This window comes from Paenibacillus herberti (genome assembly GCF_002233675.1).
In the GTDB taxonomy this organism is placed as follows: domain Bacteria; phylum Bacillota; class Bacilli; order Paenibacillales; family Paenibacillaceae; genus Paenibacillus_O; species Paenibacillus_O herberti.
The window spans coordinates 2,274,687-2,390,029 of record NZ_NMUQ01000001.1 but is presented as its reverse complement, the minus strand read 5'-3'; the positions used below and the strand labels follow the sequence as shown (position 1 = coordinate 2,390,029).

Here is a 115,343-nt window from a genome sequence, read left to right as displayed (position 1 = left end):
GGGACGAAGCCGGGAAGGCCGGCGGTAACGCTGAATTATGTGCGCCAGGCGGCGAGACATGTGCGCATTCCATGGGTAGCCATCGGCGGTATTCATCTCGGCAACGCTCAGGAGGTGCTGGATGCCGGTGCAACGAGGCTTTGCGCCGTTTCCGCGATTGTAGGTAGCGAGGACCCTGCGGCTGTTTGCCGCAGCTTGAAGGCGATGATCTCCTCGTCTGTTAGTGGAGCAGGAGAGGCCGAAATCATGCTTAATGGAGGAAGGCATCGCACCGGTTCGATGACGCTGCAGCAGCTTGTTGAGGAAAAAGGGCTTACCGGAAGGCGCATCGTTGCTGAGGCGGACGGGACTATCGTACCCCGCGAGGAATGGAGCGGGCTGCGACTCCGGAGCGGTATGACGGTGGAACTGGTTCATTTTGTAGGGGGGGGCTGAGGGATGAGATTAGGCATGCATGGGGAAGCAGGGCAGAAAAGCACGCCGGACAGCTGGACAATTGGAGGCAAAATACTGACTTCCCGCTTTTTCCTCGGAACGGGACGTTTCCCAAGTCCGGCCGTTATGCTACAGGCGTTACAGGCAAGCGGAGCTGAAGTGATCACCTTCGCCGTGCGCCGAGTCAATCTCGATGAGGTAGCGGATGATTCCATCTTGCAACATCTGCCGGAAGGCACGCTCACCTATCTGCCCAACACCTCGGGTGCGAACAACGCCGACGAAGCGGTGCGCATCGCCAGACTCGCCCGAGCTGCCGGGCTGGGCGACTGGATCAAGGTCGAGATTAGTGCAGATGCCCGCACGCTGTTGCCTGATCCCGTTGAGACGCTGAAGGCGACGGAGCGGCTCGTAAAAGAAGGTTTCACCGTGTTGCCTTACACCTCCGATGATCCGATTCTGTGTCGTTATCTGGCCGAGGCTGGAGCCTCGGCCGTCATGCCTGGCGGCGCGCCGATCGGTACAGGGCTCGGTATTTTGAATCCGTACAACCTAGGCCTTATCGCTGAACAGTCACCAGTACCGGTCATCGTCGACGCAGGACTCGGCTCGGCAAAGGATGCGGTGCAAGCAATGGAGCTGGGAGCTGCAGCTGTGCTTGCCAATACGCCGGTGGCCAAAGCCGGTGATCCCGTTGCGATGGCGGAAGCGATGAGTCTTGCCATCCGCGCGGGGCGTCTGGCCCGGCTTGCGGGACGGATTCCCGAGCTGCCGTATGCCTCTGCGAGCAGTATGGAGGCTGGCAAGCTGAGTTCTTTTGCTGCGGATGCAGCGTGGATGGAGGCGGCGCAGGGATGAAAGAAAGGGTGTTAATACTCGGCGGCGGCATCATCGGGTTGTCGTGCGCCCTTGAAGCGGCCCGCTCAGGAGAACGGGAGGTAACGATTGTTGAAAGAGGCAGCTTCGGCGGTCAAGCCTCTGGCGCTGCCGCTGGAATGCTCGCTCCGTATTCCGAAAACCCGGAACAGCCGGATGTTTTTTTTGAATTTTGCTTAGACAGCTTGCGCCGCTATCCCGACTGGGTGCGCCTGGTGGAGGAACGTAGCGGCATAAACGTCGGCCTGCGCCGCACCGGCAGCATCGGCGTGGCTTTTCATGAGGCTGACCTGCTGCCGATGCAGTCCCGTCTGCGCTGGCAGCAGGCAGCTGGCAGCGGCGGTGAACTGCTTGATGAGGCAAATGTGGCTCGGCTGGAGCCGCTTCTTGCCGCGGGAGCGGTAGGCGGCATTTATACGCCGACGGAAGCCCATGTGGATGCGCCGCAGTTGGCGGCTGCACTTGAGCAGGCCTGTCGGCAGCATGGCGTGCGGATGGCTGGCGGTGCAGGCGGCCTGGCCGCGCTTGAGTTGCATCCGCCGGAAGGATGGCGCAGCCCCGTCCGGTTGTCAACCGAGAGCGGGGACAGCTACGAGGCGGATCGGCTCGTGATTTGCGCCGGTGCATGGACCGGCGAGTTCGAGCGGATGTTCGGTATGCCGGAGACGATCCATCCCATTCGTGGGCAGATTTGCTCTTACGAAGTGCCTGATGGCATGGTGCGCCATATGGTGTTTTCCAGCCAGGCGTACTGGGTGGCGAAATCAGGCAGGAGGCTCGTCTGCGGCGCATCGGAAGATGTTGCCGGATTTTGCACGGACGTCACCGAAAAGGGCATCGGCCGACTGGAACGCTGGAGTGCACGCACCTTCCCGCTGCTGGGTGGAGTGATGCCCAAGCTGCGCTGGGCGGGCTTGCGGCCCGCGACCCGCGACGGCAGGCCGCTCATTGGCCGGCTTGAGGAGTATCCTCAAGTCATTTTCGCAGCTGGCCATTACCGCAACGGTATATTGCTCGCTCCAGCAACTGCCGCGGCAGTGCTATCGCTCCTGGAGGATCGACCGCTCCCGCTGTTAGGTGCCTTCCATCCGGAGCGCTTCCGAGGAAGCTCCTCGAGGGGGACTTCGGTGAGCTCTAGTTTGGCTGGTGTAGGAGCGATAGGCGTCGCAGTAAGCGAAGCAAGTACAGTAGCTGCAAGTGCAGCTGGAACAGTCAGCACGGTGGTCATGGATTCATTGGCATTTGGCGGAGACGTTAGCCAAGGGAGGAAGCTTTAATGAGTGGATGGATAGCGCCTGCGGTAACCGGCGGGTATGAACCCGTTAAGCGTGTACTTACTATAGCAGGCTCGGACTCGGGCGGCGGCGCTGGAATCCAGGCGGATTTGAAGACGTTCCAGGAGCTCGGAGTTTTCGGCATGAGCGTGGTGACCGCGATCACCGCGCAAAACTCACTCGGCGTTCAAGGTGTACATCCCCTATCGGCGGAAGCGGTGGCGCAACAACTGGATTCCGTGCTTGACGACATCGGAGCTGATGCGATCAAAACCGGCATGCTGTTCTCATCAGATCTGATTGAGGCGATATGCGTTAAGCTGGAGTACTCTCGCATCCGTAGCCTCGTTGTCGACCCTGTTATGATCTCTAAGCACGGCTCTCGTTTGTTGGAGGCACAAGCGGTGGAGTCGATGAGAGGCCAGTTGTTCCCGCTTGCGGAGGTGATCACGCCTAATTTGCCGGAGGCATGTGCACTGCTCGGTTGGGACGAAAGTGAGCTCGCTACGGTCGACCAGATGGAAGCTGCCGCGCGCGAGCTGTTGAAACTCGGAAGCCGACATGTACTGCTGAAAGGAGGCCACCTCTCGGGCAGCAGCGAAGCGGTCGATATTTTGCTATCCGCAGATGCGCCTGGAAGTCCAGAGCGGTATATCGCACCACGCATGCCTACTCGCCATACACATGGAACCGGCTGTACAACGGCCTCGGCGTTGGCTGCTTTACTTGCACGTGGGCTAGATATGAAGGAAGCGGTGCGTCAGGCTAAGTCGTTTACGCTGGCGGCTATTCGTGCTGCTGGACCGCTTGGCGGCGGTACTGGATCTCTCTGGCACGCCGCTTGGAGAATGGAGGGGCCGAGTGAATCGAGTGAACGGAATGCTTCTGAGGCCGAGCTGGCCGGAATTAGGGCAGACGGCACAGATTAAAATCGGCTTTGCCGGTCGAGGAGGCTTGCTACGCTTGGGGCATCCGCTAGAGGTCTTGTTTTTCCTTAGTTGCAGTGGGGAAGTTAGCGGGAACTTGGCGCGACAGACGGATTAATCCGGCTCAACGGAGAGCTTCGTTTTCAAGGGCTGGTATCTCGAAGAGGAGCTATCGCATAGGATAAGATAATAGCGCCTATGAAGGAGCATGGACATGAAAACGAACGGAAGAGCGGCCAAGATCAGCAAGCCTTTTGTCCCAAGTGGGGCTCCGTACGCACCTAAAGGAAAGAACGATTCCAGCGGCAGAATCCATGAAAAAAAGCAATCGCGACCGATGTTCCAGGTGGATAACCCAATGTATTCCGAGTTGGATTGGTTGAACGGTGCTGACGAACCCGAGCAGCCCGAGGTGCCGGTAACTTCCCGCAAGTCCGGGGCGATCCGTAAGGTCAAGCTGCATGGCTTTGCTGCTGTGGCTGAGGCGCCGCTGGAGGCGCAAAGAGCTGAAGAGGAAGATAATATTTTGTCAAAAATGGACTTCCATGCAACAACAGACGCTACGGAACGCCCGGATCTAAAGGAGTTTCATTTCAGTCCATCCCTGCAAATAAAAACGTCACCAACGACTCGATTGCTGCCCCGCGATCAGTTGGCGGAGGAGTGGTCAGATGGGGGGGGGAATGGCGAGAGCGGCCGTTTCCGGGGAACGGTGTCCATTCCGAGTAGCGTTAAAGAGAACCTCCAGCCCAAATACATGGCTCCAGAAAGCAGGACCATTCCAGAAATTCCCCAATTGAAGAACGAAGTTTTCAATGGTCGATCTTCTTTGACACAAGAGAAACAACCTATGGATGTCCGCGAGCTGCAACACGGGACGATCCCCTTTGACTTCCGTGACCGTAATCGGGTGGATATTATTATCCGTCTACAAACCCCTTTTCAAGATGCCGGATATTCACTGGCCTGTTCGCTTGATGTACCGTTCTGCCACGCTGTCGTGCGCGCCAAGCTTGGCGCTGAAGCGGTCGTTACGCTGATCCGCACTCAGGAAGAGGGCAATACGAAGGGGCGCCTGGACTGGATTGCCGCAGGCAAACCAGTATTGTAACGATACAGCGGACTCCTACTTTCCAATCTTAGCTCAGTGACACATCATCTTGATCCCAAAAGCCCGCAGGCTGATGAGAGCATCATGCTCTCATCAGCCTGCGGGCTTTTGGTGTGCTGCGGGTTCGTTCAACCTGTTTTAGTCAATGTGCGCTGAAGCTAACAGCACCCTTTTTTCTATTTAAATGACGCTATTGTTACGATTGTGCATGTGCCCACAGCCCAAACCAAGTAACAAAAGCTACTTGATGGCCCACCTCGCAGGCCCGCAGCCCGAACCAAGTAACAAAAGCTACTTGGTGTCGCACCTCGTAGGCCCGTAGCCCGAACCAAGTAACAAAAGCTACTTGGTGTCGCACCCCGTAGGCTCGCAGCTCGAATCAAGTAACAAAAGCTACTTGGTGTCGCACCACGTAGGCTCGCAGCTCGAATCAAGTAACAAAAGTTACTTGATGGCCCACCACGTAGGCCCGTAGCCCGAACCAAGTAACAAAAGCTACTTGGTGTCGCACCACGTAGGCTCGCAGCTCGAATCAAGTAACAAAAGCTACTTGGTGTCGCACCACGTAGGCCCGTAGCCCGAACCAAGTAACAAAAGCTACTTGGTGTCGCACCACGTAGGCTCGCAGCCCGAACCAAGTAACAAAAGCTACTTGATGGCCCACCTCGTATGCCCGTAGCCCGAACCAAGTAACAAAAGCTACTTGGTGTCGCACCACGTAGGCTCGCAGCCCGAACCAAGTAACAAAAGCTACTTGGTGTCGCACCACGTAGGCTTGCAGCTCGAACCAAGTAACAAAAGCTACTTGGTTTCGCACCACGTAGGCTCGCAGCTCGAATCAAGTAACAAAAGCTACTTGGTGTCGCACCACGTAGGCTCGCAGCTCGAATCAAGTAACAAAAGCTACTTGGTGTCGCACCACGTAGGCTCGCAGCTCGAATCAAGTAACAAAAGCTACTTGGTGTCGCACCACGTAGGCTCGCAGCTCGAACCAAGTAACAAAAGTTACTTGATGACCCACCACGTAGGCCCGTAGCCCGAACCAAGTAACAAAAGCTACTTGGTGTCGCACCACGTATGCCCTCAGCCCGAATCAAGTAACAAAAGCTACTTGGTGTCGCACCACGCAGGCTCGCAGCTCGAAGCAAGTAACAAAAGCTACTTGATGGCCCACCTCGTATGCCCTCAGCCTGAACCAAGTAACAAAAGCTACTTGATGGCCCACCTCGTATGCCCGTAGCCCGAACCAAGTAACAAAAGTTACTTGATGGCCCACCACGTAGGCCCGTAGCCCGAACCAAGTAACAAAAGCTACTTGGTTTCGTTCTAAGTGAGCAACGACGCGCCGCTCAAGTAACAAAAGTTACTTGAAGGATCGGCGCAGCTCCCACACCCAACGGGGTCATATTTAGTTCAACTTTTCAATCCCCATTCTCTGCGATAAATACCTCCCCGGAAACTCAAGCGCATGCAATCTAAAAACGTCGCTATTGAATCCACGAATACATCGGTTATAGAAGGCCAGCCCTTTATGGTGGGCATCAGTCCAACCTGTACAAATGCCGTTTCCACCTGCTTTCTGCCCTCATAAGCTGGCTAGAAGAGAGGTGAGACGATGAGAGAGTCACGGCCACGCCCCAAGGGCAGGAAACCGTCCGGGAAAAAAGCCCGGAGGAAGAGAACGAGGAAACATCCCTCTGGTACTGCCGGCTATGGACCAAGATCTGCTCCAAGCAAGCCGAATCCCCTGCCCGTAGTGTCGGTCATCATCCCGGTCATGAACGAGAGGAAAACGATTGCTGCTGTGCTTAGGCAAGCCAGGAAGGTCCATCCGCATACAGAGCTGATCGTCGTGGCTAATGGCTCCACGGACGGATCGGCCGAGATTGCGGCTCGTATGGGAGCTCGAGTAATCCTCGTTCCTCGTGCGCTGGGCCATGACGTCGGGCGCAGTGTAGGTGCACGCGCTGCTAAAGGCAAGGTGCTGCTATTCCTGGACGGAGACATCATCGTCCCGACATCAAAGTTGATTCCGTTCGTGCATGCAGTCGCCAGTGGAGCGACGGATATTGCCCTGAACAACTACTCCGGAGCGGTATCCAGTAACACGGTGCATCCCGTCGTGCTTGCTAAATATTCGTTGAATGCGATGGCCGGACGCGAGGATCTCAAAGGAGCCTCACTAACTGCCATCCCGCATGCAATGTCACGTAACGCTGTTGAGCGGATTGGTCTGGAGTCGTTGGCGGTGCCACCGCTAGCCCAAGTCAAGGCGATTCTAGCCGGACTGGTCATCTCTCGGACCTACCCTGTCAATGTCGGGAAGCTCAACCGCAGACGGCTCGAACGTGAGCGTACGAACCCACTCCATAAGCTTATTACCGGTGATCATTTGGAAGCCGCTTGTTGGCTGGCAGAGAACAGAGGTCAGTCAATCTGGAAGTTAAAAAGGGAGGGGCAGCTGTTTGTGAGCGGGCTCGAACCCTTGTCTCGGCTGTTCGAATCGCCGAATGGTGAGCCTGAAGAAGAACAGCAGCAATTGTCGCCGCAGGAGTCAGCGCTGCCGGATGAGCAATGGAATGAGCCGAACGAAGCATTATCCGTCGAAGCACTGCTAAATGAGCAACCAGATGAGCAGCCGGAAATATGGTCGGACGAAGCGCTGTCGGATGAGCAACGGGACCAGTTGTTCGAAGTATTGTCCGTCAAAGCACTGCCGTCTCCGCTGCTTACGGAACTTGAAGAAAGGAGCGGATTCTCATGCTGAAGCCGCAGGGGAACGGCCGGGTTCCACTGCCGGGTGCAAAGCGCTTCATTCCCGGCAAGGCGGAGCCAATCAAGAAGCAACCTGCTCCGTTTGCCAAACATCCTGCACCGGCTGTCAAAGGGAGACGCATCGACAAGGAGAATCCTGCATCGGCTAAAAGCTCAGTAAACAAAAGGCGCAGGGCTGCGCTGCCAAAGCGAGCTGCATCTGACTTCGGCAAGCGTCCTGAGCCGGATACCACTGGGGCAGCTACTTCCAAGCAAGGCTCAGGAGGGCGAGCTCAAAGGCATGAACTTGGAGGAAGTCCGGCGGGGCTCGCGAGAAGAGGTCGACTAATTGAGCGAAGAAGTGCGATCAATCCGGGCTGGCCACCGCTTGGCAGTTGGGCTTTCCCGGCAGGTTGTGGGGTTGTTTTGACTGGTACCAACAGAGCTGCGTTGGAGCAAGGTGCAAACTGGCTGGCAGGGATTGGCTGTCGCAGCATGGTGCTCGTTGAGTACGGAGCCCAAGCAGCGTTGATGAACCCTGTGGAGAACGCAGACGGATGGCGCATGATTGAGGCAAACGATGGGCCGGAATCCGAGGTTTTGCTGCGAATGATTCAGCTTGCTAGGGAAGAGCCGGGCGATACACTAGAAGCCAATATGCTCTACGGAAATACCGCTCTACAGCGAGTTCAGCTCCGTCTGGCCGGCGGTGATGCGGCCTTGGCTCGAGCAATCGGAGCAGCCGCTACGGTTAGGCTCAGGCCGGCGGCGGTGCTGTTCGCCAATGCGGAGTCGGCCGCCCAGCCCACGGGTGGAGCTATGCTGCGCTCAGTACTGAGCGCTTGCCTGCCGGGGCGTGCAGCGGCGGCGCTGCAGGATAACGGCGCCTGTCGCAAGCCGTTCTCGCAGTGGAGCGACAGCACGCGGCTAAACGCCTTTCTGCATTGGTCACTCGGTGGAGAAAAGCGCACGGCGGTTTCGTTCCAGCAGGTTCCTTTTGCCCTAAATGAGTCCGCATTGCAGCTGCTTGCAGATGGTTCGCTAGCCTCGCCGCCCCATGCTCTTGCATCACTGCTTGTTGGCGGGGGAGTCGCTGTGCCAGTCATGATGAAGCCTTCCGGCAAAGGGGAACCAAACGACCAGGCCGTTTACGCGCAGGCGATCTACAGTGCCGTGAGAAGCCCCCGGCAAGGGTATCCCGATCTCAGCCGCGATCGCGAGGCGGCGGCCAGGATGTAGCTGGCCCCGAATAGTTGAAGGAGTGAAGCTGAAGTGAAAGCCATTTTGCTCGCGGGAGGCACCGGCACCCGGCTCCGCCCGCTGACGAGCTTGATGAATAAACATATGCTGCCGGTTTACAACTTTCCGATGATCCACTACGCGGTTCGGACGCTTGCAGAGGCCGGTGCGGATGAAATTTTGCTTGTTACGGGGCGGCAGTCTGCCGACCTGTTCATTAACTACCTCGGTAGCGGGGCGGAGCATGGAGCTCGCATCACTTATCTGATTCAGGAGCAGGCTGGCGGCATCGCGCAGGCGCTGGATCTGGCGAAGCCTTTTATCGCTAGAGAGGAAAAGTTTCTTATGCTGCTGGGTGACAATCTGGTGGAGAACTCGCTGAGACCTTATATCGACTCTTACATGAAGCAAGAGGCAGGAACGGCGATGGTGCTGCTCAAGCAAGTGCCCGACCCGCATCGCTATGGAGTGCCTGTTTTCAACGAAGCCGGAGGGATCGAGATGATTAAGGAGAAACCGGTGAACCCAACAACGAAATTCAGTGTGACTGGAATTTATCTGTACGATGGCAGCGTGTTTGATATCGTCGCGGCAACCATGCCATCGGCCCGAGGCGAGCTGGAAATAACCGATGTAAATAACGTTTATGCTCGAAACGGCATGTTGCGCCATGAGGTGTTGTCCGGCTGGTGGACGGATGCGGGAACGTTCGATTCGCTGCATGAGGCCGCTATTTGGATGAAGGAACGACTGCAAGAGGCCAACGATTCAAGCGCTACGATCGATGCTAATGATACAAGCGCTGCAAGCGGTGAAACGGTTGTCGAAACCGACCTCATGAGGGATGAATCGTAATTTTACAAAAACATCCATATTCAAAACCACTTGAACGAAGCATTAAACGAATCGCAGATGGCTGTCAAGGAAGGAGGAGTGGGTATGAGATCCGCCAAGCGAGCGAAACGCCGTCCTTCAGAAGCAGATAAGCAACAGTATAAGCAGGGGCTGCGAGATGGCTATGTACAAGGTCAGGAGGCTGGACGCCAAGCGTTTGGAGTGCCTTGGCTGGGTACGAGTATCATAATTCCGACCTTTGACAAATGCGATTATTTGAGCCAATGCATCGACAGCATCCTCGCACATACGCCAGAGCCTTACGAGATCATCGTCGTGGATAACGCTTCTACCGACGGGACGGCACAGATGTTGGTTCGCCTGATCGGCAAGCTCGGCCACGAACGATTGCGCTGGGGCATCATGGAGCATAACGCCGGTTTCGCCGCGGCGGTCAATCGAGGCATGATGATGGCACGCGGAGAAAAGCTGCTGCTGCTCAACAACGACACGATCGTGACCGAACGCTGGCTGGAAAATATGACGGCCTGCCTTGAGCAGTTGCCGGATGTCGGGATTGTCGGCCCGGTGACGAATTTCATCAGCGGCTCTCAGCTTGTTTCCGTTCCTTACGAGACAATTTCCGGCATGCATAAATGGGCGCGCAAGCATAACGAGCCAGACCCTGACCGCTGGCGAGAAACAGATCGACTGACCGGTTTTTGCATGCTGATGCGACGGGAGCTGATGGGGGCGATCGGTTACTTTGATGAGGGATATGCGATAGGCAACTACGAGGATGACGATTATGGGCTCAGGACGCGGCTAAATGGATTGAAGCTTGTTATCGCCGGAGATTCGTTCATTCATCATTACGGCAATGTCAGTATTCGTGGCTTTGGCAGCCGTATGGAAGAGATAACGCGACACAACCGAAGCTTCTTCCAGCGCAAATGGGAGCATGCCGACGCATGGATAGAGCAATCGGCATCAATGGCTCGGAGCGTAACAGCTGCAAGAAATGAGCTTCAGCTGTATCCAGGCGGCATAGCCGCTTCAGGTGCGGATGGCACGCTTTGGTGGCTTGAGAACGGCTGCCGCTGGAAAATTATCGGCGAATGGCCGCATCCAGCCATTCGCCTGGCGATGCCGCTGTTGCGTCGACTTCGAGTCTCGCTGGAGCCTATTCTGGCTGAGCAAGCGGTATTTCGCTGGCACGGTGACTCAACTGCACCGCCGTTGCCGGAAATACGAGATGCGGCCAGTGCATCCGAATTCACAACAGCAGAGGCATCGCCTGCGGATGAAGCAGCGATCGCTGTCGCCGCAAGCAGCGCTGCTTCATCTGCAGAAGTCGCTGGGGAAGCCACTGGCAGCAGCACTGTACCCCCTTCACTGGTGATGCTGCCGAGCGACAGCTTGGCATACGTCGAGAGTGGACAGCTGCGGCTGTTCCTGAACCAGCAAACAGTTGAGGACTGGGGACTGTCGAGCAAACCGGTTGTGCGCAAGCTTACGCAGGAGGAGGCAGAGAAGCTTCCGGTCGGTCTGCTGATCATTTCGCCGCCTCAGCTGTTGCAACGGCTGTAAGCGATCGGAATCAATCCGGCCAGCCGGTTTAGGTGGCCAATTCAAACTTTAGGAGGCAACATCAATGGCTATATATTTACTTTCAATATCAAATAGATCTAACCGACGAGCTGCCGCAAAGCCGTATGGCAAAGCCGCATCCAGCGTTGGCACGAAAAAGCTCGGAAGCAGAGTCGGAACCAAATTAGGCAACAAAGCCGGAACTGCATTTGGAAGCAAAACAGGGGGCAGAGTCGGAAACAAACTTGGAACTGCAGTCGGAACCAAAACAGGCAGAAAAGCCGGAAGCAAATTAGGAACCGCAGTTGGAACCAAATTAGGCAGAAAAGCTGGAACCAAACCAGCAACCAACGCCGGCTCCAAGTGGAAAAGGGTTCTGGAAACAATCGGGAAGCCGAGCAGGACTTTAAAAGAGCAAGAAGCTTTGCAACGCTCCCGCAAGCGCACCATCGCTGCAAAAAAGCAGCTGCGCCAAGGCGTACGCAGAACCCCCGTGCAGGCCGCGCCAAGTAAAAAGGGACCGTCCAGCTTCCAAGCTGGGTTCAAACAAAGTTATACCGAAGGTTACAATGTCGGCTTCGGCCAAGGTTATGAGGAAGGGATGCAGTTCGCATACGAGACGCAGCCCTAAAGCAGGCTGGTCATTCGCCGTTTTTGAAGCTTGAAGGACAAGTGACCACGAAGATAGGGCCCCAGAAGAATACAGTAGTTGAAGGAGAAAGGAGGCATATGGCATGACAAGGCATAGGCCGCAGCTTTTAGGAGCAGGACAAAGGGCAGGCCGCGCAGTCGGTCTGGATTACGGAAGGCGTGACGGCGCTATTAGCAGTGCTGCTGCTTCAGTGGTTCAGCCTGTTGTAGTCAAACGCTCACTCCGCATCCTTTACGTACCGCAGGGGTTCTACGCGATTGACCAGGGAGTGATGGACGCGCTCCAGCAGCATGCCGAGGTTGTCTATTCCTGCGATCCGGCAGGGATGCAGCAGCAGGCTGCCGAGCTCCGGCCGGATCTGGTGCTCGTGATGAATGGCCTGCATGTATTTCCAGCGAATCACATTCCTCAGATTACGGCAATCCGGGAGATGGGCATTCGGACGGCGATCTGGTTCGCAGATGATCCTTATTTTACGCGGGAAACTAGCCAACTCGTAACGCACTACGATCATATTTTCACGCATGAGCTGGAGACGATTCCGTTATACCGGCAGCTCGGCGCGGCAAATGTGCATTACCTACCTCTTGGAGCGAATCCTGCGATGTTCCAGGCAAAGCCAGTTGGGCTCGAGTATCGTAGCGACGTTTGTTTTGTCGGGCAGGGGTTTTGGAATCGTATCGACATCTTGAATGAAGTCCTTCCGGCACTGGAAGGGCGTCGAGTTGTCATCGCGGGTGACTTGTGGGAACGCTTGAGAAGCTTCAACAGGTACAGCCCATGGATTCGACGGGGTTACATGCCGGTTGAGGAGACTGTGAACTTTTACAATGGCGCTAAAATCGTTCTGAATATTCATCGGACGACGATTCCAGGCCAGGACAATCACAACGATGCAGGCTTGCGAGGGGCTTCGATCAATCCGCGAACCTACGAGATCTCTGCTTGCGGTACGTTACAGATGACCGACATGCGGGATGATCTCGTGCGCTATTACACTCCGGGCCGCGACCTGGCTACCTTCAGAACTGCGTCCCAACTGATTTCCAAGATTCGTTATTATTTGAACCATGAAGACGAGCGTCGGGCCATCGCGATTCGCGGAATGCTGCGCACATTGCGCGAGCATACATTCACGGCTCGGGTTGGATCGCTGCTAGACCAGCTCGGTTTACATTGAGAACAACGTAGGGAGCATGCATGACCTGAGCATACAAAGGAGGAAGTACATTGGCTGCTAAATCGCCGGGCAATAAGCGCATCGCGATGCGCCGCGCACGAAGCGTGCGAAGTGCACGAAGCCCACGAAGCCCACGAAGCCCACGAAGCCCACGAAGTGCACTAAGCCCACGAAGTGCCCGAGGCGCAAAAGAAATAGCGAAGCGCAGTACGGTGCAACTGGTGGCAGGGGAGGTGCAGAGGGGCCGCGAAGCCGGTTTTGCCAAAGGCGTGGAGCATGGACGGTGGTATGGCAAATGTGAGGCTGCGATCAGCAAGGTGCAATTTCAGCCGCCAGTATTCCCAGTTCATGTAATGTTCGTGGCTACCGCAAAAGGATATCCTTACGCACCGCTTGATGCCGCTATTGCTGACACTCTCCGTTCCATGACCGCTCGGTTCAGCTTGACTAACGTAGAGCAGCCGGTTGTCCAGCAGGCGGGGATGCTTCGGCCCGACGTAGTCATTTTCTTGGATGGACTTCAATACCCGCCCGATCAAGTAGATGCGATTCGCGCCCTTGGTATCCGTACTGCCATCTGGTTTACCGATGACCCTTATTATTCAGACATTACGCGAAGCTTGGCCCCGCATTATGATTATGTGTTTACGCTCGAGAGTAACTGCGTTGAATTCTACCGGCAGCTCGGCTGCCAAAATGTATTCTACCTGCCGCTCGGCGTCAATCCGGCGGAGTTCCGCCCCCGCAACCCTGACCTGTCGCTGCGCCGCGAAATCAGCTTTGTCGGCTCGGCCTATCATAAACGAGTTGATTTTTTCAATCAAATTACTCCTTATTTACTCACTCGAGACGTCTCCATCACCGGTCTTTGGTGGGATCGGCTGAATGATTACAAGTTGATGCAATCCCGAGTTCGCGCTGGACAGTGGATGGGACCACTTGAGACTGCCGCTACGTATAACGGAGCAAAAATCGTGATCAACATGCACCGGGCCCATGACGACGAGACGTTCAACAGCAACAATGAATCACAATTGACCGCTATCTCGCCGAACCCCCGCACTTTCGAAATATCTGCTTGCGGCACTTTGCAACTGACAGATATTCGCGATGATCTGGCCCGCTTCTACGTGCCCGGCGTTGAGATCGATACCTACTCCTCTCCTCAGGAATTGGTTCAGAAGCTCGATTACTACCTGAACAATGAGGAGGCGCGCCAAGCGATCGCGTTGCGCGCCATGTACCGGACGATGAAGGAGCATACCTACGCTCACCGTCTGACGACGATGTTATCGGTCATGTTTCCTTGATGATGGAACGCGTCGTAGAAACGGAAAGCTTGGAAAGGAGGAGCTGAAGGTGGACTTCAGACCGAAACTGCTTTTCTTCTCGCATATCGGCAGCCCGGAGGCGATTACCGGTGCTGAGAAGTTATTGCTTGCCACCGTCCTTGAGATGTCTGCCTTTGCGGACTGCGTGCTTATCGTGCCGGAGGAGGGCATCCTTTCGGGCCGCGCCTCTGCTGCAGGCATACCGGTGCAGGTTACAGGAAATATACCACTCTATTATTCGATGTATCTGGGGCTCGGTACAGTTCGTGATGAGGTCATGCAAGGGACGCGCAGCGAAGGAATGGAGCAATTGTATAGGCTCCTGATCCAGCATCGTCCCCATGCTGTCTGGGTTAATACTTGTGTACATCCATTGCCGGCTATTGCCGCCAAGCGGCTCGGAATTCCCGTCTTCTGGTGCTTAACCGAAACGTTGCGGATCTCGGCGGGCACAAGTCAGGCCATCTCGCTGATCGAGGAATATGCGGATCGGGTCATCGGCATCTCGGCCTCGACGTTATCGCCTCTGACGATTCCGTCTCTCATCGGAAAGTCGGAGATCGTTTATCCCGCAGTGGACACGAATAGGATCGAGCCATGGACATGGGACGCTCGTCGCAGAAGCCGCAGAGCGAAGCTCGGGCTGAAGGAGGACAGCTGTCTCATTGGTTTTATTGCCTCTCATCTCTATGAAAATAAAGGCTTGGAACACTTTATTACAATGGCCGGCATTGTCGGAGCCGCTCGGCCTGAAGCGGTATTCGCTGTCACCGGTAAACCGGTAGATCCAGCTTATTACGAGCGATGCCGCCGGATGGCGCAAGCGACTGGCATGGGGAGTCGGTTCCACTGGATGCCTTTTGAGCCGGATATAACGAATGTTTATCCTGCCTTGGACGTCCTTGTTGTTCCCAGCATTATCGAGGAAGGCTTCGGCATGACGGCGCTTGAAGGGCTGTTGTTTGGCAAAGCGGTCGTCGCCTACGCTTCCGGAGGGCTTGCTGAGATTATGCACGCAACAGGAAATACCGATTGGCTCGCTCCGATGCATGATTATTCCGGGCTGGCAGAGAGGGTTATCCGTTTGAGCGCAAATGTACCATTGAGACAAGAGGTCAGCGCTCGTAATCAGGTAACTGCGCATATTGAATTCGGCTCAGAAGCGTATCGCCAGCGGCTTTTGGCAAGCCTGGAGCAGTTGCGGCTGCGGCATGAGCCGCAGCCGCGCATCGTACGCGGCAGCGGCACGGAGCGCTGCGAGCTGAGCGGCTGGCGGCTACGGCCGTTCAGGAGCCGCGAAGCGCTGGTAGCGGCAGGCTGGAGCGGCGCGCCGGAGCAAGAGCTGCCGGACGGCACGCTCGCGCTATTGCCGCGCGGCGAGCCGATCGGCGAAGCGCCGGCGCCGCGTGCGAAGCCGGGGCGTGGGGCGCAGGCGAAGCCGGAGCGCGGAGCGCGTGCGAAGCCGGAGCGTGGAGCGCGAGCGAAGCCGGAGCGCGGGGCGCAGGCGAAGGCGGGGCGCGGGGCGCAGGCGAAGGCGGAGCGCGGAGCGCGTGCGAAGCCGGGGCGCGGGGCGCAGGCGAAGGCGGAGCGCGGGGCGCGTGCGAAGCCGGGGCGCGGGAGCCGCGGGCAGAGCCAGCGCGGCAAGAGCGGAGCGGCTGGCAAAGGCGGAGCGAGCGGCAAGAGCGGAGCGGCCGGCAAGGGCGGAGCGGGCGGCAAGGGCGGAGCCGCCGGCAAGGGCGGAGCGGGCGGCAAGGGCGGAGCCGCCGGCAAGGGCGGAGCGGCCGGCAAGAGCGGAGCGGCTGGCAAAGGCGGAGCGAGCGGCAAGGGCGGAGCGGCCGGCAAGGGCGGAGCGGCCGGCAAGAGCGGAGCAGCCGCCAAACGCAGAGCGGCCGTCAAGGGCGACCGCCTGAAGCGCAGCAAGAAGCCATCCGTGCAGCGTTAGGCTCCTGCTCGGGGACGCGGCGAAACGGATTTGTTTTAATTTTAGAGGGGCGGAGGAATAAAAATGAGAGTGATGACCGTGCTCGGCACGAGGCCGGAAATCATTCGGCTCAGCCTCATAATCGGTAAGCTGGATCGGTTAGCCGAGAGGCATATTCTCGTGCACACCGGCCAGAACTATACGGCCTCGCTGAATGATGTATTTTTTCAAGAAATGGGTGTGCGTCTCCCCGATCATGTTATGACCGGAGGCAGTCATTCGCTAGGCGGCCAGCTGTCAGCGATGTTCGGCGAAATGGAACGGCTGTTAGTGGAGGAACGCCCGGATGTTGTGCTCATGCTCGGTGATACGAACAGTGCTCTGTGTGCCATCGTGGCGGAGCGGATGGGTATCCCGGTCGTCCATATGGAGGCGGGCAACCGATGTTATGACCTGACCGTGCCAGAGGAGAAAAACCGCCGAATTATCGACGCCGTTTCCACGATCAATATGCCTTACACCGAGTATAGCAAGGGCAATCTTCTACGTGAGGGTTTCCCGGCCAATCGGATCGTAAGGACTGGAAATCCGATCCATGAGGTGATGAGCTTTTACAGGGACGGGATCGACGCTAGCAAGGTGCTGAATCGACTCGGACTGCAGGAGCGGGAGTATGTGTTGGTAACGACGCACCGGGCCGAAAATGTCGACGTGCCAGAGCATTTGGACGGCATTCTGGGGGGACTGAACCGAATCGCGGAGCGGCATGGCAAGCGTATCATTTGCAGCATCCATCCCCGTACTCGCTCCCGCATCGACAGCGGCGGCACATCGGTGAAGCCTCATTCGCTAGTGGAATTCCACGAACCGTTCGGTTTCTTCGACTTTGTGCGGCTGGAGCGCAGCGCCTGGTGTGCGGTCAGCGACAGCGGTACGGTGCAGGAGGAATGCTGCCTGCTCGGCGTGCCTACAGTCACAATTCGCAATACAACGGAACGGCCGGAAACGGTTGATTGCGGCAGCAATGTCGTAAGCGGCCTGAGAGCGGATAATATCTCGGGCGCGGTTGACGTCATGACGTCGCTGCCAGCGAGCTGGAGCATTCCGGCAGGATACGAGGCGACAGACGTTTCGGACATCGTAGTGAAATATTTGCTTGGAGGGAAATGGAATGTTTGAGAATTCTCGTATTCTCGTCACCGGAGGAACTGGTTCCTGGGGGTATGAGCTCGTTCGTCAGCTACTGCCGCAAAATCCCAAGGAGGTCATCGTTTTCTCGCGAAGTGAGTCCGCGCAGGTAACGATGAGTCGCATATTCGAAGATCCTCGCCTGACGTTTCGCATTGGCGACATTCGTGATCTTGATGCGCTGACCAAAGCGACACAAGGCGTAGACTATGTGTTCCACCTGGCGGCGCTGAAACATGTGCCGGTGTGTGAGGAACATCCTTATGAGGCACTGAAGACGAACGTGCTCGGAACACAGAACGTTATCGAGGCGGCCAACCAGAACAAGGTGAAGCGCGTCATCTACATCTCTACTGACAAGGCGGCTAACCCGTCGAATTTTTATGGCATGACCAAGGCGATCGGTGAAAAACTGATCGTATATGCCAACCTGTTGAACACGGACACCAAGTTCGTTTGTGTACGGGGCGGAAATGTACTCGGAACGAACGGAAGCGTCATCCATCTGTTCACGAATCAGATCAAAACGAAAGGCCAGGTGCGCCTGACCAATCGCGGCATGACCCGCTTTTTCCTGACGTTGCAAGATGCCATATCGCTGCTGTTCAAAGCATCCGAGGAGAGCCTCGGCGGAGAAATCTTCGTCATGACGATGCCGACATGCCGCATTGAGGAACTGGCCGAAGTGCTCATGGAGGACATCGGTATCAAGGCGGAATTGATCGAAACGGGCATTCGCCCCGGGGAGAAGCTACATGAAATTTTGCTAACCGAGTTCGAGAGTAAAAGCACGGTTGTTTACGATAAAGAGTATCTCGTCATTCTGCCTTCGCTCGATATTCCCGGACTGAAACAGCATTACAGCACGTACGACGAGGTGGCGTTCGACAGCTTCTGCTCCAGTGAGAACCTGATGAACAAAGAGCAGATCCGCGACATGTTACGGCGGGGCGGCTTTTTGCAATGAAGCTGCTCATCCTGGGAGGAGGCGGGATGGCAGGTTCCATGATGGTGGGTTATTTTCGCGGGCATGAGAACTTCGAGCTTGCCTGGACGACGCGCGACGGCAGGGAAGATTCTCTGCCGCTCGACGCCTCCGACCTGGAGGCGGTGCGACGACTGATTGGGGAAGCGAAGCCGGAGTTGATCGTCAACTGCATCGGCAAGCTGAACCAAGATGCCGAGGAACATCCACTTGAGGCTTATCAGGTCAACGGCCTGCTTCCGCATTGGCTCGCTTTTTCGGCATCCGAAATCGGCGCGCGACTTATCCACATCAGCTCGGACTGCGTGTTCCTCGGCGAGCGTGGTGGTTATACGGAGCTTGATCCGCCTGATGGCGTTACGGTGTACGCCCGCTCCAAGGCACTCGGCGAGGTGCGCGATCCACAGCATTTGACGATTCGTACATCGATTATCGGCCCCGATCGTAGTCCCAAAGGAATCGGCCTGCTGCAATGGTTTCTCGGCCAAAGGGGCGAGGTATCAGGTTACAGTCACGTGTACTGGAACGGTGTCACGACGCTAGAGCTGGCCAAAGCGGTGGAATTCGCGGCGGGGCGCGCGGACATCGGTGGTCTCGTGCATTTGCTCGCGGCTGCCCCGGCAAGCAAGCTAGACCTGCTGGAATGGTTCAAGGAAGCATACGGTCGGGACGACATCTCGATTGTGGCAGCCCATGAGCCGATGATCGACCGGACGCTGAGTGCTGTGCGCCGCGACTGGGATTACCAAGCGCCGAGCATTCCGGCGATGGTGCAAGAGCTTGCCGCCTGGGAGCAAGGCAGGAAGGGTTAAAGTTCGGCTTATCTCGCCCTGCTCCTCGTTGCTGCATCACATACGGCTGGGCACGCGCGAGGTCTGGGCATCGTCGCAAGCTATCCGAAGCACTTGTTGCTATTTATTTTCAAAAGGGCGGGGCCATAAGCTGCCCTTATTTTTTTTCGTCTAGACCTGCAGTCAGGCTTGTGTCCCGCTACGCACCTCGACGTCCCGCTAACGAATCCTCTGGAGCTTAGAAGCAGCAAAACAAGCCTTCACAAAATGTAACGAATCCTAGTATCGTTAGCTGAGAAAAAGAGGTCAAAAACAGTGGGGAATGCGGCTCTGCAAGGAGGATTGGCGATGAGATGGAGTGGGGAGTCGGAAGCAAGTGAAGATGTTACAAAGTACGGCGATTCAACGAGATCAGAGGAGCCGATGGAGCTCAGAGGGACAATGCAGTTAGGCGAAGCGGCAGAGACAGAGGGGACAACGAGGTCAAGCGAGTCCGCGAAGGTAGTGGGAGCGGAGCAGTTCAGCGAGTCTATAAAAGTAGAGTGTGATGCGATTACGATACCTAAGGCAGTCGGCCGTCTGTTTATAACAGGCGCAAATGGTTTTTGTGGCAGCCACGCGGTGAGCCACTTTGCTGCGGCTGGTTGGGAGGTTGTAGCCGGGGTGAGGCCCGGCTCCCAACCATTCTGGGCCAAGTCTGGCTCAGCCCCAGCTTGGTTTAGCAAAGCTGCAGAATCTGGCGTCAAGTCCGGTCTTGCCCCAGAGCGGTTCAGCGAAGCTAGAGCACCTGGCCATGTGTCAATCGAGCCCTGTGATCTTTCCGGCAGCGGCGGCGATTCTTTGCGGCAACTGATCGCTCGCATCCGGCCGGATGCCATTCTGCATCTGGCTGGGCTTAATGCGGCAGCGCCTTCCTGGACTGATCCGACTGGTTATATCGAAGTTAATGTTATGGGTACACTGCGTTTGCTGGAAGCGGTGCGAGCTGCTGACCATCCTTGCCGAATCATTGTGGCCGGCTCCATGCTTGGCTCCGCTTTGCGAGAAGGAGAGGCGCTGAGTCCGCCGCATCCTTACAGCCTAAGCAAATCGCTGCAGGCTGCTGCTGCTCTTAGCTGGCATGCCATGTATGGCATGGAAGTTATCGTTGCCGTACCGTCAAATCTGGTGGGGCCGGGTCCTTCTACTGGACTTATCCGACTGTTGGCGCGATATGCAGCGAGCTGTGAGGGGGCTGCCATCTCAGGATCGCAGCCATCGCCGGTTTTTCGCTTGTCCTCTGCTACGGAGCAGCGTGATTTCCTCGATGTACGGGACGCTGTACGTGCTTACGAAACTTTGCTGGAGCGTGGCATTCCGGGGCGCAGTTATGCGATGGCGAGCGGCCGAATGACGTCACTTGGCGAACTGGCTGAGCTTTATGTGGAGCTTTCCACAGTGCCACTACAACTGGAAATCGGTGAAAGTCACGCCGTTTCGCCTCTACCGACGGATTCATCCGCGTTGCGTGAGCTTGGTTGGCAGCCGCTAATTATGTTGAGGCAGTCTGTTGAGGATACGCTAACTGACAGCCGTAACGGCAGCCATCCCGACAAACGGAACGACAGCTGATCCAACAGCCATCCCACTATGCATCGTAACGGATGACTAATTGTCGCGATGAATGTTGGGATGTGGTGAAAAAATCAAAAAAAGGGATGCCCCAAAAGCCATAGGCTTTAGAGGTATCCCTTATTAATGTTGCCAAGAAGTTGCCAGTTCCGCTAGTTCAGCCGGTTCAGCTGACTATCCAACTCCGAACCGTATTACACGGTTCCGATCTCTTTCGGACCTGCTTCCGGTTTGTTCGGAGGCATTTTCTCCTTTGACAAGAACCAGCCGCAGACTGCGATCAGGATGAGAACTCCCCAGAAGATGATTTTCCATCCCGTGCTCTTAGGGAAGGTTTTGGCGAGAACGCCGATATCCGGATGGGATAACGTGTACACGGCTAGCTTGATCCCGACCCAGCCGACGATGGCAAAAGCAGCTGTTTCCAGACCGGGACGTTGTTCCAGCAATCGGCCGAAGTAAGACGCGGCAAAACGCATAATGACCAAGCCGATAATCCCGCCCGCGAGGATAACGCCGAATTGTCCTCCGTCGAGTCCGCCGATTCGCGGTAAAGACGTAGCAGGAAGTGTAATAGCGAGCGCTACTGCCGCCAAGATAGCGTCAATGGCAAACGCGAGATCAGCCAGTTCAACTTTAAGCACGGTGACCCAGAAGTTTTCCTGCTTTTTCTCGGCTTCCTTCATATGCTTTTTCTTTTTGACAAACAAACGCCTCGCCATGTGATTGATTGCGATGAACAACAGATAAGCTGCTCCGAGCGCCTGTATGTACCAGACATCCGCAAGGAAGGAGATGATGAACAACGAGGCAAAACGGAATACAAATGCACCGGCAAGGCCATAGAACAGCGCCTTTTTGCGTTCTTTTTCCGGCAAATGTTTGACCATGATGGAAATGACGAGCGCATTGTCTGCAGCGAGAATGCCTTCAAGTCCAATCAGAACAACCAAAACCCATGCATACTCAAGTAATACAGCAGTATCCAGAATGGTCCACTCCTTTGTGTGCTCTTCGGTCTTTTAACCGTTAGCATATGTAGATGTAAGATTTATTAACCAGAAATCTGCCCCTTACTTGCACCATATTATTATTTTCAGGATTGAATTTCGATCCGCTTCGTATCATAATCGGGGTTATCCCAGCTTACGGAGGCCGGCCATCGATGATGAATCCGCTTACAAAGCTAAGCGTCAAGCTTCAGTTGATTATGCTGTTTTTAATTATGGCGATTCCGATATTGGCGCTGTTCGCCTATGGCAACATGAAAGCGGAAAACATCATGAAGGGGAATATAACCGGAGCTTACGCCGAGCTAAACAAGCAGAATCTGCTGATGATCAATCGGGAAATGGACAATATCAAAAAAATCACCACAACGATCATCCAAAATCCAGTTAGCCAACGGATCGTGCCAGGCGGCACCGAACCGGTACTTGATCGTGTCAAGAAATACGCCGAGATGGATAAGCTGCTCCGCGCGTACTCCACCGGTACGGACGGGGAGACGCCAATTTACTACTCGCTGTATGTGTACGACCCTTCGAATGAATTTTATTTTGCCCCCTCGATCCAAATGACGCAAAACGGCGTTTACTTCCTGACCGATGATACAAAGCCGGACTGGTACGACAAAGCGGTCCGCAGCAAAGGGCAAGGTTTTGTGCAGGTCATCGACAACAGCGCCGCTTTCACAAGGGAAAAGACGCTGACCTATGTTCGTGCAGTTAACAATATCAATGAAGGCAGCGGCGTTATCGGTGTGCTCGTGGCCTATAAGCTGGAGGGAAAAGTGGTCAATTCCATGAAGTCGGTTAATCTTCCGGGGAGCGTCATCAGCCTGATCGACTCTCAAGCTAAGATTATGAGCAGCACGATGTCGGATCGACTTGGCACGAGCCTGGAGCTGCCGACGGAGCTGGGACCGCTTGCGAAAGAGGCAAGCTTGGATAAACCCTTCCACCATATTGCTGGAGATCGAATTTATGTGATCAGTGGAGAGAACAGCCTTCATCTTCGACTCGTTTATGAAATTCCTGTCCAATCGATGCTCCATCAGCAGAACGAACTCAAAAACGTCATTCTCCTCATTTCTGCCGTTTACATCGCACTCGGTTGTATCCTGATGATTTATTTTTGGCGCTCGCTCATGACGCCGTTGCAGCGGCTTTCCATGTTTGCACGCAAATATGAACCGGGTAAGCGTGTACCGGAGACGCCCGGCCAGTCACGCAGCGACGAGGTGGGTGTACTTATTTCCGTTGTTTACGGCATGGCGCGCAGGCTGAATAGTCTTATCGAGGATAAGTATCAAGCGGATATTAGGCAGAAGGAGGCGCAGCTGCAGATTTTGTACCATCAGATTAATCCTCATCTGCTTTACAATACACTGGAGAGCATTTATTGGAAAAGCTCGCTGGAAGGCCATACGGAATCCGCGGAAATGATTAAGGATCTGTCCAAGCTGATGAAAATCAGCCTGAGCCGCGGGCGCGAGCTGATCACGCTCGCGGAGGAATGCGAGCATGCCGCCGCATATGTGGCGCTGCAGCGGCGCCGGTACGAAGCCGAGCTTCGCGTATTATGGGATATTCCTGAGGAGCTCGGGAGCTCCTTGATTCCCAAAATTACGCTGCAGCCGTTAATTGAAAACGCGATCATCCACGGCATCAAACATATGGGCGAGGACGGAGAAATCGTTATCACCGTGCGGCGCTACGACATTGGTGACGGCCCTCATGGCTATAGCGGCCAGTGGCGCGATCTCATCCGCGTCGATGATACCGGGCGTATCGTCATCACGGTAGCGGATAACGGTTATAAAACCGTCGATTACGGGGCGATCCAGCGCTGGCTCGGCGAGCCGGATCAGTCGCCAGCGATCGGATACGGCATCCGCAACATCGACCAGCGCATCCGACTACAGTTCGGCCATCCCTACGGCCTTACGATTGGCCCGCGGCCGGAAGGCGGGACTGTTGTGAGCTTACTGCTGCCATGGCGGACAGGAGAATCAGCCTTAAGCGAAGCAGCATCAGCATCAGCATTAGCAGCATCAACAGCATCAGCATCAGCATCAGACAGGAGAGGGGAATAATCCGATGCATCGAATTTTGATTGTTGATGACGAGCCGCTTATTTGCAGGGGGCTGTCCAGTCTGCTCGCAGGTGCGGGACTAGGCATAGCGGATATACATATGGCGCATACGGGTTTTGAGGCGCTCGACTATCTTCGCATGGAAGAGGTCGACCTGATGATAACCGATATCGGCATGCCCGGCATGAACGGTATCGAGCTAATGCATCAGGCGCGCCTCATCAAACCATGGGTGCAGACGATTGTCATCTCCGCGCATGAAACATTCCAATACGCGCAGATGGCTATGCGGCTTGGCGCCCGCGATTATTTGATCAAGCCGCTCAACAGTGCGCAGCTGCTGGATTCTGTGCGCAACGCCTTGCTGCAAATGCAGGCCGAGAAGCCGGCATCCGGCAAGCCCGATTATGCCGCGAGCATGGGGGGTCGTTTTGCGCTTCGCGCTCCGGACACGCAGCGCGGGCAGGCCATGACCGCGCTAATGGCTGGCGCCCCGGCTTCCCCGGGGGAGGCGCAGCAGCTCGCCTCGGCAGCAGGTTTGGAGGGGGCAGGGCCTTATTTTGCGATGATCCGCATTGGGACTGACTTCAGCACCCGAGAGGGAGAACTATTGCCGCCGAAGGATAAAGATCTGCTGGCCTATGCTCTGATGAATATGGCGAGCGAGCTGCTGGATCAGGATTGGAGTCCGCTGCCGTTCACGCTGCCGAATTGGGAGATTGGATTGCTGATCGGGTGGAGCGAGGAACGGTATGATGACAGCACAGTTAGCAAAATCAATCAGCTCGATATGATCGGTCGGAGCCTTCACCATCATGCCGCTGGTTTTCTGCGCCTGCCTACACTCATCGGGATCAGCCAAATCGCCAGAGGACCGGAGTTTATCCACCTGCTGGCCAACCAATCGCAGCGCGCTTTAGAATGGTCTAACCGACATCCCGGCCAAAAAGTATTTTATTACGGTGACTTCAGCTGGAGCCAACCGGGCGAAGAGGCAGGGGAAGAAGAGGCCTTCGCTCAGAACAACCGGATCGTAGAGAGATCGCGACAGTACATCGAGGAGCATTATGCCCAGAAGGGGCTGACGCTGCATGAAGTATCTCAGCGGAATCATGTCAGTCCGAACTATCTCAGCTACTTATTTAAGAAAAATACAGGGTACAATCTGTGGGAATATGTCATCAAGCTGCGGATGGAAGAAGGACGGCGGCTGCTGTTGACGACGGATCTTCGTCGTTATGAGGTGGCAGAGCGCGTCGGCTATGAGTCGCCGGAGCATTTCAGCAAAATTTTCAAAAAGTACTATGGGTACAGCCCCAGCGAGCTTAAAAAAGAACATCCAGCCAAGTAAGAATACACCCAATTCGCATAGATATGCACCTGTTCCCTTCGCGTTAGCATCTCTAAAATGAAGATAGCGAGAGGCTTCATGACAAAGCGAGGCGAAGGGTATGAATCCATTGACCAAATCGACAACGAGCGTGCCCATAGGGCCGCAAGCCGCCGCACGGCGGTCAAGACCGCAGGTTTTACTGCGCAAATACGGCTGGAGCCTGGCCTTCTTGCTGCCGGCTGCGGCTATTTTCTTGCTGTTTTTATGGCTGCCCATTATGAAAGGGTTCGTGTACAGCTTCTACAGCATTGACTTCGTGAACGGCAACAAGTTTACGGGACTGGACAATTACCGCACAGTACTGGCCGATCCCGATGTGCGAATCGCGATCAAGAACACGCTTTACTACATGTTTCTTTGTTTGATCATAGGATTCTGGGTGCCGATTGTGTTCGCGATTGCCATCTCTGAAATCAAGCGATTCCAGGGTGTTTTTCGCGTAGCCGCCTATTTGCCAAACGTCATCCCGGTCGTGGTGCTCTACGGGCTGTGGCGCTGGCTGTACGATCCGGTTGGTCCCATCAACGCCAGCATCACTTCCCTGTGGGGAGGAGAGGGTATCAGCTTTCTGAGTGATACCAGTTGGTCGATGATCTCGCTTGTCTTCATGGAAACCTGGCAGCAATTCGGTTCGGCGATGCTGCTCTATCTTGCGGCCGTGCTCAGTATTCCGCGCGATTGGTATGAAGCGGCCGAGATCGACGGGGCAGGCATTTGGCAGCGCATCAGGCATATTACGCTACCATCGCTGCGCAGCTTGATCCTGCTCATGCTCGTGCTGCAAATAATCGGTACGTCACAGGCGTACCAGTCCCAATTGGCACTGCTGGACGGAGGGCCGATGAACGCCACGCTCACCTACGCGCTGCTTATCGTTAAGTACGCAACGACGAGGTTGGACATGGGAACCGCATCCGCAATGGGTGTGCTCATGTTCCTCGTGCTTGGTGTGCTGGCAATGCTACACTTTCGGCTCGATCGGAAGGGAGGGGACGCCGCATGATGGACCGAGGTATTTTATCCGGATATGACTTGAAACGTAAAAGAACACGCATCGGATATAGCGTCATGATCGCAATTGCGCTGCTGATGTCGATTACGATGATCTATCCTGTGCTGACGACGATGCTCAACGGGTTGAAGGACAATGCGGAGGTAAATTCGTTCCCGCCGAAGTTCCTGCCGCAAAGCTGGAACTGGAGCAACTTCGACGCCGCTTGGAACTACATCGAGCTGCCGCTGTTCCTGCGTAATACGCTGCTCATCTTCGGAGGCAATATGCTCATGTCTATAATCGTGCTCGGACTCGCATCCTTCTCGTTGTCACGGCTGAATTTGCCCTATCGGCGTGCGATCGAGATGTTTTTCATGATTACGCTGTTCATTCCGCCGACGACCTACCTGATTCCGAACTTCCTCAATCTCAAGGATCTTGGCCTGTTGGATTCATTTTTCGCTTTCTGGCTGCCGGCTGGCGCCAATGCCTTTTTCCTGCTGCTGCTCAAAAACTTCTTTGACGGCATCAGCATGGAAATTTTCGAGGCGGCGCGGATCGACGGAGCCTCCGAGCTGAGCTGTTTCATTCGAATTGCCGTACCGCTTTCTCTCCCGATCTTCGCAACGTTGGCGATTTTCGTGTTCGCCTCGGCTTGGAACGACTGGTTTTGGCCTTCGCTGATCATGCATAAAGACTCGCATTACCCGCTGTCGACCGCCATTTACAAGTATGTCATCCAGGCCAAAATGCTCAATCTTAACATCAGATTCGCCATCCTGACGCTGGTCATGCTGCCGCCAATCGTCGTGTTTCTGCTGTTCCAGCGCTTCATTATTCGCGGACTGCATCTAGGCGGCGTCAAAGGTTAGGGTGCGGTTAGTCCACGGAATTTCAGGTAGGGAGGCTCTTGTGGACGAGGAGTATGGACATCGTAACGACACACATAATCGCCATAGAAACGCACATCGCAGGATGAATGCGCATCCATTATGATCATTTTGCAAGGACTAAATCATTCCATACTTGTCAGTGAAAAGGGGAGCTACACATGCGCAAGCCGACCGCGATCATCAGCTGTCTGATGGCAACAACCCTGCTGCTGTCCGCATGCAGCGGAAGCAATGGGAACAACAGTAGTAACAGCAACAACGGGAACAGCAATGCTGGCAATACGGGGGGAACGACCAATACCGCGGTGAATGAACCGGCTGTGAACAACGCGGAGAGCACGCCTCCGCCGGAAGAGAACATCAAGGACAAAAAAATCACAATCAGCATTTACTACCCGCTTCCCGATCAGACAGAGAAACGCAAGTCCGAGGATGACAAAATTGCTCGTTTCCAACAGGAATATCCCAACGTTACGATCGTTAAAAGCGACTGGCACTACAATGTGGATGAGATCGGCGTGAAGATGGCTGCCAATGAGGCACCGACGTTTTTCAATACCTTTGCGACGGAGGCAGGCTTCCTCGTACAGCGCGGCTGGGCGGCCGACATCACCGAGCTGTGGAGCAGCTATTCCTTCAAGGATGATATTAATCCTACCCTTCAGAACCAGTTCGTGAAGGACGGCAAGGTGTACGGCGTTGTGCAAAATGGATATTCAACCTCGACGGTCATCAACAAAAAGTTACTGGCTTCCAAAAACGTGACGGCTCCATCCTATGATTGGACCTGGGACGATATGTTGGCTACAGCCAAAGCCGTAGCAGATCCGAAAAAAGGCATTGCCGGCATCGCACCGATGGGCAAAGGCAATGAGGCTGGCTGGAACTGGACCAACTTCCTGTTCGAAGCAGGCGGTCAGATCCAAACGACTAATGGCGGCAAAGTTACCGCTGCCTTTAACTCCGATGCGGGCGTAAAAGCATTGCAGTTCTACCAAAAGCTGCGCTGGGAAGCAAATGCGATTCCGAAGGACTGGGCGCTTGGCTGGGGCGATGCCGTTGGCGCATTCGCACAAGGACGTACGGCCATGGTTATCGCCGGTGCAGAAGGCGTGCTGGATCAGGCTCTCAATCAAGGCGGCCTAAAGCCCGATGAAGTAGCCACTTATCCGATGCCTGCTGCTGAAGCCGGCGGCAAACATTCCGGTATCCTCGGCGGTGATTATCTCGTCATCAATCCGAACGCTTCCAAGGATGAGCAGGAGATGGCGTTCCGCTACATCACATTCGACTATTTTACCGACAACTATCTGAGCGCGGTAGAGAAGGATATCCAAGCTCGTAAAGCGGACGGCAAATACTATATTCCGCCGCAAATGAGCTACTTCAAGGGAGATTCCGAATACGGCAAAAAACTGCAAGCTATCTATGATAAATATGACAACGTGTACAAGTACGATCCAGAATCCAACAAATTGCTGGACGGCAACCCAGAAGCGCAGTACAATACGCAAGAGTACTATGCCGAGATGACTAGCATCATTCAGGAAGTGTTCGCGAAGAAGGATGTTGATCTGAAGGCAAAGCTTGATGCAGCCGCCAAGAACATGCAATCCAAGCATTATGACGCAATCAAAGTTCAATAAGCTTTGGCAAGCCTTTCCGGGATTTCTTCTCGGGAAGGCTTTTTGCGAACGCCGGAAAAATTTATTATGAAAACGCTTCACAGGCTGGAGAGCCTGTGATAGTCTTATACATACCTTAACGAAAACGAGATAAATCTCGGCCTGAGTTATTACTGGAAGCGTTTTTTTAATTTACATATTCATGAAAGCGCTTTACCAAATTTTTCTTCTGAAAGGTGGTGACAGGAAAAAAAGGGTACATGCAGCTGTAAGATGCTAAATTAAATTGACAACAGAGAGGTGCTTAAATCATGACATTAACTCAAAGTTCTTTTTTATCAAAAATTTTACTCAAAATAGTAACCGGTTTCATAATTGCTGCGTCGATGATGCTGTTTGCTCAATCTGCACAAGCCGCTCCGGTAAGCATAGTTAACAACTCCGACTGGTACGATACAAACGGTAATGTCATCTGGGCCCAGGGCGGATTTATGATGAAGAAAGACAATACTTACTACTGGTATGGCATGAACTATGAAATTGCCAATACCAAAAAAGTAAATTTATATACTTCTACCGATCTCAAAAACTGGACGAAACAGACGAATTCGACTACTCCCGATTCTGTCGTTGACTTCAGCAGCATTAATACGAAGTTGATCGAGGTCGGTGATACAACAACAAAGCCTTATGAACCGACGCAGTGGATCGGCAGACCTGTTGTTGCTTACAACAGCTCAACATCCAAGTATGTGATGCTGATTGAATGGGGCAACGGAGATGGAAACGGACGAAATAAAGTAACCATTTTCACGAGCGATACGGCTGCAGGCCCGTTCAAGTATGAAAAATTCATCGCAACACCAGGCGGTTATAAAGCGGGAGACCTCGGTTCGATTTTCACGGATACCGACGGCAGTGCTTATCTTACTTATACGATTGATTACAACCCGGCATGGTTCAACTCCGGTATTCAAATCAGCAAGCTTTCATCAGATTACATGAGTATCGCCGAAGTAACAAAAACGATGGAATCGACAGGCCCTTACAAAGAAGCAACGACGTTGTTCAAACGCGGCTCCCAATATATTTTGCTGGCTTCAACGACAAATGGCTGGACTTCAAGCCCGACCTGGTGTTACTCGGCAACAAGCCTGTCGGGAACATGGAGTACGCCGTCTCATTGCTCCACAAGCCCGTCCTCAGGAGATTCCTTCGACACTCAAGTTGATCAGGTGCTGACAGTTGAAGGAACTTCCGGAACCTCCTATATCTTTATCGGCGACCGTTGGAATGGCCGTTTTGCAGGCAGTACGGGTGTCGGACGGAATCAATGGTATCCGCTTACATTCGATGCCAACGGCAAACCGACGATTAACGGACATGCTCAGTGGACACTGGATGTCGCTGCTGGAACATGGAGTGCCGCAGCTCCCGTTGATGCCGCCAAAACGTATTCTATCTCTAACCGCTGGCCAGGAAAAGCAATTGGCATCGTCGGAGGCTCCACGGGAAACAATGCGAAGCTTGAGCAGCGCAGCTATAGCGGAGCAATCGGCCAATCATGGAAATTCGTCGACGCTGGGGGCGGCTACTACTATATCCGTAACGTGAATAGCGGGTTGAACCTGTCTCTTGGCGGCTCTACGGCAGATGGAACACAAGTTATTCAGTATACACCTAGCACTTCCAACAGCCAGCAATTCAGTATCGTTGCTGTTGGGAGCGGTTACTTTAAGCTAGTCAACCGCGCTAGCGGAAAGGTGCTTGGCAATGCCGGTAATGGCACGGATGGCGCCATTATTACACAAGGTGCGGATACCAATGAATGGTCGCAGAATTTCAGCTTCACAGTGCTCCCGTAATAGAGCCAGAGGAGTAGAGTTGACCCCAGGAAACAAACTGGTGCCGGTACTCAACCGGCGCTAGTTTGTATTCGTTGGAAGCTAGTCTGATACCTAGAAAATTTTTCGTGGAATCGCGGGAAAGACATTGTTCCCTTTTAGCTCAATGTGGTAACCTCTTGTTGAAAGCGCTTCATATTTATAGAGATCCAGAAGAGGAGGGATGCTTGGACATTCACAGTCATTCACAATCATTTTAGTAACCGGTTTCATGTAATTGAGATCAATCCTCGAAAGCGAAGGAGCGAATTTAATGATGATTGCAAACCAATTCCGAATGTCAAAAAGGCTTCTCTTTTTTGTAACCGGTTTCTTGGTTGTCTGTTCTATGATGATTTTTGCCCGTCCTGCTCAAGCTGCGCCGGTAAATATTGTGAATAACGCAGATTGGTACGATACGGACGGCAATGCAATTTGGGCTCAGGGCGGCTTCATTATGAAAAAGGACACTACGTACTACTGGTACGGCATGAACTTTGAAATTCCCTATACGAAAAAAGTGAACCTTTACACGTCCACCGATCTGAAAAACTGGACGAAACAGACCAATACAACAATTCCCCAATCAATCGTTGATTTCAGCACCATCAACACCAAGCTGGATGCGATTGGCGATACGACAACGGGACGTTTTAATGAAGAGCAATGGGTTGGCCGGCCGGTAGTCGCTTACAACAGCCAGATATCCAAATACGTCATGCTGATCGAATGGGGCAATGGAGATGGGAATGGTCGCGGGAAGTTAACGTTTTTCACGAGTGATACCCCTGAGGGGCCATTCCAGTACCAGAAATACATTGCTATGCCGGGCGGATACAAAATGGGCGATCTCGGTTCTATTTTCACCGATTCCGACGGCAGCACCTACATTACTTACACAATTGATCACATCTACACGAACGGCGGACTGCAAATCAGCAAGCTTACCTCGGATTACCTGGATATCGCTGAAGTGATCCAAACATTCGTTTCCACCGGACCGTACAAAGAGGCAACAACCTTATTCAAAAGGGACTCCAAGTACATTATGCTGGCTTCGACGACAAACGGCTGGGGCTCCAGCCAAACATGGTGTTATTCCGCATCCAGTCTGAACGGAACCTGGGCTAATCCGTATGTTTGCGCAACGAGCCCGAATTCCGGCAACTCCTTCGACACGCAGGCTGATCAGGTTCTGACGGTTGTAGGCACGTCCGGCACTTCTTACATTTATATCGGTGACCGCTGGAACGGACGCTTCGGTGGTAGCACAGGCGTAGGGCGCAATCAATGGTATCCGCTTACGTTCAACAGCAACGGTGCGCCGACGATTAACGGTCATACCAATTGGACCCTTGACGCTGCTGCGGGCACATGGAGCGCGCCAGCACCAGTTGACGTGACCAAAACCTACTCCATCTCCAACCGCTGGCCAGGCAAGGCGCTTGGCATCGTCGGTGGATCGACGGCCAACTACTCGAAGCTTGAGCAGCGCGCCTATAGTGGGGCGGCAGGACAGTCCTGGAAATTTATCGACGCAGGCGGCGGTTATTACAACATCCGCAACGTCAACAGCGGGTTAAATCTGACGCTGGGCGGCTCGACAACAGATGGCACACAGGTAGCTCAGTATGCGCCAAGTACGGCGACGAGCCAGCAATTTAGCGTCGTTCCGGTAGGCGGGGGTTATTTTAAGCTGGTTAACCGGGGTAGTGGCAAAGTGCTTGGTAACGCAGGGGACGGCTCCGACGGCGCTATTATTGTCCAGGAAACGGATACGAATCAATGGTCGCAAAATTTCAACTTTACCGTGCTGCCATAGTCTAGAAAGCTCATGAAGCGCTTCGAAATCAAGTTGAAAAATAAAGTTGAAGAGGTGTCAGCTAATGATGACAAGGACAATTGGGTTTACGCTGCCTGCAAAAGTTATTGCCTTAGTCACCGGTCTTATCTTGGCTATTTCAGCACTTTTTGTGTCTCCCGCCCTAGCGGCTCCGGTAAATATTGTGAATAACGCTGATTGGTACGATACGGACGGCAATGTGATTTGGAATTCGGGCGGTTTTGTCATAAAAAAATCTGAAACGTACTATTGGTATGGCATGGATTACTCCGTTTCCGGCGCAAAAAGAGTCAAACTGTACACGTCCACCGATCTGAAAAACTGGACGAAACAAACCAACTCCTCCAATCCTAACTCTGTCGTAGATTTTAGCACGATTAATCCAAAGCTGGATGCGATCGGCGATACAACGACGACGCGTTTTGCAGAGGATACAAACCATTGGATCGGCAGACCCGTTGTTGCTTATAACAGCTCCACATCCAAGTATGTGATGCTTGCCGAGTGGAACAATTCAGACGGCAACGGCCGGAACAAGCTGGCGTTTTTTACAAGCAGCAATCCGGCAGGCCCGTTCACTTTTGATAATTTTATCGCCAAGCCTAGCGGTTACAGCATGGGTGATCTAGGCTCCATTTTCACGGATGCGGACGGCAGCACTTACATTACCTTTACCATTGATTATTTCCCGACCAGCTACAACAGCGGGCTGCAAATCGCCAAGCTGAATACGGACTATCTCGGCATTGCGTCGAATACAAAAACGTTTGCTTCGGGGTATCCGCATAAAGAGGCGACTACGCTGTTCAAGTACGGCACGAAGTATATGATGATGGCCTCGGCGACCAATGGCTGGGGTTCAAGCGGAACCTATTATTACTCGACGACAAGTCTGACCGGAACTTGGTCCGAGACGGAGGTAGAAGCCGGCACATCACCAAGCTCCAGCAACTCCTTTGATACTCAGATCGATCAAGTGCTTCCAGTCGAGGGGACGGCAGGTACTGCTTATGTGTACATGGGGGATCGCTGGAACAATTTTGGCGGCAGCACGGGAATCGGGCGCAATCAGTGGTACCCGCTTTCCTTTGATGCAAACGGTAAACCAACGATTAACGGCTATGGCGCTTGGCAGCTCGACGCTGCCGCCGGAACGTGGACGACTGCACCAAGTCCGATTGATGTCACCAAAACCTATTCCATTTCCATTCGCTGGCCGGGCAAGGGGCTTGGTATTGTCGGCGGCTCGACGGCGAATAATGCGAAGCTGGAGCAGCGGACGTACAGCGGAGCGACAGGGCAGTCGTGGAAGTTCATCGATGCCGGGGGCGGTTATTTCAATATTCGCAACGTGACTAGCGGCTTGAATCTGACGCTTGGGGGCTCAACAGCGGACGGGACACAGGTGATCCAGTACACACCAAGCACATCGACGAGCCAGCAGTTCAGCATTTTGCCGACTGGCGGCGGGTATTACAAGCTAATTAACCGCGGCAGCGGCAAAGTGCTCGGCAATGCGGGCAACGGCGCAGACGGAGCGATTATCACTCAATATACGGATGCTAACGAATGGTCGCAAATGTTTAGCTTCACGGTTCTTCCTTAATAGAAGGACGATTATTAAATCAGTAGAGTAAGCCGGGTTCCTCGTTCAAAGGAGCCCGGCTTCTTTTTTATTTCAGCTTTATTAGGAATATCCTCGTATCCGAACGTTTCCAGCAGCATGCCCGATATGCTAATCTGATACTAGCTATGGCCGCCATGAGAGGAAGGTAGAACGAGTTGAAGCTTAGGTACATCAAAATCACGCTTGCGCTTGCGCTTCTCGCGGTATGGGCGCTGACGGGCCTCCGGCCCGCTTACGCTGCGGGAGAACTGCTCGGGAATGGGAACTTTGCGTCGGTCAAGGACGGTCTCCCGGAGGGATGGAGCAAGGACGGCTACCGTCTGGACGAGGCTGTAACGAATTGGTCTGTGGAAAAAGGAAGCGGTTCGGATCCGGCCAGCTTCGTTCGCGTCAGCAATATGCAGCCCAATGATGCGCGCTGGCTGCAGCGCGTCGCCGCCCAGCCGGACAAGCTGTACAAGCTAAGCGCACTCGTCCGAGCTGCCGGCGTGCCTGCGGGCGGCTTCGGCATCAATCTGTCCGTGCTCGGCGTAATGGAGACATCGGAATCGCTCTATGATACAGCCGGCGCGTGGCAGACGGTGGAGGTTTACGGACGTACTGGAGCTTCCCAGACAGAGCTTGACGTGTTGCTGCGCGTCGGGGGGTATGGAAGCGAGATTACCGGAACGGGAGACTTCGCCAATGTATCGCTAACGGAAGCCGCGGAAGCTCCGGAAGGAGCGAAGGTTATTTCCTTTGATCCAGCTTCGGCACCGCCTGCAGGCGGGGGCGCGGGGAGTACTCCCGAGGCTAATCTAGCACCGGCATTTCTGATCCCAATTTCCGTGCTGGGCGGAATTGCTTTCCTGATCCTGCTAAAGTTCGGCTGGAGCGCTCTTTACTCGCGTAGAGGCGTCAATGGGATAGCGAATTGGCTGCGGGAACCGTCTGCTGTGCGGACACGGGCCATCTGGATCGTTTTGGGAGCGGGACTGCTGCTTCGATTGATTTTGGCACCGACAATGCAGGGCCATCCCGTTGATTTTCCTGACTTCAGCATTTGGGCGGATCGCGCTTATTCGGTCGGTCTGAACGGCTTTTTCAGCGATGATGTGTTCGCGGATTATCCGCCGGGCTACATCTATGTGTTATGGGTGCTTGGCATGCTCAAAAGCGTGCTGGGTCTCGCCTACGGCAGCGGCGGCGCTATTCTCCTCGTTAAGCTGCCGGCACTCATCGCCGATTTAATTACCGCGTGGCTGCTTTATGATCTTGCTCGGACTCGCTTCAGCGAGCGGTTAAGCGTATTTTTTGCGGCGCTGTATGTATTCAGCCCGGCTATTTGGCTGGACTCCGCTCTGTGGGCGCAGGTTGACTCCGTCATGGCGCTGCTCATGCTGCTGGCTGTGCGCGCGCTCTCGCGCGGACGCCATGCTTCCGGGGCGGCTTGGTTCGCAATAGCGATACTCGTCAAGCCGCAGGCGGTGCTGTTTATGCCGCTGCTGCTACTCTCGCTGATAGGCAGCCGCCGTCTTTCGGAGTGGCTGAAGGCAGCCGGAGCGGGCATTGCTACCGCTTTGTTGCTGCTGCTTCCTTTTGCCATCGGGCGAGAGCCGCTCTGGATTGTGCATCATTATCAGGCCATGTTCCAGTCCTACCCTTACGCTACGCTCAACGCCTTCAACCTGTACGGGCTGCTCGGCTTGAACGGCATTGAGACGACGGGGACGTGGCTCGGGCTGTCGCTCTCTACATGGGGTAACGTGGGCGCGGTTGCTGCGTTGGTCGTTATGGCGCTGATCTGGTGGAAAAGGGGCCGTGAAGGCCTTTATCTGGCCGCGTTCGCAGGAGCGCTGCTCGTATTCCTGCTCAAAACAGGCATGCATGAACGTTATCTCTATCCTGCGCTGGTGTTCGCACTGGCGGCCTTCATCATGTCCGGCAGCAAGCGGCTCTTGGCGCTGTATGGCGGCTTGACAATTACCGTGCTGGCCAACACCGCGCCAGTGCTCAAAGATGCAATCGAGCAGAACTTTTACCGCGCCAACGGCGACGGGCTGATGATGCTTGTATCGCAGCTGCAGCTGGCAGCAGGAGTCATGCTGCTAATGCTGGTCTGGCAGCTGCTCCAAGGTAAAACGTTCGGCTCGCTGGCGCTAGCCGGAGACGGACGCTGGCAGCTGCTCTTGCCGCAGCCGATCGGGACTGTCGGGGAATCGGCTTCCGGCGGCGGGGGAAAAACAACAACAGGCAAAGGCAAAGAAACTGGCAGATCGCTTCCAGAAGCTCCAGAGCCTTATGAGGATGTATCTCCGGTATCGAGGCGCAAGGAATGGCTGCCTGTGCTGTTGTTAGCAGTGGTATACGCGGTCATGATGTTCTGGCAGCTCGGCGACGCCAAAGCGCCTGTGAAGCCGTGGCTTCCGGACGCGAAGAGCCAGGAAGTAACGGTGCAGTTGCAGGGAGAGGCAGCACAGCCAGTTGATCACATCATGCTTTATGCTGGAATCGGCTCCGGCACGGTGAACGTGTCCCTGTCCGCGGACGGAGTTACCTTCGGTGCTCCGGCTGAGCAGAAGCTCGACGGGGGAACCGTGTTCCAATGGAAATCCATTGGCGTGAATGGCCAACTGATTAAAGCGGTGCGTATAACAGGCACAACTGGCGTAACGCTGTACGAAGCGGGCGTAATCGACGCGGAAGGACGCACGCTTGCCGTTGACAACAGCGGCGGCTCTGCTCTGTTCGATGAGCAGTCGCTCGTACCGGCGCAGCCTTCATATCGCAACGGCATGTATTTTGATGAAATCTATCACTCGCGTACTGCCTTCGAGCATCTTAACCGGATCGAACCTTATGAAACGACGCATCCACCGCTCGGCAAAGTCATAATCATGGTAGGAGTATCGATCTTCGGCATGAATCCGTTCGGTTGGCGGGTTATGGGCGGTATAGCGGGGATCCTGCTTATTCCGGCCATGTATGTACTGGCTCGCGGGTTATTCCGCTCCCGCAGGGCTGGCCTGCTGGCCGCTGGGCTTATCCTGCTGGACTTCATGCCGCTTGTGCAGTCGCGGATCGGCACGGTCGACACTTATGCGGTGCTGTTCATTATTTTGAGCTATCACTTTATGAACCGCTTCCTACAGCGCAATGTGCCTGGTGCGGGTCTCTACCGCGTGCTGATGCCGTTTGCCCTATCGGGTGTGTTTTTCGGAATGGGAGCTTCGGTCAAATGGGTCGGCGTATACTCCGGCGCGGGTCTCGCCGTATTGTTCTTCTGGTCGATATACCGCCGCTGGCAGGAGTCGAAGGCGCTGCCTGACGGAGCTACGAGTAGCTCGGCAGCGTTGTCGGCATCGGCAGAGAAGGACAGTGGCAGGTCGTCAGCGGGGGCAAAAGGGGCGCCTTTCTCTGGGACTACGAGCCAATCTGAAGTTGATGGAGCGCCGTCCGGAACCGTCCTTGGAGCGGTATCCGCAGCTTTTGAAAAACGTCTACCGCTGCTGATGATCGGCGCTGGCACTCTGTTTTTTGTTCTAGTGCCAGCCGTCATCTATGTCCTGACCTACATCCCATTCATGCTTGTCCCGGGACCAGGTCATGGACTTACTAACGTGGTCAAGTTCCAGAAGTTCATGTATGATTACCATTCCAAACTGGTCGCGACACATCCGTTCTCCTCGACCTGGTGGGAATGGCCGATCATCAGTCGTCCGATCTGGTATTATGGCGGCACAGGTCTTCCTCAAGGGCAGATCGCCAGCATCATGAGTCTGGGCAACCCGCTGATCTGGTGGGTCGGTATCCCTTGTGTCATTGCTGCGTTTGTTGCAGCTTGGCGGAAGCGCAGCCGTGCGTTGCTGGTCGTGTGTATCGGCCTTCTGTCGCAATATTTGCCTTGGGTAGGCATTCCGCGCCTGACGTTTATATATCATTATTATGCGACCATACCTTTCCTGATCTTGTGTATCGTGTACGTACTGCTGCAACTGCCGAGGAAACTTGGTGAGCAGCGGGCAAAATATGCGACATGGATTTACATTGGCGCTGCTGCGGTGCTCATGGCGATGTTCTATCCGGTGCTTACCGGCATGACCATTAGTCGGGAATACGCGGATATGTTCCTGAAATGGTTCCATTCGTGGACATTCTATTCCTAGGCGGCATGCTGCCATTGCCTCGAGCCAAATGGCTCGAGGCATCTTTCTTTCATAATGAGGAGGGGCGATTTCATGCCTAGAACGTTATATGTCGCTTTGATTCTGCTCAGCCTTATTTGGGGAGGATCGTTCTTTTTCATTAAAGTGCTGCTTGAGGAAGCCGGGCCTTGGACGATTGCCTTTCTACGCGGGGCGATGGGGCTCGTGACGATCATTCTGATCATGCTGGTGCTGCGCAAGCCGTTCGGCCTACGCTCGATTCCATGGCTGCCGATGGTGATCATGTCATGTTTTAATACAGTCGTCCCTTGGGCGCTGATTGCCTTTAGCGAAACGAGAATTACGAGCGGAGTTGCATCCGTGCTGAATGCGACTACTCCGCTCTGGACCATTATCGTCGGTACCCTGTTTTTCGGAGCGGCAGCGGGTCGAAAGCAATGGCTGGGCATGCTCGTGTCTCTGGCCGGCATAATGATTTTACTTGGCATCAATCCTGCGACACTCATCTCTGTTGATGGGCTTGGCTTCGTATGTATGCTTGCCGCTACGCTGTTCTACGGCATCGGCTCGCAGCTATCCAAGCGGCTGACGGGGCTTTCCATGTACCAGGCGACCTTTGGCATGCTGCTGTGCGCAACAGTTGCTGGCGGGATGGCTGCATTTGTTCTAGAGCCGTTTCCAACGCATGTCATTACCTCGGGTGCTTTTCTGACCTCGCTCGTGGGACTTGGCGTTGTTGGTTCCGGCATCGCTTATATTATCTTTTTCTATTTGATCCAAAAAGGCAGCCCGGAGTTTGCCACGATGGTAACCTATCTAGTGCCAGTCAGCGCTATATTGTGGGGCTATGTGCTGCTGAATGAGGAAATCCATTGGAATCTGCTGGCTGGGCTCGCGGTGATTTTGACCGGCGTCTTTCTGGCGACTCGAAAGGGTAGCGGGCCGCAGAAGTCTCGGCAGCCTGGGGCAGCCGGGAGCGGTGCAGTCGTGAGTGGTGTAATGGGGAGAAATGCAACCGTGAGTGCAGTAACCGGAGCCGATGCAGCCAGGAGTGAAGCAGTGGCGGGAGATGCAGGGAAAGATGTAGTCGTGAGTGAATCAGTTCGGAGCGATGAAGTCGATTCAGTGAAATAATACCGCCGGAAGAAGTTTGTCATCGTCTTGACGTCTTCCTATAAAAATAACAACCAAAAGGGACCCGGCAGCAGCCATGCTGCCGGGTCCCTTTTGGTCCTCTTGCGAGCCAGTATGTCAGCTCCCAATTAGTATATCCTACTTGATTCGCGCTGAGCAGTTCCATTGCAGCTTCCAAGTTAGCTGGCATTTTAAATCGAAGCGTCTAGCTTCACTGGAATCCAGACTTCGCTTACGGAATCCTCGCCAGGTTCTCAAACTTTCAAATAGATTTCCAGCTCCGGCCCGCAAGCATGTTGATATCCGGTGGACGGGAACCATTCGGAGAAAATGCGTCGAGTCACGCTCTGGATGGATTCAGGAAGCGGACCAACGGCAGTGAACACTGCCCAACTAGAGGCCGGGACTTTGCGTTCTACGAACTCGGCGCCTTCATGCTCAAACGGCTCGGTAACCGTGCCGGCTGGGGCTTCCACCGCGATCATATAGCGGAAGCGGGTACTCTCTTCTTTGTCTGCCGCCGTATCTCCAATCATTTTGAAATCGACGCAAGCCCCAATCAGAGGTGTCCCAGGATTCAGTTCAAGCACACGACCAATTGTTCCGTTAGGGCCACTTTCCTGCCAAAATTGCGGAATGCGGCGGAAGTTCTCGCCGTTTTCGCAGTTGACGACGATAGATGCTCCGGCTATAGAGAAGGACTCTCTCTTTTCGATACGATAATTCATTTCGACATCTCCCTTCAACGATAGGTGGAAGCTGAGCTTAGGGACGGTTGGCTTGTAAAAATAAAGTAAGCTGCTTCTCCAACATATTTATTGACCATATTTTTAGCTTTTTTGGAGTATCGTGTCTATTACCTTATAACATATCTTTTGAGTTGGTGTCTTATCATGGTTGGATACAACGACTACACCAATTCTCTCTGATGGAGCCATGCATACATAGGCACTGACACCTGGAAATCCGCCTCCATGCTCGATAAAAGTATGACTCTCCACCCGCCTCGTCCCCCAACCTAAAGCGTAGCCGGATTCATTATCAAACTGCCACACGGGATCATACATTCGGTCAATTATGGTCTGAGACATGAATGGATGCTCACTCATATATGAGGACAGATATCTACCTAGATTATTTGCAGTTGAATAAATGAACCCCAGCGGGGCACCCAAGAGGTTTACTGGAAACGGAGTCTCAAACACGTCCATGTTAGAATTTCGCTTGATAATGTTATGTAAGGTGTTGTCGGTCTCTGAATAATATTGAGCACTGTCTTCATCTTGCTGCACCTTTTCAACATGCAGTGTGGTCCTGTTCAGTTTTAATCTTTTGAAAAATACATCATCCATATACTCATCCCATTGAAGTCCGCTAACCTTCTCAAATAGATCGGCTGCAATAATATAAGCGTCCGTACAATAACTCCAGTTGGAGCCAGGTGGATGAGATAGAGCTATTGAAGTGAAATATTTGGTTACGTCCTCTCGTTTATTGATGCTTTGGAGGATAGAATCGGTTATTCCATAATGTGCCTTCAGACTTTCAAAAACATTAAAATCGGATGCGTTAGGACAAATTAAATTACCAATTCCTAGATCGCCCGAGAATCCAGCGGTATGTGATAACAATTGTTTGACAGTAATCGAGTTACTTAACAATTTATCGGTTGTTTGAAAATATGGAAGATACTTCACAAGTGGGGTGTCAAGTTCGAGAAGTCCTTTTTCCACAAGCTGCAATAATGCTGCTGCCGTAAAGCTCTTGGATATACTCTGAATACTAACGATTGTGTCCGTTGTAAAGGCTCTTTCGTTCACACCCAATCGGGATTTGCCAAAGCCCTTGCCATATAATACTTGATTATCTTTGACTACGACAACGGCTCCGCCGACAGGGAAATCTTGTATACAAATAACTTGATCTAATTGTGTTTCCAAGGATGTAACCATGAATCATTTCCCCTTTAAAATCAAATATAAACTACAAAGAATCGTTTTGTCGTTTTTATAAAATAAACTGCTGTCAGTAGCGTATTGGCAATAAACGGTCTCGTACAGTTCCCTTTACAAGTTCATCATATACCGCCTAAACTTCCAGGCTCCATTCCTTCACATACACCGCCACGCCGGTAATTTCGACCCGCCGCTCTGCTCCGTCCGGTGTAACCCGAACGTGGACCTTGCCGTCCCGGCCGAGCTCCTGGCCTTGCTCTACCGTCAGCTCTAGCTCGTCAGCACACCGACCATCTCTAATAAAGCGGCCATAGTAAGCGCCTAGCACACCGGAGGCAGTGCCGGTCACTGGGTCCTCGATCGTGCCGGAGTACGGCGAGGAGAAATGCCGGGCATGCAGGAGAGAGTCCGGATGGATCGTCTCCAAGCAGAAAGGATGAAGAGATGCGCGAGGCATTTCGGCTAAAATTTCCGGGAAGCGACTGTTGTCCGGTTTCATCCGGGAGCAGGCATCAAGACCACATACCGGAACGATAAGCGTCCAGATGCCGGTGCTTCCATAAACAATGGGAAGCTCGGGATGCAAATCTTCTGAACTCAGGCCGATCGACCGTGCCAGCTCTTCCCTGGAGCCACCGAACGGGCGGAATTCTGGAGCGGTCTGCTGCATTGTGAAGGACGAAAGCCCATCTTCTGAGACGGACTGCCGGATCGGGAGGATGCCGGCTAACGTCTCGATTGTAAAGCGAACAAGGCCATCCAGCTGGCCTTGTTCCGCGAGAGCGCTAAGGCAAGCCATCGTACCGTGGCCGCATAAATTCATTTCATGGCCGGGAGTGAAATAGCGAATTCGAAAATCAGCCTGCTGTGAAGGCAGGACAAAGCTAGTTTCATTGAAGCCGACCGCCGCTGCGGCAGCCAGCATTTGATTCTCGGATAAGCCGTCGGCTTCAAGGACAACTCCTCCTGGATTTCCTTTGCCGGGATGAGTGCTGAAGGCGTCATAGTGATAGACGGTAATTGTTTGCAGCATGACTAGTCTCCTAGCATCAGAATGGGCGAGAACAGAATGCAAAGATTTGAAATTCGTCCCATTATAGCATGCTTCTAGGCGATGGAATTGATTTTTTGATACACGTATTAAACGGATCGAGAAACAATCATGGCAACGACCAAAGAGGCTATTCCAGGCTCCCAGAAACTGCGAAGGAGCGGAATAACCTCTGCCATTTGTGGTCCAATTGGGACAGGCGGAGGGATCTCTTTTTGTGCTAAGGTGATTCTATCTGGTCAATAAGGAGGATTATGAATGTTACCGATTAAGCTGCCTATGGAGCAGAAGCGGGTACTGATCGAAAGCTTGCTGGATTATGCCAATGAGGAATTGTCGCTGGGAATCGGCTCGATTGCCGCAGAGGGTTTGCTGGATCATATGCTCTCTCAACTGGCCCCGCATTTGTACAACAGGGGTGTCGAGGACACGATCCATCTGCTCGAGCAGCGCATGGCTCAGGTAGAAGATGATCTGCATGCACTGAAGCGTCCTCTACGCTGAGCTTAATCCGGCATACCGGACAGTTTGGCTCGGAGTATGGAAGCGTACTGAGCCTTTATTTTTTTGAACTCCGGCTCAATGTGAGATATATGCTTTACGGTACCCATACGGGAATGACGGCGGTATAACGTCAGCGGTTCATTGAGATAGTGCATGCCAACGCCATTCAGCGCTATACGCACCCATAGATCATAGTCATGCGTATAGGGCAGGCTGGCATTAAACCAGCCGACTGCCTCGATGAGATGACGGAGCATCATGACGGTGCAGCCGTTGACTGGACAATAATCGAGCATGGCGGTGATAAAAGCTTTTTCAGTCGGGAATTTCGCCGTGCTGAAATGATGCGTAATATGGCTGTTTTCATTGATCGTGTGAAAATCCGTAAAGCTGAATTGAGCCTGCTTCTCCTCCATGAACGACACTTGATTCAATACTTTATCTCGTGTGAACATATCATCGGAGCTGAGCCAGGCGACATAACGTCCTGTGGCGCTCTGCATGCCATGGTTAAGCGCGCTGGCCGTCCCGCCATTGGGCTTTCTCAGATAGACGATGCGGGAGCGGTATGGCTCCAGAAGATGATGGTTTTTCGTGGAGCCATCGTCCACAACAATAATCTCGATATTTGGATAAGATTGGTCCAGTACGCTCTTGATAGCCTGCGAGATATACGGACAATTATAAAACGGTATGACAACCGTCACGATCGGCAGCATAACCGGCACTCACCTCATTTTTCGAAAAGCACTCTGAGTCATCATATGAGAGTTGCTGCTCCTTCGGCAGGGACAAGTGCCGATGTGGCGCCGCCCAAGTTGCGCCTTTCTGATGTTACAGAGCCCACCGCAGCAGCAGTCCCGATTGGGTCAAGCCGCCGCCGAAGCCGTACAGCATCACAAGCTGTCCGGCCTGCAGCCGCCCATCCCGGAGTGCCTCGCTCAGTGCGATTGGGATGGAGGCGGCGGAAGTATTGCCGGTATGGGCAAGCGTTGTAACGGTATTCTCCAAAGGGATGCCGGTTTTTTCGCTGATGGCTTCTAGGATGCGCATATTCGGATTATGCGGCACGAACCAGTCCAGCTCGGCAGGTAAGACGCCGGAAGCGTCTAGGAATTCGAGGATACTCGCGGGAACGCGGCTAATCGCCCAGCGATAGACGGCGCGGCCGTTCTGTACCAGCTTGCCGCTGGTGTCGATGGGATGTTCGCCAATTCGGTCCGCCAGACTGGAGCGATACAGCTGATGCCCCTCGGAGCCGTCGGTGGAGACGAAAGAGTTCATCCAGGATGGCGCATCATCTTCAGCCCCTGCCTCAACGAGCACAGCGCCGGCTCCGTCCCCGAACAGGATGCAGGTTGTGCGGTCCCTATAATCCGTAATTTTAGAAAGCGTTTCGGCGCCGATCACGAGAATTTTACGGAATGCGCCTGACGCGATCAGTCCGCCCGCCATCTGCAGCGCGGTGACAAAACCAGCGCAAGCCGCTGCGACGTCTGCCGCCCCTGCGGCTTTGATGCCGAACTCAGCTTGGACACGGGCAGCTGTCTGTGGGAAAAAGGTATCGGGAGTGGCTGTGGCGACCAGCACATAATCGACATCTTCAATAGATACCGGATAACGGTCCAACATATCCCGCACAGCAGCGTAGCAAGATCGCTTGTGAACTCTCGCTCGTCCGCTATTCTTCGTTCCTTGATGCCCGTTCTCTGCGTGATCCATTCATCGTTAGTATCCACAAGCAGCTCCAAATCCGCATTTGTGAGAGTTCTCTTGGGAACATAGGCCCCGACAGCGGTAATGCGGGCGGATGTTCGGAATTCAGACTTGTTTGAATTGAGGATGGACATCAATTGTTACCTCCTTATTATCTGCTACTAGCATCAGGTACTAATCCTATATTCAGCATACCTTTCCGACGATCTGTCGTCAATGGGTGGGGGTTATCACGATACTTATAAAAAAAAATTTTTATTTGTCGACATAAATCAACAGATTTTTTTAAGTTTATAGAGTATACTTTGCAGTACCGACACTTGTGTAGGGAATAAAACGATTCGTTGGAGGTTTTCAAACAGATGGAAACAGGCAAAGTTAAATGGTTCAATGCAGAAAAAGGTTTCGGTTTTATTGAAAGAGAAAATGGTGACGACGTGTTCGTTCATTTCTCCGCTATCCAAGGTGATGGCTACAAATCCCTGGACGAAGGCCAAAGCGTTCAATTTTCCGTGGTTCAAGGCCAACGTGGTCCGCAAGCTGAGAACGTAGTAAAAATTTAATTCCATAAATAACGAAGCCTGTTCCAGTTACGACTGGGACAGGCTTTTTAACTTTTAATGAAACAACCTCTCCGCAATTGGGACAAACTGAGTTCAATTTCATAATATTTCCCTGGAAATAGGTACATCATTTTTATCTGCCAAGCATTGACCGGGATAGCCCCATGTCTAAAGGGTGAAGCTAATACTGCCGTATCCCGAAGCGGAGCGGACGCTCATAACATGGAGGTTTTCGAATGAAACATCCTTGGAAAGTGCTTGCCGCTGGCCTAGTTTTGAGTACAGCCCTTGCCGGATGCGGAACGCATCAGGGTGGGCTAGGCAACAAAAATATCCGCAACAACGATATGGGCAATTATCGCTTGCTGGAAAAACGGTTCGCCAATGACGGCATGAATGAGATGAACCGCGTCAAAGGCAGTCAGATGAATGGCAACAACATTATCGGCAATCATAAAAATTATCGTCTTCAATCCAACCGCCAAATCGCCAATGACATCAAAAAAATTCCTGGCGTTCGTGATGCTTATGTGATGACAACTAATGGCAACGCCTATGTGGCCATCGGTTTGAAGGGCGAGAGCATCGTTGGCAACACGCGTTCTGGTAACGAAATGGGCTATTCTTCGTCCAACACAGGCCGGATGGGCGCTATGAACATTTCTCCTAGATCCGGCATGGGTACGAACAATATGAACATGCGGATGAACAATGGCATTAGCCGATTGGAAACGGACGTGGAGCATGGTATGAACCGCCTCGGCAATGATATGAACAAAGGCATGAAAGCCGTTGAACGCGGTATGAACAATATGATCGGCAATCGCCCTGTCGAACGCCTTGGCAATGACGTGAACAGAGGCATGAACTCTGTTGAACGCGGCATGGGCAATATGATCGACAACTTTGGGCGCACGGTTGAACGTCCTGGCAATAACGGTTATAGCTCGACCTCTAACGGCTATAATGCTTACGGAAGCAACAGCAATGCGACGAACAACCGCGGTCAAAGGTTGAACGGCTTGGCCGACAACAACAACATCTATATGGATCGGACGCTGACAGACGACTACAAAAAACAAGTGGCTGATGCAGTCCGCAAGAACATGCCGAGTATTGATATGGTGTTCGTATCGGCCAATCCGGATTATTTCAGCCGCATGAAAGGTTATGACAACGACGATATGCAAGGGAAGGCGGTTCAAGGCTACTTGGCCGAGTTCAACGCGATGGTCGAGCGCGTATTCCCGAATGTCGACGATGGAAACATCGGCGTACAAAAGAAGCTCAGTGGACAAGATGTCCAAATCTTCAAATAGAAGTAAAGTTGGAGGTCGCCTATAAAGGGCGGCCTTTCTTTTACATTGACAAATCAAACACGGTTCGACACTATAAATTACATAAAGGATGGGGAAGCTACATAAAAGCGTGTTTAATTCCCCGGCAGGAGGCAGCATGTACAAGCTTATTCTGGCCGACGACGAAGCGGTGTTCCGTGAAGGCTTGATGAATACGATTGATTGGAACCGCCATGGCTTCGAGCTCATTGGTGACTTTGCAAATGGCCGTGATGCTTTGGAAGCGGTTCATCAGTTGCAACCAGATCTTGTGCTGACCGATATTAATATGCCCAATATTGACGGTCTCGAGCTGACGGCCCGGATCGCGGAGCAATATCCTTATATCAAGATCATTATCCTGACGGGATACGACCAGTTTGATTATGCTCAGCAGGCGCTCCGTTTGAAGGTGCATGATTTTATTTTAAAGCCGATCACCGCGCAGGAAACCCGCCAATTGCTGGACCGCGTGCGTGAGGAGATGGACGAGGAAAAAAGCCGGATGGAGGATATTAGCCGTCTGCGCAGCGACTTGAATCAGAGTCTTCCCCTATTGCGAGAACGCTTTCTTGAGCGGCTTGCCATCCATGGCACTGGTGCCGTCGGAGCGCGTGAGCAACTGGACTATTTTGGCTTGCCGCCGCTTGAGTCCTATCTGCTTATCGTTATATTTGATTATGATAACTGCGATGCGCGTTCTGATATTGAACAGGATCGGGAACTGCTGCGATTTGCAGGGTATAACATTATCGAAGAGATCGTCATTCGCGAGCAAGGAGCTGTGTTCCGAACCCGTGAAGATCGCATTGCGGCGATTGTGGCAGGAGAGTCGGCAGAGCTGCTTTATGAAAAGGCAGGAAGGATCGCTGAGGAAGCCCGTCATGGAATTGAGCGTTATCTCGGTTATACGATGACCGCTGCAATCGGACGTGCATCCCGGGAACTGAATGGATTGCCCGATTCTTACCGGAGCGCCGCAACCGCGCTTGATTATCGCTTCCAGTACGGCAAAAACCGCGTGCTGAGCATCATCGATCTGGAGGGAGCTAAATCATCTGCTCCGTCCATTAGCGAGAATTGGAGTCAGGAGCTTGGCGTCGCGCTGAGATCGGGAGCAACCGGAGAGATTCCCCGTTTAATCCGTGATTTCATTGGGATGCTCAAGACGTCCCGCGCTCCAATGGATGCTTGCCATCTTGAAATTCAGAAAGCGCTTGTATTGATGCTGAGCGTCATGCAGGAGATGGGGATTGAAGCGAGCCTTATCACGGGCCGCAGGATGCTCTTCTCGGAAGTTTATCGACTAGGGACGCTGGATGAGGTCGGCGATTGGCTGACTGATATCGCGGGCAGCGCAAGCGAGACTTTGGCGGAAAGCCGCAGCAAGCTCAGCCGCAGCCAGATCGGCAAGGCGCTTCTGTACATCGAGGAGCATTATGCGGAAGATCGAGTTTCGCTGCAGGATATTTGCCGGCATGTGCTGATGAGCACGAGTTATTTCAGCCAAATGTTCAAACAAGAAACAGGAGAGACTTTTGTGGAATATCTAACCCGCTTCCGTATGTCCAAGGCCAAGGAACTGCTTACCGGCACTTCTCTGAAGTTTTATGAGATCGCTTCAATGGTTGGCTACAGCGATCCTAATTATTTTAGCCTGAGCTTCAAAAAGCATACGGGACTCTCTCCGCGCGAATACCGAGAGAAGTTCAAGGAAAGCCCATGAAAAGCGGCCGAAATCGCCTTCCGGTATGGCTGCGGAACCGTTTTGTCTGGGTGAAGACGATTCACGGATCAATCTCGTTCGCCTTTTCCGTCCTCATCCTAGGAGCGATCGGCATAACGAGCATCATCAGTTACAATTTGTCCGAAGACGCCGTTATCGCCAACTCTGAGGCCTATATGGGAGAAGTTGTCCAACAGGTTGGTCAGAATATCCAGTCCTACATCGATAGCATGGAGAATATTTCGCTGCTTATTTTTACGAGTAAAGACGTTAAATATTATATTTCAGACAACCCATTCATTAGCCGGGAAGAAGTTTACACTTACGAGAAAAACATCTCCAGTCTGTTCCAGTCGCTCATGTACATGCGCAAGGATATCGACTCCATTATGGTGTTCGGGTATAACGGACGCAATGTATCGGATCGCAAACCGACGACCTTGAATCCAAATGTAGAGCTGGAGGAGCAAGAATGGTACCAGGAAGCAGCTGGGGCGAAGGGCAAGTCATTCATCTCGGCGCCGCATGTTCAAAATATTGTGGAAGGCGACTACCAATGGGTCGTCTCGCTGAGCCGTGAGCTCAAAAACAGCAATAGCATGAACGGGCAAGGAATCGCACTAGTTAATCTCAAGCTCAATGTCATAAACGAAATCAGCATGGGGGTTAAGCTCGGTACACGCGGTTATGTATTCATCGTAGATCGTGAAGGGAATATCGTTTATCATCCGCAGCAGCAATTGCTCTACAGCAAGCTTCGCACAGAGCCGCTTAGCCGGGTTATGTCCAGCAGTGAGAGCAGTTTCGTCGTTGACGATGAGAGCGGCAAAAAGATCTACTCCGTGCAGGATACCAATTTTGGCTGGAAAATTGTCGGTGTCGCTTATCAGAACGAGCTGAATGCCAACCCTGAAGAGATGCGGAATTCCTTTCTGCTATGGGCGGCCGCAGCCCTTGCGGTGACGCTTATTATTTCTTTCTTTTTGACTCACCGGATTACGAGGCCAATTCGCCGTTTGCAAATTGTGATGAGGCAGGTCGAGCGGGGGAACTTCAAAGTTCGCGCCGAGGTGGAACAGGCAAATGAGATTGGTCAGCTGGAGCGGACCTTCAATATGATGGTTGGTCAAACCCAGAGGCTTATGGATGAGCGAATCCAGACGGAAGAAACGAAGCGGCGCACGGAGCTGAGGTTGCTGCAGTCACAGATCAATCCTCATTTCCTTTACAACACATTAGATTCCATAATATGGATGTCGGAACAGAAGAAAAATGAAGAGGTCGTGCTGATGACATCGGCGTTGGCCAAGTTGTTTCGGTCGAGCATCGCTAGGGATGACGAGCTGGTGTCGATTCGGATTGAGCAGGAGCATATCGCTAGCTACTTGCAAATTCAGAAGATGCGCTACCGTGACATGCTCGACTACCGGATCGATATTCCACGTGAACTGCATGCGTACAAAACTCCGCGCATTCTCCTTCAGCCCTTTGTCGAAAATGCGATTTATCATGGAATTAAACATATGCCCGAGGGGGGCATTGTGAGCATAACAGCAGAGCTGCAGGAGGACTGCATTTTATTCCATGTAACTGACAACGGCCAAGGGATGAGCGAGGATACGATTAAGTTATTGATGAGCGCCGGAGCACGGAATAACGACCGGGAGCATATCGGGGTCAGCAACGTCAATGAAAGAATTAAGCTGACGTTCGGGTCAGCCTACGGCATTACGATCACAAGTGAAATCTCTGAGGGCACTACGGTGACGGTTATGATCCCGAAGGTTCGCTGAAGGAAGCGAGAGATGTGTTATGGGAAGCAAAAAGCTGTGGCTGCCGTTGCTGCTGCTCGGTTCCGTCATGCTAATCGGCTGGATGGGGCTCTGGAAGGAGACCCCTGCTAGCTCGGCGGGGAAAATCGTGCTCATTATGAAAACGAACGATATTAACAACTCGTATTGGCAGACCGTGCATTCTGGTGCGCTGGCTGCGGCGAAAGAGCTTAAGGTTCCGCTGGAGTTATTGGGACCTATAGGAGCGGAAAACCCAGAGGATCAGCGTCTTCTGCTAAAAAGGGCGATTGATTCAAAACCGGCAGCGATTGTGCTCGCCCCGATCCGCGAGGATGGGATAACAAAGGAGATTGAGGCTAGTCGGCAAGCTGGCATCAAGCTGATTATTTTGGATACGCCTTTGCTAGAACTTGATTACGATAGCTATGTTTCCAGCGATCATATAGAGGAAGGTCGTCAAGCAGCGAACAGGCTCGGTCCAGGACAGGTGAGAAAGCCGGTATTCGCGCTTATTACGAGTGACGAGAGTTCGACGGTATCCAGCCAGCGTACGGAAGGAGTACAAGAGGTGCTTTCTCCAGGCAAGGCGTTCAATCTAGGGACGTATCGGATCGGCATGTCCGAAGAGCAGGCGTACTGGACGGTCAAATCGCTGACGATCGCCTACCCTGATATTACAGGTGTCATCGCACTCACGGATGTCGGAATTACCGGTGCGGCCAGGGCGCTTGCGGATGTAGGCCTTACCCACAGCGTCAAGCTAATTGGATTCGACAGCTCAATTCCGGAAATTCAGTTGCTGGAAAGAGGGCAGATGCATACGTTGATCGTTCAGAATCCGTTCAATATGGGCTTTCTGGGCGTGCAAACGGCGGACAGCCTGATTCGCGAGCGCAACGTTTCCAAGATGGTGGACATCCCTTCAACAACGATCACAACAGCGAATATGTACGAGCCGGAAAACCAGAAGCTGCTCTTTCCATTTGTGTATTAAAAGTCCGGTGATTAGGACAGATTGCCACGCTGCTGCGGAAGGGGATTCATACCAGTAGGAGGAGAAAGGGGAGAGGCTATGGGCTCACATAATCGATACAGCACATCCTTTAAACGGGTTACCTGCAGTTTATTGCTGCTGGCACTGACCGGCTGTTTTCAGAAGCAGTCGCCGCCGCAAATCAGCGAGCCGCCCGGCAAGCAAGCGCTGATCAAGTTTGTTGCCACCGAGTACAGCATGGGAACGAAACCGTTGCTCGAGAAGCTGGTTCGGGAATTTGAATCGCAAAATCCAACGATTAATGTAGAGCTCCAAGTAGTAGGGTGGGATATTCTGGATGGAATTTATTCAAACATGCTTGCTCAGAATGAGCCGCCGGATTTGCTTAACGTCGACTACTACTCCCACTTTGCCGCCGAAGGGCTGCTGAATGATTGGGAGGATATTTTGCCCGCTTCCTTCCGCAGCAATTTTCAGCCTTATCTGATGAAACGAGATCGTTACGATGGCAAACAATACGCCATTCCATACGTCGCTTCCGTCCGCAATCTTTATTACAACAAAAAGCTGTTTCAAATGGCCGGTATCAACGCGGCGCCAAGCACATGGTCGCAGTTGATCGACACTTCACGGCAGATTGGCAGCCTTCCTGATGTGAAGGGTTTTGGTATCGACATGACCGATGATGATATTCAAGCTTATCTGAGCTATTTTTTCTTTGGTGCAGGTGGAGGCTGGATGAAGGACGGTCGGTGGGCGATCAATCAACCAGCCAATGTTGAGGGACTGGAGCTGCTGAAGTCGATGTATGATGCAGGCTTGACGGATGAGGAGCCTTGGCTGACAACGCGTGACGAAAAACAGCGTTCACTCGGAGACGACAATCTGGCGATGATTATATCCGGCAACTTTTTCAGCTCGGTTGTGTCCAAGGAATATCCCGATCTGGAGTGGGGAAAAGGGCCGCTACCGGTCAAGGACGGCCGACCTCCGACAACATTCGGGGCTCAAGATGTGTTAGTCTCATTCAAAACCGCTCACAGCGATCCTAAAGCGCTGTCCACTTTTATTCAATTTTTATATGAGGACAAAAATTATACACAGTTGATTCAACAGGAAGGTTTTTTGCCGGTCACCCGCACGGTAGAGCTTAGGCTCGCCTCGAACTATCCCGAGGTTCAGGCGGATTTGAACGATTTGGCGGAAGCAAACTTTTTCCCAATTGAACAGCAACGCTGGGGCATCGTCATCGATGCGGTGCGCAATCTTGGCAGCGCTGTGCTGGAGGGGCGATATTCGCCGCAAAAGGCGCTTGACGAGCTGCAAGCGGTAGCTGAGGATACCGAGTGAAACATCGAATAGTTAGCCAACCTGGATCGTCCAGGTTGGCTTTTTTGATAATTAACACCATGAATATGAAAAATAAAATCATAAAATACTAAAGATTTTAAGGAAGATATTCCATAGTATGGGCAAGCAGTTCAGATTAAGATAAGGGTAAGCACTAGGCAGCTGCGCAAAAGCAACAGAGAACAGCAGGGGGCCTGGAACTACTATAGACTTTGGGAGGGTTATGCCAGATGACGTTTACCGTAAAGAAAACAGCTGCAGGCGCAATGGCAATCGCAATGTCCTTGGCCGTACTTGCAGGCTGCGGAGGTAACTCAGGCAGTAACAACAGCGCGGCGAATTCGCCAGCGCCGGCAAGCAACACGCCAGCTAATACCGCAGCGCCAGAGAACACCTCTGCCGGTGGCGGAGAAGCGACCAAGCTGAGCGGCGACTTTACGATTCAGTACTTCGTCGGCGGCTACGGCGACAAGTGGTGGAAGCAGGTCATTGCCGACTTCAAGACGGCCAATCCAGATCTCAACATCAAGGAAGAAGCCGGCCCTCAAATTAACACCCAAAATAAACCGAAATGGATCGCAGGCGATCCGCCGGATTTTGTCTACATCGATGGTCCTGAATTGAACGACCGCCAAATGGCGGAGGACGGACTACTTGAAGATCTGACGGAATGGATGCAGACGGCAACAAACGTTGATGGAGTAAAAATTCTCGATCTGCTCGCACAACAGCCACCTCAATACGGGGGCAAGATATACAATGTGCCGCTCGTTCTGAACTCATGGGGCGTTTTCTACAACAAAGCACTCTTTGAGAAAAATGGCTGGACCGAACCTACGGATTGGGATTCGTTCATCAAATCTTCCGAAGCGATCAAAACTGCGGGCACAACGCCGTTCATCCACACGGGCAAATACCCGTACTATATCAATAGCTCAATCCTGTTCCCGGCAATCGTATCGGCGAACGGCAACGACTACAAGCTGTTCCAGGATATGGGCAACAGCGATGTAGAGGCCTTCAAATCGCCAGCCGTGCTTGAAGCTCTGAACAAGATCGTTGAGCTGAGAGACAAAGGTTTCATCGACAAAGCTTCTGTCTCGATCAACCACACGGACTCGCAAATGCTGTTCCTGCAAAATAAAGATGCCTACATTCCGAACGGTTTGTGGCTGCCAAACGAAATGAGCAAGGATGTGCCGGCTGACTTCAAATTCGGCTTCATTCCTTCCGTAACGCAAAAACCGGGAGACAAAGTCGTGGCTAACACGTCGACAGCAACGGTTGCCATCGCTAAAAACGGAAAAAACAAAGAAGCGGCAAAAGCGTTCATGCAGTTTATCTTCTCCGTCAAGCAAGCGTCCAAATTCGCAGAGCTGAGCGGTGCACCATCCAATATCAAAGGCGACATCAGCAGCTCCAGCGCACCGGATTTCGTCAAACAAGCAGCAGCTTATCTGACGGCAGATTCTACGGTTGTAGTGCCTACAGTTACGTTCAACCAAGATGTTGATAAAGCGATGCAGGATGCTACGGTAGCTCTCACAATTGGCAAAATCGACCCGCAGGGCTGGGTGGACCGCGTCGTGAAGGTTGTCGAGAAAGTCAAAAAGTAATCTGTTGCGCACCTAATGAATAACCGGTCAAGGAACATCCCCGGGGGCGGCGCTTCCGGGGATGCTCTCTGATTACAGAAAAAACGGGGCGGTGAGCTTGAGATGAAACTGGGAGGAGCCAAACTGCAGCGCAAGCTGTTCATAGCGGCATTTATTATTCCGACATTCCTCTATTTTTGCCTGTTTACGATTTATCCCATTCTCCAGGCACTGTATAACTCTTTTTTCGACTGGTCAGGCATGTCCCAATTCAAGGACTATGTAGGGCTGCAAAACTTCAAGGATTTACTTCAAGATCCTATCATGCTGAATGCGATAGGCAATGACTATTTCCTCGTCGCTGGCAAAGTGATTGGCATTATGCTCATCGCGACCTTCTTCGCCATCGCGCTTACGCGGTTGCGCATCAGGGGTGCAGGCTTCTTCCGCTCCATCTTTTTTATTCCGAATGTGTTGTCTGTCGTTGTCGTCGGCGTGTTGTGGGGCTTCATCTATAACCCGCAAATCGGCTTCCTGAACGCATTCCTGTCGCTGTTCACCAAAGAACCGGTAACGATCAACTGGCTCGGCTTCGAGAGCCATTCCATCTGGATGCTGCTGCCTCCGACGATCTGGGCCGGCATCGGATTCTATATGATTTTGCTGATTGCCGCAATTACGAATATTCCGGAATCGCTTTATGAAGCCGCCGATATAGAGGGCGCAGGCCAGTGGCATCAATTCTGGCATATCTCACTGCCGCTCGTCTGGGAGCAAATGAAGATTTCCATCATTAACATCATGATGACAACGCTTAATGGCTCGTTCGTCATCGTCACGATCATGACCGCCGGTGGTCCGGATAACTCGACCCAGGTCATGGGCTCGTACTTGTATCAACAGGCGTTCAAACAGGCGCATTTCGGCTACGGTGCTTCGATCGGAATCGCGATCCTCACTACGTCGCTCGTTACCACGCTCCTCCTGCAGTGGCTTCTTCGCAGAGAACAGGTGGAAGTCAGCTAAGTTCAAGCCTTTAATGGAAGGAGAGAAGCCGGTATGGTGCAACGTACAGTACATCCAGTAGTCAAAACGATCTTCATGGCGCTTCTGATTCTGTGGGGCATCTCGGTTATCTACCCCCTGATCTGGACGTTTATGGACGCCCTCAAGGATAATCAGCAGTTCTACTTCAACATGCCTTGGGCGTTCCCAGAGCTCCCACTCCACTGGTCTAATTTCAGCTATGTATGGAATAATTACAACTTCGGCAAGTATTTCATCAACTCAATTCTCGTCACAGCTGGCGGTACGATACTAGGGCTCGTACTAGCCTCGACAACCGCTTATACAATCGCAAGATATAAATTCATGGGCGGTAAGGCATTATATTTAATCTACATCTCGTCCATGATGGTTCCATTCAGCCTGGCGCTCATTCCGTTGTTCTTCCTTATGAACGATCTTGGGCTGATCAACAATCCGCTCGGTCTTATCCTGGTTTATGCTTCTAACACGCTTGCATTTGGCATCTTCGTGCTCATCGGATTTTTCCGTTCTTTGCCCAAGGAAATGGAAGAAGCGGCGGCAATTGACGGCGCAGGGTACTTCGGCACCTTCTTCCGCATCATGTTGCCGCTGTCACGCTCTGGTCTGATCAGCGTCGGCATCATCAACGTGCTCGACATCTGGAATGAGTTTATCGTCGGTACGATTCTAGTCAACGATCCCACCAGGTACACCCTTCCAATCGGGTTGGCTGCTATGCAGGTCGAAATGCAGTACAAGACCGAATGGGGCCCTCTGTTTGCCGGGCTGTTGTTCACGATCGTTCCTGTGCTGGTTGTGTACATGTTTGCGCAGCGGCATATTGTATCGGGGCTTGTCGCGGGCGCGGTGAAATAGGGAAGCCGCTTTCTTCGTGATTCGTGACTGAGCGATGACGTTTCGTTCCAAGTAGATTTATAATCGATCGAATGTGAATGCTTTACTCGACAGCCGACCTCACAGGTCGGCTTTTTTGTCCATTCTGGAGTTGAATCATTTATCTATGAGAATTAATACTCGAGTGCTGTGACCATCAACCAAAATGTCTGATGTAGCGATTGGTGCCGTATTTCTGGTGACTCGAATCACTGGGTCCGATCCGATATGACACTCAAACACAGTATCTAACTCCCCGACCTTAATGCGGACATCTCCAGCATTGCGTGCATCAAATGTAACGTACTTCCTAGTTACATTTCTAGTTGCTGTCATTACAAAACGGATGACGCCGCCAGGAAAGATAATGGAGGAGGAGGGCGGATCACCTATTTCTCCAGAGATTGAGGTGACATTTAGTCTGATGTTGTTTGTACCGTTGAAGATTTCATATCCTTTGGTGATTAAGATAGTGGAAGAGTCATCGTCCGGCTCATCAATGCCACCCCCAGTTCCTTTTGAAAAGGTGCAGGTGAAAATGACAAGCAGAATAAAAAGGATCAAAATAACGGAACTATAGTCCATGCTGATACCCTCCTTGAAGAAGTTCTACCAATATAGTATGAGGAAGGAAGGAGCAAGGACTCCGACAGTTGTCCTAATAGGTTATCCAACCGTTCTACATGAACGATAGCCCAAAGAAAGACGCTTTCATTAAAGTTTCCTGCTTTCGGGCCTTCCTTTTAGGTCTTTTTCGCTTAAAGGGCCGATTTATAGTAAAATGGGGGTGACGCAACACTATACGATTATGAGGTGCCCCCATGTCCATAAGCTTTACATCATCAATCATAAGCCGCTTGAAAAGAGAAATCGCCGACATCCAAAAGCAAAGCACAAACGATAAAATAAAAAGAGAAAAAGCGCTCTCCAAAATAAAGCAGCTGCAAAAAAACGTCAAAATGAGCTCCTCCCCTACCGATCTCAGCAGCAAAATGACGCAGATTGCCAAGCTAACCGAGAAAGCAGCCCAAATTGAAGCTTCACAAACCGCTTTAGCCAAGCAATTAGCTGCGAAAAATGCTGAGCTTCGGCAGCAGCTTGCCAAAGACGCTCCGCTAGGCAATAAGTAACGTTAGGCACAAACAAGCGAGCCTTAGAATTCATTCTAAGGCTCGCTTGTTTGTTGGGTTGAATGCTCCGCCTTTCTAAGTGGTGGAGTATGGGATGTTAAATTTTCAAATTGAATTCACGCATCGACAATAGTCAAACGAGTGGAGGTCGAGGTCCAACGGACTGGTGCAGTCGAAGAAATGCCAGTGATCGAGGAAAATAAATAAGTGTCGTAGCCGACTTTCGTGAGTGTTTGCTCAAGCGTGAAAAAAAGATTGCCTAAAGAAATAGCGCTGTTTGAGTAAGCGGCGTTATATCTGACAGAGCCCTTGATCGTGTTCCCTAATCGGCCCGTGGGCAGCTCAAAGCGGTTCTCTCCGCCATTTGGAAAAAGAAAGGAATTTGGGGTCGGTGGTGACGCGCTGTCCGTAAGCAAGGTGACGTTGAACCGGATGTTGCTCGTGTTGTTGGTAATATAAAATCCTGGATTAGATGTCATGGAAGACGATTCGTCATCGGGAGGGTAAATGGGATCGATGTGGGGCGGAACGGCATAGAAGGTACGAGTCACGATGGCGAGCAAGATAAACAGAACTAAGATGATTCCTATGCTGGACCCTTTGTAATTGCTGGTTTCCACTATTTGGTCCATACTGATTTCCTCCAATCACTATGAGAGAATGCTCTATGAACATAGTATTCGAAGGAAAGAGGCACTGACTCCGGCAGTTGTCTTAGATGTAAAAGTGCCACCATATAATAATGTGGGGTACCAACCTCATCGCATTAAAAAACCTTCCTTCCGAATACGCCGAGCGCATTCGGTAAAGGAAGGCTTATCAAGAGCGCTGACCGGGACTAAATCGTCAGCTCCCCAAGCTTGATCAGTTCAACTACAGCTTGCGAGCGGCCTTTTACGTTCAATTTTTGCATGACATTAGAAATATGATTCCTAACTGTCTTTTCGCTAATGAATAATTGGCCCGCGATATCCCTTGTCGTTTTGTCTTGGACAAGAAGTTCGAATACTTCACGCTCCCGGTGAGTCAGCAAAAATTTGCTTTTGTGGTCAGAGCCTTTCAATTTCGTCACCCCTCCTTGCACGGGTTTTTGTGGGTTACAACAAGGTTAAGGGATACAGTCAACTTATCTTATGAATTGGTCTAGGAAGGGGTGCGGTGTTTTCTTTATTTGGGCGAATAAATAAGGAATACTTGCGTAGTGAAGGGACAATTATCAGTCGACCCTGTTTAGTGATTCCCGGTCCAGCTATCCTATGCTATTATGGGAGCGTCTGATTTTCTTGGGATTGGAGTTGCTTGAAATGAAACTTGCCCTACTATTCGGCCTGCTCTGGGCTTTGCTTGGCAACCCGTTCATTGCCTTGCTCGTTCTGCTCGCTGTGCTGTACTTGATTGACCGACGTTTCATCGGGCTTACGCCTAGTTTGAGGAAGCCGATCCGCAGAAGGAGGCGCATCTCCGCGCTCCGGCGCGAGCTGGATGCCAATCCGAGCAATAGCGGCTCCCGACTGGAGCTGTCTAGGCTGCTGCTTGAGCGCAAAAAATACGGAGATGCGTTGCGGACGCTGGAGCCGCTGAAGGATTCGCATATGATGGAGGATTCCGCTGAGTTCTGGGACGATTACGGCACGAGCCTATTGCATACAGGTCGGCAAGAGGAGGGCGAAGCGGCCATTTTGAAAGCGCTTGAGCTCAATCCGCGGGTCAAATACGGCCAGCCCCATCTTCGCCTAGCTGCCCATAAGGCGCGCACGGATAAATCCAAGGCGATCCAGCATCTGGAAACCTTTTCTGGGATTCAGTCCTCTTCCTGTGAGAGCTACTACAGGATGGGTTTACTGCTACAGGAGCTGAACCGCAAGGCTGAAGCCAAAACTGCCTTCGAAGAAGGAATTCGCTTGTACCGCATGCTCCCGCGATACAAGCGACGGCAGGAAAGGCGCTGGGCGCTGCTCTGTTTCCTTCGCAAAAGTTCAACTTAAGGCTTTATAACAACCGTTCGAGCCAGCAAGCGCATCTAATGCGCGGGCTGGCTTTTTTAGCTTCTCCACTGTCCGCCAGCAGCCGGAAATTGCTAACGGCTGGCTTTGATTTATGGAAGCATTTTGAGTTGAGTCCGTTTTGCTTGTTTTTTTGGTATAATGGTAAGAATGCCGAAAAAGAAAAGCGGGTGACAGCAATGGGAGCGGACGAAATCTCGGAATCGTTTCTGAATGAGCTTGAGCGGAAAATCGCCGATTATACGCGCAAGGAAATCATCTCTCGCGGCTGGGACTATGTTTCACAGGGGAAAGTTTCTCAAGTGAAGCAAGCCGGATCGCTGCTTATAGGCGTTGTGTCGGGGACGGATTTCTATAAAGTCATCTTGGGGAGCCGTTTCGAAGACAACAGCTGCAGCTGTCCATACACTGGATGGTGCAAGCATATGGCGGCCGTATACTTTGCAGCGATCAAGCAGCAGGGCGGACAGCCCGAGCGGGCGATGGAGCGGCTGACTGGCGCAGGTCCTGTTAAGGTAAGCTGGGTGGAAAAGGCGCAGCCGGAGCAGGCGGCATCCCTCTCTGCTGCAGCTACGGTAGGACTTTCCGAGGATGCCTCGCCCCGAGAGTGGATGGACTGGATGGAGCGCAAATATGGGCAGACCTGGCAAGGCTGCCGCCATACTCTTCATCCGTTGCAGTCAGTGCTCTCTGCGCTCAAGGGATCTGCACGCGACTGGCCGAAGCCGCTCCAGCGTATGCATTGGATGTATTCGATTCTGTTCATCCTGGAACAGGCGGAGCGGGCAGTCCGGCTGTCGGATGCCTTCAGCCGCTATTATCAAGAGATGAGCTTCACCCGTATGGCGGAGCCGTGGATTGAACATTATTATTCGCTTGCAACTCAACTGACAGCAGACACGGAGGAAGAAACCGGTCTGGCCTGGCGAGATGCGCTTGCCGCATATTTGCGGGAGCAAGCGGGCCGTGCAGATGCTCGCCTGTTCCGTTGGAACCAGCTTTATTTTGGACTCGCGGCAGCTCTGCTGCATAATGCTGAATGGCGGGAGGACGAGCGCCTGAAGCTGGAGAAGCTGCTGGAAGCCGCAGGGCCTCCATCCAGTGCTTCAGCCGACAGTGAGGATGCATCAGCCCCTGCTTCCTCGCAGGAGGAGGCTGGAACGAGCGATGCTGGTCGGAATTTTCCGCTTACCGCGCTTGCTTATCTGGATGCGGCCCAGGGCGAGGACAGCAGAGCGGTGGAGCGGCTGAAACAGACACCGCCCGAGCCAGCCTCAGCGCTGGCACTGGAATATGCAAAGCGGCGATTAGAGAGTCGCGAATGGGAAAAGTTTCAGCTGTGGATGGATTATCTGAATGCCATCGCGGACGGCAAACGCGGCGGATTGCTTCAGCCATTCCTGCTTTTATGCCGCGAAGCGGATTTGGCACAGCAAGAAAATCCGACTTGGCAGCGTTATATGATCGACAAAATGCCATATTCCTACATGGCTGTGGCCGATCTTTTGCTGGAAAAAGGCAGCTTCGAGGAATGGGCGGATCTGCAGCTAGCGATGGGCCTGCGGCCCGATGAGCTGGATCCTGCTGATATGCGGCTTATTGCCAAGCGAGCGCCTTCTGTGTTGATCCCGCTGTACCATCAGGCTGTTGAGGGGTGGATTTCCATGCGCAACAGGCAAAGCTATCGGATGGCTGTCAAACAGCTAAAGAAGCTGGAGAAGCTGTACGTCGCGGTGAAGAGACCGGAAGCTTGGAAGATTTACCTTGAGCGGACTGTGGCCAAATATCAGCGAATGAGAGCTTTCCAGGAAGAATTGCGGAAAGGAACCATTTTGAAATGATGAAAGGATTCTCTGCAACGAAACCGATCGTGATGGAAGGAAGCTGGAATGGTGCTGGTGTCGTGCTGCAAACGGAGGATGCGGGAGAGCTTGAAGCTCGCATTCGTAATCTGCTGTTTGCATGGCATGAGCCTTCCTGGTACGGAAGTGAGATTGAATATTTGGAAGTGGAAGGGCCAAGTAAAATAAGGCCAATGCTGCTGAGTCCGTTGATTGCGTTGGATTATTTATCCTCACCGCAGCCTGTCAGGATGATCTCCATTGAATGGGGACAGTCGGCGAAGGAGCTGCAGTCCGGTGCCATGCGGATACTGGAAGCATTGACGGAGGGCCATTTCGAGCCTGATTGGACCGGCTGGAAGGATAGGGAGAGGCGCTGGCGATTCCAGGATACCCCTGATAGTGGTCACAAAAATGAAGCCACAGCCGAGTGGCTGTCGCAGTGGCTGAGTGCATGTGTGGAAGGACTAATAACCGAAGACGGCACGGTGCGAGCCGCATGGTCTTCGCTTGAACGGTCGATCGGGCCTGCATTGGAGCGTCGCTCGCCCGACGAAGAGGATTGGTACATCGGCATCGGCTTGAAGCAGGATAGCTTCCCGTTTCGGATTGCCTTGCAGCTGGCTGAGCCGGATGAGAGCGGTGATTGGACGCTGCGAGCAGCCCTGCGCGGCCGTTCCGGTGAGGACGGCTGGATTCCGCTGGATCGAGGCGGGCGTGCGGGCAGCTGGCGTCCAGCATCCGGCTCCGTGCTGCGATTGCCCGAGGAGTGGCTGCCGCTCATGGAAGAGCGACTACAGCGCGAAGAGCGCAAGTGGAGCCAGGCACTGCCAGAGTGGATCGAACCGGAGGAAGAGACGGTCAAACGGAAGCTGGATGATGAGGAAGCCTGGCTGTTCCTTGAGCAAGCAAGCCTGAAGCTGCTGGATGCCGGAGCGACCGTGTTGCTTCCAGGCTGGTGGGAAAATGTCCGCAAGCGCAGAGTCCGGCTCAAAGCCAAGTTGAAGTCGGCGGCCGGTTCGGCGGACCAGCCGATGTTCGGTCTTTCGCAAATTGTCCAGTTCGACTGGAAGCTTGCGCTTGGCGGTACGGACCTCTCCGAGGAAGAGTTCATGAAGTTGGCGGCGCAGAACAAGCGACTCATGAAGATCGACGGGGAATGGATTCACCTTCATCCCGAGGACATTACGCGCATCCGGGGCTGGATCAAGAAGAACGGTGGCCGCAAAGGGCTCAGCTTCAGAGATATTATGCAGATGCATTTGCAGGGTGGCATCGCGCTCTCCGAGGATGAAGAGATCGGTGAAGAGCTGTTAAAGGTGGAAGTGGAGCTGAATTCACATCTACAGCAGCTGATGAATCAACTGCAGGACACGACAGAACTGCCGCTCGTCGAGGTTCCGTCCTCATTCAGAGGTGAGCTGCGTCCTTATCAGCATCAGGGCGTGTCCTGGCTGACCTTCCTGCGCCGCTTTGGGCTGGGCGCTACACTGGCAGATGATATGGGACTTGGCAAAACAATTCAATTTACCGCTTATTTGCTCCATATTAAGGAGACAGGTGGTGAAGGAGACCCGTCGCTGCTCATCTGCCCGACTTCAGTTATCGGCAACTGGGAGAAGGAGCTGCAGCGATTCGCACCTGGACTTGATGTCCGTCTTCATTACGGGCCGCGGCGTGTTAGAGGTCGGGATGCCTTTTTGGAATTTGCCAAGGGAGCGGATCTGGTCATTACCTCTTACGCACTGGCATCGCTGGATGAGGAAGAGCTTGGTGCGTTCCAGTGGGAGAGCCTATGTCTGGACGAGGCGCAAAACATCAAAAACGTCTATACGAAGCAGTCCTCGGCTATCCGTAACTTACGCAGCAGTCATCGCATCGCGATGACCGGGACCCCGATGGAGAATCGGCTGAGCGAGCTTTGGTCGATCTACGACTTTACGAATCCGGGTTATCTTGGCTCATTGCCGGAGTTCCGCCGGGCTGTCATTCTACCGATCGAAAAGGAGCGCAGCGTGGAGATGATCGCTTCGCTGCAGCGGCGGATCAAGCCGTTCATGCTTCGCCGACTGAAGAAGGACCCCGCCATCCAGTTGTCGCTGCCTGAGAAAAATGAAGGTCAGGTTTATGTGACCTTGACCGCGGAGCAGGGAGCGCTGTACGAGGGCATCGTATCGGATCTGTTGGAAAAGCTAGATACGCTGGCGCCGATGCAGCGCCGTGGATTGATCCTGGCCTCCATCACGCGGCTTAAGCAGGTATGCGACCATCCGGCGCTGCTGCTCGGCGAAGAGCAGGACAGCGGCCTATGGACGCCGGATCGCTCCGCCAAGCTGATGAGGCTGCTGGAGATGTGTGAGGAAATGGCCGCGGAAGGCGAGCGCGCGCTCATTTTCACACAGTTCGTAGATATGGGTTTAGCGCTTCAAAGAATTCTCAAGGAGCGTCTCGGCTTGCCGGTTCCATATTTGCATGGAGGCGTGCCGAAGGTGAAGCGCGATGAAATGATCGCGGCGTTCCAAGATCCGGAGCAGCCTCACGGAGCGTTCGTGCTGTCGCTTAAGGCAGGTGGAATAGGTCTTAATCTGACCGAAGCCAACCATGTGTTCCATTTTGACCGCTGGTGGAATCCTGCTGTAGAGAATCAGGCGACCGACCGCGCTTTCCGAATCGGCCAGACGCGGCAAGTTCAGGTCCATAAGTTTGTCGCTCTCGGCACACTTGAAGAGCGGATCCATGAGATGATTGAGCGCAAGCAGTCGCTCAACGATCAGGTTGTCAGCCAGTCCGAGCAGTGGATTACGGAGCTGTCCACTGACGAGCTGAAGGAAATCTTCACCTTGCGAAGGGATTGGCTGGAGGGCTGATAGCCGTCTCAGCGTTGAAGGAGGATCGACATGGAAGAGCAGAACAAGGCAATAAATAGCCGTGGCGGCTTGTTGACCGGGGAGCCAGCTGGTAGTGAAGAGGCATCAGGCGAGACGGCTTCGAACACAGCGGAAGCTGTGAAGGCAGAGCAAGTAGAGGCTTGGGCAGTGAGCGGCGCTGCCGCTACGAATTCCGAGCTCGGTCGGCCGCCGGAATGGCAGGTTTTCTATGACGCCATGCGTCAGGCCGCAGACCGTATGCGTAGGCAATAGCAACAGTTATGGCTCCTTTGGGAGCCTTTTTTTGTTCCTGAAAGCAGCTTATCAAATTAAGGGATAAGCTAGTAGTCGTTCATGTGACCGTGCAAGTAACCGTGCAACTGTAACCGTCCAAGTGACTGTCCATATGACCGCGCATGCGACACTTTAGTCAGTAGTGGATATGGATTCTCATTACGGGTGCTGATACAATTAATCGTGTTGAGCTTTATATTAATCGTTTTTTGAAGAAAGGCAGGTATTGCAATCATGTCATTGATCGAAACGAGCAAAAATGAAGCCTCGAAGCAAAAGATTTATGCGAGCTGGACTCTGAAAGAAAAGGCAGCTCAGTTGTTTGTATTCGGCTTTCCCGATAGAGAGCCTTCGGCCGAAATTCTAGAAGTTATCGAGCAGAATGGACTTGGGGGAGTTATTTATTTTACCCGTAATATAGATGATGCTCGTCAGGTGCACAGCCTATCGAACCGACTGCATCAGGCGACTGCGGCTGCTGGACGTCCGCCGCTGCTGGTCAGCATCGATCAAGAGGGCGGCATGGTCGCTCGCATCGTAAACGGTGTAACACTAATGCCGGGCAATATGGCGATTGGAGCTACAGGCTCCCGTGAAGCCGCGTATGAAACAGCCCGCATCTCAGGAGAAGAGCTGCGACTGCTCGGGGTGAACCTGAACTTTGCTCCGTGCCTGGATGTGAACAACAACCCGGACAATCCAGTCATTAACGTGCGGTCTTTTGGAGACCGATCCGAACTTGTATCCGAGCTTGGGGCCGCTGCAGTTGAAGGTTATCAGTCCGCCGGAGTCGCAGCTACCGTTAAACACTTCCCTGGCCATGGCGATACAAGCGTTGATTCCCATCATGCTCTGCCTATTATCACGCATGACCGCCAGCGGTTAGAAGAGATTGAGCTTCCTCCATTCAAGGCAGCGATTGCTGCTGGCACAGATGTCATCATGACCGCACATATTTGCTTGCCTGCTCTCGATCCAAGTGGCGACCCTTCAACCTTGTCCGAGCCTGTCCTGACCGGGTTGCTGCGCGGGGAGCTCGGTTATGACCGCGTTATTGTGACCGATTGTTTGGAAATGGACGCGATCGACAGTCATTACGGACCGGCCGAAGGTGCCGTGAAAGCGATTGCGGCTGGTGCGGATCTCGTGCTGGTTAGCCATACTTACGAGAAACAGCTTGCCGCACTGGAAGCTGTCACGAAGGCCGTCGAAGAAGGCCGTTTGACAGAAGCGCGTTTAGAGCAATCGCTGGATCGTATTCTTGCGCTCAAAACCAAGCTGAACGCTGGCGAACCGCTCGCAACATGGGAAGAGACAGCTCCGCTGATCGCCACGCCCCAGCACCGTGCTGCGGCCGAACGGTGGAGTGAAGCTTCTGTTACGCTCGTCAAGAACGAAGGCGGCTTACTTCCTCTTCCTGGGGAAGGCCGTACACTCGTGCTTTGGCCGGAAATTAAAGCTGTATCCGTGGCCGACGAGCTTCTTTCGAGTGATGGCACGCTTGGCTCTTGGCTGGCCCAAAAGCTGCCGAATGTTGAGGAGCGTCACATGAACAGCGAGAACCCGCTCGCAGATTTGCAGCAATTTGATCGCATTGTATTTGTCAGCTATGATGCGATGAAACATCCGCTTGAGCGGCAGATTGCCGAGGAGCTGCTGAAGCTTGCCCCAGAGAAGACGATAGGCGTGTCCGTGCGCAATCCGCTCGACGTTAATTTGTTCCCGCAGGTAAAAGTATTTTTGGCGGTGTACGAATGCCGTCCGCTTGCACTTCGTTCTGTCGCCAAGGCGCTCACTGGCGAGCTCAAGCCTTCCGGGCGGTTGCCGATGCAGCTTTCGGAGACTTATCCTTTCGGCTTCGGGCTGTAATACTAATTCAGCAAGCAGCGCCGGATCTCCGCTACGGGACAGCGATCCTTTCTCCGATCCTTCTGGAAGACGGATGCCCGGATTGCCTCACACATTTAACTGTGGCCATCCGTCTTCCAAGGGGACCGCTTCCGCTTCTCCAAAAGGATTCGCTGCCCCTCCGCTACACCTGCGCTCCTCCCTTCATCACTTCCATCGACTACCCCCTTTTTTTATTGGGGGTTTTTCGCCTTCCACAAAACCCGGAAGGCGGCATGCCGCTGATTTTCTGTACCACACGCTAGGAGCTGTGCGCGGTACAGAAAGTGGCGGGGAAAGGAGAACAGTTCTCTTGTTATGGAGCAGTTTATTCAAAAAAAGATGTTTTAGGAAAGGTAATCAGTTATGTAAAGAAATCACCTTAACTTTTCTTGATGCTCCGCTTATGTTGGTCCATCTTGGAAGGCGGTACCATTAGGCATTTGTCTTTGTCTTTGTATCCTGCAATGGATACGCATTTCATTAAAACAGCGACAGTCCAGGACTTCTCGTCCAAAGCTGCCGCTGTTTCGCTTTTAGCTTAGCTGAGTCTAATTCGAAGCCTCTCTGGTTTTCCCCTCGACAATTTCGGGTAGGAATCAACGCTTCCTGTCCAATCCTTTTCTCTTGTGGGCGAGAGAGCGGAGCGGCATGGTCCAAATGGTTTAGCTTCCGCGTGAGCGAATGAAAATTTTACATAAAGTTTACAATACTCCTATAGCACCCCGTATAAGCTGGATGTACGATAGATGGGTATTTCAGTAGCTTGCAGATGACAACGGGGAGATGCCGGCATGAAGCGTTTTCGAGTTCGATTAACTTGGATTATGATCGTAATGATTGGTCTGTCGGTGACGGCAGCCGGATTCTTAATGGGCAAAACCTATAAGGACAACCATATCGCTGCACAAGAAGAGAGCATGCTGCGCGAGATGAAGGTCATCAATGCCAATATGGAGTGGGAAATCGGCTCCGTGGAGGAAACGGCGGCCTACTTCAAGCAAAAGGCGACAACAATCAAAGAGCTCACAGGAGCGCGTGTCACTTTTATCGGCAAGGATGGCAAGGTGCTTGGCGACTCGGACTATGACGCTGCTGAGATGGACAACCATTTAGACAGATCCGAGGTGCAGCAAGCACAGGCGGAAGGGGCTGGCAACGCCATCCGCTATAGCGATACGGTAGGGCAGAATATGTTATATGTCGCTATGGTTGCGGATACGAAGCAAAAACCTTCCAATTTTATTCGCCTGTCTTACAGCCTAGCGTCGGTTGATAGCAGCGTGAACAAGCTTTGGACGGTGCTAATCGCCGGCCTACTGCTACTGTTCCTGCTGGCCGCAGCGGTCAGCTATCGAGTCGCGCTTGGACTTACCCGTCCACTAGAGCAGATAACCCGCGCTGCACGCCGCATCAAGGCGATGGACTACGAGGTGCGTGTCGACATCCGCAGCAAGGATGAGATCGGCGAGCTTGGAGCCGCTGTCAATTCCATGGCAGAAGGCCTGCAGGTGCAAATGAACCGAATTCAGCAAAATGAGACTCAGCTATACAGCGTACTCGACAATATGGCCAGCGGCGTGGTCATGATCAACCCGGAAGGCCGAATGGTGCTGCTCAATCGGAGAGCAGAGGAGGTGCTCGGCTTCGAGTATCGCGAGATGGTCGGCCGGCATTACAGCGAGGCGAAGCAGCAGTACGAGCTGTCTCAGCTCATCCAGCAAGGGCTGGATAATCAACGGCCTCTGCATGATGAGATTACGTTTTATTTTCCGGAGGAGCGGTTGCTTGAGCTGAATCTGGTGCCCGTATACGAAACCGACAAGAGTTACGGAGGCGTGCTTCTGGTGCTGCAGGATGTGTCAGCGATCCGCAGGCTGGAGAGGATGCGCAGCGAATTCGTTGCCAATGTGTCGCATGAACTGAGAACGCCGATAACGGCGATCAAAGGTTTTGCCGAGACGTTGTTAGGTGGAGCCGTGCACGATCCGGTTATGTCGCAGCAGTTCATGGGGATCATTTATGACGAGAGCGAGCGGCTCAACCGTCTTATCGGAGATATTCTGGAGCTTTCCAAGGTGGAGTCGAGGCGTGTGCCGCTGCAGATGTCCCCGGTTGATCTATCGGCCTTCCTCAACCGTTCCATTGTCGTAATGGAGTCGGAAGCCGCCAAAAAGTCCATCACGCTGGAGACATCCATTGCAGAAGGAATTTATCTGGAGGCGGATGAGGACAGGCTGCGGCAAATCATCATCAATCTGCTGCAAAACGGCATCAATTATACGCCCGAGGGCGGTCATGTATCTTTGGTGGCTTCGCTCACAACACGGGAAGATGGAATTGAGATGGTACGCATCCGTATCAGCGACACCGGCATCGGGATTCCAAAAAAGGATCTGCCGCGTATCTTCGAGCGATTTTATCGGGTGGACAAAGCCAGATCCCGAGTTAGCGGCGGCACTGGGCTCGGCTTGTCGATCGTGAAACATCTGGTCGAACTGCACAAGGGCACGATTTCGGTCGATAGTACGCTTAGTATAGGCACAGTATTTACGTTGGAACTTCCGGTCATTCAGTACTAAGTTCTACACTAATTCAGTACTAAGAATTACACGTTAGAATGTTTTTGGCCGATAGGCTGTCCCGCATGGTAAAATAAATCGATAGAAGCGATTCCCGCAAGGAACTGCAGCTGGCGCTAAGTTTATACGCGGCCTCAAGCAGGGATGAGCTTGCTTCCGATGAACAATACAGAGAACGGGTTCCCCGTTCAGGATAGCTGGAGGTCGAATGGATATGTCGCATAAAGTGCTTGTCATAGAGGACGAGCCCACCCTTTCGAGGCTGCTCTCCTATAATTTAACTCAAGAAGGCTACGACGTGACTGTCTGCGACCACGGTGGAGAAGGCTTGCAGGCAGCCATTCAGCGTAGCTTTGACCTGATCATGCTGGATATTATGCTGCCAGGAATGAGCGGCTTCGAGGTGCTTGGCAAGCTGAGGCAGAACGGAGTTAAGACGCCTGTAATCATTTTGACGGCGCGCACGGCGGAGGAAGAGGTCGTGCAAGGATTGAAGCATGGGGCGGATGATTATATTACGAAGCCTTTTGGCGTTGCGGAGCTGCTTGCCCGGGTATCTGCAGTGCTTAGACGTTCCGGCAATGCCGTGCCGGATCAGATTGAGTCTCAGGACAAGGTCATCACGGCCGGAGATCTATCGATCTATCCCGAGCGTTACGAGGTAATCGTTGGTCAAGAGCAGGTGTCGCTGCGCCCGAAGGAGTTCGAGGTGCTGCTTTATTTGATCCAACGGCCGGGCATGGTCATTACGCGGGATGATTTAATGAATGTAGTATGGGGCTTCGATTATATCGGCGGCCAGCGGACGGTGGACGTTCATGTTAGCTCCCTCCGCAAGAAGCTTGAGCTTGGCGCCAACTCGGTATGCATCGAGTCCATCCGTGGTGTAGGTTACAAGCTCGTTTTGCCCAAAAAAGTAACTACAAGCTGAGTCGGAATCGCACATCAGGTTGAACAACAAGAAGCCGGACCTCCGCAAGGGAGGGTCCGGTTTCTTGTTCATGATATACCAGAGCTACGCTTCTAGGCAGCATTCTCGAATTTCAGCTCATACGGACCCGGTCCATGGATGGCGAAGCCGCAGTGCTTTCGCTTAGTTGCGGCCCCAAGCGAGCATTTTTTTCTGGAATTCCTTAGGCGAGCAGTCATTGTATTTCTTGAACATCTTGTAAAAATGGGCCATGTTCGGCATGCCAATGCGGTCTCCAACCTCAGAAATGCTCAAATCCTTCGTTAGCAGGATGCGCTCGGCCCATTTGATTTTGCGGTAGTTGACGTATTCCGTAAAGCTGAGGCCAATTGTTTTTTTGAAATACTTTACGAAATAGTAGTAGCTCATATTCGCCAGCTTGCACACTTCCTCGACCTGGATTCGATCGGTCAGATGCTGCTCGACAAAAGTCAGAACTGGCTTCAGGCGAAGCCGATCGAAGTTATCCTGATCCGCCAGAATCTGACGTTTGTCGTTGCGCAGCAGCAGCAAGAGGATTTTTTTGACCAGCATGTTGACCGCTAGCTCATACCCAATCACCTTGGAGGTGGCCTCCTCCAGGATGCCTCGGACGGTCTGTCCAATTTCCTCTTTGACAAGGGAGTTCTCCTGGAAGATGTAGTTCACCTGGCTCAGCGGGTGATTCGTCTCCATGAAAAAGCGCATATAAGGCATTGTGCTATGGTCAAAAAACTGCTCCAAATCAAACTGGAGCACAATATAGTCCAGCGACTCGGACGAACTTCGGTCGCGATGCAGTTGATTGGCGCCAACAATGGCCACGTCTCCTGCCCCGAGTTGGAAGCATTCCTCCTCTACGTGAACTTCCAAACCTCCGCTCAGTACGAATAACAATTCCAGCTCCCGGTGATAATGCCAGTTGATGAGCAGATTGTGATTTCGCTGCGAGCGAAAGATGCGAAGGGACAAAAGAGGGTTTTCATAAAGTACCTTTTCGTTATAGACTTCCAAAGGGGAGGGCCTCCATATACCAAGATCGCATAAAAGCAGCACTACAAAGAAGCTTTATTTTTGTAGTTCAGTTCTCTTATACTTATTCTAGTGTTTGTAGCATCCCGCTTCAAGCTTATAAAACCTAAAAACAACAATAACTCTTCATATGGAACCTAGGAGGAACTTAACATGTCTAAAGTACGCGTAGGTATTATTGGCTGCGGCGGTATTTCAAACGGTAAACATATGCCATCTCTGGCCAAAGTTCAAGAAGCAGAAATGGTGGCGTTCTGCGATGTCGTTCGTGAACGTGCTGAAGAAGCCAAGGGCAAGTTCGGTTCCGCAGAAGCAGCTGTATATGAGAATTATCATGATCTGTTGAACGATCCTTCAATCACAGTTGTGCATGTTTGTACACCTAATGATTCCCATGCAGACATCGCGATCGCTGCGCTTGAAGCCGGCAAACATGTCATGTGTGAAAAGCCTATGGCCAAAACAGCCGATGACGCACGCCGCATGCTGGAAGCAGCTAAGCGTACCGGCAAAAAGCTGACGGTTGGCTACCAAAACCGCTTCCGCGGTGATACTCGTTACCTGAAGGAAGCTTGCGTTCGTGACGAACTTGGCGAAGTATACTTTGCCAAAGCTCATGCGATCCGTCGTCGTGCTGTACCAACTTGGGGTGTATTCCTCGACGAGGACAAACAAGGTGGAGGCCCGCTCATCGACATCGGCACGCATGCGCTTGATCTGGCGCTGTGGATGATGGATAACTACAAGCCAAAGGCAGTTCTCGGCCGTGCTTACCATAAGCTATCCCAGAAGGAAAATGCCGCAAACGCTTGGGGCCCTTGGGATCCAGCTAAGTTTACGGTTGAAGACTCTGCTTTCGCCATGATCACTATGGAGAATGGTGCTTCTATCGTGCTGGAATCCAGCTGGGCGCTTAATTCCCTGGAAGTGGATGAGGCGAAAGTATCCCTGAGCGGCACCAAAGCTGGCGCCGACATGAAGGGCTGCCTGCGCATCAACGGTGAGGAGAATGCTCGCCTGTACGTTAAAGAAATCGAGCTGAGCAGCGGCGGCGTAGCCTTCTACGAAGGTGCATCCGAAGATCCGGGCGAGCTGGAAGCACGCGCTTGGATTCAAGCGGTCATCAATGACACAGACCCGGTCGTTACGGCGGAGCAAGCTCTTGTCGTTTCTGAGATTCTTGAAGCGATCTACGAATCGTCCAAAACAGGCAAGGCCGTTTACTTCGATTAACTGAGCTCGAACTCGATGAGTTCAAGCTGAGCAAGGCTGAATTGAAGTCCGCATTGCGGACTGACAACATGAAAGACCGTTCTCCAAGGTGGAGAATGGTCTTTTTTTTAAACTAGGGTTGTATGTGATTACAACGAGGGAAGCTCAATTCCGCCGCCTTTCAATGGGGGAAAGTAATTTTGACGACATCGATTTGTACAAAACGAGGTTCGTTAACATCAATTTGGAAAGCTCCAAATTTGATGACATTAATATGAGCAAAGCTTTTTTCCACAACATTAACATGCATCTTGCTAAATTCAATGAGATTGGGTTATGGGAGATTGAGGTTGGCCAATGTGAAATGGGCGGAGCATATTTCCATGATATAAAGTCTGATGGGAAGAGTAACCGATTTGAGAACGTCGAATTGAACGGGACGTCCTTTCTTAACTGCAACCTTTCTAATGTGGACATTAAAGATTGCGACATTAAGGGACTGAAGATCAATGGGGTTTCAATTGAAGAACTTCTCGAGCAGTATCAGGGGAGCAAGGAATAGGTATTAGGTAGGCGGCCATCCTGCATACAGGATGGTCTTTGTTTTCGGTTGGAAATAGCAGATTACTAAAAGTGAAAAGGAAATTATTCCAATTATCGCGAACTGTTAGGAAAGCCATTGAAAGGAAGAGCAGTAGAGGAGGATTATAAGATGAATAGAGAACGACTAAATCAATTAATTGAACGTCGAGAAGCAGGGCGTGCCAAGCAGGATCAGGAGATTTTAGCCGCAGTTCGCGAGGATTTATTAACTTTACTTTCCGAATATCCAGAGGATGCAGAGACCAACTACCAAACCGGGATCGTTCATGACAACTCGGGGCTGGGTAAAGAGGCGATTCCCTTTTACGAGAAGGCGCTGGAACTAGGCTTATCAGGAGCTGACCGTGAAAGATGCCTGATGGGGCTCGGGAGTACGTACCGATACTGGGGACATTACGAGAAGTCAGTTGAAACCTTGCGCAGGGGCAGAGATGAGTTTCCGGAAAATAAGGCGATCCGAGTGTTTCTCAGCATGGCTCTGTACAATACGGGGCAGTACAAGGAAAGTGTGGAGCTGCTGATTGCTAATTTGATGGAATCTACGACGGATGAGAAACTTCAGTATTTTAAACGCGGAATTCTTGCTTATAATGAAGACCTTGATGAAACCGCTAATCAAGATTAATGAAAGCAGGCAGAGTATGGTAAGGGATCTTTTTAAACAACTGCGCTACCATAATTCTTTGTTCAAACATTGTTCCAAGCTTGAGCAAATTCACAAAGGTTACTCAAACGTACCGGAAGGAATATGCGGAATGCGGCGTTTCCATAAATGAAAATGAGAAGCTTCTCTCTTTTAAAGACGGGCATCTCGATCTCTTGAAAGACAGGCCTAATCGGTTTCAGCATGACGACTTTCATTTTGGAAACCTTATTATGAAGGATGATACGCTTTCAGGCATTATCGACTTCAACAGATGGGACTGGGGCGATCCAATTCATGAGTTTGTAAAGGTCGGTATATTCTGTTCGGAAGTCAGTGTTCCTTTTTCAGTTGGTCAAATTCAAGGATACAATAGCGGCATGGAGCCTTCAGAGCAGTTTTGGCGACTGTATTCTCTTTATATGGCGATGACGTTGATTTCATCCGTGGTCTGGATTTTAAAAGTGAAGCCGGAAGAATTAGATTCGATGATGGAGAAAGTCCACAGAGTCATGAAAGACCATGATCATTTTGAGTCAGTTGTGCCTAAATGGTATAGCGGGTTCAGGCTGATTTAGAATGGGGGAGCGAAATGAAATTTTATATAGCGTCCAGTCTCAAAAACAAAGAAAACGTGCGGCACGTAGCTGAGAGTTTGAAAGCGTATGGTTTCCAACAGACGTACGACTGGACGACAAATTCGAAAATAGACTCCATTGCCGAACTCCGTAAAATTGGCCAAGAAGAAGTTTCAGGGGTGTTGGCTGCAGATATAGTAATTGTCATGATTCCAGCAGGGAAAGGGAGTCATGTTGAGTTAGGAATTGCTTTGGGGGCAGGGAAGAAAATTTGTTTATACTCCTCAACAAATGAACTGAATGAAATCGGAAACACATGTACGTTTTATCATGTTGATTCAGTTGAGCAGAGAATTGGCTCCTTAGAGGACTTGATAAATTCAATCACTTCATTATTCAAGAACACCGCCTGAAAAAGGCGGTGTTCTTGAATAAGATTACTTTTCATCAGTAGGTGGTTGTTGCTGCTGTGTATTTTCATCCATAGGAGGGACATATTTCATAGCCCAAACCGAAGATGAAACACTAATTATACTACCAACCATAATGGTCAGTGTGGCAATTAGCAGAGACTTCTTCTTTACCTTTTTTACATTCATCATCATGCCAAGCCTCCTCATTAATTGTTTTCCACTGATTAAACCAATGAACAGCACTGACTACTAATACAAGCAATTTCACCCATAAATCCTTTTGCTTCAAATGAACCAGTTCATGATGAATGACCAACTTCAAATTGGCCTGTAAACAATGTGCGGCAGGTAACAGTATGGCGGGAGAACGTATTCCCATTAGGATGGGACTGCTAATACCATTACTGTAGGCAATTTGAACTTTGTCTGGTATGGACAAGTTTTGTTTTAGTTCATTTAGTAAGTGCACGGCTTCGTTTTCTTTCGGAACTGGCAACCAAGTGCTTCGAACATTTTTTGCGAATTTGATATAACAGTAGATCTGCCATGTCGAGAACCCAACTGCTCCCAATACCCATACGATTAATAAGAAACGACCCGTCTGGGTGCTTAGTAACCAAGGAGGCGAAGAAGGTTCAGAGTAGGTTGCTTTTTGGTCGGACATCGAATTTAATACCTACAGCTAATTTCGTCAGACGGTAGCTCCATCTTGCATGCAGCTTAATGACAAATGGCTTTAGCAACAATTGGCACAGAACAACGATGCTTCCAGCAATAGACGAAGAGACAATAAAGTCTAAAAGTGTTTTCATCTCTAGCCCTACTTTTCCGAAAACCATTGTTTGATTTCAGCGATATCGCTGTCCGACAACTTGTCGCCATCATATAAAGCCGAAATCAGGTTTTTCACCGAACCTTTATACAATCCGTCCAGAACGTGTTGGGTTTCGGCGAGCTTGTAGTCTTCACGCGAAATGCGAGGCACATAACTGTTTGTTCGTCCATGACGTGTAGCAGTGAGTGCTCCCTTATCCACCAATCGAGATAGGAAGGTGGAAATGGTTTGCCCTTTCCATTCTCGCCCTTTTTGGGAAAACAGCCGCAACAGTTCCGTCGAGGTAACCGGAGATGTACATTCCCAAATTGCCTCCATTAATACCAATTCAGTATCCGATAGCTTTTGAACTTGGTTCACAGTGAACACCTCTTACGTCATTATGCGTCCATAATGAGTTTATTCACTACGTTTCGTAGTGATTCCGATTTACTACATTGCGTAGTGAACTGTCAAGGGATGGGAAAATCAATTGGGTATTGGGGGATCAGGACTGTTTTGAGCTAATCGTTCCAAAATGGTATAGTGAGTTCAGAGCGGAGTAACATAACTCGATCGCGGCCTATCCACTACAGAGACGGCTTGGCCAGAGCAAGGAAGCGTCCTCGTCAACTTTTCCGTCGAATATTTCAAAAGGAGGCAACCGCCATAGGTGATGACATTTGTGAACTAACCGGCATTCATCAAAAGGATACTAGCTTCGGCTACACCTTATCTGTAATAAGCGGTAAATTCAAGATGACCATTCTGTACTGGCTTTTCGAAAAAAAGGTTATGCGGTTCAATGAGCTGCAGCGGGGAATGGGCACCATATCCTTTAAATCGTTAAGCTTGATGTTAAAAGAATTGGAGGCGGATGGACTTATTAGCCGTAAGGAGTTTCCGCAGGTTCCACCAAAGGTGGAGTACACTTTAACCGAGCGGGGCCGATCGATTATCCCAGTGCTGGATATGATGTGCCTGTGGGGAGAGAAAAACTTCTTACCCGGCGCCAAGGCGGAGACCGAGCCGCTTCCTATTTAACGAATCATAGTAAAAAAACAGCATTTCCATTAATGGAAATGCTGCTTTTTTTGATGCAATTAAATTAAAGATTGTTCAAAAATTCAACGTAACCCTGAGCGCTGCGATCCAATAGAAGCGGCAAATCGCTGTTATCGGCCAAATAATGCTCCGCTCCATAAAAGGCATAGAAAGAGCGGTAGTCGGCTTTGCAGAACGAGAAAGACGTTTCAAGGGGAACCAGGAACTGATCAAGAGTTTTGCCTAAGCTTCCTTCCGCGCTAAAATCATGCTCCGTTCCGCCGGCCGTTAAGGCCAGTGCGGTTTTTTTGTTTATTAATGCTTCCGCCTTTGATCCGTAGGCCCAGCCATGGGTGAATACTTCATCAAACCATTGTTTTAGCAGCGGCGGGGAACTCCACCAGTAAACAGGGAATTGAAAAACCAGATTGCCATGGGCTTCAACCAGCTCTTGTTCCTTTTTTACGTCGATCTTTCCATCCGGATAAGCTTTGTAAAGCTCATGGACGGTATATTTATCTGGGTATTTGCGGAGCTCTTCTACCCAGCGTTTATTGACGATGGATGTCTCCATATTTGGATGCGTTACGATAACAAGTGTTTTCATTAATAATTCCTCCTTAGATTAAAGCTTATCCAGAAATTCAACATATCCCTGAGCGTTGCGCTCCAATTTGCCCAATAACTCACTGTTTTCTACCATATTGTATTCAGCTGCAAAGAAGGTGAAGGGAGGACGATAATCAGCCAAGACGAATTCAAAGTTCACTTTAAAAGGAAGCAGAACCTCATCCAGCTCGTGGCCTACCATTCCATCCTTGCTAAAGTCGACTTCTTGCGCTCCTAAGGATATGGCCAGAGCGGTTTTTTTGTTTTCAAATGCTTTTCCCTTTGACCCGTGGGCCCAGCCATGGGTGAATACTTCATCAAACCATTTTTTAAGCAGCGGCGGTGAGCTTGCCCAGTACATAGGGAACTGCAGGACGAGATTTTCATGCTCGTCAACCAGCTTTTGTTCTTTTTCCACGTCAATTTTTTCATCCGGATAAGCTTTGTAAAGTTCATGAACCGTATATTTGTCCGGGTATTTGCGAAGCTCCTTTACCCAGTATTTATTGATGATGGACGTATCCATATTTGGATGCGTGACGATAACAAGCGTTTTTTTCATTTTTGTTTCCCTCCTTGAGCGGTATCTGTTTCTGAAATCGAGTGTAACCCGTATTAAGGAATTGCGTAAGTACGCACATTTAGTTCATGTACTTACCTAAAGGTGAGTGCCCCTAAGCTAGGCTTCAACGAATTAGCAATTCCAAAAAGGATTTTGCCCCAATTGAAGGTGTAAAATTCTTGCGAATCGCGACTCCGATCCGGCGGTCCGGCAGCGGAATTTCGGTGCGCAGTTCGACCAGCGTTCCGTCCGCAATACGCGGTTCCACGTAAGCCCGCGGCAGAAAGGAAACGCCGTATCCCCTTTCTGTGAACTCGCTGAGCATATCCAGACTGTTCAGCTCAAAATCGGCCTCGGCCTCTATTCCCTGGTGCCGGAACCAATCCTCGATAAAGGATCTTGTTGAGCTACCGGGCGAGAGCATGAGCAGGGGTAGCTTCGCAAGCTGTTCTGCCGAGACGGGTTCTCGTGACCAGTCCGCAAAAGCTTTTCCGACTACCGCGCAATAAGGCGAGGCATCGCTCCCGACAATTTCAATTTCCTCATCGGAAACGGGTAAATACACACAGCCGATATCGAGGGAACCTTTTTTCAGACGATCGAGAATAAGGCTTGTCCGCTCCTGTGACAACTGAATACGGATGCCTGCATAACGCTCGTGAAAGGCGTCAAGCATAGGAAGTAGAAAATGTTTGATAATTGCACCGTTGGCTCCAATTCGCAGTATGCCTTCGTTTAATTGAAGCCTTTGCTTCATGCTGCGCTCGGCTGTTTCAAGCTCCTCGAACGCTTGCCGGACATGCCGCAGCAGAGCCTCGCCTTCGTAGGTCAAGCGTACTCCTTTGGACAAACGATCAAACAGCTTGACGCCAAGCTCGTCCTCAAGCTGTTTGATCGCGTAGCTGACGGAAGGCTGTGTCATATGAAGTGTTTGTGCTGCTTTCGTCAAATTGGAGTTTTCGGCTGCATGCAGGAAGATTCTGTACCATTCGGTATTAGTCGCCACCTTTGCCATCAATCCTCTCTATGTCAACGTATAAATAATGTGATTTCATTTATCACAAGTATACTGTTAAACTTGGTGTTAAGGAAATCTGAGGTTAACAACTAACGGGAGTGAAGATAGATGGCAGGAAGTACATTTGGCGAACGGTTAAAAATGACGACGTTTGGTGAGTCGCACGGCGAAGCAGTAGGCGTTATTGTGGAGGGAGTAACCCCTGGAGTTGAAATTGACGAGGCGTATGTGCAGGTGCAAATGGACCGTAGACGTCCTGGTCAGTCTTCCGTTACGACGCCCCGCAAAGAGTACGACAAAATCCGTATTGTCTCCGGTATTTTTGAAGGAAAGACGACTGGAACGCCGCTTTGCATCTTGCTCAACAATACGGATATGCGCCCATCGGCATACGATGATATTAAAAATCTATACCGTCCTGGGCATGCTGATTTCACCTACGATCAAAAGTATGGTTTCCGCGATTACCGGGGAAGCGGCAGAGCGTCCGGCAGAGAAACGGCTGGGCGCGTAGCGGCGGGAGCTGTGGCTCGGAAGCTGCTGGAGCGCCGCGGTGTATCTATAGTGGCCTATACGAAGGAAATTGATGGCATCCGGTGTGAAACATTCGATCCCGATGCGATCGAGCGCAATCCAGTGCGTGCCTGTGACCCTGTTGCGGCAGAGCGCATGGTAGAGCGGGTCGAGCAACTGGCTGCAGAAGGCAACAGCAGTGGCGGCATCGTGGAATGCCGTGTCAGCGGTGTGCTGCCGGGGCTCGGCGAGCCTGTATTTGATAAGCTGGATGCGGAGCTGGCAAAAGCGATGCTGTCCATCGGGGCAATCAAGGGCATCGAGTTCGGTGCAGGATTTGCGGCGGCAACGATGCGCGGCAGCGAGCATAACGATGAGATGGACGCGAACGGCTTCGTAACAAATCATGCGGGCGGAATTGTAGGTGGCATCAGCACGGGCGCGGACATCATTTTCCGCGTTGCCGTCAAGCCGACCTCTTCGATTTCATTGCCGCAGCGTACGGTGGATGCAAATGGTGAGGAACGCGAAATCAGAACAATCGGCAGACATGATCCATGCATTTGCCCGCGTGTAGTTCCGGTTATTGAAGCAATGGCTTGTATGGTCATCGAGGATCATTACAAGCGCCAAGCCGCTTTGTTGGATGGGTAAAAGGTTGCTCCGTCCCTTATGGGATGGGGCTTTTTGTGTTCCAAATAAAAAGTCTTGGGAGGTATTTTCATGGTAAAAGCGATGGTTACAGAACGACTGACATTACGTCCCCTTGAGCTTCAGGATGCTGAGGCAATAGAGAGTCTAGCGGGAAATAGGGATGTAGCGGATACAACTTTGAGCATCCCTCATCCGTATCCAACAGGTTCCGCCCCTTCGTTTATCCAAGCTAGACAGGAGGCTATGGCCAGAGGTGATAGTTATTCGTTCGCTGTTACACTTACAGAAGGCGGGAAATTCCTTGGAGTAGTTGGATTGCATGTGAACAAGAGACATAATATGGCAGAACTGGCTTATTGGATTGGGAAGCCTTATTGGTTAAGGGAGACGTTTATGAAGATTTAACACACTATGGAGTGCTTCGAACGGATAGTTTTAAATAAAGCTTCCTTCTATATAATGTTTGATTTTCTGAGGCCAAAGGGGTCCAATAAGATCTCTCAGTTCCGTTAGCTCCGAAGCGAAAAGATTTATGCTATATCCGCTCGTCAGTTTACTGTGAGAGCGCCTGCCTGATGCGGCATGAATAGTTGAAATTCACGAACGAATCCAGAGTATTACAATTTCACCTGATTGCTTTAACTATTCTAGTAGGATTAAGCCAAGCGCCCATCGAAAATAAGGCTAGGACCCGATTGATCGAGTCCTAGTCTTAAATATGCTGGGGGCCGAGCCTCAGCTTTTGCTGAAGCCTTACGGGACTAGGCCCCAGCCATATGCCTGGTGGGATCAACTCCCAATCGAGTCCTAGCCTTAAAGCATCAAGATTTAATTACACCGACCCATTCTCGAATTCCTCTCGGATTCGCTGGTACAGATCGGGGTTAGCCAGCACCTCATAGGCTGTCAAAGCAAGCAGTCTCGCGCCAAGCAGCATCGCTTCCAGCGCTTCTTCCTGCATAGCTGCGTCGCGGAATTCAACGGTGTGCAGATACAGCTTATCTTGAACAACCTTCAAATAAGGATGAATCGCCGGGCATCGCAACGACACATTGCCAAGATCCAGCGATCCGTGATCTGTGCCAGTTAATACAGCATCGTCCGGAACGCCCGTTTCTCTAAGCTTGGATTGAAACACCTCAGAAAGCGCCTCATTCGTCACTAGTTCATCGTAGCTGTACTCGAATTGTGAGATTTCCAAGTTGCAACCGGTTTGCAGCGCAGCACCTTCGGCGCAGGCGCTCACGCGGCGGGTAAGCTCATTCGTATAAGCGCGGTCCCCAGCACGAACATAAAATTGTGCCGAAGCATGACCGGGGATAATGTTGGGAGCTTGTCCGCCGTTATTGATAATGCCATGAATGCGAGAGTCGCTGCGCGTTTGCTGCCGCAAGGCGCCCACAGAGTTGAACAACATAATTACGGCATCCAGCGCATTCACGCCAAGATGGGGGCTTGCTGCAGCATGAGCAGTTCGTCCATGAAAGTCGAACTGCAGCGCATCAAGCGCCAGCGACTTGCCGGATCGTTCATACGAATGATAGGGATGAGCCATGAGAACGAAGCCGCAGTCATCGAACCAACCTGCCTCGCTCATCGTCACCTTGCCGCCGCGAGTTTCCTCAGCTGGTGTTCCATACACGCGGATTTTTCCTCCAACGTTTTCAATGACACTTTTCAAAAGAATACCAGCCGCCGCACCCATGACACCGATCAAATGATGACCGCAGGCATGCCCGATATCCGGCAGCGCGTCGTATTCACATAAAAAACCGGCTGTTGGTCCTGGCTTGCCGGAATCGAACTGGGCCAAAAAGGCGGTTTCCATGCCGAGCACGCCTCTCTGTACAGTAAAGCCCATCTGCTCCAGCTCCTCGGCTAACAAGGAGGAGGCAAGGAATTCCTCATGACCCAGCTCCGGGTTGTCGCCAATGCGTAGGGACAGAGCCTTCCAGCGTTCTCCACTGCGCTGACCGAGCTCTTGTATGGTGTTTTGGTAATCGAGCATAGTTCTCCCTCCAAGGACAGACAATGATAATAACAATAAGCCCAGTATAGCGCATGTAGCGGCGAGAAAGCTTGATCGTTTAACAGCTCGCAGAGGGCATTTTGGGCAGTTCAAAAGTAATGTCAGCAACAATGCTGACATAATAGCGTTTTCATTTGATTGTAGCTTGCAACTTGCTAGCATAGAATTAAGCAGGACAAAGGACCTATGCGCGCACGGTCCTTTTGACAAGCTTATTCGAGGAGGAACTTCAAATGGCGCAACCAACTTCACCTTCGTCCGGAGGCGCACGCGTAGGCGTGCAAAAATTCGGGCGCTTTCTAAGCGGCATGGTCATGCCGAATATCGGAGCATTCATCGCCTGGGGCTTGATTACGGCCCTTTTTATCCCGACCGGCTGGCTGCCTAATGAATATTTAGCTAAGCTCGTAGGGCCAATGATTACTTATCTCTTGCCACTGCTCATCGGTTACACCGGTGGTACGATGGTACACAAGCAGCGTGGCGGTGTCATTGGCGCGCTCGTTACGATTGGTGTAATCGTCGGATCAGATATTCCAATGTTCCTCGGAGCCATGATTGTTGGACCAGCGGCAGCGTGGGTACTTAAGAAGTTTGATAATGCGGTCGAAGGCAAAATTCGTTCCGGCTTCGAAATGCTCGTCAACAACTTCTCGCTCGGTATTATTGGCGGTGGGCTTGCTCTAGTTGCTTACTCGCTGATCGGGCGGGCCATTGAAGGCCTGACGAGCATCCTGTCTGCAGGGGTAACATTTCTCGTCGACTACCACCTGCTCCCGCTTGTAAACATTCTGATTGAGCCGGGCAAGGTGCTGTTCCTGAACAATGCCATCAACCATGGTTTGCTCAATCCGATTGCAGTTGAACAAGCGAGAGAAACAGGCCAATCACTCCTGTACATGCTGGAGTCCAATCCTGGACCAGGACTTGGTATTCTGCTTGCCTACATGATCGCTGGACGCGGCATGGCTCGGCAATCTGCTTCTGGCGCTTCGATTATTCATTTCTTCGGCGGGATTCACGAGATTTACTTCCCGTATATTCTGATGAATCCGCGTCTTCTGTTGGCGGTTATCGCAGGCGGTGTCAGCGGTACATTCACATTTTCGATGTTGGGAGCGGGCCTAACAGGACCTGCTTCACCGGGTAGCATTCTCGCTTATATCGCCATGGCTCCGCGCGGCGGACTGCTGCCGGTTCTGATCGGGGTTGCCGTTTCGGCGGCTGTATCGTTCGTAATTGCAGCATTGCTGCTCAAAACGAGCAAACAAACGGATGATAGCGAAGAATTGGATGAAGCGACGCGTCGTCTGAAAGAGATGAAGGCTGCCGGAACGGCAACTGCAGCTGGCACGGCTGGTGTGGCAACTGCTAATCCCGGAACAGCTTCTGCAGATGCTTCAATCCACAAGCCTAAGGAAGCCATTCATAAAATTGTGTTCTCCTGCGACGCCGGTATGGGTTCAAGCGCCATGGGCGCCTCGATCCTACGCAAAAAAGTCAAAGCTTCTGGCTCGAATGTAGAAGTTACGAATACGGCGATCAGCGACATTCCAGCCGATGCGGATATCGTCATTACGCATCATACGCTGACGGACCGCGCTCGTGGTGTAGCGCCGGGAGCAGAGCATATTTCAATCGATAATTTCCTGAAAAGCCCGGAGTACGATAAGCTGATAGATCGGCTGTCTTAACTCGGGAATTGTAAGGACCAATTGGGTACCGGAGCTTGCTCCGGTATCCCATCGTTTTTTGTGCTCATATCAAAGGGAACGGGGGGAGAGGATGGAGCTTACTCATCGTATGAGGCAAATTCTCGATCTGCTGCTTCGCTCTCCCTATGACATCACTGTTGCCGAGATAGCTCGGCGCATTGGAGTGAGCTCGCGAACGGTGCATCGAGAGCTTGACTCCGTCGAAAGTTATCTGCATCGCAGCGGAATCCTGCTTCGCCGTAAGGCTGGCTCCGGGCTTGGCTTGGAAGGTGAGCCGGAAAAGCTGGAGCAGATGCATTCGCAGCTGCAAGCTCCGGATGAGGCTGAGCTTTCTGCCGACGAGCGCCAGATTTATTTGCTGGGTCGGTTGCTTGGCAGCCGTGATCCCGTCAAACTTTTTACATTGGCCAATGAAATGAAGGTGACGGTGTCTACCGTTAGCACCGATCTCGATGAGCTGACAGAGTGGATCGGCAAGCAAGGCTTGCTGCTCATTCGTCGGAGAGGGTATGGCGTTGAAATCACCGGCCCCGAGCCAGCCATGCGGGAAGCGATCCGCGCCTTATTGCGACTGCGGCTCGACGATCTGTCGCTAATTGCTATCGAGGAAGGCCGGCTCCGCCATCCGGTGGACGCCCGGGTTGCCTCTCTGGCGGGAACGGAGCGAATTCCGGCGCTGGAAGAGGTGCTGTGGCAATGGGAAGAAGAGCAGCATGAACATCCGTTGAGCGAAGAGGCATACACCGATCTGCTGCTTAGACTGTCAATCACAGCGCAACGGATCGGGCTTGGCCATGCGGTTACAGAGGCTGAGCTGCTGACACTGACTTCGAGAAAAGGAAGCTCTGATCTGGCAAGCCTTCAGGCTTTGGCCTTGAACCGCTTACCCTCTGTCGCTGCTGACATGTTATGCCGCCTTCTGGAGCAGGAGACAAAGCTTGTATACTCAACAGCGGAGCGGCGCTATGCAAGTTTTTTGCTTGATAAGGCGGCCGAGCGTTCCAGCGGAGCGATTCCGGCGGAGGATTTGGAGCTTGCCGGTATTGTTCAGCGATTGATTCTCAAAATGGAGGCATTCGGAGACTCCCATTACAGCAGCGACCGCTCCTTGCGCGACGGTCTCTACGCCCATCTGAAACCGGCCCTGGAGCGAATCGGTGCCGGTCAGCGTATTCGCAATCCGCTGCTGGATGCGGTACGTAAGGATTACGCGGAGCTGTTCGCACAAGTTAGAAGCGCCTGTGATGCGGTTCTTCCCGGACCGCGAGTGCCGGAGGAAGAGGTAGCTTTCCTCGTTATGCATTTTGGCTCTAGCTGCGAGCGTCAGCGCCAGGTGCGCCAGGATCTGCGTGCGATTATCGTATGTACGAGCGGCATCGGTTCTTCCAAGATGCTGGCGATGCGGCTTGGCAAGGAGTTTCCTCATCTGAAAATGGTGCAACAAGCTTCCTGGTACGAGGCCAGCCGAATTCCGGCGAGCACTTATGATTTGATCATCAGTACGGTGGACTTGCCACTGCCGCAGGGGCAGTACATCAAGCTGAGCCCGCTGCTGTCGCCAGCGGAAGCGGATCGTCTGCGCGAGTTCATGCGGGGCCGTTCCGCTGACTCCGACCGCAGCTCGCTGCAAGGCGAACGTCTCGTTCCCTTGCCCGAACCGTCTGTGGAGCGGGAGTCTGTAAGGCTGCATAAACGGGCAGTCCTGCCGGAAGCAGATGCAGCTTCCGGCAGCGAAGCTGAGCGCGCTGCGCCAGCTCAAACATCCCAATCGTCCCAAGAGTTCCAATCGGGAGGGACAGAAGCACTACATTCGCTCAGCCGGGCTGTGCAACAATGCGTCAGTCTGTTGGATCGTTTCCGCGTCATTAAGCTTCCTGCTGCTGAGGGAAATCTGGAAGTTCTGCTGCTAGAGGCATGCAGCCGTGAGGAGCTTCGAGAAGCGGTGCTGGACCCTTCCGTCATTGCGATGCAGCTTATTCAGCGGGAAATGCAAGGAACACAGCTTATACCCGGAACGGATTTGGCGCTTTTTCATACACGGAGCGAGCTGGTGGCGAAGCCCGTGTTAATGCTTTTTGAGCTGGAGCAGGCGCTTGATATGAAAGAGAACGATGCCCATGAGACTGAGGACGGAACTTCTCTCAAGCGATTCCTACTCATGTTGGCGCCGCGAACGCTGAATCGCGAAAGCCTTGAGGTGCTGAGCGAGATTAGCGCGACACTGCTCGACCAAGCGATGATCGATACCCTTGCTACCGGCAAGGAACAAGTAATCCGCAAGCGGCTTGCCGCTTATTTGACAGCCTTCTTAGACCATAAATTGGAAAGTGAGTGAATTACAGCTATGAGTATACTTAATGCGAGTCTGATCAAGCTTAATGTGCAGGTTGCTGATAAATGGGAAGCGGTTCGTATGGCGGGCCAGTTGTTAGTGGACGGCGGTCATGTGGAAGAAGGATATGTTGCCAAAATGATCGAGCGTGAACAGTCGCTCTCCACCTATATGGGTAGCGGGCTCGCAATCCCACATGGCACGAATGAAGGTAAGGCGCTGATCAAGTCAACCGCTTTGTCGATGCTGCAAGTGCCTGGAGGCGTAGACTTTGGCGGCGATGAGCCAGCCGTTCTAATCGTCGGCATCGCCGCACAAAACGGCGAGCATATGGACATTCTCACTAGCGTGGCGATGGTTTGCTCGGAGGAAGAGAACATGGAGCGAATTCGCACGGCGCAAAGCGCGGAAGAAATTATCGCGATCTTTGAAAGCGAGATGGAATAATGAAGGCCGTCCACTTCGGCGCGGGCAATATCGGCCGAGGTTTTATCGGACTATTGCTTAGCCAAGGCGGTTATGAGGTCATTTTCTCGGATGTAAACGAACGAATTGTTGAAGAGCTAAAGCAGCGAGGTGAATACACGGTTACGCTGGCGGAAGAAGGAGCTAGCGGGATCCAGGTAACTGGCGTGACGGCGATAGATGGCCGGGATCCCGCAGCTGTCGCGGAGGCAGTAGCTTCGGCTGACTTAATAACGACGGCTGTCGGCGTGAATATTCTGAAGCATATTGCACCGGGCATTGCTGCCGGCCTGAAGCTGAGACTTCAGCGCGGCGGGGAACCGCTCCATCTAATTGCCTGCGAGAATGCTATCGGGGCGAGCGCGAAGCTGAAAGAGCAGGTGCTCGCCTTACTCCAACCGGAAGAAGCAGCCGCCGTCTCGGCAATGGCTGCGTTCCCGGATTCAGCTGTAGACCGGATCGTGCCGCTCCAGCATCATGAGGATCCGCTGGCGGTTACGGTTGAGCCATTTTATGAATGGGTCATCAATCGCTCGCAAATGCTGCCCGGAGCAGAGGAGCTGCCAGGCGTCCATTATGTCGACGACCTCATTCCTTTCATCGAGCGCAAGCTGTTCACGGTGAACACGGGTCATTGCTCCGCCGCGTATGCGGGTTACAGCAAAGGGTATGCCACCATTCAGGAATCGATGAAGGACGAGGACATCGCCGCGTTTGTGCAATCGGTGCTGAAGGAGTCGGGGGACATGCTTATTGAAGCCTACGGCTTCCATCGTGCGGAGCATGAAGCCTATATTCTTAAAATAATAGACCGTTTCCGCAATCCGTATCTAACGGACGAAGTCGTTCGTGTCGGTCGTTCGCCGCTGCGTAAACTGTCTCATGAGGATCGGCTTGTCCGCCCGGCGCTGCGGGCGCTGGAGCTTGGCTTGCCGGCTCAAAGGTTGGCCGAGGCAATGGCCCTCGCTTTGCGCTTTGACGAATCGAGCGATCCTGAAGCGACGCAGCTTCAAGAGTCGATCCGGGAGCTTGGCCCGGCTGGCGCACTTGCCGCAGCGAGCGGCTTGCCCGAGGAGCATCCGCTCGTTGCTGCAGCGGTGTCGAGGTATGACGAGCTTGCGAAGCTTTAACTAAGGCATAGGAAAGCCAGCGACTCTCAAGTACAACGCCGGACAAAAGAAGCGACAATCGTCGTTTCGACCCGACCGTTTCGGCATGGAAATACAGGAGGTTGAACGGAATGAACATACATCTGCAAGGAACGGCAGCTTCGCCGGGCATTGCTATTGCGAAGGTTTATCGGCTCCAAGCTGCAGCTCAGGAGCCGCTGCGTATTACAGTGGCCGATCCAGCCGCTGAGATCTTAAGGCTGCGTGAAGCGGTGAAGCAAGCGAAGGCTGATATCGAGCTAATCCGCGTTCAGACGCTGGAACGTCTTGGAGAGCGTAAAGCGGAAATTTTCGAAGCGCATCTTTTTCTGTTAGATGACCCGGAGCTGATTGAAGCTGCTGAAGAGAGGATCACCGAAGACAAAATCAACGCCGAGACGGCTGTGCATGAAGTGGCAACTGGAATCGCCGAGCTGCTCCGTTCGATGGATGATGAGCTGCTGCGCGAGCGGGCGGCTGACGTGGGAGATGTATCCGGTCGTGTCATCAGCAAGCTGGTAGGACGTCAGCACAGCGCCTTATCGGAGCTGAGCGAAGAGGCGATTCTCGTCGCTGCTGATCTGACGCCATCCGATACGGCTCAGCTTGATCTCAACTATGTGCGCGGCTTTATCACAGAGATCGGAAGCCGGACGTCGCATTCCGCGATCATGGCACGTTCACTTGAATTGCCCGCCGTTGTTGGGATGGGTCTGCAGGCGAAGCGCATCGAGACGGGCATGACTGTCATTTTGGATGCGGTGTTAGGCAGCGTCATCGTGGAGCCGACGGAGCAGGAGCTGACCGATTATCGTGAGCGCAAGCGTGCCTACGAGGAAAATGTTGCCCGTATGCGCAGCTTTGTTGATCGCCCTTCCCTATCGGCGGACGGTCATGAAGTGGAGCTTGCGGCGAATATCGGCAGTGTCGAAGATCTTGCCAAGGTGCTGGAGAACGGCGCCGACGGTATCGGATTGTTCCGCACGGAGTTTCTCTACATGGGTCGCAGCTCGCTGCCGACCGAGGAGGAGCAGTTCACCGTTTACAGGCATGTGCTCGAAAAAATGAACGGCAAGCGAGTTGTCATCCGTACGCTCGACATCGGCGGCGATAAAGAGCTTCCTTATATGGACTTACCGAAGGAAAGCAATCCGTTTCTCGGACAGCGGGCGATTCGCCTCTGTCTGAATCAGGATGAGCTCTTCCGCGTCCAGCTCCGCGCACTGCTTCGGGCGAGCGCTTATGGTAAGCTGGCCATTATGTTCCCGATGATTGCCGTAGTGGATGAGCTTGGAGCGGCCAAGCGGATCGTCGAAGAGGAGCGGGTTAAGCTGGAAGCGGCGAGCATCGCTGTATCAGATGAGATTGAGATCGGCATCATGATTGAAATTCCAGCCGCGGCGCTGAATGCAGGGGCACTGGCTCGGGAAGCCGATTTCTTCAGCATCGGAACGAATGATCTCATTCAGTATACGATGGCCGCCGACCGGATGAATGAGTCGGTTGCATACCTGTATCAACCTCATCATCCGTCCATTTTGCGACTTGTCGACATGGTTATCCAAGCGGCCCAGCGTAATGGGCGCTGGACTGGCATGTGCGGCGAAATGGCCGGAGATGCCGATGCCATTCCGCTGCTGCTGGGCCTCGGCCTTCATGAATTCAGCATGAGCGCCTCTTCTATACTGCCCGCACGTGAACTAATTTCCAGGTTATCACGCGAGGAATGCGCCTCCTTGGCTCGTCAGGCGCTGGATTTGGGCTCTCAAGCGGAAGTTCTTTCTCTCGTACGCCAACATCAATCAAGGAGTGAACACTGATATGCAATCCCAAACTTTCACTGTTATCCATCCACAAGGGTTCCATGCCCGTCCAAGTAAGCTTTTCGTGGAAAAAGCAGGCTCTTTCCCTTGCAAGGTCACGCTGTATAAAGGCACTAAGAAAGCCAACGGCAAAAGCTCACTTGGCTTGCTGACGCTCGGCATTTCGGCAGGCAGCGAGATTACGTTGGAAACCGATGGTGAGCAAGAGGAGCAGGCGCTGCAGGAATTGGGCGAAATGCTGACTAAAATTTACGAAGAATAAACGGCACAAAAAGGGCGTCCCTTCATCCAATGGATGAAGGGACGCCCTTTTTACTTATGCCTTGCCGTCGCTTGACATGCAGTCTGCCATTGTTAACGGGCGCGACGCATGCTTCCAAGGATCAGGCTGACAATCAAGACCAGTACAATCGCGCCAATCAAAGCCGGTACAAAGTAAAACCCGCCTACGACTGGACCCCATTGTCCAAGCAGCATGGAACCGAGCCATGCACCGATGAAGCCCGCTACGATGTTGCCGATAATTCCTCCTGGTACATCACGTCCCACCAGCATTCCTGCCAGCCAGCCGATGATACCACCTACGATAAGTGCCCATAACAGTGACATGTTTGTTTCCTCCCTTATTCTGTTTCGTATTGTGTACTGCTCATGCTATTAAGTAACCGTATAGCTCAGGCTCAAAACACCTTCGTTAAACCTGTCGTTTGCCTTTTCAGGTTTCCCTGCTTGGCATGCCATTATTAATATAAGAAAAGAAAGTTTCACAAATAGTACTAAAGAACTAATTCTTTAGCGGGATATTCATTCTAAAGTTATTCATTCCGAAGAAGTTGGTAGCAGAAAACCGTGCCATTAGAACTATAATCGATATATGGATAGATCTTTAGTCTTATGTCGAATGGTTCTAAGGGCAGGACTACCAAGGGGGAATCGGAATGATGGGTTTGAATAAAAAGGCGACAACAACGGCAGTTTTGGCGGTTTTGCTGGCATCCAGTCTTGTTTTTCCAGCTCCAGGGCAAATACATGCCGCTTCCTCGGAGGTATCCACAACAACTGCCGTTATTGCTGGGGCTGATAAGGCCAAGCTTTACGCCCCCGGCTCGACACATAACGCTTCCTCCTATGGAGAAATTGCGGATATTGTATTCAATGTCATGAGCAACAACTATGGGGACCGTGTAACGATTAAATTTAAAGGCGACACATCCGGCATCGATAAAAAGCTGCAGCAGGTGTTCAAGGATGTTGGCTCCAAAGATGATTATATGCGCTTTGTTCTTAAAAAAATGAATTGGAGCTGGACAAGCACCGCGTCCGAGGCAACGATTGAATATGGAATGACATACTGGGAAACACCGGAGCAAAGCGAAGCCGTACGGCAGGAGGCACGCAAGGCATTAACCGATAAAACGATCTCTGGCAAACAAGGCAAGGAGCATCTGCAGGCCATTTATGAATGGGTAATTGGCCGATTGCGTTACGATAGTTCGCTGGATGATCATTCCGCTTATGCAGGATTATTTGGCGCGAATGGTACGGTATGCCAAGGTTATGCGCTGCTGCTGCAACGGATGCTTGAAGAGGCAGGGTATGAGAACCGAATGGTTTACGGCAGCGCCAAGGGCGATTTGCATATCTGGAATTTGGTCAAACTGAATGGTACTTGGCTTCATTTGGATACAACGCTGGATGATCCCGGCGCAGGTCGCAGCAAGCTTTCCTATTTCCTCAAGTCGGATGCCGTATTGGAAAAGGATCATAGCTGGGACCGTACTGCATATCCGCGCTCCGGGGCTGAGCTGAAGGCCGCTGCTATGCGTTCCCTTAAGCTTTGATACAGCTGAAACGGCTTTCCCTTTCCAGTCTGGGATGGTAAGATGGACGCATGAGGAGGATGCGTTCATGACGACTAATCAGAATACCGAAGAGCAGGAAACCGAGAGCACTGAACCCCCGGTTCAAGGCCAGCCTGAGATTTCCGAGGCTGAGCTCCAGCAGATGATCGCGGCATTGTACAAACACGGCGAGCTGGCGCTCCAAACTTTTTACCAAGATGAATACGAAGTGGACGGCCAGGTCGTGAGCCATCCTATGTATGGCCCGTTGTTCACGTACCGGTTGCTGGATGTCAATAAGAACCCTCATTCCGTGGGATTTTTCATGAATGAGTTAGTCCAGAATTTCCAGAAGAACGAGGATCCTGCCCTGTGGATGTCCTCATTCTTTGTCGATATTCTGCGCGGAGAGCGCAGTCGTCTCTTGCCTCCGCCACCGCAGAACGAGGAAGAGGCCAAGTACCTGTTCGACCAAATTATCGTTCCGCATTGTGCGAATTCTTGTCGCAGTGAATTCCCGGACGAGCCTGTACATGTGGACATCGACATTCACCCCGAACATGGTCCGGTTGTCGAAGCCGGCTTCCCGTCTATTACAGATGGGAACAATGTAGTGGCGATGCCGTTCCATTTCCTGCTTGCTCTGCACTTGCTCAACCGTGATACGGCAGATCCGCTTATAACGGGGCTTTACCGCATCAGAGAAGAGCATGGGATGGACGCTTAATATCTTTTCCCAAAGATCATGAAGTTGGCAAGACGGGAGAAAGCTGAGCCAGGCTCAGCTTTCTCCCGTCTTCTTTTAATTGCCATAACGGCACTCTCCAGCACATTGTTGGCAAGGCCAACGGAACTGAGCGGCGTTATTGGGGTCAAAATTGATGATTATAACGCGAAGTCCCCTCAATAGCGTCTTTGAGTTCCGTTACGTAATTCGAAATTTCACTCTTGATCCTTTACCAGGAAAATGTTCAAGCTTAAGAATTAAATGGATTGACAGACAATCGAAGCTTAACTATACTGTGATTAATATAAATACAGTTTAGAGGAGTGGACGTATGTCAACAACAGGTCAGCAGGATTCGCAATCGTTGGTAGATTTTTATGAGGTAGTTAAGGGCAGACGTTCCGTTCGTAAATACGATCCGGACTTCAAGCTGACAGAAGAGGAAATTAAAGATCTGCTGGCAGCAGCGGTGCTGGCTCCATCTGGCAGCAATATGCAGCCATGGCGCTTCATCGTAATTACGGATCAGGAGCTGAAGCAGCAACTGCTCCCGATCGCTTTTAATCAAGAGCAAGTCGTTGCTGCATCGGCAGTTATAGCTGTACTTGTAGACCTCAAGGCCTACACCGAAGCTCCGCTCATTTATGGCAAAGCTGTGGAGGCTGGCTATATGAATGAAGAAACGGCCGAAAAGCTGGTGACCAACATGAGCAACTTTGTTGGATCGCGACCTCCAGAGAGATTGCTTCAATCTGCTCTTATCGACGGAGGCCTCGTGTCTCAGCAACTGATGCTCGCCGCTCGCGCCAAAGGGCTCGATACGGTCCCTATGGGTGGTTATAATGTAGATCAATTCCGCGAGCTCATGGGCATTTCCGAACGTTACGCTAATGTAATGCTGATCGCAGTCGGCAAGGCAGCTCAGCCAGGCCATCCTACGGTGAGGCTTGATGTTGATTATGTAACTAGCTGGAACGGCTTTAACCGCTAATTGTCTTTTTGAAGTAGCCTTTCGACAGTGCCAGTAGATTGAACCGAAAACTCACCGGGTAAGTAGAGCTTAAGCAAGCCAAACTACGAGACCCAGGAGGCGGATTAATACATGGCACAAGGGAATGGTACTCATCAAGAACCGAGATCTTTAAATATTCAAGAGAAGGTCAAGGATACGCTACAACAAATGGACACCTCTAAAAAAGAGGGAATTCTCTCTAGTTTCACCGAATTCAAACACTATTTGGGCAATCGTATTGATCTGGCCAGACGGATTGGCTTGAATGACGAACAACTGGCGCAAGCTGCGGAGAAGGTGGCAGATTATCTGGCCGAGCATGAGGAGCCGCGCAATAGCGAAGAAAAACTGCTGCAGGAGCTTTGGAAAATCGGCAAGGAAGAGGAGCGCCACATGCTTGCTCATATGCTCGTTCGACTTAGCCAAGAAACTAATGAACCGGTCATCGAGCGCTCTTGAATAGATATCATTCCTTCAAAATAGAAACACCTGTCCACGAGGGCAGGTGTTTTTTGTCTTGTTACCATCTCATTGTTGCAAGCTACGCTGCTGCGAACAAACCATATAAAACACTTCGTTGAGCTGCCGCAGGGCAGAGGGAGAACCGCAAGTCACTCTCCTCCGAACAAGCTCATATACAGTGCTTCGTCGAGCTGCCGCAGACCAGCACCGGCCACTAGCTCCAGTCCATAGGCAGGAGTCGCGGGCAGGGGGAGAAGCCGTACGCCGTTAAGCGTAGCGGTTTGAGTGGTTTGAGCGGTTTGAGTGGTTTGAGTGGTTTGAGTGGTTTGAATGGTTTGTGCATAGGGCTCGGCTCCGCCGTTAAGGCTAAAATCGGGCAGAATTGCAAAACCTAGTCCTTGTGCCGCCATCGCACGCGCTGTTCCCGTATCCGGTACCGTATAACTCTCGAATAAGCGCTCTTGTCGGTGGGATGCCCAGTTCAGGCTTTGCCGGCGCAATAGTGAACCTGCCTCAGTAGCAATCCAGCCGACTCCGGCATCCATAAGTTCTTGAGCCGAGAGCGAAGAGAAGGCAGAGTGGGAAGCCGATACGCCAAGCTTAAGCTCTGCTTTCCAGAAGTGCATACCGTTGCTCAACGAAGGCTGGAGCACTTCGCGAATCAGCAGGTCCGGCTCACCTTGCTCCGTGTCGGCATGTTCGGAGCTTCTTTCCGTAAACGACAGGGCATAGCCGAAAGGTTGAAGCAATAGTCCTGCCAGCGCGGCAGCTTCTTCCCGACAAGGAACATCGAGCCGAATTCGGAGCCGCTTGACGGCGGGACCGCGAAGGTTCATTTCCTGCCGCGCTTCCTCATGCAGCTGGAGCATCTGCAGGGCGAAGCGATGTAGAATTCGGCCTGCATCAGTCAGAAGAATTCGGCCCGTTTTCGTATGAAACAGCTGCGTTTCCCATTCTTCTTCCATTTTCTTCATATGAAACGTTACGGTCGGCTGCTTTAAGCCAAGCTCCTGAGCGACAAGAGTGACCTTTTTATGTCTCTCCAGCAGGACGAGCAGCCTCCATTTAACGATTGTCATCATAAATCACTCCCTGTTTCGCAGGATATAGAATAATTATTCAATTATACGTAATAACCATAGATATTATCTATGTATATTTACATTTCCTTTTACAAACCGAACATACCGCTTTAACAACTAACCCGTACAATAAGTCTCGTAAGCCAGAACAAAACTTGGTTCTCGGAAGGGGAAACAAAAAGAGATGAAGAAGACGATGCTGGTCATGATGACGATGGTTCTTGCTTTGACGCTTGCTGCATGCGGTAGTAAAAACGGCAACGAAACAAGCGGTGGCGGAGGCGCAGAGGGCCTAAGCGGTTCCATCCTGGCAGCTGGCTCAACAGCCATGCAGCCTCTGGTTGAGCAAGTAGCCAATAAATTCATGGCCGATTCCAAATATAGCGGGATCACGGTTCAGGTTCAGGGCGGCGGTAGCGGCACCGGGCTGACTCAAGTTTCCGAAGGACAAGCTGACATCGGCAACTCCGACATTTTTGCAAATGAGAAGTTCAAAGACGGTGACGCTACTAAAGCAGAAGAGCTTGTCGACCATCAAGTTGCAGTCGTAGCAATGTCAACAGTCGTTAACAAAGACATTGCAATCGACAACCTGACTAAACAGCAACTGGTTGACATCTTCACTGGAAAAGTAACGAACTGGAAAGAAGTTGGCGGCGCAGACGCGAAAATCGTCATCGTCAACCGTCCATCCAGCTCCGGTACCCGTAAAACTTTCGAGAAATACGGTCTGGGCACGGCTTCCGAAGATCTCCCAGGTAACATTCAAGAGGATTCCTCCGGTACCGTTAAAAAGCTCGTTGGCGAAACACCTGGAGCAATCGGTTATCTGGCTCTGTCGTACCTGGACGATTCCGTTAAAAAACTGAAGCTTGACGGTGTGGAAGCAACTCCAGACAATGTCAAAGCAGGCACGTATCCGATCTGGGCTTACCAACATATGTACACGAAGGGCGAGCCGAACGAAGCGGTTAAAGCTTTCCTGGACTTCATGTTGACTGATGATATTCAAAAGACCGACGTAACGGAGCTTGGCTACATCGCTATCAATGAAATGCAAGTGACGCGCGATGAATCCGGCAAAATTGTAAAAAAATAATACCTATACCTATAGACGCAGCAGCAGGCCAAGAGGGGCTTCACCAGCCCCCCTTGGCTTTGCGCCATGCCAAGAGTATTCGGCGTAAGGAGAGAATAAGCGATGAAAGCCACTATAGAACCTTCAACTAGAAGCTCCGAGGGCGCAAACCCTGCTGCGCCGACCCCAGGAGAGGCGGTAAGCCAACCGATGAATGTTTCCTCCAATCAGTCTACAGGCGGTAAGCCTTCGGGCAATAAACCTGTTGCCCGCAAACGCAGTCGCTCCGGCAACGAGTGGTTCGGCAAAACCTATACGATGATTTGCGTTTCTGTGCTCATCATCACTATTTTTTCGATCGTTTATTTTGTTGCATCCAAAGGGTTGGCTACCTTTTTCGTTAATGGCGTCAGCCTCAAGGAGTTCCTGACCGGCGTCAAATGGGCACCGGACGGAGAACCGCAAACGTTCGGAGCGCTCCCGTTCATTACGGGATCGTTCATGACGTCCATTTTGGCCGCGTGTATTTCAGCGCCGCTCGCTTTTTGCGCCGCGATATTCATGACGGAGCTCATGCCTAAGTTCGGCAAAACGGTTATGCAGCCGGTCATCGAGCTGCTGGCGGGTATTCCGTCCGTTGTATATGGTTTTGTCGGTCTTAGTGTAATCGTTCCTTTCCTGCGTTCCGTATTCCCTGGACAAGGCCTCGGCATCGCAGCGGGAGCAATTGTGCTGTCCATCATGATCCTGCCGACGATTACGACAATAGCTACGGACGCAATGTCCAACTTGCCGCGCGGCCTCAAGGAAGGTAGCTACGCGCTAGGCGCGACGCGTTGGCAGACGATTTCACGCAGCATTTTGCCTGCGGTGCTGCCAGCGATGTTGACTGGCGTCGTGCTTGGCATCGCGCGGGCTTTCGGCGAGGCGCTCGCTGTTCAGATGGTTATCGGCAACGCGCCGCATATTCCAAACTCCCTGTTCGAGTCGGCCTCTACGCTGACGAGCGTTATTACGCTGAGCATGGGTAACACCATTATGGGCACCGTTCAAAATAACGTACTGTGGAGCTTGGCGCTCATGCTTCTGACTATGACCTTCGTCTTTATCTTTATCGTCCGCGTTCTGGAAAGGAGAAGTCTGCGATGAGATTATCCAACAAACAGGTCGACCGCATCGCGACCGGAGTCTTTTACTTCTTCGCCTTTCTGATCATTGTCATTTTGGGCGGATTGATCGGTTACATTTTGTATCGCGGTATCGGTCACATCAGCTTCGACTTCCTGACTTCCCCGCCACAAACGTTCAAAGTCGGCGGAGGCATCGGCCCGCAGCTATTCAATTCCTTGTTTTTACTCGTGCTGACGATGCTGATTACAGTACCGATCGGCATCGGCGCCGGTATCTATATGGCGGAATATTCTCGTCCCGGCAAGTTTACGGATTTCATTCGACTGGTCGTTGAGGTTCTGTCCTCGTTCCCTTCCATCGTTGTTGGCCTGTTCGGCCTGCTCGTGTTCGTGAACTACTTCGATCTTAAGTTTTCCTTGCTGGCCGGCGCATTGGCGCTCACGGTGTTCAACTTGCCGCTTATGGTGCGGATTACCGAGCAGGGCATTCGAGGCGTTCCCCGTGAGCAAAAGGAAGCGGGTCTCGCCCTTGGCTTGACCCGCTGGAAAACAATTACGAAAGTGATGCTCCCGGTCGCTCTGCCAACGATTCTGACCGGTACCATTTTGGCCGCGGGCCGCGTCTTCGGCGAAGCCGCAGCACTGCTGTTCACGGCTGGCATGAGCTCGCCGCGACTGGACTTTACCGACTGGAATCCATTCAGCCCGGTATCACCGCTTAACCCGCTCCGTCCAGCGGAAACTTTGGCCGTTCATATTTGGAAAATCAACAGCGAAGGTATTGCGCCAGATGCGGCTCAAATCGCAGCAGGTGCTTCCACGGTGCTGATCATTACAGTGTTACTGTTCAATCTGGGATCGCGCTGGTTGGGTCGCTACATGTACCGTAAGCTGACGGCATCCAAATAATCCGACAACCAGGAGGTCAATGACATGGCAATTGCAGCCCCATCTATCAGCTCCGCCGGAGCAAGCACACAACCCGGCGGCGGCGCCGCCCTGGCTGCGGAGCAGCTGAGCATATTTTACAGTGACAAAGAAGCCGTCAAAAAAGTGGACCTGAGCTTTGCTCCAAGCAGCGTAACTGCGCTGATCGGCCCTTCCGGCTGCGGTAAATCCACTTTTTTGCGAAGCCTCAATCGGATGAATGACACGATCGCAAGCGCGAGTATGAAAGGCAGCATCTGGCTTGATGGAGAAGATATCAATGCTCCAGGAACGGATGTCGTCACGCTGCGCCAGCGGATCGGTATGGTTTGGCAGAAGCCAAACCCGTTTTACAAGTCGATCTACGAGAATATCGCTTTTGGTCCTCGCTACCACGGCATCAAAAACAAGAAAGAGCTCAATGAGATTGTGGAATCCTGCTTGCGCCGCACTGCGCTCTGGGAGGAAACGAAGGATCGTCTGCATCAATCGGCGCTTGCCCTCTCCGGCGGCCAGCAGCAGCGGTTATGTATCGCTCGCGCGCTCTCCGTCCAGCCGGAAATTCTGCTGATGGATGAGCCGGCATCTGCGCTTGACCCGGTATCAACCGCGAAGATCGAGGAGCTGATCTCCGAGCTGAAGCAGGAATTCTGCATCGTTATCGTGACGCATAACATGCATCAGGCGGCACGCGTTTCGGATAAAACGGCCTTTTTCTATATGGGCAATCTGATCGAACACAACGATACAAACATCATCTTTACCAATCCGGAGAACAAGCAAACCGATGACTATATCTCGGGACGCTTCGGCTAATCACATTCAGACGCATGGGGGAGAAGGGGAAAGCAATGAAACAGATCATGGAGATTGACCGCTTGAATCTGCATTACGGTGAGTTCCACGCCCTTAAAGAGATGAAGCTTGATATTCCCGAGCGGACAATTACGGCCTTCATCGGTCCATCGGGCTGCGGTAAATCGACGTTTCTGCGTACGCTCAACCGGATGAATGATCTCGTTCCCGGTGTGCGAATCGATGGTAGCGTTAAGCTGGACGGCCAGGACATTTACGGCGCGGACACAGAAGTTGAGACGCTGCGCAAACGGGTAGGTATGGTGTTTCAGCAGCCGAATCCTTTTCCAAAGTCGATCTTCGACAACGTAGCCTATGGTCCTCGCCTGCATGGCATTCGGGATAAAGCTCGGCTGAATGAGATCGTAGAGCGCAGCCTGCGCGGCGCTTCGCTGTGGGAGGAAGTCAAGGATCTGCTCAATAAGTCGGCTCTCAGCCTGTCTGGCGGTCAACAGCAGCGCCTCTGTATCGCTCGCGCGCTTGCAGTGGAGCCGGATGTGCTGCTCATGGATGAAGCGACTTCCGCCCTTGACCCGCTCTCAACGCTTAAGATTGAAGAGCTTGTCCGCGAGCTTAAACAGGACTACACGATCGTCATGGTGACGCACAATATGCATCAGGCAGCTCGTGTGTCGGATCGAACCGTCTTTTTCCTGAACGGCGAGCTTGTGGAGGCGGATGAAACGGAGAAGCTGTTCTCCACTCCGGTTGATGCAAGAACGGAAGACTATATTACGGGACGCTTCGGTTAACCGCCGGAGGAGAGGGGAGAAGCTGCATGATTAAACGCAAGGAGCTTGACGAGGGACTGGATCAGCTGAATAAGATGCTCCAGGAGATGGGTGACCATGTGGAGTCGGCCCTAGCCAAATCCATGCATGCCCTAATGACGGTGGACGCTAAGGAAGCAGCCGAGATTATCAAACAAGACCCTGAGCTCAACCGTCTTGAGGAAAAAATAACAGAGCTTGGTTCTAAGCTGATCGCTACGCAACAGCCGGTGGCAAAGGATTTACGCCGAATCTTGGTCGCGTTTCGCATCTCCGGCGATCTGGAGCGCATGGGCGATCTGTCCGTCGACATCGCCAAAGTAGTTATGCGCCTAGAAGGCCAGACGCTTATCAAGCCACTAATCGATCTGCCGCGGATGTCCGAAATCGTGCAGACGATGATTTTTGAATCGATTCAATCTTATGTGCAGGAAAACGTCGACCTGGCCTACAAAATGGCCAAGGATGACGATGAGGTTGACGCGCTTTATTCGGGAATTATCCGCGAGCTATTCTCGCTCATGGTCGGCGACCCGAAAACGATCAACCAATCGATGCTGCTCAGCTTCGTTGGCCGTTATATCGAGCGGATTGCCGATCACGCTACGAACATCGGCGAGAGTGTCGCCTATCTCGTTACGGGCAAACGCCCGGATTTGAACGCTTAATGAATGGTGATTGCCCGCTGTGAGGGATACGGCGGGCTTTTTTGTGCTGTTTTGACAGCCGAACAATCCGCACGCAGTGACCGAAACGCCCCTTAAAACTAACTGGATTTTGAGCGAAACCGGAACGATGATGCTGTAACGGACCTGAGAAGCGCTATATGGCCGGAAATGATGAAATTGTCTGAGAAGCGTTATTCCCAGATAATATCGACTTTTTCAGGCCCCCAGGGTCAAATAAGCTCTCTCAGATCCGTTAGCGCAGAAAAGAGTCCATTTTGCTGAAATAAGGCTTCTCAGTTCCGTTACAGTAGGCGTACAGCTTGCAAAGGCAACGACTAGTTAGTGCAACGGGGAAGATTTTCTGGAGCTCAAAAAGAAAATCTTCCCATTTTTATTTTAGCGTTTATAATAGGAATATATGTTCGTAAAGGGGCGGCGGAGCTTGAGAGTAACAGGTGAGCAGGACATCATTGAATTGGTAGAACAGGACGAGTGGATGATGGACATATTGCGGACGGCTCAGTCGCTGGAGTTGCCCGATTGGATGGTATGTGCAGGGTTTGTACGGTCGAAGATTTGGGATGTTTTGCATGGATATACGGTAAGAACTCCTTTGGGTGATGTTGATGTCGTTTATTTTGATCCCGGCAATGTGGACGAGTCGGTGGAAAAGGAATTGGAAAACCGTCTTCTCCGAATGAGGCCGGGCATACCATGGTCAGTAAAAAACGAGGCTCGCATGCATCTTAAAAATAACTTTCCGCCATACATCTCCACTGTAGATGCGATTTCTAAATTCCCTGAATCGGCAACGGCGCTCGGACTTGCTTTAAATGACCGGGATCAAGTTGTTTTGGCCGCTCCTTGCGGACTCGAAGCGGTACTGAACATGGAATTGACTCCAACTCCTTATTTCCGTGAAGTGGAGGAGAGAATGGACATTTTTGATAGGCGCATCAGGCAAAAAAACTGGAAAAACACTTGGCCGAAAGTTAAGGTTGTGCGGTAGATTAAAATAGGACAAGCAGACAAAGGTCGAGAATGGCAAAGGAGGTTTTCATGCGTACAGATTATTCGAACTGGACACCTATAACGGTAGCGGAGGTGCGTGATTTATTTGACCCGATTCCTGTGTGGTGGGCGATCGCAGGAGGCTGGGCGCTGGACCTTCATATCGGTCATCAGACGAGGAAACATAGCGATACGGATATCGTCTTTTTTCGGGATGAGCAGGAAGCCGTATTTGATCGTCTGTCTCAGGACTGGCTCATCTATAAGGCGGAAAGTGGCAAGCTGAGTGTCAGAGAACCGGGAGAATATTTGGCAACGACAAAAGATATTTGGGTTTGTAAAGATGAAAATTCGCCGTGGGCGTTCCAACTCATGATTATAGACCGGGAACAGGACGAATGGGTTTATAGGCGAGAGCGTTCCATTCGTCGCAATTGGACCGATATCCGAGCCTTCACAACCGAAGGCACTCCTTATTTAAAGCCAGAGCTACAGCTCCTCTATAAAGGCGGAAGCACCGAAATTAGAGAAAAGGATCAGTTGGACTTTGAACGTATCCTGCCGCATCTGATAGGAGAGGAAAGGCAATGGCTCAGCTTTTCTCTGCAAACACAATTTCCCCAAGGACATCCTTGGACGGAAGTTATTAAATCATATCGTTCAAGATAGCTACGTGAAAAAATAGCCCGGCCAAAGGCTGCAACCGGTAAAGCCCCCGAGCTCAAAAGCATTCCTATGTTCCGTCTTTGGCGCAGCGCAACGGACCCATTATTCCGATCTTCTAGCGGCCGTCCCTTCCTTCTGGATAAGATAATTCCTCAATTCCCCGGGATAGTCGGTAATAATACCGCTAACTCCAAGCTCCAGCAGCCGCTGCCATTGCTCAGGCCTATTGGCGGTGTAAGGATATACCGCGAGTCCGCTTGTGACCGCATCGGACGTATCCCTCGCTCCAATCAACTCATGAAAAGGATGCAGCGAATAGACCTCAACGTTCAGTCCAGCGGCGTAGCCCGCGTGATCAATAAGATCAGCCGCATAGAGCAGGCCGATGCGCAGCTTCGGCTCAGCCTGCTTCAATCGCACGAGCAGCTTGTGGTCGAAGGAAGAAACGATGGTACGCTCCAAGCGGCCGTCCTCGCGTAAGAAGCCCAACAAAACAGGGTCGAGCGCGCTTCCGGCTGCATCCTTGACCTCTACATTTATTTCCATGGAATCCGGCAACGCTTCGTATACTTCTTCCAATAAAGGAATTCGCTCACCAGAAAAGTCGGAAGAGAACCAGTTGCCTGCGTCGGCATTACGGATGGCGTATTCTGTTAGGTCGCGAATTGCGCCTGTTTGGTCAGATGTCCGGTCCAGCGTTTCATCATGGCATACGATGAGCTTACCATCAGCCGACAGATGAACGTCCAACTCAACCATATCCGCTCCTTGATCTGCTGCGAGGCGGAAGCTAGCAAGCGTGTTCTCAGGCGCTTCTCCAGCAGCTCCCCTGTGGCCAATGACTCGTGTTTGTTGAGCATTTCTCAAGCTGTTCACCTTCCCCAATTTAGTAGGCGAAATTCCACCATTTACCTCTTTTAATTAGTATAGACGAGACGACATTCCAAATGCTGTCCAAGTGGCGCAAAAGGCTCATGTTCGCGGAAAAATAAACAAAAATAAAATTCTATTGACAATGATAATCGTTATCACTATTATTGGTGATGCGAATGATATTGATTCTCATTATTAATAAGCGCAGGGGGTAATTTTTCTATGTTCCGCAGTAAAAAATGGATTCTTTCGGCTGCAGCCGCAGCTTTGCTTGTCACTTCTGGTGCAGGGACGCTAGCTTCTTCAAAGGTCAATGCAGCATCCGCATCGATCAAAGTAACGCTCGACGGAAAATCACTAGCTCTCGATGCATCGCCGATTATGGTCAGCGGTCGCACACTCGTTCCATACAGTTCCATCATTAAATCGCTGGGAGGTACTGCTTCCTGGAGCAGCGCGACCAAGTCGGTTTTTGCGACGAGCGGTAGTGTCAAAGTTAAGCTGACGGTTGGATCAAAAACGGCTTACATAAACAACAAAGCAACTACGCTGGATGCAGCTCCAGTTATTCAAAACGGTAAAACCTTCGTACCGCTCCGATTGTTGACGGAAGCTTTCGGTAAGTGGGTTAACTGGTCTGGCGCTAGCCGCACAGTTGCAATTAACAGCAAGCTGACGCTGAAAACGAGCACAGGCTCTTTTACACTGAATAAACGTCCACAACGCATCGTAACTCTTTCCTCCTCTGATACGGAAATGATCTATGCACTTGGTGGCACGGTAGTCGGCCGTCCAACGGCAATGGGTAAAGTTAACCCGCCTGCAGCGGCATCCGCTGTTGAAGTTGGCAGCACGCATGGCGTTCTGTTCGAGAAGTTGGCATCGGTTAAACCGGATCTGATTATTGCTGGACCATCGCTGATGAGCCAAAAAGCTACGATGGAAAAGCTCGGCGCTCAAGTTCTGTTTAACTCCCATAATACCTATAACGATATCAAGTCTTCTGCCCGACTGTACGGCAAACTGCTGGGTAACGAGAGCAAAGCAGAGCAACTGATTGCTACTATGGACCGCACGGTAAGCAGCTTGAAAAAGCCTGCTAAGAAGCCAAAAACGCTCATCGTATACGGAGCTCCTGGCAGCTTTGTCGTAGCACTCCCAACCAGCTATCCTGGTAACTTCTTGGAGCTTGCTGGCGGCCAAAACGTAGCGGCAAAATTCCCGAAAATGGACAAAATGCCACAGTACTCGGAGCTCAGCATGGAGCGGATCGTTGCTTCTAATCCTGACCTGATTCTGCTGATTACCCACGGTGATGCAGCTGAAGTAAAGGCATCGTTCAAGAAAGAATTTGAGAACAATCCAGTTTGGAAAAACCTGAACGCAGTTAAGGATGACAGCTTCGAAGTGCTTCCGTCGGAACTGTTTGCAGCTAACCCAGGCATTCGCGCTCCTGAAGCGATCAAAACGATCAACAAGCTTCTTCTGCAGGTGAAATAATATGGCGGCTGTTCTGTCGCCGGCCGAGCTGAAGCGGTCGCGGCGGCCGGCAGCGGCACGTAATCTGATCGTGCTCGGAACGACAGCCGGACTGCTGCTGGCAAGCGTATTGTTCGGCCTCGCACTGGGATCCATTCGGATTCCAGTAAGCGAGGTTTGGAACGCTTTGCTGCACCGAACCGACACGGAAGCGTGGCAGATTGTCTGGAATCTGCGATTGCCGCGTGTGTTGACCGGGCTTATGGTCGGTTGTTGTCTCGGATTGTCCGGAGCATTGCTACAAGGTGTGTTCCGTAATCCGCTGTCCGATCCCGGCATTATTGGCGTCTCGGCTGGTGGGGGCGTTGCCGCTGTGACGATCATGATCCTGTTCCCCGTGCAGATCGCGCTGCTTCCTGCCGCTGCATTCCTCGGCGCACTAGTAGCAAGCGCAGTCATCTATCTGCTAGCCTGGAAAGGTGGAGCGTCTCCGATTCGACTGATTTTGGCCGGGGTGGCGGTCAATTCGCTGCTCGGAGCCGCGATGTCTGCATTGATGATTTTGAATAGTGAAAAGGTTCAGTCCGTACTGCCTTGGATGAGTGGCAGCTTGAACGGCAGAAGCTGGCCGCATGCGGACACGCTGCTGCCTTATACGCTGGCAGGACTGCTTGCCGCGTTGCTGCTTATCAAACCGGCTAACTTACTTGCACTCGGTGATGATGCTGCTAAGCTACTCGGGGTGCGCGTTGAGATGTATCGTCTGATCATCGTCGCGGTCGCTGCTTTCTTAGCAGGCTCGGCGATTAGCCAGGCCGGTATGGTCGGGTTTGTCGGACTAGTCGTGCCGCATATTGCTCGCCTTCTGGTCGGAGCTGACTACCGCATCCTGATGCCGGTATCGGCACTCGGCGGGGCTGCACTGGTCACTTTTGCTGACACAGCCGCTCGTACGCTGTTTGATCCAATTGAATTCCCGGTTGGCATTCTGCTCGCGCTGTTCGGGGCGCCAATCTTCCTCTATCTGCTTCGGAAGGGGGCCAAGCAATGAGCCGAATTTCAGGAGAGACGCTGAAGCTAAGCTACGGGGATCACCCCGTTGTGCATGGAATTGATCTGAGCGTGAATCCCGGAGAGTGGGTAGGTATTATCGGGCCGAATGGATCTGGTAAATCAACGGTGCTTCGCATGCTGGCCCGTCTGGTCAAGCCGCATGGCGGCAAGGCGCTGTTGGATGGAGCCGATCTTGCGACAATTCCGCCTAAAGAAGCGGCAAGGCGCATCGCGATGCTGGCGCAGACTCAAGAGTCCCTGCTAGAGGTGACCGTGCGCGAGCTCATTCGTAAGGGACGCCATCCCCATTTAAAATGGTACCAGGACGGCACTGCAGAAGCTCATGAACGCATCGTAGACTGGGCGATTTCCGCTGCTTCGCTTGAAGAACTTCAGCATCGCCAGCTGCCCGCGCTGTCGGGTGGGGAAAGGCAGCGGGCATGGCTCGCCATGGCTATTGCCCAGACACCGTCTGTGCTGTTGCTGGATGAGCCGGCCACTTACCTGGACATTGCTCATCAGCTTGAGTTGATGGAACTGGTGCGGGGGCTCAATCGTGATGAAGGTATTACCGTTGTAACGGTACTCCATGATTTGAACCAAGCCGCGCGTTATTGCGACCGACTCATAGCCGTCAAGGATGGAAAGGTTGCCGCGCAGGGCAGGCCGCTTGAGCTGTTTACAGCTTCTTTTTTCCGGGAAGTGTTCGGCGTGGAGGGGACGATCCGTATCGTAGACGGTATCCCAAGCTTTCAGGCGGAGCGCTCCGTTTCACTCAAACAGTTGCATAAGGAACAGCCCAACCTGCAGGAAATAATGAGTTAATTGGAGGATAATTAGATGTCAGAGAAAGCATTAAATCCGGAGTTAGTCAGAGCATTTGTAGGAGCTGCACATAGCGACCTCGATCGGGTACAGGAGTTATTGAAGGAAGAGCCTGGGCTGCTTCATGCAGCGATGAACTGGGGCGGCGGCGACTGGGAAACGGCAGCGGGAGCTGCTGCTCATACCGGACGCAAGGATATTTTGAACTGGCTGCTGGAGCAAGGCGCGCGGCTTGATCTGTTCGGAGCAGCGATGCTCGGCGAGCTAGAATTGGTACGATCGGTGCTTGAGCGCCATCCGTCCCAGCTGCACGCAAAAGGTCCACATGGCATTACGCTGCAGCAGCATGCGCTGATGGGCGGTCCTGAAGCGGCTCATGTTGCAGCTTATATTAAAGACCTTTTAAATGAAGGAAAGCCTGCAGAATCGGAAGATCCAGTGCTTATCGAGAATCGCATTCTTGTTAAAGCGGGATATGCAGAAGCGGTGTTAGAGCGCTTCGCAAAGCCGAAAAATGTACATACCTTCGAAGGTTTCATCCGCATGGATGTGCTCCATGGCAAGCTGTCGGATACCGAAGAGGAGATTCGTGTATGCACGACTTGGCGCTCCAAGGCTGACTTTGAAGCTTGGGCATCCAGCGATTCCTTCCGAGGTGCGCATGCTCGCCGTCCAGAATCAACTGAAGCACCGTCGGAGCAGTCCCGTTCTGAGAACAAACCTGCTGCACACGGAGAACAAGCATCTTCGAAAAACAGCGCTGGTGCTTCGACCCCTGCGGCAGGCGGCCACGGACATGGCTCCGCGCATGGACGTCCAGCGGGCGGAGAAGGTGCCGGACCGGTCATCGGCAACAACGTGACGATCTACCGGGTAGCAGCTTCCCATTTGCCGGAAACGGCAGCGGCAGAGCATGCTTAATTAATAGCGGCCGACAGTGTAATAAGGCCGTAGTAAAGGATAGAGTTTTCAGATGGATATCTGAGACTCTATCCTTTTCTTTTTTCTATATAGGCGAGAGGGGCACTAGAATGCTGATAATTTAGCGGACAGATGGCCCCCATCCGTTCAGCTCCAGGCCGAGTGCTCGCCTAGCGCTGGTGATGCAAGATGGCGCGCCTATCGCTAACGGAACCTAGAAGCGTTATTCATGGCAGATGGGCTCGTTTTCTGAGCTAACGGAATTGAGAGAGCTTATTTGACCCCTGAGGCCTGAAAAGTCGATACTACCTGGGAATAACGCTTCTCAGTTCCGTTACAATCTCCATTCCATCATTTCCGGTCAAATAGCGCTTCTCAGATCCGTTAGGGTCTCCGAGTCTCTTCCTGCGCTAGAAATTCAGTTAGTGGAGAGGGAAGTTACGGCTGGTGGGCGACCATCAGCCTCTTTTGATATTCTACCGTGATGATTGCAAGAGTCCCGTTCTCCTTCTTTTGAATACTATGTTTATAGAAGGGCAATTAAGTCATTTGAAAGGAGGAAATCACCATGAAAGCAGTCGGTGTTATTTTAGTTCTATTTATACTGTTGGTTATTGTTACCAAAACCTTTTCTTTCGGCCAACTGGAGGATGACCCATCCTCTATTCTAGTTACTCGTCTATTCGACGTGGTTAACAACAGCAGCTCCACTCTTGTTGTCAGAAGTATCACTGGACGCGCACCGGAACCTACCCCATCCAGAACTCTGAATCCATTTGATGGACTAAACCAATACCGCATGCAAGCTCCGTCTTCAGGAGGAAATTCGACTTACAGAGGTACAGTCACTTATGATGTGCTCAGAGCAGACGGCACTAACGCCGGGTACTTCCGATTCACGCTTCGCATATTTAAAGGAGGAAACGGTGGTATCTCAGAATCATTTACAGACATCTCAACGGATACAGCGCTAAGTTGGAGTGTATATAGCGAAGTTGCGTACAAACGTTTGACGATTAGCTGACAAATACTTGAGCAGATACGCAAAGAGGCAACCCAACGTGTTAGTGGGATGCCTCTTTTTTCTTTGTTCAATCATCGAATGTTAATCCAAACTGATTAATACCGCTTAAACCGGTCATTGGGATCGCTCCGAATGATCAAATAAATGATAAGTCCAAGCACTGGGAAAAATAGCAATGCGATCAGGACGAGCAGAGCAAATTCGTTGCTGTAACCTCGGCTCTTGGCATCTCGATAGCCCCAAACGCAAATGACGATTTGAATTACGATCAGAAATAACATGAAAAAGAGCACGCCGAATCCGAAAATTGAAGCACCTGACATAAAAATCCTCCAGTAGTGGGTTTATCCCAGTATTTACTATTCATACGAGTATTTGACCGCTAAGGTTTCAGATGTTTACCAATCAATATGGTATGATAAGAACAACCATGTAGAGAACGAGGTGCCCACCAATGGACAAAATGGACAAGTGGATATTGATTGATGGCAACAGCATCGCTTACCGGGCTTTTTTCGCCATGCCACCGTTGACGAACGCGGCCGGATTACATACGAATGCCGTATTCGGTTTCACGACGATGCTGCTTAAAGTGCTGGAAGAACAGAAACCGACCCATGTGCTGGTTGCTTTTGACGCTGGAAAGGTGACGTTCCGCACGGAGAGCTTCGCTGAATACAAGGGCACCAGGGACAAAACGCCATCCGAGCTGTCAGAGCAATTCCCGCTCATTAAAGAAGTCGTAAAAGGATTCGGCATCCGCCAGTTTGAGCTTGCTGGTTATGAGGCGGACGATATCATCGGTACGCTAACGCGTCTTGCGGACGAGCAGGGTGTGGAAACAGTCGTCGTGAGCGGCGACAAAGATATGCTCCAGTTAGCCTCCGATAAGGTGACAATTGCTTTGACGCGCAAAGGAGTCAGTGAAACAGAGCTGTACGATCCCGCTGCCGTCCATGAACGTTATGGGCTTGAGCCGTTGCAAATCATCGACCTGAAAGGTCTGATGGGTGATACTTCCGATAACATTCCGGGTATTCCCGGTGTTGGCGAGAAAACGGCGCTTAAGCTGCTGCATGAATTCGGCACCGTAGAGCAAGTGCTGGAGCGCTCGAACGAGCTCAAGGGCAAGCTGAAGGAGCGGGTCGAGGAAAATAAAGATTCGGCGCTGATGAGCAAAAAGCTGGCAACGATTTTCCGCGAGGTGCCGTTGGCAGAGGAGACCGGTAATTTTGCCTATGGTGGTTATGAGCCTGCTGAACTGGCAGAGGTGTTCGTTAAGCTTGAATTCAAATCGCTGATTGAGCGGCTGAACCTGTCGGCAGCTGGCGTTGTTAGCTCCGAGCCGCAAAAGGAGCTGACTTTGCTGCCGGTAGAAATCGGCGATACAGCAGCTCGAGAGGCATTAGAGGTCGCGCTGCGGCAGCCCGGAGCTTTTTATCTCGAAGCCATTGGCGACAATCCGCATCACGCTCATTTGATCGGAGCTGCTTACGCTGCTGAAGAAGGCGTGTATGCGATGGATGCAGATTGGCTACAGAGCCCTGACGCCGAAGGCTTCAAGGCTTGGCTTGGCGATTCCCAAGCGCCGAAGATCGGCTGCGATTTGCATCGGGCGGAGCTCGCTTTAATAAGCCTTGGCATTCACTTGCAGGGCGTGGAGTTTGACATCGTACTGGCTGCTTATATATTGGATCCAACGGCGACAGATCAGACGATTAGCGGTATCGCCGCGCGCATCGGATTGCCCTCCGTGCCAACGGATGAGTCCGTTTATGGCAAAGGTGCGAAGTTCAAAGTACCGGGTAAAGAAGCGTTGTACGCGCATCTGGCCTCCAAGGCGGACGCTGTGCGTGGAGCTGCCCCGCTGCAACGTCAGCAGTTGGAAGAGCAAGGCATGAATCATCTCTACTATGAGCTTGAGCAGCCGCTGTCCGGCGTGCTTGCCGACATGGAGCGGCAGGGGATTTCCGTTGATGCGGAGTCGATCCGTCAGCTTGGTGCGGAGCTTGAAATCAGAATCAAGGCGGATATGGCAGAGATTTACCGCCACGCCGGGCAGGAGTTCAACATTAATTCGCCTAAGCAGTTGGGCGAGATTCTTTTTGACAAGCTTGGCTTGCCCGTTATGAAAAAAACAAAAACCGGCTTCTCCACCGACGCCGACGTGCTCGAAAAGCTGGAGCCTTATCATGAGATCATTCCACTCATCCTGCATTTCCGTCAGCTGCATAAGCTGCAGTCGACTTATGTAGAAGGATTGCTCAAGGAAATCCGCCAGGACAGCGGTAAAATCCATACGTATTACCGTCAGACGATCGCGGCGACCGGCAGGCTGAGCAGTCAGTTCCCGAACTTGCAGAACATCCCGATCCGTCTGGAGGAGGGCCGCAAGATCCGTAAGGCATTTGTGCCATCAGAGCCGGGTTGGTTCATTCTGGCGGCTGACTATTCGCAGATTGAGCTGCGTGTACTGGCGCATATTTCTGGGGATGAGGGACTGACTGAGGCGTTCACGGAAGATATCGATGTCCATACAAAAACAGCCATGGATGTGTTCGGCGTGCCACAATCGGCGGTTGACTCTAATATGAGGCGTTCCGCCAAGGCGGTTAACTTCGGTATTGTGTACGGAATCAGCGACTTTGGCCTTTCGCAAAACCTGAATATTACGCGTAAGGAAGCGGCGCGTTTTATCGATCAGTATTTCGAAGCGTTCAAGGGCGTGCGTAAGTATATGGACGACATTGTTTTGCAGGCGCGTCAGGACGGTTATGTGACTACGCTGCTGGAGCGTCGCCGGTATTTGCCGGAGATTGGGGCGTCAAACTTCAACTTACGCTCTTTTGCGGAGCGCACGGCGATGAACACGCCGATTCAAGGTACAGCAGCAGACATAATTAAGCTGGCGATGGTCAAAATGCAAACGAGACTGAAAGCCGAAGGACTGCGCTCCCGTATGCTTCTGCAAGTACATGATGAGCTCGTTTTTGAGGTTCATCCTGATGAGCTGGAGACGATGAAACGTCTCGTGCCCGAGGTGATGGAGAGTGCGCTGGAGCTGAACGTGCCGCTCAAAACCGATGTGAGTTACGGCGCCAACTGGTATGAGGCGAAGTAAAGGCAGAGGCCAAAGCGTGGTAAGGACCGCGACCGAGCTCACTATCATTGCTCCGAGCCATATGCCAACGGGTAATCATTCATCGAGTGTAATCAAGGCCGTCCCTCCGGGCAATCGGAGTGGGCGGCTTTTTAGCTTAGCGAGCTTTTGGAGATTGTTTTAAAAGTCCGTTACTACTTAGGTACCTCTAAATTTAGCTAGGACGTACTATTCGGACGACCAGATCCCGTTAGATAGGCCTGAGTCGTAACACCAAGTCAATCTCGTATTGATGTGGGCATGCCGTGCTGATATTTTGGATATTGTACGATAAATCGTACAAAAAAAGTTGCTTTGCCCACGAAAGACGAGTTCAAACCCTATTCCATTCAAATCGAGAGGAGAAGCACGCCCCGATGATCCTGCACAGCGCAGGATTATTCGGACGTTTTTCATTTACCTATATAGGTACCTAAGTAGTTTCAGAAGGACAGCATATGCAGCATGCAGAATGGCCTATTCTCCGGTATAATAGACACCTAGAGAAAGGTGTGATCCAGTTATGCCGGAATTGCCGGAGGTAGAAACGGTAACCCGTACATTGAATATCATCGCTGCAGGCAAAACAATTCAGTCCGTTAAGGTCAGCCTGCCCCGAATTATCCAAAAACCAAGTGAGCCAGAGGTTTTCGCCGCTGCGCTTACCGGACATACAATTGAAAAAGTAGAACGTCGCGGCAAATTCATCCGTTTTGTACTGGACGGACTTGTCATGGTATCTCATTTGAGGATGGAAGGTCGTTACGGTCTATTTGCCGCTGATGATCCGGTCGAAAAGCATACACATGTGCGCTTCCGCTTTACAGATGGAACGGAGTTGCGCTACAAGGATGTACGCCAATTCGGCACGATGCATCTTTTCGAGTCTGGCGAAGAATTCAGGCAACCGCCATTGGTAAAGCTAGGCCTGGAGCCGCTTGAGGATGAATTCACCTTGGAAGCGCTGCGCAGTCGACTGGCAAGCCGTACGAGCAAGATTAAGCCGCTGTTATTGAATCAGGAATACATCGTGGGGCTTGGCAATATTTATGTGGATGAGGCGCTGCATAGTGCTGGCATTCATCCGGAGACGACGGCCGACCGTCTGAAGCCAGAGCAGTGGCGTAAGCTGCATCTTTCGATTCGCGCAACGCTGGAGCGCGCAGTGGAGGCAGGCGGCTCCTCGATCAAATCTTATGTCAATGGACAGGGAGATCCGGGCTCGTTTCAGCATCAGCTGCTCGTGTACGGTCGGAAGAATGAGCCTTGTCCTTCCTGCGGTGATCCCATCATCAAAACGGTAGTCGGAGGGCGAGGCACGCATTACTGCGGTGCTTGTCAGCCACTGCCGAAAGCTCGGCGCAGCGCGGCTTCCGCCCCTTTGCGATAGGCATTGACGGCAGCTTACAGGCTTGAGTCAAGGCTCTGCTGCCTGCCGCTGATAGGAACAGACGCCTAGCCCCTGCATATGATGGAGCAAAGTCATACGCAGGGAGGACCACCCTAAGATGCTTGCTCATTTGTATCCGCTGCTGTTACTGTCCTTTGCCGTCAGTGTGGACGGATTCGGTGTCGGAGTTACGTATGGATTAAGGCGGATTCGCATTCCGCTGTTATCCGTGCTTATCATATCGGGATGCTCGGGCGTTGTAATTTTGCTGAGTATGAACCTGGGAGCTTGGCTGACCGAATTCGTATCACCGGAGGGCGCTAAGCTGATTGGGGCGCTGATCCTGATCTGCATTGGCAGCTATTCGCTGCTTCAGCAGGCTCGCGGTAGCGGAACTTCCGACATTTCAATAGCTACGGAAGCTTCGGATACTGCGGCAGAGAATCAGACACAGCCCAAGGAAGACCCAGGAATGATGGCACATGAGCATCTGGATGGGATCAGAACGAAGTCAGTCGACAGTGGAGCGGCCAGTAGCGGTACGTTTACTAGCGGTGCTGCAGGAGGGGCTGGCAGTGGGGCTGCTATCGGCATAACTGCCGAAGCGGACCATGCGGTTCCATCCATTGCGGTGCTGACGCTGGAGATCAAGAAGCTGGGGCTCGTTATCCAGATTTTGCGAACGCCACAAGCAGCCGATGTCGACAGCTCCGGCAGCATCAGCTCTGGAGAGGCGCTTTTACTTGGTGCAGCGTTGTCGCTGGATGCTTTTGGAGCCGGCCTTGGCGCGGCGATGGTCGGTCTTGAGCCATGGCTGACCGCGATCAGCATCATGTTTGCGAGCGGTCTTTTCCTACTCGCTGGTATGCGCTTCGGCTTCCGGTTTTCCGGGGTAAGGCGGATGAAGCTGCTGGGCGTTTTGCCTGGAATGCTGCTGCTTTTTATTGGATTTGGTAAGTTATGGTGATAACCCCAAATATCCCTCCCTCGCGGAGGGATATTGGAATTTGAATTGCAGTAGAAGCTGGAGGTGATGATACGAATGAGAATCGGATTGACGGGCGGTATTGCCAGCGGCAAAAGCACCGTCTCCCGCTTGCTTCGGGAGCGGGGAGTGTTCGTGTCGGATGCCGATGAGGCTGCTCGAGCGGTCGTGCTGCCAGGTGAACCGGCGCTTGCCGAAGTTGTAGACGTCTTTGGAGCAGAGGTGCTCCTTTCGGATGGGAAGCTGGATCGAGCTGCTCTAGGGCGTATCGTATTTGGCCAGCCGGACAAGCTCCGCCAATTGGAGGCGATCCTGCATCCAGCGATTCGGCGGCATATGAAGGAAGAGATGGATCGAGCAGAGCAGGAGCGGCCAGGCGGACTTGTTGCTGCAGATATTCCACTACTGTATGAAACCGGGCAAGATGATGCCTACGATGGTGTTATGGTCGTATACGTGCCTGCTGAAATTCAGCTGGATCGCCTCATCAAGAGGAATGGCATGGACCGGGAAGAGGCGCTTCGCCGGATCGGTTTGCAGATGGACTTGGAGGAGAAGAAACTCCGAGCAGACTGGGTCATCGACAACAGTGGCAGCGAGGAAGAAACGCGCGTCCAGGTTGACTCATTTCTGGCAGATCGGGGCCGTTTATGAGCTGGGGATGGCTCGCCCGCAAGAGGGTGCTGCTGATTGTATTAGCTGGTTTTATCGCACTCCTTTTCCTCAAGTCGGATTGGCTGGGGCGAATGATGTATCCTATTTCCTACATGGACAGCATTGAGGCGGAGTCGGTTCAGCAAAAGGTGGATCCGTACTTAATCGCGGCAATTATCCGGGTAGAGTCCAACTTTAAGCCGGATAAAGTGTCCCGGCGAGGCGCCGGAGGGGTTATGCAGCTGATGCCTGATACGGCAGGCTGGATCATCGAGATGGCTAAGTTCAACAAAATGACGCGGGATAGCGTCATGGCTAGCCCAGAGGAGAGCATCAAGGCCGGGTCCTGGTACGTCCACTCGTTGGACAGTCAGTTCAAGGGTAATTCGGTCGCTGTTGTGGCGGCTTACAATGCCGGTCCCGGCAAGGTCGGACAATGGATTAAGAGCGGCGTTTGGGACGGAACAATCGAGAAGCTTAATCAGGTGCCTTACGGAGAGACCCGACATTATGTGCAGAGGGTCAATTATTATTACAAAAAGTACAAAAGCCTTTATCCCGAATGGTCTAGTTATGTATAATGGAGGTTATAAAAGATAAAAGGCCCGAAGGTCATCCGCTTCGGGATGATCTCCGGACCCTGGTCATACAAGAATTTTGCCTAACGGCTAGATTCCTGTACTACCTTTGCATACGTACACCGTCTTATCGGACGGTATAACCGTATGACTTGAATGAGGTCAATTATTTGTATTGACCTGCAAGGGATTGCTCGCCGATAGTTACCAGACGTTTTGTGATGTAACCACCGAGGGAGCCAGCGTCATAAGTCGTGAAGTTGCCATAGTAGCCGTCTTGTGGGATGGCGATACCGAGTTCTTGAGCAACTTCAAACTTCATTTGGTCCAGGGCTGCATGGGAACCCGTTACAACCAGCTTGTTGCTGTTGTTGTTCTGTGCCATTGTTGTTTCACCTCCTCGCGGTTGGTAAAAGTATTATGTGCCGAAATGCCAGGTTCATACGCCCGAAAAAGATAAATTTGTGCAGATACCCGCCAGCCCTTAAGGGGAGCGGATTTGTAGGAATAGTTCATGAGTTTGGAAAGGAGGGAACATGGATGAAATGCCCTTATTGTGAGCATAACGGGACCAAAGTTCTTGATTCTCGCCCCGCCAATGGGGACAAGTCGATCCGCAGGCGCCGTGAATGTGAGCGTTGCAGCCGCCGTTTTACGACTTTCGAGATGATCGAGGAAACTCCGCTTATCGTTATTAAGAAGGATGGCAGCCGGGAGGAGTTTAACCGGGACAAGATTCTTCGTGGTCTTATTCGGGCCTGTGAGAAGCGTCCTGTGCCGGTAGAACGGCTGGAGGAGATCGTCTCTGAGGTGGAGAAGGAGCTCCGCACAACCGCTCAGGCGGAAGTGGAGAGCCGCAACATCGGAGAGCTTGTCATGCAGCAGTTATATCCCGTGGATGAGGTCGCCTATGTGCGCTTCGCATCGGTGTACAGGCAGTTCAAGGACATCGACATGTTTATGAAGGAACTGTCGAATCTGTTGTCCAAAAATCCGGAGGATAAATAAAGTTGGAATGTTAAAAAAGCACCCGCTGTGGGTGCTTTTTGCTGTGATTTTTGTAAAAAATTCTCCGTGGCTCATTTTGATTTATTCAAATAAAGCTAAATGATTTCGCAAAAGCATCAAGGTCATCAATGATAAACAAATCACTACTATGTTTTCATGGCCACACAGCATACAATACCGTAGTTTTATTCATAGCTCTTTGATAGGCCTCCAAAACCTTGGGTCTATCTGACTTATTTTTATGATGAACTTGCGATACAGCACCCGTTTTATCTACCTCAAAATAACAAACTGTACTTAAGCCATATGGGAAATTATCAGTTTCTTTAGCCCTTTTCATTCATAACACCCCTTTGGAGATATATTACCATAAAAACCCAAATTGGCAATGGTAAGATTGGACTCAAGACAAATCAGTACTTTGGAGATACTACTTAGGTCCCTCTAAATTTAGCTGAGGGGCCTTTAAATTTTCAAAAATTTCCGTGAGAAATGTTGAACTTCTTCTTAACAAGGAATACAACGGAGGAGATCTCATGAAACTAGCCCGGGAGCAAGCGATGAGGCTTAGCAAGAATGAGCTCGT

104 protein-coding genes and 2 pseudogenes (1 of these 106 only partly in view) are annotated in these 115,343 nt (G+C 52.1%); 83 read left to right on the top strand and 23 right to left on the bottom strand.

Translation table 11 applies throughout. The annotated features are described in order from the left end of the window. The 5 genes from thiE to CGZ75_RS10950 form a co-directional block, all read left to right on the top strand. A protein-coding gene (gene thiE / locus CGZ75_RS10970; protein WP_089524196.1) for a thiamine phosphate synthase crosses the window boundary here: on the top strand, nucleotides 1-435 show its 3' portion. It extends 405 nt beyond the left edge of the window; only the last 435 of its 840 coding nucleotides appear in the window; its start codon lies off the left edge, out of view; the stop codon is at nucleotides 433-435. 3 nt (nucleotides 436-438) lie between these two features. Further along, nucleotides 439-1,293, top strand: a complete 855-nt coding sequence (locus CGZ75_RS10965) for a thiazole synthase (protein ID WP_245850777.1) — start codon at nucleotides 439-441, stop codon at nucleotides 1,291-1,293. Continuing rightward, nucleotides 1,290-2,588 (top strand): glycine oxidase ThiO, encoded by a 1,299-nt coding sequence (thiO, locus tag CGZ75_RS10960; RefSeq protein WP_089524195.1) that lies wholly within the window; start codon nucleotides 1,290-1,292, stop codon nucleotides 2,586-2,588. The genes CGZ75_RS10965 and thiO overlap by 4 nt, the downstream gene beginning before the upstream one ends. After that, nucleotides 2,588-3,514: a bifunctional hydroxymethylpyrimidine kinase/phosphomethylpyrimidine kinase gene (gene thiD / locus CGZ75_RS10955; protein ID WP_089524194.1), complete on the top strand. Its 927-nt coding sequence runs from the start codon at nucleotides 2,588-2,590 to the stop codon at nucleotides 3,512-3,514. Before thiO ends, thiD begins: the two co-directional genes overlap by 1 nt. A 211-nt stretch (nucleotides 3,515-3,725) precedes the next feature. Then, a complete protein-coding gene (locus tag CGZ75_RS10950) occupies nucleotides 3,726-4,622 on the top strand; it encodes a WIAG-tail domain (RefSeq protein WP_176444764.1) in 897 nt (298 codons plus the stop codon). Nucleotides 4,623-4,798: 176 nt separating this feature from the next. Here the strand turns inward: CGZ75_RS10950 and CGZ75_RS24515 are convergent, their stop codons facing one another. Beyond that, a complete protein-coding gene (locus tag CGZ75_RS24515) occupies nucleotides 4,799-5,923 on the bottom strand; it encodes a hypothetical protein (RefSeq protein ID WP_141136717.1) in 1,125 nt (374 codons plus the stop codon). A 314-nt stretch (nucleotides 5,924-6,237) separates the two neighbouring features. Here CGZ75_RS24515 and CGZ75_RS10945 point away from each other — a divergent pair, with 314 nt between their 5' ends. From CGZ75_RS10945 to CGZ75_RS10890, 12 genes are all read left to right on the top strand, one after another. Continuing rightward, complete coding sequence (locus tag CGZ75_RS10945; protein WP_089524192.1) at nucleotides 6,238-7,389, top strand: glycosyltransferase family 2 protein; 1,152 nt, start codon at nucleotides 6,238-6,240, stop codon at nucleotides 7,387-7,389. Beyond that, complete coding sequence (locus CGZ75_RS10940; RefSeq protein ID WP_089524191.1) at nucleotides 7,383-8,615, top strand: hypothetical protein; 1,233 nt, start codon at nucleotides 7,383-7,385, stop codon at nucleotides 8,613-8,615. The genes CGZ75_RS10945 and CGZ75_RS10940 overlap by 7 nt, the downstream gene beginning before the upstream one ends. A 33-nt stretch (nucleotides 8,616-8,648) precedes the next feature. Further along, nucleotides 8,649-9,470, top strand: a complete 822-nt coding sequence (locus CGZ75_RS10935) for a sugar phosphate nucleotidyltransferase (protein WP_089524190.1) — start codon at nucleotides 8,649-8,651, stop codon at nucleotides 9,468-9,470. Between the two features lie 84 nt (nucleotides 9,471-9,554). Then, nucleotides 9,555-11,039: a glycosyltransferase family 2 protein gene (locus CGZ75_RS10930; RefSeq protein ID WP_176444763.1), complete on the top strand. Its 1,485-nt coding sequence runs from the start codon at nucleotides 9,555-9,557 to the stop codon at nucleotides 11,037-11,039. A gap of 64 nt (nucleotides 11,040-11,103) precedes the next feature. Continuing rightward, nucleotides 11,104-11,670 (top strand): hypothetical protein, encoded by a 567-nt coding sequence (locus tag CGZ75_RS10925; RefSeq protein WP_089524188.1) that lies wholly within the window; start codon nucleotides 11,104-11,106, stop codon nucleotides 11,668-11,670. Between the two features lie 103 nt (nucleotides 11,671-11,773). Beyond that, a complete protein-coding gene (locus CGZ75_RS10920; RefSeq protein WP_089524187.1) occupies nucleotides 11,774-12,871 on the top strand; it encodes a CgeB family protein in 1,098 nt (365 codons plus the stop codon). A gap of 50 nt (nucleotides 12,872-12,921) precedes the next feature. Beyond that, the gene (locus tag CGZ75_RS10915; RefSeq protein ID WP_245850776.1) at nucleotides 12,922-14,181 is read left to right on the top strand and encodes a CgeB family protein; all 1,260 of its coding nucleotides are present in this window, start codon (nucleotides 12,922-12,924) and stop codon (nucleotides 14,179-14,181) included. Nucleotides 14,182-14,230: 49 nt separating this feature from the next. Then, nucleotides 14,231-16,144, top strand: a complete 1,914-nt coding sequence (locus CGZ75_RS10910; RefSeq protein WP_089524186.1) for a glycosyltransferase family 4 protein — start codon at nucleotides 14,231-14,233, stop codon at nucleotides 16,142-16,144. Nucleotides 16,145-16,207: 63 nt separating this feature from the next. After that, on the top strand, nucleotides 16,208-17,302 hold the full coding sequence (wecB, locus tag CGZ75_RS10905; protein ID WP_089524185.1) for a non-hydrolyzing UDP-N-acetylglucosamine 2-epimerase: 1,095 nt from the start codon (nucleotides 16,208-16,210) through the stop codon (nucleotides 17,300-17,302). Further along, nucleotides 17,295-18,278 (top strand): polysaccharide biosynthesis protein, encoded by a 984-nt coding sequence (locus CGZ75_RS10900; protein ID WP_089524184.1) that lies wholly within the window; start codon nucleotides 17,295-17,297, stop codon nucleotides 18,276-18,278. Before wecB ends, CGZ75_RS10900 begins: the two co-directional genes overlap by 8 nt. Continuing rightward, entirely contained in the window at nucleotides 18,275-19,108 is an 834-nt protein-coding gene (locus CGZ75_RS10895; protein ID WP_089524183.1) for a dTDP-4-dehydrorhamnose reductase family protein, read from the top strand. Before CGZ75_RS10900 ends, CGZ75_RS10895 begins: the two co-directional genes overlap by 4 nt. Nucleotides 19,109-19,435: 327 nt before the next feature. Next, entirely contained in the window at nucleotides 19,436-20,698 is a 1,263-nt protein-coding gene (locus CGZ75_RS10890) for an NAD-dependent epimerase/dehydratase family protein (RefSeq protein WP_089524182.1), read from the top strand. Between the two features lie 194 nt (nucleotides 20,699-20,892). On the opposite strand, the gene CGZ75_RS10885 is transcribed toward CGZ75_RS10890, so the two are convergent. Continuing rightward, nucleotides 20,893-21,687 (bottom strand): TerC family protein, encoded by a 795-nt coding sequence (locus tag CGZ75_RS10885; protein ID WP_089524181.1) that lies wholly within the window; start codon nucleotides 21,685-21,687, stop codon nucleotides 20,893-20,895. A gap of 176 nt (nucleotides 21,688-21,863) precedes the next feature. Between CGZ75_RS10885 and CGZ75_RS10880 the strand changes: the two genes are divergently transcribed. The 10 genes from CGZ75_RS10880 to CGZ75_RS10835 all read left to right on the top strand — a co-directional run bounded on the left by CGZ75_RS10880 (nucleotide 21,864) and on the right by CGZ75_RS10835 (nucleotide 39,332). Further along, a complete protein-coding gene (locus CGZ75_RS10880) occupies nucleotides 21,864-23,795 on the top strand; it encodes a sensor histidine kinase (protein WP_089524180.1) in 1,932 nt (643 codons plus the stop codon). Between the two features lie 4 nt (nucleotides 23,796-23,799). Further along, entirely contained in the window at nucleotides 23,800-25,146 is a 1,347-nt protein-coding gene (locus CGZ75_RS10875; protein WP_089524179.1) for a response regulator, read from the top strand. Nucleotides 25,147-25,246: 100 nt separating this feature from the next. Then, a complete protein-coding gene (locus tag CGZ75_RS10870) occupies nucleotides 25,247-26,191 on the top strand; it encodes a carbohydrate ABC transporter permease (RefSeq protein ID WP_089524178.1) in 945 nt (314 codons plus the stop codon). Next, nucleotides 26,188-27,054 (top strand): carbohydrate ABC transporter permease, encoded by an 867-nt coding sequence (locus tag CGZ75_RS10865; RefSeq protein ID WP_089524177.1) that lies wholly within the window; start codon nucleotides 26,188-26,190, stop codon nucleotides 27,052-27,054. Before CGZ75_RS10870 ends, CGZ75_RS10865 begins: the two co-directional genes overlap by 4 nt. Nucleotides 27,055-27,233: 179 nt before the next feature. Beyond that, nucleotides 27,234-28,721 (top strand): ABC transporter substrate-binding protein, encoded by a 1,488-nt coding sequence (locus CGZ75_RS10860; protein ID WP_089524176.1) that lies wholly within the window; start codon nucleotides 27,234-27,236, stop codon nucleotides 28,719-28,721. 290 nt (nucleotides 28,722-29,011) lie between these two features. After that, nucleotides 29,012-30,565 (top strand): RICIN domain-containing protein, encoded by a 1,554-nt coding sequence (locus CGZ75_RS10855; protein WP_089524175.1) that lies wholly within the window; start codon nucleotides 29,012-29,014, stop codon nucleotides 30,563-30,565. A gap of 292 nt (nucleotides 30,566-30,857) precedes the next feature. Next, entirely contained in the window at nucleotides 30,858-32,405 is a 1,548-nt protein-coding gene (locus CGZ75_RS10850) for an RICIN domain-containing protein (protein ID WP_089524174.1), read from the top strand. A gap of 64 nt (nucleotides 32,406-32,469) precedes the next feature. Continuing rightward, complete coding sequence (locus tag CGZ75_RS10845) at nucleotides 32,470-34,032, top strand: RICIN domain-containing protein (RefSeq protein ID WP_089524173.1); 1,563 nt, start codon at nucleotides 32,470-32,472, stop codon at nucleotides 34,030-34,032. Nucleotides 34,033-34,208: 176 nt separating this feature from the next. Then, complete coding sequence (locus CGZ75_RS10840) at nucleotides 34,209-38,198, top strand: glycosyltransferase family 39 protein (RefSeq protein WP_089524172.1); 3,990 nt, start codon at nucleotides 34,209-34,211, stop codon at nucleotides 38,196-38,198. A 72-nt stretch (nucleotides 38,199-38,270) separates the two neighbouring features. Beyond that, entirely contained in the window at nucleotides 38,271-39,332 is a 1,062-nt protein-coding gene (locus CGZ75_RS10835) for a DMT family transporter (protein WP_089524171.1), read from the top strand. 254 nt (nucleotides 39,333-39,586) lie between these two features. Here CGZ75_RS10835 and CGZ75_RS10830 read toward each other — a convergent pair whose 3' ends face one another. The 3 genes from CGZ75_RS10830 to CGZ75_RS10820 form a co-directional block, all read right to left on the bottom strand. Next, nucleotides 39,587-40,060, bottom strand: a complete 474-nt coding sequence (locus CGZ75_RS10830) for a GyrI-like domain-containing protein (RefSeq protein WP_089524170.1) — start codon at nucleotides 40,058-40,060, stop codon at nucleotides 39,587-39,589. A gap of 102 nt (nucleotides 40,061-40,162) precedes the next feature. Next, nucleotides 40,163-41,284: a serine hydrolase domain-containing protein gene (locus tag CGZ75_RS10825; protein WP_089524169.1), complete on the bottom strand. Its 1,122-nt coding sequence runs from the start codon at nucleotides 41,282-41,284 to the stop codon at nucleotides 40,163-40,165. Between the two features lie 136 nt (nucleotides 41,285-41,420). Next, entirely contained in the window at nucleotides 41,421-42,317 is an 897-nt protein-coding gene (locus tag CGZ75_RS10820; RefSeq protein WP_089524660.1) for a PhzF family phenazine biosynthesis isomerase, read from the bottom strand. Nucleotides 42,318-42,596: 279 nt separating this feature from the next. Between CGZ75_RS10820 and CGZ75_RS10815 the strand changes: the two genes are divergently transcribed. Continuing rightward, nucleotides 42,597-42,842, top strand: a complete 246-nt coding sequence (locus CGZ75_RS10815; RefSeq protein ID WP_089524168.1) for a DUF2164 domain-containing protein — start codon at nucleotides 42,597-42,599, stop codon at nucleotides 42,840-42,842. A gap of 2 nt (nucleotides 42,843-42,844) precedes the next feature. Here CGZ75_RS10815 and CGZ75_RS10810 read toward each other — a convergent pair whose 3' ends face one another. Then, nucleotides 42,845-43,561, bottom strand: coding sequence for a glycosyltransferase (locus CGZ75_RS10810; protein ID WP_089524167.1), 717 nt, complete (start codon nucleotides 43,559-43,561; stop codon nucleotides 42,845-42,847). Between the two features lie 115 nt (nucleotides 43,562-43,676). Then, a pseudogene (locus CGZ75_RS10805) lies at nucleotides 43,677-44,692 on the bottom strand (beta-ketoacyl-ACP synthase 3). 228 nt (nucleotides 44,693-44,920) lie between these two features. On the opposite strand from CGZ75_RS10805, the gene CGZ75_RS10800 reads away from it, so the two are divergent. The 9 genes from CGZ75_RS10800 to CGZ75_RS10760 all read left to right on the top strand — a co-directional run bounded on the left by CGZ75_RS10800 (nucleotide 44,921) and on the right by CGZ75_RS10760 (nucleotide 55,821). Next, on the top strand, nucleotides 44,921-45,121 hold the full coding sequence (locus tag CGZ75_RS10800; protein WP_089524166.1) for a cold-shock protein: 201 nt from the start codon (nucleotides 44,921-44,923) through the stop codon (nucleotides 45,119-45,121). 236 nt (nucleotides 45,122-45,357) lie between these two features. Then, a complete protein-coding gene (locus CGZ75_RS10795) occupies nucleotides 45,358-46,440 on the top strand; it encodes a YhcN/YlaJ family sporulation lipoprotein (protein WP_089524165.1) in 1,083 nt (360 codons plus the stop codon). 136 nt (nucleotides 46,441-46,576) lie between these two features. Further along, nucleotides 46,577-48,184 carry a response regulator gene (locus CGZ75_RS10790; RefSeq protein ID WP_089524164.1) on the top strand — a complete coding sequence of 536 codons (1,608 nt, stop codon included), beginning with the start codon at nucleotides 46,577-46,579 and terminating at the stop codon, nucleotides 48,182-48,184. Then, a complete protein-coding gene (locus CGZ75_RS10785; protein WP_089524163.1) occupies nucleotides 48,181-49,977 on the top strand; it encodes a cache domain-containing sensor histidine kinase in 1,797 nt (598 codons plus the stop codon). The genes CGZ75_RS10790 and CGZ75_RS10785 overlap by 4 nt, the downstream gene beginning before the upstream one ends. Nucleotides 49,978-49,996: 19 nt before the next feature. After that, entirely contained in the window at nucleotides 49,997-50,971 is a 975-nt protein-coding gene (locus CGZ75_RS10780) for a substrate-binding domain-containing protein (RefSeq protein WP_089524162.1), read from the top strand. A 78-nt stretch (nucleotides 50,972-51,049) separates the two neighbouring features. After that, nucleotides 51,050-52,321: an ABC transporter substrate-binding protein gene (locus CGZ75_RS10775; RefSeq protein ID WP_089524161.1), complete on the top strand. Its 1,272-nt coding sequence runs from the start codon at nucleotides 51,050-51,052 to the stop codon at nucleotides 52,319-52,321. A 230-nt stretch (nucleotides 52,322-52,551) separates the two neighbouring features. Continuing rightward, on the top strand, nucleotides 52,552-53,937 hold the full coding sequence (locus CGZ75_RS10770) for an ABC transporter substrate-binding protein (RefSeq protein ID WP_089524160.1): 1,386 nt from the start codon (nucleotides 52,552-52,554) through the stop codon (nucleotides 53,935-53,937). 102 nt (nucleotides 53,938-54,039) lie between these two features. Next, a complete protein-coding gene (locus CGZ75_RS10765) occupies nucleotides 54,040-54,942 on the top strand; it encodes a carbohydrate ABC transporter permease (RefSeq protein WP_089524159.1) in 903 nt (300 codons plus the stop codon). Nucleotides 54,943-54,975: 33 nt separating this feature from the next. Next, a complete protein-coding gene (locus tag CGZ75_RS10760) occupies nucleotides 54,976-55,821 on the top strand; it encodes a carbohydrate ABC transporter permease (RefSeq protein WP_089524158.1) in 846 nt (281 codons plus the stop codon). A gap of 135 nt (nucleotides 55,822-55,956) precedes the next feature. Here CGZ75_RS10760 and CGZ75_RS10755 read toward each other — a convergent pair whose 3' ends face one another. Next, nucleotides 55,957-56,424 (bottom strand): hypothetical protein, encoded by a 468-nt coding sequence (locus tag CGZ75_RS10755; RefSeq protein WP_089524157.1) that lies wholly within the window; start codon nucleotides 56,422-56,424, stop codon nucleotides 55,957-55,959. 236 nt (nucleotides 56,425-56,660) lie between these two features. On the opposite strand from CGZ75_RS10755, the gene CGZ75_RS10750 reads away from it, so the two are divergent. Then, a complete protein-coding gene (locus CGZ75_RS10750; RefSeq protein WP_089524156.1) occupies nucleotides 56,661-56,969 on the top strand; it encodes a hypothetical protein in 309 nt (102 codons plus the stop codon). Nucleotides 56,970-57,085: 116 nt separating this feature from the next. On the opposite strand, the gene CGZ75_RS10745 is transcribed toward CGZ75_RS10750, so the two are convergent. Next, entirely contained in the window at nucleotides 57,086-57,601 is a 516-nt protein-coding gene (locus tag CGZ75_RS10745; RefSeq protein ID WP_089524155.1) for a hypothetical protein, read from the bottom strand. A 206-nt stretch (nucleotides 57,602-57,807) separates the two neighbouring features. Beyond that, nucleotides 57,808-58,032, bottom strand: a complete 225-nt coding sequence (locus CGZ75_RS10740; protein ID WP_141136748.1) for a helix-turn-helix domain-containing protein — start codon at nucleotides 58,030-58,032, stop codon at nucleotides 57,808-57,810. 241 nt (nucleotides 58,033-58,273) lie between these two features. Here CGZ75_RS10740 and CGZ75_RS10735 point away from each other — a divergent pair, with 241 nt between their 5' ends. From CGZ75_RS10735 to CGZ75_RS10705, 7 genes are all read left to right on the top strand, one after another. Then, nucleotides 58,274-58,954, top strand: a complete 681-nt coding sequence (locus CGZ75_RS10735) for a tetratricopeptide repeat protein (protein ID WP_089524659.1) — start codon at nucleotides 58,274-58,276, stop codon at nucleotides 58,952-58,954. 197 nt (nucleotides 58,955-59,151) lie between these two features. Next, nucleotides 59,152-60,813, top strand: coding sequence for an SWIM zinc finger family protein (locus CGZ75_RS10730; RefSeq protein WP_176444762.1), 1,662 nt, complete (start codon nucleotides 59,152-59,154; stop codon nucleotides 60,811-60,813). Continuing rightward, on the top strand, nucleotides 60,810-63,680 hold the full coding sequence (locus CGZ75_RS10725) for a DEAD/DEAH box helicase (protein ID WP_245850774.1): 2,871 nt from the start codon (nucleotides 60,810-60,812) through the stop codon (nucleotides 63,678-63,680). The genes CGZ75_RS10730 and CGZ75_RS10725 overlap by 4 nt, the downstream gene beginning before the upstream one ends. Before the next feature lie 30 nt (nucleotides 63,681-63,710). Next, nucleotides 63,711-63,953, top strand: coding sequence for a hypothetical protein (locus CGZ75_RS10720; protein WP_089524152.1), 243 nt, complete (start codon nucleotides 63,711-63,713; stop codon nucleotides 63,951-63,953). A 255-nt stretch (nucleotides 63,954-64,208) separates the two neighbouring features. Further along, nucleotides 64,209-65,843 carry a glycoside hydrolase family 3 protein gene (locus CGZ75_RS10715; protein WP_089524151.1) on the top strand — a complete coding sequence of 545 codons (1,635 nt, stop codon included), beginning with the start codon at nucleotides 64,209-64,211 and terminating at the stop codon, nucleotides 65,841-65,843. Between the two features lie 812 nt (nucleotides 65,844-66,655). Beyond that, complete coding sequence (gene pnpS / locus CGZ75_RS10710) at nucleotides 66,656-68,443, top strand: two-component system histidine kinase PnpS (protein WP_089524150.1); 1,788 nt, start codon at nucleotides 66,656-66,658, stop codon at nucleotides 68,441-68,443. 214 nt (nucleotides 68,444-68,657) lie between these two features. Beyond that, a complete protein-coding gene (locus CGZ75_RS10705; RefSeq protein ID WP_089524149.1) occupies nucleotides 68,658-69,374 on the top strand; it encodes a response regulator transcription factor in 717 nt (238 codons plus the stop codon). 162 nt (nucleotides 69,375-69,536) lie between these two features. Here CGZ75_RS10705 and CGZ75_RS10700 read toward each other — a convergent pair whose 3' ends face one another. Then, complete coding sequence (locus CGZ75_RS10700) at nucleotides 69,537-70,406, bottom strand: helix-turn-helix domain-containing protein (protein ID WP_089524148.1); 870 nt, start codon at nucleotides 70,404-70,406, stop codon at nucleotides 69,537-69,539. Nucleotides 70,407-70,577: 171 nt separating this feature from the next. On the opposite strand from CGZ75_RS10700, the gene CGZ75_RS10695 reads away from it, so the two are divergent. The 5 genes from CGZ75_RS10695 to CGZ75_RS10675 all read left to right on the top strand — a co-directional run bounded on the left by CGZ75_RS10695 (nucleotide 70,578) and on the right by CGZ75_RS10675 (nucleotide 73,873). Beyond that, entirely contained in the window at nucleotides 70,578-71,657 is a 1,080-nt protein-coding gene (locus CGZ75_RS10695) for a Gfo/Idh/MocA family protein (RefSeq protein ID WP_089524147.1), read from the top strand. 163 nt (nucleotides 71,658-71,820) lie between these two features. Then, nucleotides 71,821-72,198: a pentapeptide repeat-containing protein gene (locus tag CGZ75_RS26465; RefSeq protein ID WP_089524146.1), complete on the top strand. Its 378-nt coding sequence runs from the start codon at nucleotides 71,821-71,823 to the stop codon at nucleotides 72,196-72,198. Between the two features lie 150 nt (nucleotides 72,199-72,348). Beyond that, a complete protein-coding gene (locus CGZ75_RS10685) occupies nucleotides 72,349-72,864 on the top strand; it encodes a tetratricopeptide repeat protein (RefSeq protein WP_089524145.1) in 516 nt (171 codons plus the stop codon). 80 nt (nucleotides 72,865-72,944) lie between these two features. Next, nucleotides 72,945-73,460, top strand: a complete 516-nt coding sequence (locus tag CGZ75_RS10680; protein ID WP_281255100.1) for an aminoglycoside phosphotransferase family protein — start codon at nucleotides 72,945-72,947, stop codon at nucleotides 73,458-73,460. 14 nt (nucleotides 73,461-73,474) lie between these two features. Further along, nucleotides 73,475-73,873: a nucleoside 2-deoxyribosyltransferase gene (locus CGZ75_RS10675; protein ID WP_089524143.1), complete on the top strand. Its 399-nt coding sequence runs from the start codon at nucleotides 73,475-73,477 to the stop codon at nucleotides 73,871-73,873. A 121-nt stretch (nucleotides 73,874-73,994) separates the two neighbouring features. On the opposite strand, the gene CGZ75_RS10670 is transcribed toward CGZ75_RS10675, so the two are convergent. Further along, a complete protein-coding gene (locus CGZ75_RS10670; RefSeq protein ID WP_089524142.1) occupies nucleotides 73,995-74,537 on the bottom strand; it encodes a M56 family metallopeptidase in 543 nt (180 codons plus the stop codon). Nucleotides 74,538-74,693: 156 nt separating this feature from the next. After that, complete coding sequence (locus CGZ75_RS10665; RefSeq protein WP_089524141.1) at nucleotides 74,694-75,068, bottom strand: BlaI/MecI/CopY family transcriptional regulator; 375 nt, start codon at nucleotides 75,066-75,068, stop codon at nucleotides 74,694-74,696. Between the two features lie 288 nt (nucleotides 75,069-75,356). Between CGZ75_RS10665 and CGZ75_RS10660 the strand changes: the two genes are divergently transcribed. Further along, nucleotides 75,357-75,731 carry a winged helix-turn-helix transcriptional regulator gene (locus CGZ75_RS10660; RefSeq protein WP_425436483.1) on the top strand — a complete coding sequence of 125 codons (375 nt, stop codon included), beginning with the start codon at nucleotides 75,357-75,359 and terminating at the stop codon, nucleotides 75,729-75,731. Nucleotides 75,732-75,795: 64 nt separating this feature from the next. On the opposite strand, the gene CGZ75_RS10655 is transcribed toward CGZ75_RS10660, so the two are convergent. The 3 genes from CGZ75_RS10655 to CGZ75_RS10645 form a co-directional block, all read right to left on the bottom strand. Beyond that, a complete protein-coding gene (locus tag CGZ75_RS10655; protein WP_089524140.1) occupies nucleotides 75,796-76,338 on the bottom strand; it encodes an NAD(P)H-dependent oxidoreductase in 543 nt (180 codons plus the stop codon). A gap of 18 nt (nucleotides 76,339-76,356) precedes the next feature. Further along, a complete protein-coding gene (locus tag CGZ75_RS10650) occupies nucleotides 76,357-76,902 on the bottom strand; it encodes an NAD(P)H-dependent oxidoreductase (protein ID WP_089524139.1) in 546 nt (181 codons plus the stop codon). 124 nt (nucleotides 76,903-77,026) lie between these two features. Next, complete coding sequence (locus CGZ75_RS10645) at nucleotides 77,027-77,917, bottom strand: LysR family transcriptional regulator (protein WP_245850773.1); 891 nt, start codon at nucleotides 77,915-77,917, stop codon at nucleotides 77,027-77,029. A 111-nt stretch (nucleotides 77,918-78,028) separates the two neighbouring features. On the opposite strand from CGZ75_RS10645, the gene aroC reads away from it, so the two are divergent. Both aroC and CGZ75_RS10635 read left to right on the top strand, forming a co-directional pair. Continuing rightward, the gene (gene aroC, locus CGZ75_RS10640; RefSeq protein ID WP_089524138.1) at nucleotides 78,029-79,087 is read left to right on the top strand and encodes a chorismate synthase; all 1,059 of its coding nucleotides are present in this window, start codon (nucleotides 78,029-78,031) and stop codon (nucleotides 79,085-79,087) included. 69 nt (nucleotides 79,088-79,156) lie between these two features. Beyond that, the gene (locus tag CGZ75_RS10635; protein WP_089524137.1) at nucleotides 79,157-79,492 is read left to right on the top strand and encodes a GNAT family N-acetyltransferase; all 336 of its coding nucleotides are present in this window, start codon (nucleotides 79,157-79,159) and stop codon (nucleotides 79,490-79,492) included. Between the two features lie 427 nt (nucleotides 79,493-79,919). On the opposite strand, the gene CGZ75_RS10630 is transcribed toward CGZ75_RS10635, so the two are convergent. Then, complete coding sequence (locus tag CGZ75_RS10630; RefSeq protein WP_089524136.1) at nucleotides 79,920-81,095, bottom strand: M20 family metallopeptidase; 1,176 nt, start codon at nucleotides 81,093-81,095, stop codon at nucleotides 79,920-79,922. Nucleotides 81,096-81,349: 254 nt separating this feature from the next. Here CGZ75_RS10630 and CGZ75_RS10625 point away from each other — a divergent pair, with 254 nt between their 5' ends. From CGZ75_RS10625 to CGZ75_RS10600, 6 genes are all read left to right on the top strand, one after another. Next, entirely contained in the window at nucleotides 81,350-82,810 is a 1,461-nt protein-coding gene (locus tag CGZ75_RS10625) for a PTS mannitol transporter subunit IIBC (RefSeq protein WP_089524135.1), read from the top strand. A 91-nt stretch (nucleotides 82,811-82,901) separates the two neighbouring features. Continuing rightward, entirely contained in the window at nucleotides 82,902-85,166 is a 2,265-nt protein-coding gene (locus CGZ75_RS10620) for a BglG family transcription antiterminator (protein ID WP_089524134.1), read from the top strand. A 9-nt stretch (nucleotides 85,167-85,175) separates the two neighbouring features. Beyond that, the gene (locus CGZ75_RS10615) at nucleotides 85,176-85,610 is read left to right on the top strand and encodes a PTS mannitol transporter subunit IIA (protein WP_089524133.1); all 435 of its coding nucleotides are present in this window, start codon (nucleotides 85,176-85,178) and stop codon (nucleotides 85,608-85,610) included. Then, nucleotides 85,610-86,758, top strand: a complete 1,149-nt coding sequence (locus tag CGZ75_RS10610; RefSeq protein ID WP_089524132.1) for a mannitol-1-phosphate 5-dehydrogenase — start codon at nucleotides 85,610-85,612, stop codon at nucleotides 86,756-86,758. The genes CGZ75_RS10615 and CGZ75_RS10610 overlap by 1 nt, the downstream gene beginning before the upstream one ends. Before the next feature lie 110 nt (nucleotides 86,759-86,868). After that, on the top strand, nucleotides 86,869-88,596 hold the full coding sequence (ptsP, locus tag CGZ75_RS10605; RefSeq protein WP_089524131.1) for a phosphoenolpyruvate--protein phosphotransferase: 1,728 nt from the start codon (nucleotides 86,869-86,871) through the stop codon (nucleotides 88,594-88,596). Between the two features lies 1 nt (nucleotide 88,597). Continuing rightward, nucleotides 88,598-88,861, top strand: a complete 264-nt coding sequence (locus tag CGZ75_RS10600; RefSeq protein ID WP_089524130.1) for an HPr family phosphocarrier protein — start codon at nucleotides 88,598-88,600, stop codon at nucleotides 88,859-88,861. Nucleotides 88,862-88,953: 92 nt separating this feature from the next. Here CGZ75_RS10600 and CGZ75_RS10595 read toward each other — a convergent pair whose 3' ends face one another. Next, complete coding sequence (locus CGZ75_RS10595) at nucleotides 88,954-89,208, bottom strand: GlsB/YeaQ/YmgE family stress response membrane protein (RefSeq protein ID WP_089524129.1); 255 nt, start codon at nucleotides 89,206-89,208, stop codon at nucleotides 88,954-88,956. Between the two features lie 329 nt (nucleotides 89,209-89,537). On the opposite strand from CGZ75_RS10595, the gene CGZ75_RS10590 reads away from it, so the two are divergent. The 4 genes from CGZ75_RS10590 (at nucleotide 89,538) to CGZ75_RS10575 (ending at nucleotide 92,638) form a co-directional block, all read left to right on the top strand. Continuing rightward, complete coding sequence (locus tag CGZ75_RS10590; protein ID WP_089524128.1) at nucleotides 89,538-90,440, top strand: transglutaminase domain-containing protein; 903 nt, start codon at nucleotides 89,538-89,540, stop codon at nucleotides 90,438-90,440. 67 nt (nucleotides 90,441-90,507) lie between these two features. After that, nucleotides 90,508-91,167, top strand: a complete 660-nt coding sequence (locus CGZ75_RS10585) for a hypothetical protein (RefSeq protein ID WP_089524127.1) — start codon at nucleotides 90,508-90,510, stop codon at nucleotides 91,165-91,167. Nucleotides 91,168-91,498: 331 nt separating this feature from the next. Then, on the top strand, nucleotides 91,499-92,158 hold the full coding sequence (locus CGZ75_RS10580; RefSeq protein ID WP_089524126.1) for a nitroreductase family protein: 660 nt from the start codon (nucleotides 91,499-91,501) through the stop codon (nucleotides 92,156-92,158). 111 nt (nucleotides 92,159-92,269) lie between these two features. Beyond that, nucleotides 92,270-92,638 carry a DUF3243 domain-containing protein gene (locus tag CGZ75_RS10575; protein ID WP_089524125.1) on the top strand — a complete coding sequence of 123 codons (369 nt, stop codon included), beginning with the start codon at nucleotides 92,270-92,272 and terminating at the stop codon, nucleotides 92,636-92,638. A 152-nt stretch (nucleotides 92,639-92,790) separates the two neighbouring features. Here the strand turns inward: CGZ75_RS10575 and CGZ75_RS10570 are convergent, their stop codons facing one another. Next, nucleotides 92,791-93,723, bottom strand: a complete 933-nt coding sequence (locus CGZ75_RS10570; RefSeq protein WP_089524124.1) for a LysR family transcriptional regulator — start codon at nucleotides 93,721-93,723, stop codon at nucleotides 92,791-92,793. Nucleotides 93,724-93,907: 184 nt separating this feature from the next. On the opposite strand from CGZ75_RS10570, the gene CGZ75_RS10565 reads away from it, so the two are divergent. From CGZ75_RS10565 to CGZ75_RS10530, 8 genes are all read left to right on the top strand, one after another. Continuing rightward, nucleotides 93,908-94,822, top strand: a complete 915-nt coding sequence (locus CGZ75_RS10565; RefSeq protein ID WP_089524123.1) for a phosphate ABC transporter substrate-binding protein PstS family protein — start codon at nucleotides 93,908-93,910, stop codon at nucleotides 94,820-94,822. Nucleotides 94,823-94,924: 102 nt separating this feature from the next. Further along, entirely contained in the window at nucleotides 94,925-95,950 is a 1,026-nt protein-coding gene (pstC, locus tag CGZ75_RS10560; RefSeq protein WP_245850772.1) for a phosphate ABC transporter permease subunit PstC, read from the top strand. Further along, nucleotides 95,947-96,840 carry a phosphate ABC transporter permease PstA gene (pstA, locus tag CGZ75_RS10555; RefSeq protein ID WP_089524122.1) on the top strand — a complete coding sequence of 298 codons (894 nt, stop codon included), beginning with the start codon at nucleotides 95,947-95,949 and terminating at the stop codon, nucleotides 96,838-96,840. Before pstC ends, pstA begins: the two co-directional genes overlap by 4 nt. A 24-nt stretch (nucleotides 96,841-96,864) precedes the next feature. Then, nucleotides 96,865-97,674 (top strand): phosphate ABC transporter ATP-binding protein PstB, encoded by an 810-nt coding sequence (pstB, locus tag CGZ75_RS10550; protein WP_089524121.1) that lies wholly within the window; start codon nucleotides 96,865-96,867, stop codon nucleotides 97,672-97,674. A 35-nt stretch (nucleotides 97,675-97,709) separates the two neighbouring features. Beyond that, nucleotides 97,710-98,465 carry a phosphate ABC transporter ATP-binding protein PstB gene (pstB, locus tag CGZ75_RS10545; protein ID WP_089524120.1) on the top strand — a complete coding sequence of 252 codons (756 nt, stop codon included), beginning with the start codon at nucleotides 97,710-97,712 and terminating at the stop codon, nucleotides 98,463-98,465. A gap of 26 nt (nucleotides 98,466-98,491) precedes the next feature. Further along, nucleotides 98,492-99,151 (top strand): phosphate signaling complex protein PhoU, encoded by a 660-nt coding sequence (gene phoU, locus CGZ75_RS10540; RefSeq protein WP_089524119.1) that lies wholly within the window; start codon nucleotides 98,492-98,494, stop codon nucleotides 99,149-99,151. A 442-nt stretch (nucleotides 99,152-99,593) separates the two neighbouring features. Next, a complete protein-coding gene (locus CGZ75_RS10535; RefSeq protein WP_176444760.1) occupies nucleotides 99,594-100,160 on the top strand; it encodes a nucleotidyltransferase family protein in 567 nt (188 codons plus the stop codon). Between the two features lie 50 nt (nucleotides 100,161-100,210). Continuing rightward, on the top strand, nucleotides 100,211-100,831 hold the full coding sequence (locus CGZ75_RS10530; protein ID WP_089524117.1) for a nucleotidyltransferase domain-containing protein: 621 nt from the start codon (nucleotides 100,211-100,213) through the stop codon (nucleotides 100,829-100,831). A gap of 99 nt (nucleotides 100,832-100,930) precedes the next feature. Here the strand turns inward: CGZ75_RS10530 and CGZ75_RS10525 are convergent, their stop codons facing one another. Further along, on the bottom strand, nucleotides 100,931-101,704 hold the full coding sequence (locus CGZ75_RS10525) for a glycerophosphodiester phosphodiesterase (RefSeq protein WP_425436467.1): 774 nt from the start codon (nucleotides 101,702-101,704) through the stop codon (nucleotides 100,931-100,933). 219 nt (nucleotides 101,705-101,923) lie between these two features. Between CGZ75_RS10525 and CGZ75_RS10520 the strand changes: the two genes are divergently transcribed. From CGZ75_RS10520 to CGZ75_RS10500, 6 genes and pseudogenes are all read left to right on the top strand, one after another. Next, complete coding sequence (locus CGZ75_RS10520) at nucleotides 101,924-103,201, top strand: ABC transporter substrate-binding protein (protein ID WP_089524115.1); 1,278 nt, start codon at nucleotides 101,924-101,926, stop codon at nucleotides 103,199-103,201. Nucleotide 103,202: 1 nt separating this feature from the next. Then, a complete protein-coding gene (locus CGZ75_RS10515) occupies nucleotides 103,203-104,231 on the top strand; it encodes a FecCD family ABC transporter permease (protein WP_089524114.1) in 1,029 nt (342 codons plus the stop codon). Next, the gene (locus tag CGZ75_RS10510) at nucleotides 104,228-105,058 is read left to right on the top strand and encodes an ABC transporter ATP-binding protein (RefSeq protein WP_089524113.1); all 831 of its coding nucleotides are present in this window, start codon (nucleotides 104,228-104,230) and stop codon (nucleotides 105,056-105,058) included. The genes CGZ75_RS10515 and CGZ75_RS10510 overlap by 4 nt, the downstream gene beginning before the upstream one ends. Before the next feature lie 15 nt (nucleotides 105,059-105,073). Beyond that, nucleotides 105,074-105,451: pseudogene (locus CGZ75_RS25190) on the top strand (ankyrin repeat domain-containing protein); the annotation flags it as partial. Nucleotides 105,452-105,496: 45 nt separating this feature from the next. After that, on the top strand, nucleotides 105,497-105,979 hold the full coding sequence (locus CGZ75_RS10505) for an antibiotic biosynthesis monooxygenase (protein WP_425436482.1): 483 nt from the start codon (nucleotides 105,497-105,499) through the stop codon (nucleotides 105,977-105,979). Nucleotides 105,980-106,547: 568 nt separating this feature from the next. Beyond that, nucleotides 106,548-107,003, top strand: coding sequence for a hypothetical protein (locus tag CGZ75_RS10500; protein WP_089524112.1), 456 nt, complete (start codon nucleotides 106,548-106,550; stop codon nucleotides 107,001-107,003). Between the two features lie 95 nt (nucleotides 107,004-107,098). On the opposite strand, the gene CGZ75_RS10495 is transcribed toward CGZ75_RS10500, so the two are convergent. Next, nucleotides 107,099-107,326: a hypothetical protein gene (locus CGZ75_RS10495; protein ID WP_089524111.1), complete on the bottom strand. Its 228-nt coding sequence runs from the start codon at nucleotides 107,324-107,326 to the stop codon at nucleotides 107,099-107,101. Between the two features lie 140 nt (nucleotides 107,327-107,466). Between CGZ75_RS10495 and polA the strand changes: the two genes are divergently transcribed. From polA to CGZ75_RS10470, 5 genes are all read left to right on the top strand, one after another. Further along, complete coding sequence (gene polA / locus CGZ75_RS10490) at nucleotides 107,467-110,124, top strand: DNA polymerase I (protein ID WP_089524653.1); 2,658 nt, start codon at nucleotides 107,467-107,469, stop codon at nucleotides 110,122-110,124. Between the two features lie 541 nt (nucleotides 110,125-110,665). Next, complete coding sequence (gene mutM, locus CGZ75_RS10485; RefSeq protein ID WP_089524110.1) at nucleotides 110,666-111,532, top strand: DNA-formamidopyrimidine glycosylase; 867 nt, start codon at nucleotides 110,666-110,668, stop codon at nucleotides 111,530-111,532. 118 nt (nucleotides 111,533-111,650) lie between these two features. Beyond that, complete coding sequence (locus CGZ75_RS10480) at nucleotides 111,651-112,499, top strand: manganese efflux pump (RefSeq protein WP_089524109.1); 849 nt, start codon at nucleotides 111,651-111,653, stop codon at nucleotides 112,497-112,499. 75 nt (nucleotides 112,500-112,574) lie between these two features. Beyond that, nucleotides 112,575-113,171: a dephospho-CoA kinase gene (gene coaE / locus CGZ75_RS10475; protein ID WP_089524108.1), complete on the top strand. Its 597-nt coding sequence runs from the start codon at nucleotides 112,575-112,577 to the stop codon at nucleotides 113,169-113,171. Then, nucleotides 113,168-113,752 carry a lytic transglycosylase domain-containing protein gene (locus CGZ75_RS10470; protein ID WP_089524107.1) on the top strand — a complete coding sequence of 195 codons (585 nt, stop codon included), beginning with the start codon at nucleotides 113,168-113,170 and terminating at the stop codon, nucleotides 113,750-113,752. The genes coaE and CGZ75_RS10470 overlap by 4 nt, the downstream gene beginning before the upstream one ends. 163 nt (nucleotides 113,753-113,915) lie before the next feature. Here CGZ75_RS10470 and CGZ75_RS10465 read toward each other — a convergent pair whose 3' ends face one another. Continuing rightward, nucleotides 113,916-114,134: an alpha/beta-type small acid-soluble spore protein gene (locus tag CGZ75_RS10465; protein WP_089524106.1), complete on the bottom strand. Its 219-nt coding sequence runs from the start codon at nucleotides 114,132-114,134 to the stop codon at nucleotides 113,916-113,918. A 155-nt stretch (nucleotides 114,135-114,289) separates the two neighbouring features. On the opposite strand from CGZ75_RS10465, the gene nrdR reads away from it, so the two are divergent. Continuing rightward, the gene (nrdR, locus tag CGZ75_RS10460) at nucleotides 114,290-114,757 is read left to right on the top strand and encodes a transcriptional regulator NrdR (RefSeq protein WP_089524105.1); all 468 of its coding nucleotides are present in this window, start codon (nucleotides 114,290-114,292) and stop codon (nucleotides 114,755-114,757) included. Between the two features lie 154 nt (nucleotides 114,758-114,911). On the opposite strand, the gene CGZ75_RS24510 is transcribed toward nrdR, so the two are convergent. Next, nucleotides 114,912-115,097, bottom strand: a complete 186-nt coding sequence (locus tag CGZ75_RS24510; RefSeq protein ID WP_141136714.1) for a hypothetical protein — start codon at nucleotides 115,095-115,097, stop codon at nucleotides 114,912-114,914. Nucleotides 115,098-115,343: the final 246 nt, after the last annotated feature.

Excerpts from the sequence above, each read along its gene's own strand:
- CGZ75_RS10965 (WP_245850777.1), top strand. The coding sequence starts at position 439 with ATGAGATTAGGCATGCATGGGGAAGCAGGGCAGAAAAGCACGCCGGAC.
- thiO (WP_089524195.1), top strand. The coding sequence starts at position 1,290 with ATGAAAGAAAGGGTGTTAATACTCGGCGGCGGCATCATCGGGTTGTCG.
- thiD (WP_089524194.1), top strand. The coding sequence starts at position 2,588 with ATGAGTGGATGGATAGCGCCTGCGGTAACCGGCGGGTATGAACCCGTT.
- CGZ75_RS10950 (WP_176444764.1), top strand. The coding sequence starts at position 3,726 with ATGAAAACGAACGGAAGAGCGGCCAAGATCAGCAAGCCTTTTGTCCCA.
- CGZ75_RS10945 (WP_089524192.1), top strand. The coding sequence starts at position 6,238 with ATGAGAGAGTCACGGCCACGCCCCAAGGGCAGGAAACCGTCCGGGAAA.
- CGZ75_RS10940 (WP_089524191.1), top strand. The coding sequence starts at position 7,383 with ATGCTGAAGCCGCAGGGGAACGGCCGGGTTCCACTGCCGGGTGCAAAG.
- CGZ75_RS10930 (WP_176444763.1), top strand. The coding sequence starts at position 9,555 with ATGAGATCCGCCAAGCGAGCGAAACGCCGTCCTTCAGAAGCAGATAAG.
- CGZ75_RS10925 (WP_089524188.1), top strand. The coding sequence starts at position 11,104 with ATGGCTATATATTTACTTTCAATATCAAATAGATCTAACCGACGAGCT.
- CGZ75_RS10920 (WP_089524187.1), top strand. The coding sequence starts at position 11,774 with ATGACAAGGCATAGGCCGCAGCTTTTAGGAGCAGGACAAAGGGCAGGC.
- wecB (WP_089524185.1), top strand. The coding sequence starts at position 16,208 with ATGAGAGTGATGACCGTGCTCGGCACGAGGCCGGAAATCATTCGGCTC.
- CGZ75_RS10900 (WP_089524184.1), top strand. The coding sequence starts at position 17,295 with ATGTTTGAGAATTCTCGTATTCTCGTCACCGGAGGAACTGGTTCCTGG.
- CGZ75_RS10895 (WP_089524183.1), top strand. The coding sequence starts at position 18,275 with ATGAAGCTGCTCATCCTGGGAGGAGGCGGGATGGCAGGTTCCATGATG.
- CGZ75_RS10890 (WP_089524182.1), top strand. The coding sequence starts at position 19,436 with ATGAGATGGAGTGGGGAGTCGGAAGCAAGTGAAGATGTTACAAAGTAC.
- CGZ75_RS10880 (WP_089524180.1), top strand. The coding sequence starts at position 21,864 with ATGATGAATCCGCTTACAAAGCTAAGCGTCAAGCTTCAGTTGATTATG.
- CGZ75_RS10875 (WP_089524179.1), top strand. The coding sequence starts at position 23,800 with ATGCATCGAATTTTGATTGTTGATGACGAGCCGCTTATTTGCAGGGGG.
- CGZ75_RS10870 (WP_089524178.1), top strand. The coding sequence starts at position 25,247 with ATGAATCCATTGACCAAATCGACAACGAGCGTGCCCATAGGGCCGCAA.
- CGZ75_RS10865 (WP_089524177.1), top strand. The coding sequence starts at position 26,188 with ATGATGGACCGAGGTATTTTATCCGGATATGACTTGAAACGTAAAAGA.
- CGZ75_RS10860 (WP_089524176.1), top strand. The coding sequence starts at position 27,234 with ATGCGCAAGCCGACCGCGATCATCAGCTGTCTGATGGCAACAACCCTG.
- CGZ75_RS10855 (WP_089524175.1), top strand. The coding sequence starts at position 29,012 with ATGACATTAACTCAAAGTTCTTTTTTATCAAAAATTTTACTCAAAATA.
- CGZ75_RS10850 (WP_089524174.1), top strand. The coding sequence starts at position 30,858 with ATGATGATTGCAAACCAATTCCGAATGTCAAAAAGGCTTCTCTTTTTT.
- CGZ75_RS10845 (WP_089524173.1), top strand. The coding sequence starts at position 32,470 with ATGATGACAAGGACAATTGGGTTTACGCTGCCTGCAAAAGTTATTGCC.
- CGZ75_RS10835 (WP_089524171.1), top strand. The coding sequence starts at position 38,271 with ATGCCTAGAACGTTATATGTCGCTTTGATTCTGCTCAGCCTTATTTGG.
- CGZ75_RS10830 (WP_089524170.1), bottom strand. The coding sequence starts at position 40,060 with ATGAATTATCGTATCGAAAAGAGAGAGTCCTTCTCTATAGCCGGAGCA.
- CGZ75_RS10825 (WP_089524169.1), bottom strand. The coding sequence starts at position 41,284 with ATGGTTACATCCTTGGAAACACAATTAGATCAAGTTATTTGTATACAA.
- CGZ75_RS10815 (WP_089524168.1), top strand. The coding sequence starts at position 42,597 with ATGTTACCGATTAAGCTGCCTATGGAGCAGAAGCGGGTACTGATCGAA.
- CGZ75_RS10810 (WP_089524167.1), bottom strand. The coding sequence starts at position 43,561 with ATGCTGCCGATCGTGACGGTTGTCATACCGTTTTATAATTGTCCGTAT.
- CGZ75_RS10800 (WP_089524166.1), top strand. The coding sequence starts at position 44,921 with ATGGAAACAGGCAAAGTTAAATGGTTCAATGCAGAAAAAGGTTTCGGT.
- CGZ75_RS10795 (WP_089524165.1), top strand. The coding sequence starts at position 45,358 with ATGAAACATCCTTGGAAAGTGCTTGCCGCTGGCCTAGTTTTGAGTACA.
- CGZ75_RS10790 (WP_089524164.1), top strand. The coding sequence starts at position 46,577 with ATGTACAAGCTTATTCTGGCCGACGACGAAGCGGTGTTCCGTGAAGGC.
- CGZ75_RS10785 (WP_089524163.1), top strand. The coding sequence starts at position 48,181 with ATGAAAAGCGGCCGAAATCGCCTTCCGGTATGGCTGCGGAACCGTTTT.
- CGZ75_RS10780 (WP_089524162.1), top strand. The coding sequence starts at position 49,997 with ATGGGAAGCAAAAAGCTGTGGCTGCCGTTGCTGCTGCTCGGTTCCGTC.
- CGZ75_RS10775 (WP_089524161.1), top strand. The coding sequence starts at position 51,050 with ATGGGCTCACATAATCGATACAGCACATCCTTTAAACGGGTTACCTGC.
- CGZ75_RS10770 (WP_089524160.1), top strand. The coding sequence starts at position 52,552 with ATGACGTTTACCGTAAAGAAAACAGCTGCAGGCGCAATGGCAATCGCA.
- CGZ75_RS10765 (WP_089524159.1), top strand. The coding sequence starts at position 54,040 with ATGAAACTGGGAGGAGCCAAACTGCAGCGCAAGCTGTTCATAGCGGCA.
- CGZ75_RS10760 (WP_089524158.1), top strand. The coding sequence starts at position 54,976 with ATGGTGCAACGTACAGTACATCCAGTAGTCAAAACGATCTTCATGGCG.
- CGZ75_RS10755 (WP_089524157.1), bottom strand. The coding sequence starts at position 56,424 with ATGGACTATAGTTCCGTTATTTTGATCCTTTTTATTCTGCTTGTCATT.
- CGZ75_RS10750 (WP_089524156.1), top strand. The coding sequence starts at position 56,661 with ATGTCCATAAGCTTTACATCATCAATCATAAGCCGCTTGAAAAGAGAA.
- CGZ75_RS10745 (WP_089524155.1), bottom strand. The coding sequence starts at position 57,601 with ATGGACCAAATAGTGGAAACCAGCAATTACAAAGGGTCCAGCATAGGA.
- CGZ75_RS10735 (WP_089524659.1), top strand. The coding sequence starts at position 58,274 with ATGAAACTTGCCCTACTATTCGGCCTGCTCTGGGCTTTGCTTGGCAAC.
- CGZ75_RS10730 (WP_176444762.1), top strand. The coding sequence starts at position 59,152 with ATGGGAGCGGACGAAATCTCGGAATCGTTTCTGAATGAGCTTGAGCGG.
- CGZ75_RS10725 (WP_245850774.1), top strand. The coding sequence starts at position 60,810 with ATGATGAAAGGATTCTCTGCAACGAAACCGATCGTGATGGAAGGAAGC.
- CGZ75_RS10720 (WP_089524152.1), top strand. The coding sequence starts at position 63,711 with ATGGAAGAGCAGAACAAGGCAATAAATAGCCGTGGCGGCTTGTTGACC.
- CGZ75_RS10715 (WP_089524151.1), top strand. The coding sequence starts at position 64,209 with ATGTCATTGATCGAAACGAGCAAAAATGAAGCCTCGAAGCAAAAGATT.
- pnpS (WP_089524150.1), top strand. The coding sequence starts at position 66,656 with ATGAAGCGTTTTCGAGTTCGATTAACTTGGATTATGATCGTAATGATT.
- CGZ75_RS10705 (WP_089524149.1), top strand. The coding sequence starts at position 68,658 with ATGTCGCATAAAGTGCTTGTCATAGAGGACGAGCCCACCCTTTCGAGG.
- CGZ75_RS10695 (WP_089524147.1), top strand. The coding sequence starts at position 70,578 with ATGTCTAAAGTACGCGTAGGTATTATTGGCTGCGGCGGTATTTCAAAC.
- CGZ75_RS26465 (WP_089524146.1), top strand. The coding sequence starts at position 71,821 with ATGGGGGAAAGTAATTTTGACGACATCGATTTGTACAAAACGAGGTTC.
- CGZ75_RS10685 (WP_089524145.1), top strand. The coding sequence starts at position 72,349 with ATGAATAGAGAACGACTAAATCAATTAATTGAACGTCGAGAAGCAGGG.
- CGZ75_RS10675 (WP_089524143.1), top strand. The coding sequence starts at position 73,475 with ATGAAATTTTATATAGCGTCCAGTCTCAAAAACAAAGAAAACGTGCGG.
- CGZ75_RS10670 (WP_089524142.1), bottom strand. The coding sequence starts at position 74,537 with ATGTCCGACCAAAAAGCAACCTACTCTGAACCTTCTTCGCCTCCTTGG.
- CGZ75_RS10655 (WP_089524140.1), bottom strand. The coding sequence starts at position 76,338 with ATGAAAACACTTGTTATCGTAACGCATCCAAATATGGAGACATCCATC.
- CGZ75_RS10650 (WP_089524139.1), bottom strand. The coding sequence starts at position 76,902 with ATGAAAAAAACGCTTGTTATCGTCACGCATCCAAATATGGATACGTCC.
- CGZ75_RS10645 (WP_245850773.1), bottom strand. The coding sequence starts at position 77,917 with ATGGCAAAGGTGGCGACTAATACCGAATGGTACAGAATCTTCCTGCAT.
- aroC (WP_089524138.1), top strand. The coding sequence starts at position 78,029 with ATGGCAGGAAGTACATTTGGCGAACGGTTAAAAATGACGACGTTTGGT.
- CGZ75_RS10635 (WP_089524137.1), top strand. The coding sequence starts at position 79,157 with ATGGTAAAAGCGATGGTTACAGAACGACTGACATTACGTCCCCTTGAG.
- CGZ75_RS10630 (WP_089524136.1), bottom strand. The coding sequence starts at position 81,095 with ATGCTCGATTACCAAAACACCATACAAGAGCTCGGTCAGCGCAGTGGA.
- CGZ75_RS10625 (WP_089524135.1), top strand. The coding sequence starts at position 81,350 with ATGGCGCAACCAACTTCACCTTCGTCCGGAGGCGCACGCGTAGGCGTG.
- CGZ75_RS10620 (WP_089524134.1), top strand. The coding sequence starts at position 82,902 with ATGGAGCTTACTCATCGTATGAGGCAAATTCTCGATCTGCTGCTTCGC.
- CGZ75_RS10615 (WP_089524133.1), top strand. The coding sequence starts at position 85,176 with ATGAGTATACTTAATGCGAGTCTGATCAAGCTTAATGTGCAGGTTGCT.
- CGZ75_RS10610 (WP_089524132.1), top strand. The coding sequence starts at position 85,610 with ATGAAGGCCGTCCACTTCGGCGCGGGCAATATCGGCCGAGGTTTTATC.
- ptsP (WP_089524131.1), top strand. The coding sequence starts at position 86,869 with ATGAACATACATCTGCAAGGAACGGCAGCTTCGCCGGGCATTGCTATT.
- CGZ75_RS10600 (WP_089524130.1), top strand. The coding sequence starts at position 88,598 with ATGCAATCCCAAACTTTCACTGTTATCCATCCACAAGGGTTCCATGCC.
- CGZ75_RS10595 (WP_089524129.1), bottom strand. The coding sequence starts at position 89,208 with ATGTCACTGTTATGGGCACTTATCGTAGGTGGTATCATCGGCTGGCTG.
- CGZ75_RS10590 (WP_089524128.1), top strand. The coding sequence starts at position 89,538 with ATGATGGGTTTGAATAAAAAGGCGACAACAACGGCAGTTTTGGCGGTT.
- CGZ75_RS10585 (WP_089524127.1), top strand. The coding sequence starts at position 90,508 with ATGACGACTAATCAGAATACCGAAGAGCAGGAAACCGAGAGCACTGAA.
- CGZ75_RS10580 (WP_089524126.1), top strand. The coding sequence starts at position 91,499 with ATGTCAACAACAGGTCAGCAGGATTCGCAATCGTTGGTAGATTTTTAT.
- CGZ75_RS10575 (WP_089524125.1), top strand. The coding sequence starts at position 92,270 with ATGGCACAAGGGAATGGTACTCATCAAGAACCGAGATCTTTAAATATT.
- CGZ75_RS10570 (WP_089524124.1), bottom strand. The coding sequence starts at position 93,723 with ATGATGACAATCGTTAAATGGAGGCTGCTCGTCCTGCTGGAGAGACAT.
- CGZ75_RS10565 (WP_089524123.1), top strand. The coding sequence starts at position 93,908 with ATGAAGAAGACGATGCTGGTCATGATGACGATGGTTCTTGCTTTGACG.
- pstC (WP_245850772.1), top strand. The coding sequence starts at position 94,925 with ATGAAAGCCACTATAGAACCTTCAACTAGAAGCTCCGAGGGCGCAAAC.
- pstA (WP_089524122.1), top strand. The coding sequence starts at position 95,947 with ATGAGATTATCCAACAAACAGGTCGACCGCATCGCGACCGGAGTCTTT.
- pstB (WP_089524121.1), top strand. The coding sequence starts at position 96,865 with ATGGCAATTGCAGCCCCATCTATCAGCTCCGCCGGAGCAAGCACACAA.
- pstB (WP_089524120.1), top strand. The coding sequence starts at position 97,710 with ATGAAACAGATCATGGAGATTGACCGCTTGAATCTGCATTACGGTGAG.
- phoU (WP_089524119.1), top strand. The coding sequence starts at position 98,492 with ATGATTAAACGCAAGGAGCTTGACGAGGGACTGGATCAGCTGAATAAG.
- CGZ75_RS10530 (WP_089524117.1), top strand. The coding sequence starts at position 100,211 with ATGCGTACAGATTATTCGAACTGGACACCTATAACGGTAGCGGAGGTG.
- CGZ75_RS10520 (WP_089524115.1), top strand. The coding sequence starts at position 101,924 with ATGTTCCGCAGTAAAAAATGGATTCTTTCGGCTGCAGCCGCAGCTTTG.
- CGZ75_RS10515 (WP_089524114.1), top strand. The coding sequence starts at position 103,203 with ATGGCGGCTGTTCTGTCGCCGGCCGAGCTGAAGCGGTCGCGGCGGCCG.
- CGZ75_RS10510 (WP_089524113.1), top strand. The coding sequence starts at position 104,228 with ATGAGCCGAATTTCAGGAGAGACGCTGAAGCTAAGCTACGGGGATCAC.
- CGZ75_RS10500 (WP_089524112.1), top strand. The coding sequence starts at position 106,548 with ATGAAAGCAGTCGGTGTTATTTTAGTTCTATTTATACTGTTGGTTATT.
- CGZ75_RS10495 (WP_089524111.1), bottom strand. The coding sequence starts at position 107,326 with ATGTCAGGTGCTTCAATTTTCGGATTCGGCGTGCTCTTTTTCATGTTA.
- polA (WP_089524653.1), top strand. The coding sequence starts at position 107,467 with ATGGACAAGTGGATATTGATTGATGGCAACAGCATCGCTTACCGGGCT.
- mutM (WP_089524110.1), top strand. The coding sequence starts at position 110,666 with ATGCCGGAATTGCCGGAGGTAGAAACGGTAACCCGTACATTGAATATC.
- CGZ75_RS10480 (WP_089524109.1), top strand. The coding sequence starts at position 111,651 with ATGCTTGCTCATTTGTATCCGCTGCTGTTACTGTCCTTTGCCGTCAGT.
- coaE (WP_089524108.1), top strand. The coding sequence starts at position 112,575 with ATGAGAATCGGATTGACGGGCGGTATTGCCAGCGGCAAAAGCACCGTC.
- CGZ75_RS10470 (WP_089524107.1), top strand. The coding sequence starts at position 113,168 with ATGAGCTGGGGATGGCTCGCCCGCAAGAGGGTGCTGCTGATTGTATTA.
- CGZ75_RS10465 (WP_089524106.1), bottom strand. The coding sequence starts at position 114,134 with ATGGCACAGAACAACAACAGCAACAAGCTGGTTGTAACGGGTTCCCAT.
- nrdR (WP_089524105.1), top strand. The coding sequence starts at position 114,290 with ATGAAATGCCCTTATTGTGAGCATAACGGGACCAAAGTTCTTGATTCT.
- CGZ75_RS24510 (WP_141136714.1), bottom strand. The coding sequence starts at position 115,097 with ATGAAAAGGGCTAAAGAAACTGATAATTTCCCATATGGCTTAAGTACA.